This window comes from Rhizobium aethiopicum (genome assembly GCF_900094625.1).
In the GTDB taxonomy this organism is placed as follows: Bacteria; Pseudomonadota; Alphaproteobacteria; order Rhizobiales; family Rhizobiaceae; genus Rhizobium; species Rhizobium aethiopicum.
The window spans coordinates 114796-228155 of sequence record NZ_FMAJ01000006.1 but is presented as its reverse complement, the minus strand read 5'-3'; the positions used below and the strand labels follow the sequence as shown (position 1 = coordinate 228155).

The 113360-nt window shown below is 61.4% G+C and carries 108 protein-coding genes and 1 pseudogene (2 of these 109 only partly in view); 55 read left to right on the top strand and 54 right to left on the bottom strand.

What is annotated here, in order from left to right; genetic code table 11:
- The 9 genes from GA0061105_RS15280 to GA0061105_RS15240 form a co-directional block, all read right to left on the bottom strand.
- Nucleotides 1-4, bottom strand: partial view of an ABC transporter ATP-binding protein gene (locus tag GA0061105_RS15280; RefSeq protein WP_092751220.1) — the 5' portion only. The gene continues 1055 nt to the left of window position 1, outside the view; 4 of the gene's 1059 nt are visible here — the first part of the coding sequence; the start codon lies at nucleotides 2-4; its stop codon lies off the left edge, out of view.
- A 4-nt stretch (nucleotides 5-8) separates the two neighbouring features.
- Nucleotides 9-839: a carbohydrate ABC transporter permease gene (locus GA0061105_RS15275; protein WP_064697322.1), complete on the bottom strand. Its 831-nt coding sequence runs from the start codon at nucleotides 837-839 to the stop codon at nucleotides 9-11.
- Between the two features lie 4 nt (nucleotides 840-843).
- The gene (locus GA0061105_RS15270; RefSeq protein WP_064697323.1) at nucleotides 844-1779 is read right to left on the bottom strand and encodes a carbohydrate ABC transporter permease; all 936 of its coding nucleotides are present in this window, start codon (nucleotides 1777-1779) and stop codon (nucleotides 844-846) included.
- A gap of 249 nt (nucleotides 1780-2028) precedes the next feature.
- Nucleotides 2029-3288 (bottom strand): ABC transporter substrate-binding protein, encoded by a 1260-nt coding sequence (locus tag GA0061105_RS15265; RefSeq protein ID WP_092751218.1) that lies wholly within the window; start codon nucleotides 3286-3288, stop codon nucleotides 2029-2031.
- A 31-nt stretch (nucleotides 3289-3319) separates the two neighbouring features.
- Nucleotides 3320-4489, bottom strand: coding sequence for a PLP-dependent transferase (locus tag GA0061105_RS15260; protein WP_092751216.1), 1170 nt, complete (start codon nucleotides 4487-4489; stop codon nucleotides 3320-3322).
- Complete coding sequence (locus GA0061105_RS15255; RefSeq protein WP_064697326.1) at nucleotides 4486-5208, bottom strand: FadR/GntR family transcriptional regulator; 723 nt, start codon at nucleotides 5206-5208, stop codon at nucleotides 4486-4488. The genes GA0061105_RS15260 and GA0061105_RS15255 overlap by 4 nt, the downstream gene beginning before the upstream one ends.
- 305 nt (nucleotides 5209-5513) lie before the next feature.
- Complete coding sequence (locus GA0061105_RS15250) at nucleotides 5514-7172, bottom strand: ABC transporter permease (protein WP_092751214.1); 1659 nt, start codon at nucleotides 7170-7172, stop codon at nucleotides 5514-5516.
- Nucleotides 7173-7226: 54 nt separating this feature from the next.
- On the bottom strand, nucleotides 7227-8222 hold the full coding sequence (locus GA0061105_RS15245; protein WP_092751446.1) for a Fe(3+) ABC transporter substrate-binding protein: 996 nt from the start codon (nucleotides 8220-8222) through the stop codon (nucleotides 7227-7229).
- Nucleotides 8223-8383: 161 nt separating this feature from the next.
- Nucleotides 8384-9415, bottom strand: a complete 1032-nt coding sequence (locus GA0061105_RS15240; protein WP_092751212.1) for an ABC transporter ATP-binding protein — start codon at nucleotides 9413-9415, stop codon at nucleotides 8384-8386.
- A gap of 357 nt (nucleotides 9416-9772) precedes the next feature.
- On the opposite strand from GA0061105_RS15240, the gene GA0061105_RS15235 reads away from it, so the two are divergent.
- Nucleotides 9773-10348, top strand: a complete 576-nt coding sequence (locus GA0061105_RS15235; RefSeq protein ID WP_092751210.1) for a hypothetical protein — start codon at nucleotides 9773-9775, stop codon at nucleotides 10346-10348.
- Nucleotides 10349-10354: 6 nt separating this feature from the next.
- On the opposite strand, the gene GA0061105_RS15230 is transcribed toward GA0061105_RS15235, so the two are convergent.
- Together GA0061105_RS15230 and GA0061105_RS15225 are read right to left on the bottom strand one after the other, a co-directional pair.
- On the bottom strand, nucleotides 10355-11170 hold the full coding sequence (locus GA0061105_RS15230) for an endonuclease/exonuclease/phosphatase family protein (RefSeq protein WP_092751208.1): 816 nt from the start codon (nucleotides 11168-11170) through the stop codon (nucleotides 10355-10357).
- Between the two features lie 95 nt (nucleotides 11171-11265).
- A complete protein-coding gene (locus tag GA0061105_RS15225) occupies nucleotides 11266-12729 on the bottom strand; it encodes a phospholipase D-like domain-containing protein (protein ID WP_092751206.1) in 1464 nt (487 codons plus the stop codon).
- Between the two features lie 157 nt (nucleotides 12730-12886).
- Between GA0061105_RS15225 and GA0061105_RS15220 the strand changes: the two genes are divergently transcribed.
- The 4 genes from GA0061105_RS15220 to GA0061105_RS15205 all read left to right on the top strand — a co-directional run bounded on the left by GA0061105_RS15220 (nucleotide 12887) and on the right by GA0061105_RS15205 (nucleotide 14451).
- Entirely contained in the window at nucleotides 12887-13528 is a 642-nt protein-coding gene (locus GA0061105_RS15220; RefSeq protein ID WP_092751444.1) for a UdgX family uracil-DNA binding protein, read from the top strand.
- Nucleotides 13529-13670: 142 nt separating this feature from the next.
- The gene (locus GA0061105_RS15215; protein ID WP_064697005.1) at nucleotides 13671-13946 is read left to right on the top strand and encodes a DUF2934 domain-containing protein; all 276 of its coding nucleotides are present in this window, start codon (nucleotides 13671-13673) and stop codon (nucleotides 13944-13946) included.
- A gap of 142 nt (nucleotides 13947-14088) precedes the next feature.
- Complete coding sequence (locus GA0061105_RS15210) at nucleotides 14089-14268, top strand: hypothetical protein (RefSeq protein ID WP_092751204.1); 180 nt, start codon at nucleotides 14089-14091, stop codon at nucleotides 14266-14268.
- A gap of 3 nt (nucleotides 14269-14271) precedes the next feature.
- The gene (locus tag GA0061105_RS15205) at nucleotides 14272-14451 is read left to right on the top strand and encodes a hypothetical protein (protein ID WP_092751202.1); all 180 of its coding nucleotides are present in this window, start codon (nucleotides 14272-14274) and stop codon (nucleotides 14449-14451) included.
- Between the two features lie 109 nt (nucleotides 14452-14560).
- On the opposite strand, the gene GA0061105_RS15200 is transcribed toward GA0061105_RS15205, so the two are convergent.
- On the bottom strand, nucleotides 14561-15031 hold the full coding sequence (locus tag GA0061105_RS15200; protein ID WP_092751200.1) for a chromate resistance protein ChrB domain-containing protein: 471 nt from the start codon (nucleotides 15029-15031) through the stop codon (nucleotides 14561-14563).
- 14 nt (nucleotides 15032-15045) lie between these two features.
- Entirely contained in the window at nucleotides 15046-16005 is a 960-nt protein-coding gene (locus tag GA0061105_RS33905; RefSeq protein WP_092751198.1) for a Fe-Mn family superoxide dismutase, read from the bottom strand.
- A 94-nt stretch (nucleotides 16006-16099) separates the two neighbouring features.
- Here GA0061105_RS33905 and GA0061105_RS15190 point away from each other — a divergent pair, with 94 nt between their 5' ends.
- From GA0061105_RS15190 to GA0061105_RS15145, 10 genes and pseudogenes are all read left to right on the top strand, one after another.
- Entirely contained in the window at nucleotides 16100-17089 is a 990-nt protein-coding gene (locus tag GA0061105_RS15190; protein WP_245304353.1) for a chromate resistance protein ChrB domain-containing protein, read from the top strand.
- Nucleotides 17090-17108: 19 nt separating this feature from the next.
- Nucleotides 17109-18521, top strand: coding sequence for a chromate efflux transporter (gene chrA, locus GA0061105_RS15185; protein ID WP_092751196.1), 1413 nt, complete (start codon nucleotides 17109-17111; stop codon nucleotides 18519-18521).
- Nucleotides 18522-18551: 30 nt separating this feature from the next.
- Nucleotides 18552-19748: an MFS transporter gene (locus GA0061105_RS15180; protein WP_092751194.1), complete on the top strand. Its 1197-nt coding sequence runs from the start codon at nucleotides 18552-18554 to the stop codon at nucleotides 19746-19748.
- Between the two features lie 163 nt (nucleotides 19749-19911).
- A complete protein-coding gene (locus GA0061105_RS15175; protein ID WP_092751440.1) occupies nucleotides 19912-20190 on the top strand; it encodes a metal-sensing transcriptional repressor in 279 nt (92 codons plus the stop codon).
- Between the two features lie 4 nt (nucleotides 20191-20194).
- A complete protein-coding gene (locus GA0061105_RS15170) occupies nucleotides 20195-20632 on the top strand; it encodes a YqaA family protein (RefSeq protein ID WP_092751192.1) in 438 nt (145 codons plus the stop codon).
- Nucleotides 20632-21363, top strand: a complete 732-nt coding sequence (locus tag GA0061105_RS15165; protein WP_092751190.1) for a HoxN/HupN/NixA family nickel/cobalt transporter — start codon at nucleotides 20632-20634, stop codon at nucleotides 21361-21363. The genes GA0061105_RS15170 and GA0061105_RS15165 overlap by 1 nt, the downstream gene beginning before the upstream one ends.
- A gap of 11 nt (nucleotides 21364-21374) precedes the next feature.
- Nucleotides 21375-21923: a hypothetical protein gene (locus tag GA0061105_RS15160; protein WP_092751188.1), complete on the top strand. Its 549-nt coding sequence runs from the start codon at nucleotides 21375-21377 to the stop codon at nucleotides 21921-21923.
- Nucleotides 21924-22307: 384 nt separating this feature from the next.
- Entirely contained in the window at nucleotides 22308-22622 is a 315-nt protein-coding gene (locus tag GA0061105_RS15155; protein WP_092751186.1) for a plasmid stabilization protein, read from the top strand.
- A gap of 48 nt (nucleotides 22623-22670) precedes the next feature.
- Nucleotides 22671-22960: pseudogene (locus GA0061105_RS15150) on the top strand (DUF3175 domain-containing protein).
- Nucleotides 22961-22966: 6 nt separating this feature from the next.
- Nucleotides 22967-23692, top strand: a complete 726-nt coding sequence (locus tag GA0061105_RS15145) for a glutathione S-transferase (RefSeq protein WP_092751185.1) — start codon at nucleotides 22967-22969, stop codon at nucleotides 23690-23692.
- Nucleotides 23693-23704: 12 nt separating this feature from the next.
- On the opposite strand, the gene ligD is transcribed toward GA0061105_RS15145, so the two are convergent.
- The 6 genes from ligD to GA0061105_RS15115 all read right to left on the bottom strand — a co-directional run bounded on the left by ligD (nucleotide 23705) and on the right by GA0061105_RS15115 (nucleotide 30805).
- Complete coding sequence (ligD, locus tag GA0061105_RS15140; protein ID WP_092751183.1) at nucleotides 23705-24583, bottom strand: non-homologous end-joining DNA ligase; 879 nt, start codon at nucleotides 24581-24583, stop codon at nucleotides 23705-23707.
- Nucleotides 24580-25584, bottom strand: coding sequence for a DNA topoisomerase IB (locus GA0061105_RS15135; protein WP_092751181.1), 1005 nt, complete (start codon nucleotides 25582-25584; stop codon nucleotides 24580-24582). The genes ligD and GA0061105_RS15135 overlap by 4 nt, the downstream gene beginning before the upstream one ends.
- A 15-nt stretch (nucleotides 25585-25599) precedes the next feature.
- Nucleotides 25600-27756 (bottom strand): glycogen debranching protein GlgX, encoded by a 2157-nt coding sequence (gene glgX, locus GA0061105_RS15130; RefSeq protein WP_092751179.1) that lies wholly within the window; start codon nucleotides 27754-27756, stop codon nucleotides 25600-25602.
- A gap of 101 nt (nucleotides 27757-27857) precedes the next feature.
- A complete protein-coding gene (locus GA0061105_RS15125; protein ID WP_092751177.1) occupies nucleotides 27858-28652 on the bottom strand; it encodes an SDR family NAD(P)-dependent oxidoreductase in 795 nt (264 codons plus the stop codon).
- A gap of 325 nt (nucleotides 28653-28977) precedes the next feature.
- Complete coding sequence (locus GA0061105_RS15120) at nucleotides 28978-30192, bottom strand: MFS transporter (protein ID WP_092751175.1); 1215 nt, start codon at nucleotides 30190-30192, stop codon at nucleotides 28978-28980.
- Between the two features lie 130 nt (nucleotides 30193-30322).
- Nucleotides 30323-30805 (bottom strand): GNAT family N-acetyltransferase, encoded by a 483-nt coding sequence (locus GA0061105_RS15115; protein ID WP_092751173.1) that lies wholly within the window; start codon nucleotides 30803-30805, stop codon nucleotides 30323-30325.
- 260 nt (nucleotides 30806-31065) lie between these two features.
- Between GA0061105_RS15115 and GA0061105_RS15110 the strand changes: the two genes are divergently transcribed.
- Nucleotides 31066-32004, top strand: coding sequence for a transglutaminase domain-containing protein (locus GA0061105_RS15110; protein ID WP_092751171.1), 939 nt, complete (start codon nucleotides 31066-31068; stop codon nucleotides 32002-32004).
- Nucleotides 32005-32148: 144 nt separating this feature from the next.
- Here GA0061105_RS15110 and pcaF read toward each other — a convergent pair whose 3' ends face one another.
- From pcaF to GA0061105_RS15095, 3 genes are read right to left on the bottom strand one after another with little or no spacing between them, the layout of a single operon-like run.
- Nucleotides 32149-33354 carry a 3-oxoadipyl-CoA thiolase gene (gene pcaF / locus GA0061105_RS15105; protein WP_092751169.1) on the bottom strand — a complete coding sequence of 402 codons (1206 nt, stop codon included), beginning with the start codon at nucleotides 33352-33354 and terminating at the stop codon, nucleotides 32149-32151.
- Between the two features lie 10 nt (nucleotides 33355-33364).
- Nucleotides 33365-34051 carry a 3-oxoacid CoA-transferase subunit B gene (locus GA0061105_RS15100; protein ID WP_092751167.1) on the bottom strand — a complete coding sequence of 229 codons (687 nt, stop codon included), beginning with the start codon at nucleotides 34049-34051 and terminating at the stop codon, nucleotides 33365-33367.
- On the bottom strand, nucleotides 34048-34755 hold the full coding sequence (locus GA0061105_RS15095) for a 3-oxoacid CoA-transferase subunit A (protein WP_092751165.1): 708 nt from the start codon (nucleotides 34753-34755) through the stop codon (nucleotides 34048-34050). Before GA0061105_RS15095 ends, GA0061105_RS15100 begins: the two co-directional genes overlap by 4 nt.
- 125 nt (nucleotides 34756-34880) lie before the next feature.
- Between GA0061105_RS15095 and GA0061105_RS15090 the strand changes: the two genes are divergently transcribed.
- On the top strand, nucleotides 34881-35639 hold the full coding sequence (locus GA0061105_RS15090) for an IclR family transcriptional regulator (RefSeq protein ID WP_092751163.1): 759 nt from the start codon (nucleotides 34881-34883) through the stop codon (nucleotides 35637-35639).
- Nucleotides 35640-35839: 200 nt separating this feature from the next.
- On the opposite strand, the gene GA0061105_RS15085 is transcribed toward GA0061105_RS15090, so the two are convergent.
- Nucleotides 35840-36226, bottom strand: coding sequence for a winged helix-turn-helix transcriptional regulator (locus tag GA0061105_RS15085; RefSeq protein WP_311044052.1), 387 nt, complete (start codon nucleotides 36224-36226; stop codon nucleotides 35840-35842).
- 135 nt (nucleotides 36227-36361) lie between these two features.
- Here GA0061105_RS15085 and GA0061105_RS15080 point away from each other — a divergent pair, with 135 nt between their 5' ends.
- From GA0061105_RS15080 to GA0061105_RS15025, 12 genes are all read left to right on the top strand, one after another.
- Entirely contained in the window at nucleotides 36362-37345 is a 984-nt protein-coding gene (locus tag GA0061105_RS15080; RefSeq protein WP_092751159.1) for an MDR family oxidoreductase, read from the top strand.
- Nucleotides 37346-37493: 148 nt separating this feature from the next.
- The gene (locus tag GA0061105_RS15075) at nucleotides 37494-38324 is read left to right on the top strand and encodes an alpha/beta fold hydrolase (protein ID WP_092751157.1); all 831 of its coding nucleotides are present in this window, start codon (nucleotides 37494-37496) and stop codon (nucleotides 38322-38324) included.
- A gap of 24 nt (nucleotides 38325-38348) precedes the next feature.
- A complete protein-coding gene (locus GA0061105_RS15070) occupies nucleotides 38349-39068 on the top strand; it encodes a hypothetical protein (RefSeq protein WP_092751155.1) in 720 nt (239 codons plus the stop codon).
- A 2-nt stretch (nucleotides 39069-39070) separates the two neighbouring features.
- Nucleotides 39071-39499, top strand: coding sequence for a GlcG/HbpS family heme-binding protein (locus tag GA0061105_RS15065; RefSeq protein ID WP_092751153.1), 429 nt, complete (start codon nucleotides 39071-39073; stop codon nucleotides 39497-39499).
- Nucleotides 39496-40215 carry a hypothetical protein gene (locus tag GA0061105_RS15060; protein ID WP_092751151.1) on the top strand — a complete coding sequence of 240 codons (720 nt, stop codon included), beginning with the start codon at nucleotides 39496-39498 and terminating at the stop codon, nucleotides 40213-40215. Before GA0061105_RS15065 ends, GA0061105_RS15060 begins: the two co-directional genes overlap by 4 nt.
- A 329-nt stretch (nucleotides 40216-40544) precedes the next feature.
- Complete coding sequence (locus tag GA0061105_RS15055; RefSeq protein ID WP_092751149.1) at nucleotides 40545-41468, top strand: ArsR/SmtB family transcription factor; 924 nt, start codon at nucleotides 40545-40547, stop codon at nucleotides 41466-41468.
- Between the two features lie 211 nt (nucleotides 41469-41679).
- Entirely contained in the window at nucleotides 41680-43188 is a 1509-nt protein-coding gene (gene arfA / locus GA0061105_RS15050; RefSeq protein WP_092751147.1) for an arabinosylfuranosidase ArfA, read from the top strand.
- A gap of 285 nt (nucleotides 43189-43473) precedes the next feature.
- On the top strand, nucleotides 43474-45378 hold the full coding sequence (locus tag GA0061105_RS15045; protein ID WP_092751145.1) for an ABC transporter substrate-binding protein: 1905 nt from the start codon (nucleotides 43474-43476) through the stop codon (nucleotides 45376-45378).
- A gap of 115 nt (nucleotides 45379-45493) precedes the next feature.
- The gene (locus GA0061105_RS15040; RefSeq protein WP_064696975.1) at nucleotides 45494-46498 is read left to right on the top strand and encodes an ABC transporter permease; all 1005 of its coding nucleotides are present in this window, start codon (nucleotides 45494-45496) and stop codon (nucleotides 46496-46498) included.
- A 3-nt stretch (nucleotides 46499-46501) separates the two neighbouring features.
- Nucleotides 46502-47359, top strand: a complete 858-nt coding sequence (locus GA0061105_RS15035; protein WP_064696974.1) for an ABC transporter permease — start codon at nucleotides 46502-46504, stop codon at nucleotides 47357-47359.
- A gap of 1 nt (nucleotide 47360) precedes the next feature.
- On the top strand, nucleotides 47361-48350 hold the full coding sequence (locus GA0061105_RS15030) for an ABC transporter ATP-binding protein (protein ID WP_092751143.1): 990 nt from the start codon (nucleotides 47361-47363) through the stop codon (nucleotides 48348-48350).
- Nucleotides 48351-48397: 47 nt separating this feature from the next.
- A complete protein-coding gene (locus GA0061105_RS15025) occupies nucleotides 48398-49156 on the top strand; it encodes an ABC transporter ATP-binding protein (RefSeq protein ID WP_092751438.1) in 759 nt (252 codons plus the stop codon).
- A gap of 107 nt (nucleotides 49157-49263) precedes the next feature.
- Here GA0061105_RS15025 and GA0061105_RS15020 read toward each other — a convergent pair whose 3' ends face one another.
- The 4 genes from GA0061105_RS15020 to GA0061105_RS15005 all read right to left on the bottom strand — a co-directional run bounded on the left by GA0061105_RS15020 (nucleotide 49264) and on the right by GA0061105_RS15005 (nucleotide 52615).
- Nucleotides 49264-49851: a hypothetical protein gene (locus tag GA0061105_RS15020; protein WP_092751141.1), complete on the bottom strand. Its 588-nt coding sequence runs from the start codon at nucleotides 49849-49851 to the stop codon at nucleotides 49264-49266.
- Nucleotides 49817-50404: a hypothetical protein gene (locus GA0061105_RS15015; protein ID WP_092751139.1), complete on the bottom strand. Its 588-nt coding sequence runs from the start codon at nucleotides 50402-50404 to the stop codon at nucleotides 49817-49819. The genes GA0061105_RS15020 and GA0061105_RS15015 overlap by 35 nt, the downstream gene beginning before the upstream one ends.
- 115 nt (nucleotides 50405-50519) lie before the next feature.
- Complete coding sequence (locus GA0061105_RS15010) at nucleotides 50520-51347, bottom strand: HNH endonuclease (protein ID WP_092751137.1); 828 nt, start codon at nucleotides 51345-51347, stop codon at nucleotides 50520-50522.
- The gene (locus GA0061105_RS15005) at nucleotides 51344-52615 is read right to left on the bottom strand and encodes an AAA family ATPase (RefSeq protein WP_208601655.1); all 1272 of its coding nucleotides are present in this window, start codon (nucleotides 52613-52615) and stop codon (nucleotides 51344-51346) included. The genes GA0061105_RS15010 and GA0061105_RS15005 overlap by 4 nt, the downstream gene beginning before the upstream one ends.
- A gap of 544 nt (nucleotides 52616-53159) precedes the next feature.
- Here GA0061105_RS15005 and GA0061105_RS15000 point away from each other — a divergent pair.
- Complete coding sequence (locus GA0061105_RS15000) at nucleotides 53160-56594, top strand: class I SAM-dependent DNA methyltransferase (protein ID WP_092751134.1); 3435 nt, start codon at nucleotides 53160-53162, stop codon at nucleotides 56592-56594.
- Nucleotides 56595-56653: 59 nt separating this feature from the next.
- On the opposite strand, the gene GA0061105_RS14995 is transcribed toward GA0061105_RS15000, so the two are convergent.
- On the bottom strand, nucleotides 56654-57565 hold the full coding sequence (locus tag GA0061105_RS14995) for an HNH endonuclease (protein WP_092751132.1): 912 nt from the start codon (nucleotides 57563-57565) through the stop codon (nucleotides 56654-56656).
- 110 nt (nucleotides 57566-57675) lie between these two features.
- A complete protein-coding gene (locus GA0061105_RS14990; RefSeq protein ID WP_092751130.1) occupies nucleotides 57676-58572 on the bottom strand; it encodes a GGDEF domain-containing protein in 897 nt (298 codons plus the stop codon).
- Between the two features lie 355 nt (nucleotides 58573-58927).
- Between GA0061105_RS14990 and GA0061105_RS14985 the strand changes: the two genes are divergently transcribed.
- Entirely contained in the window at nucleotides 58928-61543 is a 2616-nt protein-coding gene (locus GA0061105_RS14985) for an AMP-binding protein (RefSeq protein ID WP_092751128.1), read from the top strand.
- 131 nt (nucleotides 61544-61674) lie between these two features.
- Here GA0061105_RS14985 and GA0061105_RS14980 read toward each other — a convergent pair whose 3' ends face one another.
- Nucleotides 61675-63792: a carboxy terminal-processing peptidase gene (locus tag GA0061105_RS14980; RefSeq protein WP_092751126.1), complete on the bottom strand. Its 2118-nt coding sequence runs from the start codon at nucleotides 63790-63792 to the stop codon at nucleotides 61675-61677.
- Between the two features lie 235 nt (nucleotides 63793-64027).
- Between GA0061105_RS14980 and GA0061105_RS14975 the strand changes: the two genes are divergently transcribed.
- A complete protein-coding gene (locus tag GA0061105_RS14975; RefSeq protein ID WP_092751436.1) occupies nucleotides 64028-64327 on the top strand; it encodes a hypothetical protein in 300 nt (99 codons plus the stop codon).
- A 60-nt stretch (nucleotides 64328-64387) separates the two neighbouring features.
- On the opposite strand, the gene GA0061105_RS14970 is transcribed toward GA0061105_RS14975, so the two are convergent.
- The 4 genes from GA0061105_RS14970 to GA0061105_RS14955 all read right to left on the bottom strand — a co-directional run bounded on the left by GA0061105_RS14970 (nucleotide 64388) and on the right by GA0061105_RS14955 (nucleotide 68950).
- Nucleotides 64388-65587, bottom strand: a complete 1200-nt coding sequence (locus GA0061105_RS14970; RefSeq protein ID WP_092751123.1) for a mandelate racemase/muconate lactonizing enzyme family protein — start codon at nucleotides 65585-65587, stop codon at nucleotides 64388-64390.
- Nucleotides 65588-65604: 17 nt separating this feature from the next.
- Nucleotides 65605-66966, bottom strand: coding sequence for a mandelate racemase/muconate lactonizing enzyme family protein (locus tag GA0061105_RS14965; protein ID WP_092751121.1), 1362 nt, complete (start codon nucleotides 66964-66966; stop codon nucleotides 65605-65607).
- Between the two features lie 67 nt (nucleotides 66967-67033).
- Nucleotides 67034-68200 carry a mandelate racemase/muconate lactonizing enzyme family protein gene (locus tag GA0061105_RS14960; protein WP_092751119.1) on the bottom strand — a complete coding sequence of 389 codons (1167 nt, stop codon included), beginning with the start codon at nucleotides 68198-68200 and terminating at the stop codon, nucleotides 67034-67036.
- A 39-nt stretch (nucleotides 68201-68239) separates the two neighbouring features.
- Complete coding sequence (locus tag GA0061105_RS14955) at nucleotides 68240-68950, bottom strand: GntR family transcriptional regulator (protein ID WP_064695737.1); 711 nt, start codon at nucleotides 68948-68950, stop codon at nucleotides 68240-68242.
- A 208-nt stretch (nucleotides 68951-69158) separates the two neighbouring features.
- On the opposite strand from GA0061105_RS14955, the gene GA0061105_RS14950 reads away from it, so the two are divergent.
- From GA0061105_RS14950 to GA0061105_RS14925, 6 genes are all read left to right on the top strand, one after another.
- Nucleotides 69159-70637, top strand: coding sequence for an ABC transporter substrate-binding protein (locus GA0061105_RS14950; protein ID WP_064683785.1), 1479 nt, complete (start codon nucleotides 69159-69161; stop codon nucleotides 70635-70637).
- 73 nt (nucleotides 70638-70710) lie between these two features.
- Nucleotides 70711-71670, top strand: a complete 960-nt coding sequence (locus GA0061105_RS14945) for a carbohydrate ABC transporter permease (protein ID WP_092751116.1) — start codon at nucleotides 70711-70713, stop codon at nucleotides 71668-71670.
- Nucleotides 71667-72557, top strand: coding sequence for a carbohydrate ABC transporter permease (locus GA0061105_RS14940; RefSeq protein ID WP_064695548.1), 891 nt, complete (start codon nucleotides 71667-71669; stop codon nucleotides 72555-72557). Before GA0061105_RS14945 ends, GA0061105_RS14940 begins: the two co-directional genes overlap by 4 nt.
- Before the next feature lie 10 nt (nucleotides 72558-72567).
- Nucleotides 72568-73665, top strand: a complete 1098-nt coding sequence (locus GA0061105_RS14935) for an ABC transporter ATP-binding protein (RefSeq protein WP_092751114.1) — start codon at nucleotides 72568-72570, stop codon at nucleotides 73663-73665.
- A gap of 32 nt (nucleotides 73666-73697) precedes the next feature.
- Nucleotides 73698-74858, top strand: coding sequence for a mandelate racemase/muconate lactonizing enzyme family protein (locus GA0061105_RS14930; RefSeq protein ID WP_092751112.1), 1161 nt, complete (start codon nucleotides 73698-73700; stop codon nucleotides 74856-74858).
- 21 nt (nucleotides 74859-74879) lie between these two features.
- Entirely contained in the window at nucleotides 74880-75623 is a 744-nt protein-coding gene (locus GA0061105_RS14925; protein WP_092751110.1) for a ribonuclease activity regulator RraA, read from the top strand.
- Between the two features lie 195 nt (nucleotides 75624-75818).
- On the opposite strand, the gene melA (GA0061105_RS14920) is transcribed toward GA0061105_RS14925, so the two are convergent.
- The 6 genes from melA (GA0061105_RS14920) to melA (GA0061105_RS14895) all read right to left on the bottom strand — a co-directional run bounded on the left by melA (GA0061105_RS14920) (nucleotide 75819) and on the right by melA (GA0061105_RS14895) (nucleotide 84888).
- Nucleotides 75819-77189 carry an alpha-glucosidase/alpha-galactosidase gene (gene melA, locus GA0061105_RS14920; RefSeq protein WP_092751108.1) on the bottom strand — a complete coding sequence of 457 codons (1371 nt, stop codon included), beginning with the start codon at nucleotides 77187-77189 and terminating at the stop codon, nucleotides 75819-75821.
- A 22-nt stretch (nucleotides 77190-77211) separates the two neighbouring features.
- Nucleotides 77212-78879 carry an ABC transporter ATP-binding protein gene (locus tag GA0061105_RS14915; RefSeq protein ID WP_064695738.1) on the bottom strand — a complete coding sequence of 556 codons (1668 nt, stop codon included), beginning with the start codon at nucleotides 78877-78879 and terminating at the stop codon, nucleotides 77212-77214.
- 10 nt (nucleotides 78880-78889) lie between these two features.
- Nucleotides 78890-80026 carry an ABC transporter permease gene (locus GA0061105_RS14910; protein WP_092751106.1) on the bottom strand — a complete coding sequence of 379 codons (1137 nt, stop codon included), beginning with the start codon at nucleotides 80024-80026 and terminating at the stop codon, nucleotides 78890-78892.
- 1 nt (nucleotide 80027) lies between these two features.
- The gene (locus GA0061105_RS14905; RefSeq protein ID WP_064695554.1) at nucleotides 80028-81035 is read right to left on the bottom strand and encodes an ABC transporter permease; all 1008 of its coding nucleotides are present in this window, start codon (nucleotides 81033-81035) and stop codon (nucleotides 80028-80030) included.
- 177 nt (nucleotides 81036-81212) lie between these two features.
- A complete protein-coding gene (locus tag GA0061105_RS14900) occupies nucleotides 81213-83300 on the bottom strand; it encodes an ABC transporter substrate-binding protein (protein WP_092751104.1) in 2088 nt (695 codons plus the stop codon).
- Between the two features lie 121 nt (nucleotides 83301-83421).
- Nucleotides 83422-84888, bottom strand: a complete 1467-nt coding sequence (gene melA / locus GA0061105_RS14895) for an alpha-glucosidase/alpha-galactosidase (protein WP_092751102.1) — start codon at nucleotides 84886-84888, stop codon at nucleotides 83422-83424.
- A 244-nt stretch (nucleotides 84889-85132) separates the two neighbouring features.
- Here melA (GA0061105_RS14895) and GA0061105_RS14890 point away from each other — a divergent pair, with 244 nt between their 5' ends.
- Nucleotides 85133-85975: an AraC family transcriptional regulator gene (locus GA0061105_RS14890; protein WP_092751100.1), complete on the top strand. Its 843-nt coding sequence runs from the start codon at nucleotides 85133-85135 to the stop codon at nucleotides 85973-85975.
- Nucleotides 85976-85988: 13 nt separating this feature from the next.
- Here GA0061105_RS14890 and GA0061105_RS14885 read toward each other — a convergent pair whose 3' ends face one another.
- Complete coding sequence (locus GA0061105_RS14885; protein WP_092751098.1) at nucleotides 85989-87050, bottom strand: class I SAM-dependent methyltransferase; 1062 nt, start codon at nucleotides 87048-87050, stop codon at nucleotides 85989-85991.
- Nucleotides 87051-87251: 201 nt separating this feature from the next.
- Here GA0061105_RS14885 and GA0061105_RS14880 point away from each other — a divergent pair, with 201 nt between their 5' ends.
- From GA0061105_RS14880 to GA0061105_RS14865, 4 genes are all read left to right on the top strand, one after another.
- A complete protein-coding gene (locus tag GA0061105_RS14880; protein ID WP_092751096.1) occupies nucleotides 87252-87587 on the top strand; it encodes a helix-turn-helix domain-containing protein in 336 nt (111 codons plus the stop codon).
- A complete protein-coding gene (locus GA0061105_RS14875) occupies nucleotides 87588-87848 on the top strand; it encodes a hypothetical protein (RefSeq protein ID WP_092751094.1) in 261 nt (86 codons plus the stop codon).
- 9 nt (nucleotides 87849-87857) lie between these two features.
- Nucleotides 87858-88097, top strand: a complete 240-nt coding sequence (locus GA0061105_RS14870; RefSeq protein ID WP_064695561.1) for a hypothetical protein — start codon at nucleotides 87858-87860, stop codon at nucleotides 88095-88097.
- A 269-nt stretch (nucleotides 88098-88366) separates the two neighbouring features.
- On the top strand, nucleotides 88367-90928 hold the full coding sequence (locus GA0061105_RS14865; protein WP_064695562.1) for a GcvT family protein: 2562 nt from the start codon (nucleotides 88367-88369) through the stop codon (nucleotides 90926-90928).
- Nucleotides 90929-90991: 63 nt separating this feature from the next.
- On the opposite strand, the gene GA0061105_RS14860 is transcribed toward GA0061105_RS14865, so the two are convergent.
- Nucleotides 90992-91720 carry a phosphatase PAP2 family protein gene (locus GA0061105_RS14860; RefSeq protein ID WP_092751092.1) on the bottom strand — a complete coding sequence of 243 codons (729 nt, stop codon included), beginning with the start codon at nucleotides 91718-91720 and terminating at the stop codon, nucleotides 90992-90994.
- Nucleotides 91721-91908: 188 nt separating this feature from the next.
- Here GA0061105_RS14860 and GA0061105_RS14855 point away from each other — a divergent pair, with 188 nt between their 5' ends.
- Complete coding sequence (locus GA0061105_RS14855; RefSeq protein WP_092751090.1) at nucleotides 91909-92451, top strand: hypothetical protein; 543 nt, start codon at nucleotides 91909-91911, stop codon at nucleotides 92449-92451.
- 12 nt (nucleotides 92452-92463) lie between these two features.
- Here the strand turns inward: GA0061105_RS14855 and GA0061105_RS14850 are convergent, their stop codons facing one another.
- From GA0061105_RS14850 to GA0061105_RS14830, 5 genes are all read right to left on the bottom strand, one after another.
- Complete coding sequence (locus GA0061105_RS14850) at nucleotides 92464-93957, bottom strand: HAL/PAL/TAL family ammonia-lyase (RefSeq protein WP_092751088.1); 1494 nt, start codon at nucleotides 93955-93957, stop codon at nucleotides 92464-92466.
- The gene (locus GA0061105_RS14845; RefSeq protein WP_092751086.1) at nucleotides 93954-94730 is read right to left on the bottom strand and encodes an ABC transporter ATP-binding protein; all 777 of its coding nucleotides are present in this window, start codon (nucleotides 94728-94730) and stop codon (nucleotides 93954-93956) included. The genes GA0061105_RS14850 and GA0061105_RS14845 overlap by 4 nt, the downstream gene beginning before the upstream one ends.
- A gap of 26 nt (nucleotides 94731-94756) precedes the next feature.
- On the bottom strand, nucleotides 94757-95461 hold the full coding sequence (locus GA0061105_RS14840; RefSeq protein ID WP_092751084.1) for an ABC transporter permease: 705 nt from the start codon (nucleotides 95459-95461) through the stop codon (nucleotides 94757-94759).
- A gap of 10 nt (nucleotides 95462-95471) precedes the next feature.
- Entirely contained in the window at nucleotides 95472-96197 is a 726-nt protein-coding gene (locus GA0061105_RS14835; RefSeq protein WP_092751082.1) for an ABC transporter permease, read from the bottom strand.
- Between the two features lie 104 nt (nucleotides 96198-96301).
- Nucleotides 96302-97144 carry a transporter substrate-binding domain-containing protein gene (locus GA0061105_RS14830; RefSeq protein WP_092751080.1) on the bottom strand — a complete coding sequence of 281 codons (843 nt, stop codon included), beginning with the start codon at nucleotides 97142-97144 and terminating at the stop codon, nucleotides 96302-96304.
- 195 nt (nucleotides 97145-97339) lie between these two features.
- On the opposite strand from GA0061105_RS14830, the gene hutC (GA0061105_RS14825) reads away from it, so the two are divergent.
- Nucleotides 97340-98095, top strand: coding sequence for a histidine utilization transcriptional repressor HutC (gene hutC, locus GA0061105_RS14825; RefSeq protein ID WP_064695570.1), 756 nt, complete (start codon nucleotides 97340-97342; stop codon nucleotides 98093-98095).
- Between the two features lie 26 nt (nucleotides 98096-98121).
- Here the strand turns inward: hutC (GA0061105_RS14825) and hutC (GA0061105_RS14820) are convergent, their stop codons facing one another.
- Nucleotides 98122-98844, bottom strand: a complete 723-nt coding sequence (gene hutC / locus GA0061105_RS14820) for a histidine utilization transcriptional repressor HutC (RefSeq protein WP_064695571.1) — start codon at nucleotides 98842-98844, stop codon at nucleotides 98122-98124.
- Between the two features lie 61 nt (nucleotides 98845-98905).
- The gene (locus tag GA0061105_RS14815; RefSeq protein WP_092751078.1) at nucleotides 98906-100252 is read right to left on the bottom strand and encodes a formimidoylglutamate deiminase; all 1347 of its coding nucleotides are present in this window, start codon (nucleotides 100250-100252) and stop codon (nucleotides 98906-98908) included.
- Between the two features lie 121 nt (nucleotides 100253-100373).
- Here GA0061105_RS14815 and hutI point away from each other — a divergent pair, with 121 nt between their 5' ends.
- The 6 genes from hutI (at nucleotide 100374) to GA0061105_RS14785 (ending at nucleotide 107213) form a co-directional block, all read left to right on the top strand.
- On the top strand, nucleotides 100374-101636 hold the full coding sequence (hutI, locus tag GA0061105_RS14810; RefSeq protein WP_092751434.1) for an imidazolonepropionase: 1263 nt from the start codon (nucleotides 100374-100376) through the stop codon (nucleotides 101634-101636).
- Nucleotides 101633-103168, top strand: coding sequence for a histidine ammonia-lyase (hutH, locus tag GA0061105_RS14805; RefSeq protein ID WP_092751076.1), 1536 nt, complete (start codon nucleotides 101633-101635; stop codon nucleotides 103166-103168). The genes hutI and hutH overlap by 4 nt, the downstream gene beginning before the upstream one ends.
- A gap of 156 nt (nucleotides 103169-103324) precedes the next feature.
- On the top strand, nucleotides 103325-104131 hold the full coding sequence (gene hutG / locus GA0061105_RS14800; RefSeq protein WP_092751074.1) for an N-formylglutamate deformylase: 807 nt from the start codon (nucleotides 103325-103327) through the stop codon (nucleotides 104129-104131).
- Nucleotides 104132-104154: 23 nt separating this feature from the next.
- The gene (hutU, locus tag GA0061105_RS14795) at nucleotides 104155-105828 is read left to right on the top strand and encodes a urocanate hydratase (protein ID WP_092751072.1); all 1674 of its coding nucleotides are present in this window, start codon (nucleotides 104155-104157) and stop codon (nucleotides 105826-105828) included.
- 5 nt (nucleotides 105829-105833) lie between these two features.
- Complete coding sequence (locus GA0061105_RS14790) at nucleotides 105834-106409, top strand: HutD/Ves family protein (RefSeq protein ID WP_092751070.1); 576 nt, start codon at nucleotides 105834-105836, stop codon at nucleotides 106407-106409.
- Nucleotides 106410-106583: 174 nt separating this feature from the next.
- Entirely contained in the window at nucleotides 106584-107213 is a 630-nt protein-coding gene (locus tag GA0061105_RS14785) for a J domain-containing protein (protein ID WP_064695577.1), read from the top strand.
- Nucleotides 107214-107235: 22 nt separating this feature from the next.
- Here the strand turns inward: GA0061105_RS14785 and GA0061105_RS14780 are convergent, their stop codons facing one another.
- A complete protein-coding gene (locus GA0061105_RS14780) occupies nucleotides 107236-107937 on the bottom strand; it encodes a DUF899 family protein (RefSeq protein WP_092751068.1) in 702 nt (233 codons plus the stop codon).
- Nucleotides 107938-108402: 465 nt separating this feature from the next.
- Nucleotides 108403-108585 carry a hypothetical protein gene (locus GA0061105_RS14775; RefSeq protein WP_092751066.1) on the bottom strand — a complete coding sequence of 61 codons (183 nt, stop codon included), beginning with the start codon at nucleotides 108583-108585 and terminating at the stop codon, nucleotides 108403-108405.
- A 70-nt stretch (nucleotides 108586-108655) separates the two neighbouring features.
- On the opposite strand from GA0061105_RS14775, the gene GA0061105_RS14770 reads away from it, so the two are divergent.
- Nucleotides 108656-109297: an alpha/beta hydrolase family protein gene (locus GA0061105_RS14770; protein WP_092751064.1), complete on the top strand. Its 642-nt coding sequence runs from the start codon at nucleotides 108656-108658 to the stop codon at nucleotides 109295-109297.
- 3 nt (nucleotides 109298-109300) lie between these two features.
- Here the strand turns inward: GA0061105_RS14770 and GA0061105_RS14765 are convergent, their stop codons facing one another.
- The 3 genes from GA0061105_RS14765 to pcaQ form a co-directional block, all read right to left on the bottom strand.
- Nucleotides 109301-109996: an RES family NAD+ phosphorylase gene (locus GA0061105_RS14765; RefSeq protein ID WP_092751062.1), complete on the bottom strand. Its 696-nt coding sequence runs from the start codon at nucleotides 109994-109996 to the stop codon at nucleotides 109301-109303.
- Nucleotides 109993-110505: an MbcA/ParS/Xre antitoxin family protein gene (locus GA0061105_RS14760; protein WP_064695583.1), complete on the bottom strand. Its 513-nt coding sequence runs from the start codon at nucleotides 110503-110505 to the stop codon at nucleotides 109993-109995. The genes GA0061105_RS14765 and GA0061105_RS14760 overlap by 4 nt, the downstream gene beginning before the upstream one ends.
- Nucleotides 110506-110577: 72 nt before the next feature.
- Nucleotides 110578-111495, bottom strand: a complete 918-nt coding sequence (gene pcaQ / locus GA0061105_RS14755) for a pca operon transcription factor PcaQ (protein WP_092751432.1) — start codon at nucleotides 111493-111495, stop codon at nucleotides 110578-110580.
- A gap of 305 nt (nucleotides 111496-111800) precedes the next feature.
- Here pcaQ and pcaD point away from each other — a divergent pair, with 305 nt between their 5' ends.
- The 3 genes in view from pcaD to pcaH are tightly spaced (at most 9 nt apart) and all read left to right on the top strand, a layout consistent with a single transcriptional unit that may run on beyond the window.
- Nucleotides 111801-112610 carry a 3-oxoadipate enol-lactonase gene (gene pcaD / locus GA0061105_RS14745; protein ID WP_092751060.1) on the top strand — a complete coding sequence of 270 codons (810 nt, stop codon included), beginning with the start codon at nucleotides 111801-111803 and terminating at the stop codon, nucleotides 112608-112610.
- Nucleotides 112607-113011 (top strand): 4-carboxymuconolactone decarboxylase, encoded by a 405-nt coding sequence (gene pcaC, locus GA0061105_RS14740; RefSeq protein ID WP_064695584.1) that lies wholly within the window; start codon nucleotides 112607-112609, stop codon nucleotides 113009-113011. The genes pcaD and pcaC overlap by 4 nt, the downstream gene beginning before the upstream one ends.
- 9 nt (nucleotides 113012-113020) lie before the next feature.
- Nucleotides 113021-113360 carry the 5' portion of a protocatechuate 3,4-dioxygenase subunit beta gene (gene pcaH / locus GA0061105_RS14735; RefSeq protein WP_064808128.1) on the top strand. Its footprint extends 410 nt past the window's final position, so 340 of the gene's 750 nt are visible here — the first part of the coding sequence; the start codon lies at nucleotides 113021-113023; its stop codon lies beyond the right edge, outside the window.

Below are 113360 nucleotides of genomic sequence, written 5' to 3'. Positions count from 1 at the left end.
CCATTTGTTTAACCCTTGACCGCGCCGGCCGTCAGGCCCTGGACGAGATAACGCTGGATGAGCAGGAAGAAGAGGCCGGCCGGAATGAGCGCCATGACGCCCGCCGCCATCATCTGCCCGAAATCCACCGAGAATTTCGAAACGAAGGTGAGAAGCCCGACCGGGAAAGTCGCCGCGTCATTGCCGTTGATCAGCATCAGCGCGAAGAGCAGTTCGCTCCAGGCGGCCGTGAAGACGAAGCCGAGCGTCGCGGCGATGCCGGGCAGCGTCAGCGGCAGGATGATCTGGCGAAAGGCCGTGAACTGTGTCGCCCCGTCGATCATCGCCGCCTCTTCGAGGTCCTTCGGAATGCCGTCGAAGAAGGACTGCATCAGGAAGGTGGCGAAGGGCACGTTGAAGGCGGTGTAGACGATGACAAGCCCGGTCAGGCTGTTGGTCAGATGCAAAGGCGACAGGATCTTGAAGATCGGCGCAACCAGCATGACGAGCGGGAACATCTGGGTCAGCAGCATCAGCGCGACGATCCAGTATTTCGCGCGGAAATTGAAGCGCGACAGCGCGTAGCCGGAAAGCGAGGCGCAGATCGTCACCGTCACCGCCGTCGAGGCCGAAACGATCAGGCTGTTCTTGAAGAAGGTCGGAAAGGCGCTGTGCTGCAGCACGAAGGCATAATGATCCCAGCTCGTGCGCGACGGCCACATGCGCACGCCCTCGGTATAGAGCAGGTCGTTCGGTGTCACCGAGACCTTGAGCAGCCAGAACAGCGGGAAGAGCGCGAAGGCGATGTAGCAGAGGATCGCCAGGCGGTGCGCGATCGTGGGAAGAAGAGATCGTCTCAACGGCTTAATCCTTGTTCAGCAGCGTCTGCCGCAGCAGGATGATCAGCATCGAATAGGCAAGCAGCAGTGCCAGCAGCACCAGTGCAATCGCCGAGGCGTAACCGAAATCGAGCCGCTTGAACGCCGTCGTGAAGATGTAGCTGGCGACGATCTGCGTGCGGTCGGCGGGCCCGCCATTGGTCATGACGACGATCAGATCGGCGAAATTTGAGATCCACACGGTGCGCAAGAGCACGGTGATGGCGATCGTCGGCGCCAGAAACGGCAGAGTGATCGAGCGGAAACGCTGGAACCAGCCGGCGCCGTCAATCGAGGCGGCCTCGTACAGATCGCGCGGGATTGCCTGCAGGGCGGCAAGCAGCGTGATGGCAAAGAAGGGAATGCCCCACCAGACATTGGCGATAATCGGTCCCCACATGGCGTAGTTGGGATCGGAGAGGATATTGCCCGGCTCATGCATCAGCCCGAGCGCGAAGAGCCAGTGCGGGATCGGCCCGATGACCGGGTTGAACAGCCAGGCCCAGTTGAGGCCGGCGAGGAAGGACGGCACGGCCCAGGGCAGGAAGACCAGCGCCTGCGCGATCGCCCGGCCCGGGAAAGGCTTGTCGAGCAATAGCGCCAGGATCAGCCCGAAGGCGAACTGCAATACGACGGAGGCGCCGGTCCACCAGAGCGTGTTCCTCAGCGCGCCGTAAAAGGCGGCATCGCTTGCAAGTTCGCGGAAATGCTCGAGGCCGATGAAGCCGCCGGAAAACGGATTGAGCAGCTGGATGTCGCGGAAGGCATAGGACAACCCGAGTGTCAGCGGCACCAGCATCACAGCGATGATCAGGATCAGCGACGGAGCGCTGTAAAGATAGGGCTCCGAAGCATCGGCAAGGCGACGCAGCCACGGCCTGCGGTCGCGACGCATGTCGAGCATATCGGCGGAAATGGTCATCAGATTGCGGTTTCCATTTGTCTTACCCGGTTGGGAATGGTCGGTGATGCGGCTAAGTAGGGAGGCCGGAGGCCCCCTCATCCGCCTGCCGGCACCTTCTCCCCACTGGGGAGAAGGGAATGTGCCGCGACGTCTTCGTTCCCTTCTCCCCCGGGGGTCCGAAGGACGGGTCGAGACCAGTGGCTCGACCCAGGCATAGGTGGCCCGTAGGGTTGGATGAGGGGGCTTCAATCTCAAAGCCCTCTATCTTTATTTCTTCGACAGAAACTTCTGCTGCGCCTTGGTCAGATAATCCGCCCACTGATCCGCCAGGTCCTTCGCCGAGATATCGCCGAGCAGGGCCTGCTGCGACGTCTTGATCGCCAGCGAATCCTTGAAGAAGGCGAACTCTTCCAGATAGGTCGGCATCACAGTTGGCACCGTGTTCGGGTCTGCCAGTTCCTCGAACCAGCCCTTGAACTGGTCACCGGCATAGAAGGGATCCTTTTCGGCCGCCGTGTAGGCCGGCAGGGCGCCGATGCGCTTGTTCCACTCGATATTGCCTTCCGGCCCCTCGAGGGTGGCGATCAGCTTCCAGGAAAGATCCTTGTTGGCGCTCGTCGAAAACATCGACCAGCCGCCATAACCTATGGTCGGGAAGGATTTGCCGTCGGGACCCTTCGGCAGCGGCGCTACACCGAAATCCTCCTTCTTCATACGCTCGGCGATGGCGATCAGCGCATCCGGATCCTGGTCGAGGAAGGCGCAGGTGCCGGAATAGAAGCCGGCGACGACTTCGTTGAAGCCCCAGTTGACGCTGTCCTTCGGCGCATAGCCCTTCTTGTAGAGATCGACCATCCACTCGATTCCCTTTGCCCAGCCTTCGCTGTTCATGGTCGAGGTGCCGTCTTCCTTGAAGTACTTGTTGTCGCCAGCCATGGTGGCGGCAAAGATCATCCAGCCGTTGAGGCCGCCGGGTCCGCCGCGCATGCAGTAGCCGTGTTTGCCGGGCAGCTTCGAGACCTTTTCAGAGGCGGCGGTAAACTCCTCCAGCGTCTTCGGCGGTGCGTCGACACCAGCCTCGGCAAGCAGCTTCTTGTTGTAGAACATCGCCCTCAAATAGAAGCCGTATGGCAGCATGTAGGCGGTGTTCTTGACGTCGCGGCCGAGCTCGAGCGCGCGCGGCGTCAGCTCCTTGGTGTGCTCCCATTTTTCGAGATAGGGCTCCAGGCTTTCGAGCATGCCGTTATTGGCATAGAGCGACAGCCAGGTATCGGGCATCTCCATGACATCGGGCACGTCACCGGCCGACACCATGGTCGCGAACTTCTGGAAGGCTTCGTTCCAGGGCAGCGAGATGATGTCGACCTTGGTGCCGGGATTGGCCGCCTCGAACTTGCCGATGATCGATTTCAGCGTTTCGGTGCGCTCCGGGCTGGTGATCACTTCGACTAGCTTCAGCGTCGTATCGGCGAAAGCCGTACCCGCCATCATCGAAGCGAAGAGCGTCGAGATTATTAGTTTTTTCATGCTCAGTTCCCCCTTTTTGGTCTCTCGGGTTTCAGGATTGTGAGGCGGCGAGCGCCCCCTCGATGTCCCTCCACAGCGCCTCTGTTCCTTCGAGGCCGACATGGAGGCGTACGGATCGCGCATTAATTCCGAAGGTTTGCGCGGAATTCGGCTGTGCCTTCTGCTGGAGCACCACCTCGCCCGGTACGATCAGGCTTTCATGTCCACCCCAGCTTACACCCAGTTTGAACAGCTTGAGATGGTCGGCAAAGGCGCGGATATCGACGCCGTCGCGGAAAATGAACGAGAACAGGCCCGAGGTGCCGTTGAGCCCGTCAGGCAGACGATTGGCGAGGCCTGGATGACAGACCGCCTCCACCACCTCGAGCTTCTGCAGGCGCCTGGCGATTTCAAGTGCGGACGCCTCATGCGCTTTCATGCGCAGCGGCAGTGTGCGCAACCCGCGGATCAGCAGCCAGGCGTCGAACGGCGAAAGCTTGCCGCCGAGATAGGGGTAGGCCTCGGCCTTGATGCGCGCGATCATTTCCTTCGGGCCGGCGACGACGCCCGCCACCACATCGCTATGGCCGCCGAGATATTTCGAGGCGGAATGGATGACGAGATCGACGCCAAGCGTCAAAGGCCGCTGGAAGACCGGGCTCGCCCAGCTGTTGTCGATCATCGAGATGACGCCATGGCGCTTGGCGAGGGCTGCGAGCGCGCCGACGTCATGCGCCTCCATCACCCAGCTGGTCGGGCTTTCCAGATAGAGGAGCTTGGCGCCGGGCAGCGCGCTCGCGACCGCCTCCTCGTCGCGGCCGTCGACATAGGTCACCTCGATCTTCATCCGTTTCAGGATGGTGCCGAACAGGCGAAAGGCATCGGGATAGACATGCTTGACGGCGACGATGCGGTCGCCGGGTTCGACGAAGCTCAGCACCGCCGAGGAGATCGCCGCCATGCCGCTTGCAAAACCGAGTGCATCCTCCGCAGCTTCGAGCTTGGCCAGCATTTCCTCGAAAGCGCGCACCGTCGGGTTTAGGCCGCGCGTATAGGTCGGCCGCACCTTCTCGCCGCGATAGACGGTGATCATCTCGTCGTAATCGGAGAAGGTGAACAGCGAGGTCTGGAAGATCGGCGGCACGACGGCGTCGGCGAAGTTGCCTTCGTCGTGAGCGGTGATGAGGGAAGCAAGATCGAACGGATCTGCGCCGTTGCTCATTTGGACATTTCCTTGATGTCTTCCTCGACGATATCGAGAATTTTCAATGTTTCCGCGCGCGCCGCCTCGGCATCCCGCGCAGCGATCGCGTTGAAAAGGGTGCGGTGAAATGGAAAGGATCGGCGGGCGAAGTCCTGCCGATCGAACGGATGCTCCCAGAAGCGCTCGAACGTCTCGCGCATCTGCTCGAGCAGCTGGCGAAACAGCGGATTATGGGTGGCGTCGTAGACGGCGAGATGGAAGGCCAGATCCTCCGGCCCTGATGTGCCCTTCTCCAGGTGCACCCGCTCCATCTCGTCGAGCTTCTCCTCGATGACGACGAGATCCTTCTCGGTTCGCCGTCTGGCCGCCACCATGCCCGCCTCGCATTCGATGCCGCGGCGGACCTCCAGCGTCTGCAGCAGCGCGTCGCGCAGATGCACCGCATCGAAAGACAGCGGCATGTGGATCGTTGCCCTGGAGACCGGCTTCAACAGATAGGTGCCGCTGCCCTTGCGCGTCTCGATGACGCCGAGCGCCTGAAAATGCCTGATCGCTTCGCGAATGGTCGAACGTCCGACGGCAAGCGCCGCCATCAGCTCACGCTCGGCCGGCAGCCGGTCGCCAGCCTGCAATCGCGCCTCCTCGACATAATCCGCCAGCGCATCGGTCACCTGACGTGCGCGGTCCATGACGGGAAGCGGCCGGATCATCGGCCTGTCGCTACGATTTGCCTTCATGGTTCCCCATTTTCTTATCAGGCAGCCAGGCTTTGAAATTGGTCTGACATCTTAGCATTTCGCAAACGGCGTGATACGTCAAGCCGGCGACGTTGATTTCTAGTCCCGCTCCTCCACAATCTCCCTTTGTCTCAATGAAATCCGCGCACTTACTCTGTGAGGATCTTCGCCCCGGGGCGGACTGACCGTAGTTCAGAAATATCGCTTGGCTTACCGTCACTTGGTATCTGCTCGCGACAATAAGCGCCGGAGCAGGGTGCGCGGTTTTCCGACCGAGCCTTGCCTGAAGGCCGTGACCCGGCCTGCTAGCGAATACGTCCGATCCGCGACAGTAGGATGGCCGGGAGAATGCCGATCAGCACGATGGCGAGCGCTGCAATCGAGGCTTCCTCGTAAGTGCCTCTCGCAGCCTCTCCATAAAGATGAGTTGCGAAAGTCTCGACATTGAGTGGGCGCAGGAGGAGCGTCGCCGGCAGCTCCTTAACACAATCGACGAAGACCAGCAGGGCGGCAGCCGAGATTGCCGCCTTCGAGAGCGGCAGATGCACGTATCGCAGGGTGCCTGCGGTGGATTGGCCCAGCGACCGCGAAGCATGATCGAGCGAGAGGGAAATGCGGGAGAGACCGGCTTCTATACCGCCGGCGGAGATCGCCAGAAACCGAACGATGAGCGCATATATGACGGCAGCACCCGATCCCATGAGGAGCAGGCCGGTCGACACACCGAACAGGGAAATAGCGGCGCGATCGATGAGCTGATCGAGCCCGGCAAGCATGATCAGCACGCCGATGGCAACCACGGTCCCGGGAGCGGCATAACCCATTGTGGAACCGCGCAGGAGCCAGGAGGACGGCTGGCCGGGGCGCAGGCGGGTGGCGTAGGCTGCGAGAAGCCCAAGGATGACGGTCGCCATTGTCGCCAGGGTGGCTATAACAAGCGTGTTCACGGCCTCGTCGACAATGCGAGCGGATATGCCGGCGAACCGATAGCGTTTTGCTGCTTCGATCAAAAGATAGAGCGCGGGCGCGGCGAAGCCTAGGATGACCGGCAGAAGACCGCCGAGTAACAGCAGTATGCCTTTTCCCAAGGATACCCGCCGCGGTTGGAAATTCCGCATCCGGCGTACATCGATCGCGTAGCGCTGCTTGCGTCGCGCCCATCGCTCCAGCGCAACGATCGCGACGACGATCAGAAGAAGAGCAAGAGCGATCTGCGACGCGCCCGATAAATCGGAGCGGGTGATCCACGTCGTGTAGATGGAAACGGTGATTGTCCGAAAACCGAGGAATTCGGCGGCGCCGATATCGTTCAACGTTTCCATCAGGGCAAGGCTGATACCCACGGCAACAGCCGGGCGCGCGAGCGGCAGGGCGACCCGCCAGAAGACGGCGCGGCGAGTTGTGCCGAGCGTGCGTGCGGCATCGACGAGATTACCGGATTGGGTAAGGAACATCGCGCGGGTGGGGATGTAGACATAGGGGTAGAGCACGCTTCCGAGAAGCAGGATGCAGCCGGCCATGGAACGGACGTCCGGAAGCCGAAACTGGCGCGGGCTCTCGTAGCCGAGCAGCCAGCGCACGGCATCCTGCACTGGACCGATCGGATGCAGTATATCCAGATAGGCATAGGCGACGATATAAGTCGGAACGGCCAGCGGCAGAAGCAGCATCCATTCCAGCGCATGCCTGCCGGGAAAATCATAAGCCGTCACCAGCCATGCCGTCGTCGTGCCAACCACGGCAGTGATGACGCCGACCCCCGCAAGCAGAATGACGGTGTCGAGAAGTGCCTCCGGAAGGATGGTCGAGAAAAGATGCCCCCAAAGACCCGCCGACCCCTTCGAAGCTTCGAGAATCAATCCCCCGATCGGCAGAATGGCGATAAGGGCGATCATAGCGGCAATTGTCAGCCACACCCTGCCAGGGCGCTTTGCAGAGCGGGCGGGCGCCGGGCTGGGAAACATCACTCGATCCATTCTCGGGAAGGAAGGCGCCTCTCAGCGGCGCCTTCCTTGTCCTTAGTTGTCGAAGCCGACCTTGTCCACGAGTTCACTCGCCTGCTTGCGATGGCTGACGATTTCGGACAAGGGCTTGCTGTCGATCTTTAGTTCGCCGAAGGATGCGATGATCGGATCTGCCGCGACGCCCGCCTTCACGGGATATTCGTAATTGGCCTCGGCATATATCTTCTGCGCTTCGTCGGAGGCGAGATATTCGAGAAGTTTGACGGCTTCAGCCTTGTTCGGTGAATGCTTGGCGATTGCCGCGCCGCTGATGTTCACTTGCGTGCCGCCGTCCTTGAAGGTTGGCAGGATGACCTTGATGGCATCGCCCCATTTGACCTGCTCTTCACCGCCCTTGCCGGATCGCATAAGCCCAACATAATAGGAGTTGGCGATACCGATATCGCAAATACCGCCGAGGATATCCTTAGCCGCATCGCGATCGCCGCCGGCTGCCTTACGGGCGAGGTTGGCCTTGACACCCGTCAGCCATTTCTCGGTCTCTTCCGCGCCATAATGGGCGATGTAGTCAGCAAACAGTGCCGTATTATAGGGGTGTTGGCCAGAGCGTATGCAGATCTTGCCCTTCCATTTGGGATCGGCAAGCTCCTCGTAGTTGAATGTGCTGATGTCGACATCCTTGGCAGCGTAGAGCACGCGGGCGCGCATCGATAGTGCAAACCAGTTGCCCTTGGCATCACGCAGCTGTTCCGGGATAGCCGAGTTCAGAACAGACGATTCGACCGGCTGCGTTACGCCTTTATCGACCAGATCGACAAGATTGCCGGCATCGACTGCCATCAGGATGTCAGCTGGCGAGCTGGCGCCTTCGGAGGCGACACGCTCTGCGAGGCCGTCCTTCAGGAAAATGGTATTGACCTTCGTACCGGTCGATTTGGTGAATGCCTCCAGAAGAGGTGCAATCAGGGCCGGTTCTCTCGTCGTATAAAGATTGATTTCTGCGGCAGCAGCGATGCAAGGCGACGTCAGCGCCGAAGCGGCAAGCAGCATGGATGTGAGGATTGAGCGCGAATTCATTATGTCCCTCCGCGAATGAATGCGCATTGCTTGCAGCAGTTCATGACCCTGCAAGTCAAGTTTACCCCGGAACTTCAAGCGAGATATCACAGAAAGTTGATGAGCGGTCAGCAGAATGCGCTCGCAGTCGGCCGTCAAAAAGCCAGCAGCCGCTCGGGGAGGACTGAGATCTGAATATTCTCGGCGTCGACTGGCAGCCGCTCCAAGGCTCTCGCCTTGAGCGGTTCGTCGACGCCATCAACCTTCAACGTGATCTGCTCGAATTCACCATGCAAAACACGGTTCTCGATACGAGCGGGGATTCCCGAACCGGGTGACAGCGCAATGGCATGCGGCCGGATATAAACGGTCACTGAGCTTGCCGGCGGACGGTCGAGCGTATAGGCGAAGTTGCCGATCGCGGTCTCGATCCATCCGCCCCGGTAAACGCCGGGAACTTTGCTGGACGCGCAAAAAAACTCTGCCGCATAGGCATTCGTCGGACGGTCGTGCAGATCATAGGCTGAGCCGGACTGGACGATTTCACCTGCGCGCATCAGGACCACCTGATCGCCGACGGAAAGTGCTTCCTGGGGATCATGCGTGACGATGATCACGGTCGTGCCAAGTGTCCTCAACAGGTTCAAGGTGTCGCTGCGCACCTTCCCGCGCAGACCCTGATCCAGATTGGAAAAGGGCTCGTCCATCAGGACGATACTCGGCCGGGGCGCCAGGGCGCGGGCTAGCGCGACACGCTGCTGTTCACCGCCGGAGAGCGTGTGCGGATAGCGATGGGTTAGATGCTCGATTCCGACCTTGCTGATCATCTCCTCTGCCCGCGCGGCTGCTTCGCCCTTCGGATGTCGCTTGAGACCGAAGAGGATATTGTCGCGTACAGTCAGATGCGGGAAGAGAGCATAGTCCTGGAAGACAAAGCCGACGCCGCGCGCTTCCGGCTCGACAAAACTGGCGGAACTTGCGACCTCGCGGCCTTCGAGGAAGATGCGGCCAGATTCTGGTATTTCGACACCGGCGATCATGCGCAGGAGCGTAGACTTGCCGCAACCCGAATGGCCGACGAGCGAAACCGCGTCCCCGCGCCGAATATGAAGAGAAAGATCGCGCACGGCTGCAGTGATGCCAAAGCAACGGGTAACGTTTTCCAGTCGTACTGCAATTTCGCTCATTTCAGCTTTCATGCCCGCCGGTGGGGTTCCAGTGCAAGTCCCCGGAACACCCCTAGAACATACCGAGGCAGGTCGGGACAAGCGCAATCTGTCCCGCAACCCGAGGAGAGGTCTGCTGCTCAAAAGCGCGGCACCCCGCCCTGTTCGAGCTCGATTTCGCAATGAGGGCCGCCGCGCGGTTCCACGATTAGCTATGCCGAGAATACAGCGGGGGCCGCCGGCAGCCTTCCGAACGCGGCATCACATAGCTTTCAGGCGTCAGCGCCAATAGACGCTTTTCTGCCACGCAAGCTTCCTTGTGCCTTTGAAAGCCCCGTGAGATGTTCCGGCGCGAGGCACAGCCCCGGAGACAGACGCATGCGCGGCTACCTGAAAAGCAAAGACTTTCACCGGCATATGCGGTCGCTGCTAGCTCCGAAGTTTCGGGAGCTCGGCTGGGAAACGCAAGCGGCCGGAAAGTGCAGCTTTGCCAGGGGCGGAAGGGTTTGTTGGCTGCAGGTCTCGCAATATTCGAACGCCGTCATGGGCGCCAAATTTACGATCAACCTGGCCGAGGGCTCGGGTTCCGCCGGCGACACAAGAATACTTCGCCGCCTGGACGAGGCGGATCGCGAGGTTGGCAAAGCTCTGGAAGAACACATCGTCGCGCGGCTCCCCAGGCCCGATCCTGATCCGGAAATCGAAGTTGTCGGAGACAACGGCGGAACCGTCTTGGTCAAGCTCGGCGATCTCGCGCGTGCAAATACGAGACAATGGGAGGCCCCCGCCGACCTCTGGCTGCCTTATTTCAGCAAGAGCGATCTTGACGATTGGGCTACGTTCCTCTTGCCTCGGCTTGAGCGACTGACTGCGCCTTCCTCACCCGAAATCATCGATCCGCAGCTGTGGGCCGAGCGGTTTCGCCGTCTCGTCGGTTTTTTCCGCTCCAAATGAATGTTGCTAACCGCCCGCCGGCTTCAGGTCGACAAGCGCCTTGATCGGCAAATGATCGGAGGCGATGCGCGCCAGTGGCGTATCATGCGCTTCGACTTCGGTGATGATCCCCTTGCGGTTGGCGATGATGCGGTCGAGCGCGAGCAATGGCAGGCCGGCGGGAAAGCTCGGTACGGCCGGCGGCAGCTCGCCGAAAGCGGATTGGAAGGTGTTGAGCGAGGAGCGGTCGCCGAGCCGCCATTCGTTGAGGTCGCCGAGTAGGATGGTCGGCATTTCGTGCCTGTTCTTGATGAGCTCGACCAATGTGTGGGCCTGCTGGGCTCTGTTGTGGCGCAGCAGGCCGAAATGCGCGGCAATGATGCGCAGCACCCCGCCCTCTTCGAGCTCGATTTCGGCAACGAGGGCGCCGCGCGGCTCCAGCCCGGGCAGCTTGACCTGGTGCACGTCATGCACCAGCCCCTTCTTGAAGAGCACGACATTGCCATGCCAGCCGTGCGCCTTGGCCATGCCGGCAACCGGCACCGGGATCAGCCCCGTCTCCCGCTCCAGCCGGCCAAGATCGAGAATGCCGGTGCGCTCGCCGAAGCGCGTGTCGGCCTCCTGCAACGCGATCACGTCGGCGCCGATTTCATGGATCACCCGGCTGGTGCGCTCCGGATCGAAGCGGCGGTCGGTACCGACGCATTTGTGTACGTTATACGAGGCGATCAACGTACCGCTGCTGCGCGGCCCTGCCTCCATATGCGCCGCGTCGAGCCGCTTTTTCCTGCTTCGGATCGAGGCGAGAATGCTGGCGGGAAGACTGTCTTTCCTGGCGTGCATCGGGCGGCGCACTTGTTCCGTTGATCAAAAAGGCTACTCACTCCGCAGTATAGGCGGGCGCGCGGAACTTGCCATGTCGGAATGCAAAAAATCCGTCAGAGATAGGGCGAACCCAGCCACAGCACCTTCTCGATCAGCCGCACCGGGAAGGGCCGCGCGCGCAAGCCGTCAAGCGTCACCAGTGTTGCCGATTTCAGCGTTTCCTCGATATGCTCGTCGATCTCGGCGGCAAAGCCCTCGTTCAGCACTTCGAGGTCGACCTCGAAATTCAGTCTGAGCGAGCGCGGATCGAGATTGGAGGAGCCGACATAGGCCCACGTGCCGTCGATCGTCAAAAGCTTCGAATGGCTGAAGCTGCCGGTCGAGCGCCAGATACGGCAATAGTTCTTGAGGATCTGATCGAATTGCGCCGTCATCGCCCGGTCGACCAGCATGAGATTGTTGACAGCAGGCACGACGATATCGACTTCGACGCCGCGCCGCGCCGCCGTCACCAGGGCGCTGATCAGTTCGCGGTCCGGCAGGAAGTAGGGAGACATGACGCGGATCGATTGGCGCGCCACGGAAAAGGCGCCCATCAGCATCTTATGGTTGGTTTCGAGGCTGCGATCTGGCCCCGAGGCGACAACACGCATCAGGATCGGATCGCCGGCGTTGCGCTGCGGCGGCTCGATGCGCCATGCCTCGTCTGTCAACAATTCGTCAGTGGTGAACCGCCAGTCTTCGGCAGCAAGATCGAAGAGGTCTGCGACGGCGGGGCCGGTGACGCTGAAATGCGTATCATGGGCAAAGGTCTCGCCCGTTGCCTCCTCGCTAAACCCTGCCCTGATGTTCATCCCGCCAGTCAGCGCAATGCGTCCGTCGACGATCAGGATCTTGCGGTGGGTGCGCAGATTGGCATAAGGCAGCCGCAAGCCCATGATGACATTGCCGTTGAAGACGGCGGTGGTAACGCCGCCCTCCTTGAGGTAGCCGAGAATGCTCGGCACCGAATAGCGCGCGCCGACGGCGTCGATCAGCACCCGGACCGTCACGCCGCGCTTCACCGCCGCAATCAGTGCATCGGCGATGCGAATTCCGATGACGTCGCGGTCGAAAATATAGGTTTCGAGCAGGATGCTGCGCCTCGCCTCGTCGATGGCCGATTTCATCGCGGAATAGGCTTCGTCGCCGGTCTCCAGCATGTCGATCGTATTGCCAGATGTCAGCGGGTTGCGTGTCACGCGGTCGCCAAGCGTCTGCAGCGCCGCAAAGCGGCGGCCGAATTGGCTGATCACGGTCTCGGCGTCGGCGTCGAACCTCTCCAATACGTCGGTTCCGGGCGCAAGCAGCAGGGCGTCGCGGCGGATGCTCAGCGATTTGCGGCGGATGCGGTTGATGCCGGCAATCGCATAAAGCAGCGCGCCGACAACCGGAGAGAGGATGATGACGCCGACCCAGCCGATCGCCGCGCGCACCTCCTCCTTGGTCATGGCGGCATGGATCGCCGCCGCAGCTCCCATGGCGATCGAAACGACAAAGAGGATATGCGGCCAGTAGGTCGACAGGAGATAGAACATCGCTGGCCAATATAGCCGTGAAACGGCCGCGTTCAATTGTGCCGCCCCTCCCCCATGGCGCGAAATTTTCGCGACGGTCGTCTCCCCATCGGCGGTTGGCTTGCGGGAACAATCCCGGTTGAGATCGATTCCTCAACAGGAGATGAGGATGGCCATGATGAACATCGCCGCAACGGTCGGTCCCGCCTTGGCGCTCGAGGTCGCAGATGCGGAAAGCATTGCCGAACTGCGGCATCAGGCCGAAGGCTGCACCCGCTGCGACCTCTATCGCAATGCCACGCAGATCGTCTTCGGCGAAGGGCCCGGCAAGGCCGAGATTGTCCTTGTCGGCGAGCAGCCGGGTGACCGGGAAGATCTGAGCGGCAGGCCCTTTGTCGGCCCCGCCGGCCATCTGCTCGACCTCTGTCTCGAGGAGGCGGGTCTCGACCGTCAACGCTGCTACGTCACCAATGCCGTCAAGCACTTCAAGTTCACGCCGCGCGGCAAACGGCGCCTGCATGCAAAGCCCAACGCCGGCGAGATCCGGCGTTGCGCCTGGTGGCTCGGGGCGGAGCTCAACATCCTGCAGCCGAAACTCGTCGTGGCGCTCGGCGCAAGCGCGCTTTATGCGCTGCTCGGACCGAAGGTGAAATTGACGCCCGAGCGCGGCCATATCCTGCAACCGGCAAACCATTCACCGGTTCTGGTGACCATCCACCCCTCCTATCTCCTGCGGATCCGCGATGAGGCCGAACAGCACCGGCAGCGCCGCGCGTTCGTGTCAGATCTGCACAGGGCGGCGGAATTCCAGCCTTGCTGAGTGCCGATTCTCAACCTTGATATGCTGCAATGCGAAATATTTGCGGTTGCAGCTCGATTTCACTTGAAACCGCGGCCCTCCTCTGGAACCATCCAAGCAGTATCGCGTTCGAACGACGGCATAATGTGACTGGAGATCAGCGATGGCAGAAACTCGGGAAGAGTGGATAAAGAAACGTGCATACGCCCTTTGGGAAGAAGAGGGCTATCCGACAGGGCGAGAATCCATCCATTGGGAACAGGCACGGCACGAGCGCGAAGCGCTCGAAGGCTCTGCTGCCTCTTCCAACGGCAAACAAGCCAAACCCAAGGCCAAGCGCGCCGAAACAACGACCAAGCGCGTCGCAACAGGCGCCAAGACCAACGGCGTCGTCACGCCGGCGCCCAAGCGGACTGCAAGCCGCAAGACGGCGCCCTGATTATTGGAAGACCGATGACATCGATGAAAAGGGCGTCGTAGCGACGCCCTTCGGCCGTTCTTTGTCATAAGATTGAATTAGTTGTGTTTTATGGAAGAACGTAGGCGGGTGGTCCGCACCGCTGGGGGTCAATAGAGGCCGAATGACGCTGCGAGCTTTGATGCTTCTGAAAAAGGCTGAACTTTCGCCCGTAGGCCGGGAACAAGATCATACCGGAACTGTTTATGGCGAACCGAGGGAAGCAGCCATGAACGACCATATCGAAATGCTCTTTGTCACGCCTCTCGCAGTTCGCAGCCGCGCGTCCAGCGTGATCGTGTGAGCCATGGAAATATCGCTCCTGCTCATCGCCGCTCTGCTTTATCTCGGCTTGGCGCTGGGGTTCATCCTTGTCGTCGACAATCTCGTCGGACTGGTCTTCCGCGAGTCCCGCACGCCGCTGCAACTGCCCTCCTTCGACATTGGCCGCGCCTTCCCAGCGTCGCAAAAATTCCACCGAAAATAATGTTTCTCAACCCGGCCCATGGACAGGGCGTGTGGGCGCAACCATATCTCGACCGAACCCTTTCCCTTTTATCGCAAGAGGTCGAGGATAGCTGAGCCCTTGGCCGAGTTCAGGCTGCAGTCGGCTTCATTGCAGGCGGCCAGCTGTGTATCTCGGTTTTGCGCCGCGAAGCCCACGCATAGAGCGCGTCATAAATGACGAAGCCATGCTTCAGCACCTCGTGATCGTCAGGCGTCACGTCCCGAAGCCCCATCGATATTGCCAGCAGCCCTGCCGATTGCGGCGTCAGGTCGTGCCGGTCGGTGTCGGCGCCGCGGACGATGGCAGCGATGGTGACGATTGCCTGATCGCCGTCCAACCCGTGTTTGTCGACGAAGCTATCGAAACTGCAACCCTCGCCTACATGCGTGTATTCGACGCCCGGCACATCGTAAGGCGTGGCTCCAGTCTCCGCTGCCACCTTGAGCACCTGTTCCGGCGGCACGAACAGGAATTCCGGTTCCTTGTCGATGAACCGCGCGATCAGCCAGGGGCAGGCGATACGGTCGATGACCGGACGTTCGCGAGTAACCCATTTCATCACACTTACCTCCTTCAAGGGTTTTCAGCGTTTGTAAACGGGACGGTCGGGCCGCCGATCGCATGCCAGGCGGCAATTCCGCCGGCGAGCGCCCGCGCATCCAGGCCGTGGCGGCGCAGTTCGGCGACGGCATCGCCGCTGACCTGAAAGCCGTAGATGCAATAGACGACGATCGGCTTGTCCTGCGGCAGTTGGTCGGCCCAGCCGGCGATCGTCTCGTAAAGCCTTGCAATCGCGCCCGGCAGCATGTCGCTTCGCTTCGGCAGATCATCGGCGAGGCAGACGTCGAGTACGACGAGATCCTCCTGCCGTTGAAGGCGAACGAGAAGATCCTCCGGCGCGACGTCGTCCCGTCCCTCGGTTTCAACCGCAGGAATGTCGGATAGCCGCTCGGTCAGCCTTCGGAAGCGACCGCCGACCCGCTCCCAATGGATGTTCTTCATGAAGGCATCGACATAGGCGCCTGCCTTGGCGCCGAAATCGATATGATAAGCGTGCTCATACATGTCGAGCGCCAGGATCGGTACGCTGCCGGCAAGACAGTTGGTGTGGTCAGCTCCCCATTGGATCATGAGGCGCTGATGACGCTCAGACCACGCAAGAAGCGTCCAGCCCGAACCGCCTGCCTGCGCTTTGGCGCAAGCGGTGAAGCGGGCGCGCCAATTGGCAACACTGCCAAAGTCGCGTTCCAGCGCTTCGGCGAGATCACCCGCCGCATCCCCCGATCCACCGAGCCCGTCGAAATAGATCTCGTGAAGGATAGCGGAGTTGGCCGCAATCAGCTCCTCCCGCTTCAACCCATTGATGTCGAAGACTGGCGCCGCACTCCAGTCGAGCTCATCGAGCCGGCGCTCGATGGCATTCAGGCGTCGTACCGCGCCGCCGTAGTTGTTCTCGTAGTGGCTGGCCAGCAGCCGCTCGGAGAGCCCGTCGAGACGTGGCGGCTTGAAAGGTAGTGGCATGATCCGGTGCATGACGCGTCCTCGCTCGGGGAAACATGACGCCACAACGCTACGCCCGAACCTCGAATGATACAAGTGTTGCTTTTTAGATTTTCGATGATACGGTATGAACATGATCGACCGCACCTCACCGGCTGAGCAACGCTGGCTGCTTCTGATTCACCAACTGCCGAGCAAGCCAGCCTACTTCCGGGTGAAGATCTGGCGCCGTCTGCAGCGCATAGGGGCGGTCGCCGTCAAAAGCACGGTCTATGCGCTGCCGGCAAATGCCGAGACGCAAGAGGATTTCGAATGGCTTTTGAAGGAGATCGTCGAAGGCGGTGGCGAAGCGATGGTGTGCGAGGCGCGCCTGATCGATGGCCTCTCGGACGCTCAGGCGCGCGCACTATTCGATGCTGCCCGCGACGAGGCCTACGAGGCGATCGCCAACGAGGCAAGGACGCTGTCAGCACGGTTGGAGGCGACTGGAACGACAGAGGAGAAGGCCGAGCTACGCTCTCACCTCGGCCGTCTGCGCAAGCGGCTCGCCGATATCGCGGCGATCGATTTCTTCGGTGCGACCGGCCGGCTCTCGGCGGAAAGCTTGGTCGCAGAACTTGAGAGCGGATTTGCAGAGGACATGGAGATGGTCAACGAGGTTCCGAAAACGACACGGCTGACGGCGGCCGATCTGAAGGGACGCGTATGGATTACTCGCAAGGGTGTGCATGTCGATCGAATTGCCTGCAGCTGGCTGATCCGCCGTTTCATCGACCCGGATGCGGTCATTCGCTTCGTGCAGGGCAAGGGATACATCCCGAATGCCGGCGAGATTCGCTTCGACATGTTCGAGGGCGAGATCACCCATGAAGGTGATCGCTGCAGCTTCGAGGTCCTGCTCGCCAAGGCTGGCATCACGGATCCGGCACTCCAGGCCATCGCAGAGATCATTCATGACATCGATCTGAAGGACGCGAAGTTCGGACGCGAGGAGACGAGCGGCATTGCCAGCCTGATTTCCGGGATCTGCACAGCCCAGCCGCAGGACGAGCAACGGATCGTCCAGGGCGGGCCGGTCTTCGACAACCTCTACCAATATTTCCGCGCAAAGCGTTGATGACGTACGGACACTCACCATGAACAAAATCGATCTCGACTCCACCCCGATCCAGAGCCCCGACGCGCCCTCCCACGGCATTTCCTTCGCCGAAGCGTTGCGCGTGTGGGCACGGGTGGCCGCCCTGAGCTTCGGCGGTCCCGCCGGACAGATTGCGATGATGCATCGCATTATCGTCGAGGAGAAGCGCTGGATCGGCGAGACGCGGTTCCTGCATGCGCTGAACTATTGCACGCTTTTGCCAGGCCCGGAGGCGCAACAGCTTGCGATCTATATCGGCTGGCTGCTGCACAAGACCAAAGGCGGACTGGTGGCGGGGACCTTGTTCGTGCTGCCAGGCGCCGTTGTCATTATGGCGCTGAGCTGGATCTACGCGATTTTGGGCAATGTCGGAGCCGTCCAGGCGCTGTTCTTCGGATTGAAGGCTGCGGTGCTGGCGATCGTGCTCGAGGCCGTCCTGCGTATCGGCAGGCGGGCCCTCAGGAACAATGTGATGATTGGTCTTGCCGTCGCAGCGTTCCTTGCTCTCTTCCTGTTTCACGCCCCCTTCCCGCTCGTCGTCCTGGTTGCCGGCGTCGTGGGCTATGTCGGTGGCCGGGCCGGCTGGGCAGCGTTCCGGGCGGGCAATGGCCACGGCAAGGTCGGAAGCAAACAGGTCGCCGACGCCGATAGTCTTCTCGGCGAAGACGTCCCCGCCCACGCCCGCCCGCCGGCCAGCTGGTCCCTCAAGGTGGCTGCGGTCGGCTTGCTGCTCTGGGGAGGACCGGTTTTCGCCCTGCTGCTTTTACTCGGCCAGGGCAACATCTTCACCGATATCTCGATCTTCTTCTCGAAAATGGCGATGGTCACGTTCGGCGGCGCCTATGCCGTCCTGTCCTACGTCGCCCAACAGGCGGTGGAACAATACCACTGGCTGAAGCCCGGCGAGATGCTCGACGGCCTCGGCATGGCAGAGACGACGCCGGGCCCGCTGATCATGGTGACGCAGTTTGTCGGTTTCATGGGCGCCTATCGCGCCCCGGGCTTCCTCAATCCGTTGCTGGCCGGTACGCTGGGCGGCCTGTTGACCACCTGGGTGACCTTCGTCCCTTGCTTTCTCTGGATTTTCCTGGGCGCGCCGTTCATGGAGACGATGCGCAACAACAAGGCGCTCTCCGCAGCGCTGGCGGCAATTACCGCGGCCGTCGTCGGGGTCATTTTGAACCTTGCGGTGTGGTTCGCGCTGCATGTGCTGTTCGGCGAACTCCAGGAAGCGCGCGGCTTCGGGATGACCGTCGACCTGCCGATGCTGAGTTCCGTCAACCTCCCGTCGCTGATCCTGACCTTGGCGGCCGTCATTGCCGTGTTCCGCTTCAAGGTCGGCATGCTGACGGTGCTCGCCGCCTGCGCTATCCTCGGGCTTCTCTACGGTCTGCTCGTCGGCTGGGTGTAGAGCGCGAACTATAATTGAAGCAGGTAAGGAATGCGCAGCATTCAGCCGATCACATGGCTCTTCGCAGCCCGCTCTTTGCGCGACTTCGGCGACGGGTTCGTCGCCATCCTGTTGCCGGTCTATTTGCTGGCTCTCGGCCTGTCGCCCCTGCAGGTTGGTGTAATCGCCACGGCGTCGCTCTTTGGCTCTGCGCTCCTGACCATCGTCATCGGATTTCTTGGTGCGCGTCATGATCTCCGCCGCTTGCTTCTGGCGGCCGCTGCCCTGATGGTCGCAACCGGTATCGCCGTGCCCATGACCAACGATTATTGGTTGCTGCTGGTGGTCGCGTTTGCCGGCACCATCAATCCTTCGGCCGGCAGCGTGAGCATCTTCGTGCCCCTTGAGCATGCGGTGCTCGCCCGCGAGGCGGCCAGCGCGGATCGGACGAGGATGTTCGCCCGTTACAGCCTCGTCGGGGCGCTCGCAAGCGCCGGCGGCGCGCTCGCCGCGGCGCTGCCCGACGTGATGACTCGGCTGGGGATATCGCAACTGACTTCGATCAAGCTTATGTTCATTGCCTATGCGCTCGTCGGCATTCTCGGTGGCGTTTTTTATGCTCGCATACCGCCTCGCCCGGTGAAACACGACGCCGGCAATCCGGCGTCACTCGGACCTTCACGCGCCATCGTCCTGAAGCTTGCAGCCCTCTTCAGTCTTGATGCTTTCGCGGGAGGTTTCGTGGTGCAGTCCCTGCTCGCCCTGTGGCTGTTCGAACGATTCGATCTTTCGCTCTCCCAGGCCGGACTGTTTTTCTTTTGGACCGGAGTGCTGTCGGCGTTCTCGTTTCCTGTCGCCGCCTGGCTGTCGAAGCGGGTTGGACTGGTCAATACCATGGTGTTCACCCACATTCCGTCCAGCATTGCCCTTGGCCTCGCCGCATTCGCACCCACCTTGCCCCTCACCATCACATTGCTGCTCATTCGAGCGGCGCTTTCGCAGATGGATGTGCCGACCCGCTCTTCCTACGTGATGGCTGTTGTCACCGAGGCGGAGAGGGCCGCGGCCGCAAGCTTCACGTCGGTGCCCCGAAGTTTGGCAGCGGCGGCCAGCCCTGCACTCGCGGGCGCTCTCTTTGCTGCATCCTATCGGGCTTGGCCGCTCCTCATCTGCGCCTCAATGAAAATCACCTATGACCTGCTGCTGTTATGGCAGTTCCGGCACCTCAGACCGCCTGAGGAAGGTTAGCCGTCCGCGCTGCCGCGGCTGAAGCTGGTGGCGGACGTCGAGACTGACGGCCTTCCTTCCGAATGGAGGAGCCGAAAGGCCGCCGTCACTGACTTGTCCCAGAGGTGGTCGTCGGCGTAAAGTCGGGTCGCCTTCCCCTCGGACGGCTCGAGACATGGACACGATGACCGAACCGCAGACCCACGACACGCATCCGGAGATCGTCAAGCGCCTGACGCGGCCCGAGGGCCACCCGAAGAGCGTCATCGCGATGATTAAGAGCGGTAAGCCGTGCCTGGAGATTGCGCAGCAACTGCCTGCTGTCGAGAAGGCAATCGTCAACGCCAAGCGAACACTGATCCAGGACCATCTCGACCATTGCCACGAGGAGACCGTCGGCGCGCTCCCCCGCGACAAGCGGCAGTCGATCGACGGGTTCAAGACGATCACGAAGCATCTCTGACGGAATGCCCGACCTTTTGGCCTATTTGGGATTGTTCGCGACGGCTTTTGGAGCTGCGACGATCCTTCCAATGCAGTCGGAAGCCGTCCTTGTCGGCCTCCTCCTGTCCGAGAAGTTCTCCGCCTTCTGGCTCGTTGCGGTCGCCAGTCTCGGCAACGTTCTGGGGGCGCTGGCGAACTGGCTGCTCGGTCGCGGCATCGAACGCTTCCGGGGGAAACGCTGGTTTCCCGTCGGTCCGGTGGCACTCGACCGGGCGCAGCTATGGTATCGCCGCTTCGGAAAGTGGTCGCTGCTCGGAAGCTGGTTGCCGATCGTCGGCGACCCGATCACTGTTGTGGCAGGTCTCCTGCGCGAGCCGCTGCCGACATTTCTGCTGCTGGTGACCGTCGCCAAGGTCGGACGCTATCTCGCGCTTGCAGCCGCCACCACCGGAATAGCCTGATGTTCCAGCAGATCGTCGACATCCAGCGGGAAATCTATCTGACCTTCGCAGGTCATATAAAGGACTACGCCGCTGGCGGCGGCTGGGCGTCGTTCCTGGCATTCCTGCCGATGGGAATAGTCTTCGGAGCCGTTCATGCCATGACGCCCGGCCACAGCAAGTCGGTGCTCGCCACCTATCTCGCTGGATCGTCGACGAAGGCACATCGGGCACTCCTCGTATCTCTTGCGCTATCCTTCACCCACGTCACGATGGCGGTCGTGATCGCGCTGTTCGCCCTTCCCTTGGTCTCTCATTCCTTCGCCGACGCTGGATCTTCTCCGGCGCTCGAGGTCGTCAGCCGCGGGCTGCTCGGCATCATCGGCGTCTGGATGGTGTGGACCGCCGTCTTTAGGCACGGCCACGCGCATGCTGAGGGCGAAGGCCTGCTGATGGGATTTGCCGCCGGCCTGGTACCGTGCCCGCTCACCCTGTTCGTGATGACGTTCGCGATGATCCACCAGGTCGCCGTCACGGGCCTGCTGTTTGCCGCCACCATGATGATGGGCGTCGCTCTGACCTTGTCCGCGGTCGCTCTTCTCGCCGTGGTCTTCCGCGACCGCATCTCCTATCTGATGAGAAAGCATCCGCGATTGCTGGCCTCCGTCTCGCGGGCGACGGGCGGTCTGGCCGGCTTTGTGCTTGTCGCCATCGCCGGGGTCGAGATAGCGAACTGGGTGGCAGTGCAATGAGGATAAGAGGGATGCAGGGACTTCCTATTTTGCTTGCTTTCGCGGCGATGGCGTTCGTGCCTCTCGGCGGCGCCCTTGCGGACGACGGTCGATCTTCGTTCGACCGCTTCGCCGACCGCTGCCTTGACCGCGGGCCGCAATATGATCGCGCCGTCGCTCTCGCCCGTCGAAACAACTGGCCGGCGCTCGCTGCCGACATGGTACTGAGCATCCTTCCTCTTTCTGAGCCCGTGGCATTCGAGGGCTGGAGCATCGGGGCGGGCAGCGAGGCGCCCTTCGAAGCCCTGGTCGTCGGGAGGGGAATGGTCGGCGAGAAGACAATCGAGAGTTGCACGATGGCGTTCGCCGGGACTGATGCCGCAAGCTTCGAGCGCAGTCTTGTTTCGACAAGGGTGGCAAAGCCATCCGGCGAGCGGAACGGTGGAGGACGTGTCCGCAAGTTCTTCACGATCGAGCGCGATGGGTTCAAGGAGGCGGTGACGCTCGACCTTCCTATCTACCCTAACGGCAGCGACGAGGTGCTCGCGAGCGTCGTCGCAGAGCAGCAGATCGAGAACTGAACTTGTCCGGGCTTCACAGAGCGATCGTGCTTTAAGAACGAGGGGCTGCGTTTCTGGCAGAAAGTGCTGCGGCGCTTGGACTTTCCCCGACCGGCATCCCGCCGCACCCGGGAGAGCCTTTCGGGAGGTCTGGGTGGATAGCTGGGAACAATTCTCGCCGATCGTCGCCAGCACGCTCAAAGGCAGGCCGCGGCTCTTCAAGGAGCTGCTCATCCCGATGTGACGCGACGGCCGCACCGAGGATACCAATCTCCAGCGAGCTGACAAAACCGGCTTTTGTTCCGAAATCCGGGACAATGAGCTTTAGGGAACTTTTGCACTCCGCACCGGTTGAATTTGCTTGCAAACAGCATTTGATCGCTTTGCAAACGACAGGAGGCGAATATGCCGCGAGGAGACAAATCCGACTATACCGACAAGCAGAAACGCAAGGCCGAGCATATCGAGGAAGGTTATGAGGAGCGTGGCGTCTCCGAAAAGGAAGCCGAACGACGTGCCTGGGCGACGGTCAACAAGGAAAGCGGCGGCGGCAACAAATCCGGTTCCGGCCGTGGCAAGAAGGATACACATGAATCCTCCAAAAAAGGCGGCCGGGCCGGCGGCGCTGCATCGGCGGCCCGCTCGAAAGAGGAACGGTCCGCCTCCGCCAAGAAGGCGGCTGCGACACGCAAGCGCAACGAACACCACAGCCACCACTAGCGAACGGATACAACCTTGGCGGCCGTATCCTCCACAAGGATTTCAGCCATGGCCAAATCGAAGAAGAAATGGCCGCAGGACGTCAGCGAGCACAGCAACGCGATGGACCTGAAGGAAGCTGTGTTCAAATCGAACGATCCGAAGAAGATCGCCGGCTCCGTCTAACATTCGGCCGAGGAGAGCCATCGCCGCAAGTCGAGCCCCTTTGAAGCGGCCATGTCGATGCTGACCTTCTACATCAACCGCGCCGCGACCAATTGACGAAAAGACGGCGCAGTACCCTTGAAGAAGCCAAGGACGAGTTGCGAAAAGACTTCTTTCGGAAACCGAAGGATTGAGCGAAAATGGCATATGAGCTTTATTATTGGGACGGCATCCAGGGCCGCGGCGAATTCGTCCGGCTTGCACTGGAAGAGGCCGGCGCCGAGTATGTCGATATTGTCCGTGAGCCCGGTCGCGGCACCGGTGCCATGTTCGACATTATCGGAAGCGAACACGAACCGCACATCCCCTTTGCCCCACCCTTCCTCAAGGACGGGGAGGTCATCATCCCGCATGTCGCCAATATCCTGCTTTATCTCGGACCGAAGCTCGGCCTGGCGCCGGGGGACGAAAGCCTTCGCTATGTCGCCAACGGCCTGCAGCTCACCGTCACCGATTTCGTCGCCGAAGTGCACGACACGCACCACCCGATCGACTTGTCGCGATACTACGAGGAGCAGAAGCAGGAGGCGAAAGCCCGATCGGCCGCCTTCATCCGGGAACGCATTCCGAAATACCTTGGCTATTTCGAACGAGTCCTGCGGCAAAATCCGAAAGGTACCGACCATGTCGTCGGCGGGACGCTGACCTATGTCGATCTTTCGCTCTTCCAGGTCATCGAAGGCCTGACCTATGCCTTTCCGAAAGCCATGGCGAAGCGCAAGGCCGATTACCCACTCCTTCTCGCCCTGCACGATACGGTGGCGAAGCGGCCGAACATCGCCCGCTATCTCGCCTCTCCTCGCCGCTTGGCCTTCAACGAGGATGGGATCTTCAGGCATTATCCCGAACTCGACGGAACGGAATGAACAAAGGGCGGGTCATTCCAACGGCACGGCCGCATCGAAGAAACCGCCCCAAGGATTGCTCGGCCGGGTCTGAAGCCGTTGGGGCACGTTGGCGAGGGTCAAGGCAGCCGGACCGCTGAGCCCGTTCAGCTCAGGCCAGTCAAGCGGCATCGAAACCGGCGCACCCGGTCGGGCCCGCGTCGAATAGGGGGCAACCGCCGTGCTGCCGCGGCCGTTGCGAAGATAATCGATATAGATATGTCCAGCGCGCTTTGCCTTCGCCGCAGTTGCCAGATATTTCTCCGGCGTATCGGCCGACATCTGTTCGGCAAGCGAATGGGCGAAAGCCTTCACCTCTGCCCAGCCGGCCCTCGGCGCAAGCGGCGCCACCACATGCAGGCCTTTGCCACCGGAGGTCTTGACGAAGGCGGCAAACCCGCGGCCTTCCAGCCGCGCCTTCACTTCAAGCGCTGCTGAAATCACCGCGCTCCAGGCGACGTCCTCACCAGGATCGAGGTCCATGGTGATCATGTCGGGTCTTTCCCAATGATCCGTCGTCGTACCCCAGGGGTGGATTTCGAGCACGGCCGATTGCACCAGCGCCACAAGCCCGTCGAAATCGGAGATGCGCAGCAGCTTTTCGCTCTCCGCATCCTGCGGATCGGAAATCTCGTCGATATGGGCGTTCATGCCTTTCCAGGCATGTTTCTGGAAGAATCTCTGGTGGCCCTTTATCCCGTCCGGCAGCCGCAGGAGCGCCAGCGGCCGGTTGACAACATACGGCGCCATGAAGCTCCAGACGGCAGCGTAATAATCCGCCAGAATCTGCTTGGTCACGCCCTCGTCCGGCCAGTAAAGCCGATCGGGATGGGTCAGGGATACGTCTGTTGCCGGCGGCTTTGCGGGGCTCATTCCTCGGTCTCGCGTGTGAGGAAATCAAGTAGCCTGTTTTCATCGGCTCGCAAGCCCCGCAGTGGTTCGTTGCCCTCGACTAAAGGATGATCGTTGCCAGCGAGCGCGATGATCGCCGGATGAATATAGCTCGAGCGTGAAATCGCCGGCGTATTGTGAAGAGCTTCGGCCGCAGCCTCCGACATTTCCTTCACTGTCGGCCGGCCGCCGCCAACGATCCTTTCGCGGGCCACACCGAAGGCCGCCAGCGATCCGGCCCAGGTTCGGAACGTCTTGGCGGAAATCGGAATGCCCGATACCTCGGCGAGATAGGCGTTCAGCCGACCGGAATCGACCGGTTTCAGCGCTCCGCTTTCATCCTTCCAGACAAAGAGCTGCCGGCCGGGCAGGTCGGAAATCTCTTCCAGGATTTTCTGCAGCCGGGGATGCTTGAGGCTGCGCTGGACGCGCTTGCCGCCCTTGGCGCGGAACTTGAGCTCGATCCTCCCGTCGACGATCTTCAGGTGCCGCTTCAAGAGCGTCGTCGCGCCATAGGTGCCGTTCTCCCTGACATAGGCCTGGTTGCCGACCCGCAGATGCGCCTCGTCGAGCAGCGTCGTCAAGGCCGCCAGCACGCCGTGGACATCCTCGGCGCCGGTGTCGAGATGGCGCAGGACGGTGCGGCGGATCTTCGGCAGGGCCCGACCGAATTCGATGAGCTGGTAAAACTTTCCCGCACTACGGAAGGATTGCCAATCCTTGTGATAGCGGTATTGCTTGCGTCCGCGTGCATCGACGCCGGTCGCCTGCAGATGGCCGTTCTCGTAAAGGCAGATCCAGACGTTCTCGTAGGCCGGCGGCAGGCCCAGCGCGCCGATGCGCGCCCGCTGCAACTCATCGCAAAGCGTCGTGCCATCCGGCATCACATAGCTGAAGCCCTTGCCTTTCCGGCGCCTGCGGATGCCCGGTTCGGTATCGCTGACATAGATCAGACCAAGTTCGGTGATGGTTTCGGCATTCATGCTGTTGACGACCTGCTATTTGCGAAGGCGGCCGAACTGAAACCACCGGCGGCGCTGGGCCTTGGTCGCTCCTTCCGGGGGTTGGGTCTGGCCTGTCGGCGCAAAGACGGCCAGGCTCTGGGTAAAGACCATGACGGGATTGTCCTGATCGTGCACCTCGAACGCGCCGGTCTCCGCCCCGGTGTCGAGAACCCGTGACCACTGCGTCAGTCCGTTCACCTCTGGCAGATAAACTTCGCAATCACCGCCGGCGTTGAAGACGAGAAAGAGGTCATCCATCTTCTCGGTATCAAGCGCGTGCGCGCTCTTCGAGAAATAGACGCCCAGCACCTGCAATCCGTCATCGTTCCAGGCCCCGTCGTCCATGAAATTACCGTCCGGCTTGTACCAGGCGATCTCGATGCGCCCGTCCTCGCTGGTCTCACCGGTCAGGAACCGCTCCTGACGCAGGACCGGATGGGCCTTGCGGAAAGCGACGGCCTGCCGGCAGAAATCGAGAAAGGGATCGTCGAGCCCGTCCCAAGACGTCCAGCCGATCTCGTTGTCCTGGCAATAGGCGTTATTGTTGCCGCCCTGGCTGTTGCCGAGCTCGTCTCCGGCAAGGATCATCGGCACGCCCTGGGACAGCATCAGCGTCGCCATCATGTTGCGCCGCCGGCGTGCACGCGCCGCATTGATGTCGGCATTATCGGTCGCGCCCTCGGCGCCCATATTGTCGGAATGATTGTCCGAATGGCCGTCCCGGTTATCCTCGCCGTTCGCCTCGTTGTGCTTGCCGTCGAAGGAGACCGTATCCATCAGCGTGAAACCGTCATGGGCCGACAGAAGATTGATCGAGGAGGTCGCTCCGCGATCGGAATGATTGAATTGCAAAGCCGAGCCGGTTATGCGCGCCGCCAGCTCCGAGACCATGCCGCCGTCGCCCTTCCAAAAACGCCGAACGTCGTCCCGGAACTTGTCGTTCCATTCGCGGAAGGGGTGCGGGAAGCCGCCGACCTGATAGCCGCCATCGCCAATATCCCACGGTTCGGCGATCAACTTGACGCCGGCCAGGATCGGATCCTGACGGATGGCGCCGAAGAACAGGCCCTGACGGTCAAACTCCATATCCTGCCGGCCCAGCGTGCTGGCGAGATCGAAGCGGAAGCCGTCGATGTGCATGACACCGACCCAATAGCGCAGGCTGTCGAGCACCATGCGCATCACCAGCGGATTGGCGACGTTCAGCGTGTTGCCGGTGCCTGTCGTATCGAAGGTGTGGCGGGGATCGTCGGGGGAGAGGACATAATAGCTCGCATTGTCGAGCCCGCGGAAAGACAGCGTCGGCCCTTTTTCGCTGCCTTCGGCCGTATGGTTGTAGACCACGTCCATGATCACTTCGATGCCGGCGGCGTGGAACCGCTTCACCATGGTCTTGATCTCTGTGATCTTGTCACTCGAGAGGTAGCGCGCCTGCGGCGCGAAGAAGCCGAGCGTCTGATAGCCCCAATAATTCCTCAGCTTCTTTTCGAGGAGATAGCGGTCGTCGAGGAAATACTGGATCGGCAGCAGTTCGATCGCCGAGACGCCGAGCTTGACGAGATGATCGATGATCGGATCGCTGCACATGCCGAGAAAAGTGCCGCGCAGCCGGTCGGGCACTTTCGGATGGGTCATCGTCAGGCCACGGACATGTGCCTCGTAGATGATCGTATCGGGCCATGGCCGGCGGATCGCCTCTTCACCCGCCCAGTCGAAATCCGGATCCTGCACGACCCCCTTGACCATGAACGGCGCGCTGTCACGGTCATCGAAGGAAAGATCGTCTTCGCCGATGCGATAACCGAACAGCGCATCGTGCCACCGCAATTCGCCCGTCACCTGTTTGGCATAGGGGTCGAGCAGAAGCTTGTTGGAATTGAACCGGTGGCCGGCGCCGGGATCGTAGGGACCATGGGCGCGATAGCCGTATACGGTGCCGGGTCCTATACCGGCAATATAACCCGACCAGATGTCGCCCTCGCGTTTGGGCAGGGGCAGTCGGGCGATCTCGTCCTTTCCGTCGGGTGAAAACAGGCAGAGCTCTATCTGTTCCGCATGCGCCGAAAAGACGGCGAAATGGGTACCGGAACCCGTATACTCCGCCCCCAGCTCCGGCTTGAGGAAGTCGAGTTCCGAAAAAGAAAAGCTCATGGCGCCCCACTTGATGAAAAGACCAAGCGGGAAACGTGAAGGTGGTTCGAAAGTTCCCTCATCCAGGCGAAGGGGACGCTGTCGCCTGGCGGCGCAAGCGTTTATGGCATCAGCTGGCCGCCATTGACCTCGATGATCTGGCCGGTGATATAGCCCGAGAGCGTTGGAGAGGCGAGAAAGAGATAGGTGCCGACGCAATCCTCTGATGTGCCGACGAAGCCCATCGGGATCGACCTGCGCTGCAGCTCCATCTGCTCGCCGTCGGTATAGCGCTCATGGAAGGGCGTGGCGATGACGCCCGGCGCAACCGCGTTGACGCGGATCCTGTCGGCGACGAATTCCTTTGCATGGCCGCGGGTGATCGTCGAGACAAAGCCCTTGGACGCGGCGTAAAGGATGGCGCCGTTGCCGCCGCCGTTGCGGGCCGCGATCGAGGTGGTGTTGATGATGAAGCCACCCTGCTTCTTCAGCCAGGGATGGGCCGCACGCGTCGCCGCCAGTACCGAGCGGGCATTGAGGTCCATGACCGCAGCATAATGGGCGTCGGTATATTCCGAAGTCGGCTTTCGCCCCAGCATGCCGCCGGCATTGTTGATGAGGCCATCGAGATGGCCGAAGGTCTTCGCCGTCTCCTCGACGACACGCTCGGTCTCCCCTTCCCTCGACACATCGCCCTGGATCAGATGCACAGTGCCGCCGGCAGCCCGGATTTCCTCTGCGAGCTTCTCGGCCGGCTCACGGCTGGCATTGTAATGCACCCCGACCTTGGAGCCCTGGGCGGCAAAGGCGCGGGCGAGCGCGGCGCCGATGCCGGTCGAGGCACCGGTGATCAGCACGGCCTTGCCGGAGAGATCCGGCAGTTTGATGGATGCGAGCAATTGAGCAAGTTCTGTCATGGCTAAGACAGCCTCCGAAACCAAGGACATAGGTGATGAAACAGACGGGGAAAGTCTATCAGCCGAAATCGGCGAAGCGCAATGCACGAAAGCGGGAGATTTGCGTCGTGGGGTAATGCCGCGGCTGACCTGGTGGGACCCACCCCATACCCCTACCACAAGGGGAGGGGCTTGAGCGACGCATCCCTGTGTTCAACTTCACCGTTTCATCTGCAGAAAGGTTGCTGCTTGGCTCTATACAGTCCGCCCAGGTTAGTCCCTCCCCTTGTGGGGAGCGGTTTTTCTTGAGGCTGGTGCAGTAGACTTCCCCGACTGGACAACCTCGTCACGAGGATACGCCCAAGACCGCCTCCTGCTCCCGGCGACCGAGAGGCGGGAAAGCGAGCGCGATCGCCGCCGCCCCGAGACCGACCATGGCGGAGCCTATGAACAGCCAGGTATAATTGGCGAAACTGTCGAAGATCCAGCCGCCGATCAGGGGGCCGAAGGCCATGCCGAGGCTGGAGAGCATTGTCGCGGCCCCCAAGACGGTACCGATGATGCGCTGGCCGAAATATTCCCGCGCCAGCACCGCATAGAGCGGCATCACGCCGCCATAGGCGCTGCCGAAGACAATGGCGAGCGCATAGAACTCGGCAAGGTCGCTGACCAAGAGATAGGTCGCGAGTGCGCCCGCCTGCACCAGAAGGCCGGCGACCAATACCGGCTTCACCCCCATCCTGTCGGCGAGGCTGCCATAGAGCAGCCGGCCGCCGAGGCCCGCCAGCCCCTCGACGCTGTAGATGCTGACGGCCGCCATCGGTGCCACGCCGCAGATCGTCGCATAGTTCACCATATGGAAAATCGGACCGGAATGGGCCGCGCAGCAGGCAAAGAAGGTCAGGCCGAGCACGATGAATTGCGGCGACTGGAAGACTTTCGACAGCTGCGGGCGGACGCCTTCCGCGGCAAACTCGGTGCCGGCGTCGACGCTCTCGGCAGGCGGACGCCGGACCAGGAGCGCGGCCGGCACCAGCAGTACCCAGGTGGCGATGCCGATGATCAGCATGGCGGGGCGCCATTCATAGGCCGAGATCAGCCAGCGCGCGAAAGGCGAGATGGTCATCGGCGCAACACCCATGCCGGCCGAAACGAGCGAGACGGCGAGACCGCGGTTCACGTCGAACCAGGCAGTGGTCGCCGCGATCATCGGCGCGAAGAAGGCGCTGGCGGCCAGGCCGACGAGGATGCCGTAGGTCAGCTGGAATTCAATGAGTGTTGCGGCGCGGCTGGCGAGCACGAGCGCCAGGCCGAGCAGCACGGAGCCGACCAGCACGACGAGGCGCGGCCCGAAACGGTCGCTTGCCGCACCCCAGAGGAAACCGCCAAGACCCATGACGATGAAATTCAGCGTCATGGCGCTGGCGATCCCGACATGAGACCAGCCGGTGGCGGTGGCGATCGGCTCCTGGAAAATCGCCAGCGAGAACATCGCACCGATAGCAACGCACGACATCAAGGCGCCGACGGCGACGATGACCCAACGATAGGAAACACTCATGGCTTCGTACCTCCATGCCGACAGAGTGATCGCGACGCCTGCGGCTCCGCCGCCGCATTAGGGCTTCGCGTCCTAAAGACGTTCGAGCCGCCGCGATTTCGACAGCGCCCTCACATCTTTTTGCTGTCGTTTAGAGAGTGCGGAACATCACCAAGGCGTCGACATAGCCCTCAGTCGGATGAAGGAAGACGCCGGGCAGCCGGCCGACGATGTCGAAGCCGAGGGATTGCCACAGCTCAACGGCGCGGCGATTGCTGCTGACGACGAAGTTGAACTGCATGGCGCGAAAGCCCCGCAGGCGGGCATGCGCGAGCGAATGCTCATGCATCCGACGGGCAACGCCGCGGCCCGCCTCGGCGGGATCGGTCATGTAGCCGCAATTGCAGACATGCCGCCCGCCGCCGGCCTGATTGGCCTTGATGTAATAGGTGCCGAGGATGACGCCATCCTCTTCGGCGACGAAGGTCTCGCGGTCCGCTCCCATCCAGTAGGCGAGCGCATCGGCTTCGGAAAGATCGCGATCGAGCGCGTAGGTTTCGCCGGCGCGGATCGTCGGGCCGATGATCCGCCAGATCGCGCTTCTGTCGTCCTCGTTTGCGGGTCGGATCAGCATGCCGGGTTTTTATCGAAGGAGATCGCGGCACGCAACGTTCCGCGCGCGCTCAGATCGCGGCCATTTATAAAGTGCGGGTTACGATGCACCCTGCCGGCAGCGCGGGTCTGCACAAGCTCAGTGCCATTGTACCGGCAATGCGGCCTGAGATGGAGAGCGGAGGGCGAATACGGCGCAAATGTCAGCAACCAGGATCAAGCACCCCTTCAGACGCCATGGCACAACAGGCGCACTGGCAGTCCACCCGCAGGAGGTTTATCATGAACGCCAAGACCCTTTCCGCCCTTTGCGCAGGCAATGACGGCGCGCAGCGTTGCAAGTATGAACATTATACAAGGCATTCTGCCTTCAGCGCGCCCGGCCGCCATTCCGCGCTCCTCGACATACTGCCGTCCGATCCGGCCGGCGTTGCCCGCACGGCGCAGGCTTTGCTTATCTACGAGCACGCCGCAGAACGATTCTATGGTTACAAGGTTCCCGAAGCGCGCCGCGGCGAAAGCCACGTCCGGCCGATGGAGAAGATGCTTGATGCGTTGCTGGTGCTCGACGACCGCCCGCTCTCCGTCGCCCGGCCGCCAGAGAAGCGTCTGGTCGGAATCTGCCGCCATTACATGTTGCTGTCCGTCGCAATCCTTCGGCAGCACGGAATTCCGGCCCGTGGCCGCGGAGGTTTCGCCACCTACTTCAATCCGGGCAAGTTCGAGGATCATTGGGTATGTGAGTACTGGAAAGCGGCTGATGGGCGCTGGGCCCTGCTGGACAGCCAGCTCGACGAGGTTTTCATCCGCAATCTCGGAATTGGTTTTGACATCCATGACGTTCCGCGCACCCAATTCCTGACCGCTTCCGAGGCCTGGCGCAGATGCCGCAGCGGAGAGCTCGATCCAAATCTGTTCGGCATCGAGTTTGAGCAGCTTCGTGGTCTGTGGTTCATCGCCGGTAACCTGATCCGAGATCTCGCCACCCTCAACGGTCGCGAAGTCCTGCCTTGGGACGTTTGGGGAGCACAACCCGCGTTAAATGCGAGACTTTCGCATTCCGAACTGGATTTCTTTGACGAGATCGCTTTGATTACGGCCGATCCAGATGCGGATTTCGATGCGTTGAGCCGGCGTTTTTCCGAGGATCCTAAACTACGGCTCCCGCAAATGGTCTTCAACTCATTGCGACAGCGTCAGGAAAGCGTGTTCGAGGACTGAAGCGCTACAAGGTGTCTACACTTTCAGACCGAAAGGACCTGCTTTCCCACTGCCCATGACCCATCGGCGCGCAACCGGAATCCATCTCCAATGATCGGATTTCGCGTATGCGGCGCCTCTCGATATCAGGCGTCCGTTTTGCACTCAAACCCTCTCGAGCGCGATCGCAATCCCCTGCCCGACGCCGATGCACATGGTCGACAGCGAATAGCGTCCACCGGTTTCGGCAAGCTCCAGCGCCGCCGTGCCGGTGATCCGGGCACCCGACATACCCAAGGGATGGCCGAGCGCGATCGCGCCGCCATTGCGGTTCACGCGGGCGTCGTCATCGGCAATGCCGAGTTCGCGCAGCACCGCCAGTCCCTGGCTGGCAAAGGCCTCGTTGAGTTCGATCACGTCGAACTGTTCCTGTGTCATGCCGAGCCGCGCCATCAGCTTGCGCGAGGCCGGGATCGGACCCACGCCCATCACCCTTGGTGGTACGGCGGCGGCCGCACCGCCGAGGATGCGGGCGATCGGCCTCAGGCCGTATTTTCGCGCCGCCGCCTCGGAAGCGACGATCAGCGCCGCCGCCCCGTCATTGACGCCCGAGGCATTGCCCGCCGTCACCGTGCCGCCCTCCTTTTTGAAGGGTGTGCCAAGTTTCGCCAGAGCCTCGATCGTGGTCGCGCGCGGATGCTCGTCCTTGTCGACGACGAGGGGGGCGCCCTTGCGCTGCGGAATGGTGACCGGAGCAATCTCCTTCGCGAGCCGTCCGCTCGCCTGCGCGGCCGCCGCCTTCGCCTGGCTGCGCACAGCAAAGTCATCCTGATCGGCGCGGCTGACATGATAGTCCGCGGCGACGTTCTCGCCGGTCTCCGGCATGGAATCAACGCCATATTGCTTCTTCATCAGCGGGTTGACGAAACGCCAGCCGATCGTCGTGTCGTGGATTTCGGCCGCCCGTGAAAACGCCGTTTCGGCCTTCGGCATGACGAAGGGCGCTCGCGACATGCTCTCGACACCGCCCGCGATCATCAGCTCGGCCTCACCGGCGCGGATCGCCCGCGCCGCCGTCATCACCGCATCCATGCCGGAGCCGCAGAGCCGGTTTATCGTCGTGCCCGGGACAGCGATTGGCAAGCCGGCGAGCAGCGCCGACATGCGTGCGACATTGCGATTGTCCTCGCCCGCCTGGTTGGCGCAGCCGAAGATCACGTCGTCGACCGCTTCCCAATCGACGCCGCCATTGCGCGCGATCAGCGCCTTCAGCGGGATGGCGCCGAGATCGTCGGCGCGAACCTGAGAGAGCGCGCCGGCGAAGCGGCCGATCGGCGTCCTGATATAGTCGCAGATGAAGGCTTCGGTCATGGCTTTCCCTTTAGAGTTTCGGGACGACGAGATCGGCCACCGGCCCATCGACGTTCAGTCGCGCCCCGGTCATCGCCTGCAATTCCGCCAGCGACAGGGCGGCAAGCTTCTCGCGCAGGACGAAGCGTCCCTCGAAGATGTCGACCACGGCGTGGCTGGTATAGACCCGGGTGATGCAGGCGACGCCGGTCAGCGGGAAGCTGCATCTCTCCACCAGCTTCGGCTCGCCTGTCTTCGTGACATGCTCGGTGATGACGCAGACCTGCTTGGCGCCGTGCACCAGGTCCATGGCGCCGCCGACGGCCGGCACGCCCTTGCTGCCGACCCGCCAGTTGGCGAGATCGCCATTCTCCGCGACCTGATAGGCGCCGAGGATGGCGACGTCGAGGTGTCCGCCGCGCACCATCGCGAAGCTGTCGGCATGGTGGAAGAAGGCCGCCCCCGGCTTCAGCGTCACCGCCTTCTTGCCGGCATTGATCAGATCCCAGTCCTCGTCGCCTTCCGCTGGCGGCTCGCCGAAATTGAGGATGCCGTTTTCCGTATGGAAGATCGCCTGGCGGCCGGGCGGCTGGTAGCGGGCGACCATTTCGGGAAAGCCGATGCCGAGATTGACATAGGCGCCGTCGGCAATGTCCTGGGCGGCGCGCCAGGCGATCTGCGCATTGGAAAGTTTGATGTCGTCCCTGAAATCGATCATACGTAGGCCACTCCGGCTCGGATGAGCTCTTCTTCCTGCTGCGGATCGGGGACGGCGACGAGACGGTCGACGAAGATGCCGGGCGTCACCACATGCTCGGGATCGATGCCGCCGGCCGGCACGATCGAGGAGACCTGGACGATCGTCTTGGCGGCCGCCATGCACATCAGCGGATTAAAATTGCGGCCGGCCTTGTTGTAGGTGAGGTTGCCGTGGCTGTCACCGACCGCTGCCTTGACGATGGCGAAGTCGGCCTTCAGCCAGCGCTCCTGCACATAATGGCGGCCGTCGAATTCGGCGATGACCTTGCCCTCGGCGAGTTCGGTGCCGTAGCCGGTCGGCGTGTAGAAGGCCGGAATGCCGGCGCCGCCGGCGCGGATGCGTTCGGCGAGCGTGCCCTGCGGCACCAGCTCGAGTTCGATCTCGCCGGCCAGGTATTTGTCGGTGAAGGCGCGCGGATCGGAGGAGCGCGGGAAGGAGCAGATCATTTTCCGGACCAGGCCGGCATCAATCATTGCGGCGATGCCGATGCGGCCGTTGCCGGCATTGTTGTTGATGACAGTCAAGTTTTTCGGGCCCTTGTCGATCAACGCATGGATCAACTCGATCGGCGCGCCGGAGCCGCCGAAACCACCGATCATGACGGTGGCGCCATCGCCGATCTCGGAGACGGCCTCGGCCGTGCTCGCGACTGTTTTGTCCATGGGGATCTCCTCAGCTTCAGCGTCAGAAATAAAACGCGGCTGGCGCCGGGGCAAGATGATTTGTGCGTTATTTGACATTTGTTCGTATACCGCACAAAATGGCGCAGGATTGGAGAACCGAACCCATGCGTGAAACCGATTTCGTCAGCGGCTTTGCCCGCGGCCTGAAAGTGATCGAAACCTTCGGCGAAACGCGGCAGCGGCTGTCGATTGCCGAGGCTTCGAAGCTGACCGGGCTCGACCGAGCCACCGTGCGCCGCTCGCTGCTGACGCTCGCCGAGCTCGGTTATGCCGATTACGACGGCAAGTTCTTCACGCTGACGCCGAAGATCCTGCGGCTCGGCCATGCCTATCTCCAGGCCACACCGCTGCCGGCGCTGTTGCAGCCGCATCTCGATCATCTCTCGGAACAGGCCGGCCAGAGCGCCTCGGCCTCGGTGCTCGACGGCACCGAGATCGTCTATATCGCCCGCGCCGCGCAGCGCCGGGTCATGTCGATCAATCTCACTCCCGGCAGCCGCCTGCCCGCCTATTGCGCTTCGATGGGCCGGGTGCTGCTGGCGGCGCTTTCCGAGACCGAGGCGCGCACCATCCTCGCCAGGAGCGAGCTGAAGCAGAACACACCCAATACCAAAACCGATCCGGACGAACTGATCGAAGAATTCCGCCGGGTGCGCGCCGAGGGCTACGCGATCATCGATCAGGAGCTGGAGATCGGCCTCTGCTCGATCGCCGTGCCTGTTGAAAACGACCGCGGCGAAACGGTCGCGGCGATCAATATCGGCGCGCCGGCCGCCCTCGTGCCGGCGGCCGAGATGAAGGAGCGTTATCTGCCGCTGCTGAAGGAAACGCAGGCGGCCCTACGGCCGCTTCTGCGCCGCTGACGGCAAGCAGTCGCCGCAAAATTGCGCAGCGGTTTTGCCTTGGAATGCGTGCAGAAGGTCGGCCTCTGTTCGGTCGACCGATGAGAGCTGCGTGAGACTCGGTCCCACCACTTCATTCGGTGGAGGTCCTCGATCAGTCTTCCGTCTGAGTGGCTTGAGGCTCCTATATCGAAATCCCAAAAGCCGGGAGCCTTTCCGGGTCAGCTTGCTGCCGAGGCGGTCGCCGCCTCCAACTCTTCTGCCGGGCAATAGGGTTCAAGTTCGGGGAGCCTCTGCTGATTGTCTCGGAATGCGTTTCCCCAGTCGCGCAGACTCGCCAGAATTGGTGCGACCGATCTTGCCAGCTCGGTCGCCTCGTACTCCACACGCGGCGGAACCTCCGCAAAGACGCGGCGTGTCACCAATCCGTCGGCTTCGAGCTCACGCAGTTGCAGCGTCAACACCCGATGCGTGGCGTCCGGTATCAGGCGGCACAGCTCCATGAACCGCTTCTTGCCCATGAGCAAGTTGACGAGGATTGTGGGCTTCCAAAGTCCGCCGATCACCGACATCGTCAATTCAGCAGCACAGCCGCTCTTGGGCTCCAAACGCTTCGGTCTCATCTCAGCTGCCTCTCAGCGCCTTACTTACATCCATGATAGTATAGGCTGTAATTGTGCATTCTTTCAACGACTTCCAGATCGGCTTAAATGGCACCGTGTCCACGAGCGAGGAAGCGCGGAGTGTCTTTTCAAGCAATTGTCGCAAGGCAGAGCGGTGATATCATGACTGCCACCGTAGAGACGGTTTCGGATGAATTCCTGACCGAGGACGAGGTCTCGGTCGCTGTCGAGTGGTCGACGGTGAACTACAAGGACGCCATTGCGCTGGCCGGCCATGATATCATCAAAACCTTTCCGCTCATAACCGGTATCGACTTCGCCGGAACGGTCGTGACTTCTCTGGATCCGCGCTATTCACCCGGCGACAAGGTCGTCGCGACCGGGTGGGGCCTCGGCCAGACGCATCACGGCGGGTTCTCCCAGAGGGCACGAGTTCCCGGCGACTGGCTCGTGAAGTTGCCGCAATCGATTTCGACGCGCGATGCGATGGCGATCGGGACCGCCGGGTTCACCGCGATACTAAGCGTGCTTGCGCTTGAGCATGGCGGCATCTCGCCTGCGCGGGGCGATATTTTGGTTACCGGCGCCTCCGGTGGCGTAGGTTCGATTGCCATCGCGCTCCTTTCGAAGCTCGGCTACCGCGTGGTCGCCTCTACCGGCAAGCCGAGCGAGGCGCCTTACCTGAAGGGACTCGGAGCAACTTCATTGATCGACAGGTCGACACTCTCCGCCGGGGAACCCCCGATTGCAACGGAGCGCTGGGCCGGGGCGATCGATGCAGTGGGTGGGCGCTCGCTGGCAAACATCCTGGCACAGACAGCCTATGCGGGCGTTGTCACGACCTGTGGTTTTGTCGGCGGCAGGGATCTTCCGGCGAGCGTGCTTCCCTTCATTCTTCGTGGGGTAACGCTGGCAGGCATCGATTCCGTATACGCCCCTCGAGCCGTTCGCGAGCGGGCGTGGCAGCGCCTTGCCACCGATCTCGACCTCGGGAAGCTTGCCTCGACCGTGTCCGAGATTGGCCTCGCCGATGTGCCCGAGGTGGTAAGCCAAATGCTGGCAGGCCATGTCCGCGGGCGAACCCTGGTCGATGTCAGCCGATAGCCGACCGAGCTAAGGGGCCGGCACCATTCCTCCGAGACGACATTTCATGGGCCGCCATGCAGGAGCCTCGCCCTGCCATGGCGCAGAGCCCATCCCGGCGGGGGCTATCGCCGCCCGCTACCAATCCTCCACGCTGAAAGGAAGTGAAATGGCTGTTTCCCTGGAAACTGCACCAACGGAATATCTCGAAACAGGCGGAATTCGCTTCGCCTATCGCCGTCTCGGCCCGGATACCGGAACGCCGCTCATTTTGCTGCAACACTTTACGGGGACGATTGATTCCTGGGACCCGGCAGTCGTCAACGGGTTGGCGACCGACCGGAACATTATCGTGTTCGACAACGCCGGTGTTGGCGCTTCCTCCGGCACTGTCCCGGACAATGTCGGGCAGCAGGCGGCCGATGCCGAGACCTTCATAAGAGCTCTGGGCTTCGACGAGGTCGATCTTCTGGGCTTCTCGCTCGGCGGATTTCTCGCCCAGATCATGGCGTCGCGCGCCACGTTAAAGGTGCGCAAGATGATCGTCGCGGGAAGCGCGCCCAGAGGCGGCGAAGAGCATCTTCTGCAGGTCGTCGAGGGCGCTTTCGCCAAGAACGCACGAGATGTCCGGCTACCGCTGTTTTTCACGCCGTCGAAGAAAAGCCAGCTCGCAGGTGAGGCGTTCGTCAACCGAGCGCTGGCCAGAACGCAGGACCGCGATCCCGACAGCGGCGAAGCCATAAGCGAGCCGCAGGCGAGATCGATCATTGCATGGTGTGCTGAACAGGATCCCGATCACGGGTTGCTGAAGGCGATCAAACAGCCGACGCTTATCGTCCATGGCAGCGATGACACGATGTTTCCATCCGTCAATGCCTACGAGATGTTCAAGGCGATGAGCGACGCCACCCTGATCATCTACCCGGATTCCGGGCACGGCGCCCTCTTCCAATATGCGCAAACCTTCGTCGCGCATGTGAAGACCTTCCTCGACACGTGACAATCGAATTGAAAGGAAACCATAATGAATGCTCTCGCAAAGAAGATCATCGACGCTCATGGCGGTCTCGAGACCTGGAAGACGTTTTCCACCCTACGCGCTCACCTGAGCCAAGGCGGTGCTCTCTGGGGACTGAAGGGTCACGGCGACAAGCTCGACGAGACCAATGTCACCGTCGGCCTTGGTGAGGAATGGGCCTCCCATGCGCCGTTCGGACCGGAGGGCAAAAGCAGCCGCTTCGAACCGGGTCGCGTTACACTCAAGGATTCGTCCGGCAAGGTTCTGGAGGATCTTTCCGATCCGCGCAGCTCCTTCGCAGGTCATAAGCTGGAGACCCCGTGGTCGGAACCGCAGCTCGCATATTTCGCAGGCATTGCGATGTGGACCTATTTCAACATCCCCTTCCTGCTCGCCGAACCCGGCGTCGCCAGCGAAGAGGCTGGCGACTGGCAAGAGAAAGGCGAGACATGGCATCGGCTGAAGGTGACGTTTCCGCACGCGGTCGCCACTCATAGCGCGGTCCAAACGCTCTATGTAGACGAGGCAGGTCTTCTGAAGCGGCACGACTACGACGTCGAAATCGCGGGCGACACGCCGGGAGCGCATTACATCGGTGGCTACGTCGAGGTGCAGGGCATCAGGTTGCCCACCGAACGCCGTATCTATCCACGCCAGCCGGATGGCAGCAGCCTTGCCGAACCCCTGGTCGTCTCCATCGACATCTCCGACATTGAGCTCCGTTAGACATGACGCTTCTTGAACTAAGCGCCGCGCGACACATGATCGCCGCCGCTGAAACTTGCGCCAGGGAAATTGGCGTCAAGGCGACCATTGCCGTCCTCGACCATGGCGGCAATCTCATCGCCGCCGCGCGGATGGATGATGCATGGCCAGGAGGCTTCGACCTCGCAGTTGGAAAAGCGCAAACAGCGCGCGCCTTCCAGGCGCCGTCAGCAACCTTCGTCCCGATGATCCAGCCTGGAGAGCCTCTCTTCGCCGTGAACAATGTGGCCGGCGGCAAATACGTCATTCTCGGCGGCGGGCTTCCGGTGCGATCGGGAGAGAGCATCATCAGGGCTGTCGGCATTAGCGGTGGCCGCATCGAACAGGATGTAGCGATCGCAGAAGCCGCCGTGGCAGCATTCAAGGACAGAACAGACAGGAAGATATCATGACCAATCTCGTCGATCTTGCCATCCGGGCGCACGGCGGCTTCGACCGTTTCAACGCCTTTTCATCGCTGACGGCGAAGCTGCATCAGGGGGGCATTCTCTGGGGCCTAAAAGGCAAGCCCACGGTCCTGGAAGATTGTCATGTTCGCGTGGACCTCAGGGACGAACGCGTTTCGCATTGGCCCTTTGCCCCGACCATGAACCACTCCGTGTTCACACCGAGCCGTGTGGCGATAGAGACTCCTGACGGGGCCGTCGTGGAAGAACTCGTCGATCCACGGAGTTCCTTCGAAGGTTATGAAATGGAAACCCACTGGAGCAATCCACAAGTGGCATACTTTGCCGGTTACACAATGTGGACCTATCTGACCTCACCCTTCATCCTGAAGCGGCCGGGTGTCGTCTCTGATGAGGTCGAGCCCTGGCAGGAAAACGGAGAGACCTGGCGCCGTCTGCACGTCTGCTTCCCGGACGATATCGCCACCCATAGCAGGGAACAGACGTTCTACTTCAATCCCCAGGGGCTTTTGGTCCGGCATGACTATGAAGTGGACATCCAAGGTCGCAATGCCGCTGCACGCTATCTCGCCGATTACGTCGAGATCGACGGAATTTCTCTCCCATCAAGGATGCGCATCTTCCCGCGCGGCTCGAACAATACACCTCTGGCAGCGCCGCTGATCGTATCGGTCGACCTTTCCGACTTCCGCTTCGAATGAAGCGCTTCTCTGCCGCAACCTAGCCGAGGCATCGGTGCGATCATCTCAGGGACGCACCAGCATCTTCTACAAGGACCGGGTCCGTCGGGTGGCCCGCCGATCACCTTCGCACATCGCAATACGGCACCTGCGATCAAGGAGCCGGTATTGCGCAACCTCGCCGATGCGCTTCCCGCCCGCCGCGACGGGGCGCGATGAGTTCGACATTCCACATCGGCAGCCGATGCCAGACCTGCTTGCCGATCGCAAAATCGTTCAAACCGTTCCCTCCCACTTGCCGTATCATAATTTCCGATATACATCATTCCATCGGAAACCATGGGGAACTGATGGAACGCTCGTTTTTGACGATCGCCGCCGGCGAGAATGGGGAGGCGATACGGGCGCTTTCGGCGCCGGCGCGGATCGAGATTTTGAAGCTGCTCTGCGCCAAGGGGCCGCTTAATATCAACGACATCGCCCAGGCGCTTTCCCTTCCGCAATCGACGGTCGCCACCGGTATTCAGATCCTGGAAGATGCCGGCCTGGTGGATTCGCGGCTGGCCAAGGCGCGCAAGGGGAACCAGAAGATCTGCTCGGCGGTCTATAGCGAGATCCTGATCAGCTTCGAGGAAAGTGCGGCGCAGCGGGCGAACAATATCATCGAGGTGGAGATGCCGGTCGGGCTCTATACGAGCTGCGACGTGCATGCGCCCTGTGGGCTCTGCTCGAGCGAGAGCGTCATCGGCCCGCTCGATGTGCCCGACTATTTCCTCGATCCGCAGCGCATGCAGGCCGGGCTCGTCTGGTTCGGCAGAGGTTATGTCGAGTATAAATTTCCTAACAATGCCAAGGTGTTGAACAAGGACATCCGCGCCATCGAATTTTCGCTGGAGCTGTCGTCGGAGGTGCCCGGCACCAATCCGGACTGGCCATCCGACATCACGCTCTGGGTCAACGGCATGGCGATCGGCACCTGGACGTCGCCCGGCGATTACGGCGACAAGCGCGGCGCCTTCACGCCGGCCTGGTGGAAGCTCGAGGGTTCGCAATATGGGATGATGAAGACCTGGCGGATCTCGACGCGCGGCACCTTTATCGACGGCGTGGCGGCCTCGAATGTGACGCTCAGCGATCTGGCGCTTGGCCAGCATTCGTCGATCCGGCTGCGCGTCGGCATCGCCGAAAATGCCGGCCATACCGGCGGCGTCAATATTTTCGGCCGCGGCTTCGGAAATCACGGCCGCGACATCGTCATGCGGCTGCATGTGTGAATTTATAGTATCGGATATCCTGATTTGAAAATCGTATTTATTTCCAGTTTGAGAAGCCGCTAAACTTAGTTAAATGACTGTATTTCAACGGTCTTCTTGCGGATCCGCATAAGTATGATTAAATCTGCCTTTCGGTTGACATCACGACATTCCTGATATCAAGTTAAGGGCACGAAAACAAAAATCCTGATACATAAACGGGGAGGATCCGTTGAAGACGAATGTCGTTGCCCACCGCGATTTTCGCATCGCGACCATTGACGCCAGGCTCTACAGCTCGTTTCTCGAGCATCTCGGCAGAGCGATCTACGGCGGCATCTACGAGCCCGGACATCCGACCGCGGATGAAGACGGCTTCCGCCGCGACGTGCTCGATCTGGTGCGTGAGCTCGACACGCCCTACTGCCGTTATCCCGGCGGCAATTTCGTCTCGGCCTATAATTGGGAAGACGGCGTCGGCCCGCGCTCCGAGCGGCCGGTGCGCCTCGATCTTGCCTGGCGCACCCGCGAGGCCAACCAGGTCGGCGTCAACGAATTCGTCGACTGGTGCAAGAAGGCCAATACCAAGCCGATGCTTGCCGTCAATCTCGGCTCCCGCGGCCTCGATGCCGCCCGCAATTTCCTCGAATATTGCAATCATCCCGGCGGCACCTACTGGTCGGATCTGCGCCGCAAACACGGCTGGTCCAATCCGCATGACGTCAAACTCTGGTGCCTCGGCAACGAGATGGACGGCCCGTGGCAGGTCGGTCACAAATCGGCCTATGAATATGGCCGGCTGGCGGATGAGACGGCGAAAGCCATGCGCGGCTTCGACAAGTCGCTCGAACTCGTCGTCTGCGGCTCCTCCAATTCCGACATGAAGACCTATCCCGATTGGGAAGCCCAGGTGCTCGAGCAGTGCTATGACAGCGCCGATTACATCTCGCTGCATATGTATTTCGCCAACCGCGAGAAGAACACGCTGAACTACCTCGCCCGGGCGACCAAGCTCGACCGCTACATCACCACGATCGGCGGGGTGATCGATTACATCAAGGCGAAAAAGCGCTCGAAGAAGACGATCGGCATTTCCTTCGACGAGTGGAACGTCTGGTATCATTCCAACCAGCAGGACAAAGAGATCCTGGCGCGCGACGAATGGCCGGATGCGCCGCATCTGCTCGAGGACGTCTATAATTTCGAGGACGTGCTGCAGGTCGGCGGCATTCTCAACACCTTCATCCGCCGCTCCGACCGCGTGCGCATCGCCTGCATCGCCCAGCTCGTCAACGTCATCGCCCCTATCATGACCGAGGATGGCGGTGCGGCCTGGCGCCAGACGATCTATTATCCCTTCTACTACGCCTCGCGATATGGCCGTGGCACGGCGCTGCAGCTTGTTGTCGACGGCCCGAGCTATGACAGCGACGAGGAGAACGAGGTTCCCTATCTCGACGTCTCGGCGGTGCATTCCGAAGACGGCCGGTCGCTGACCTTCTTTGCCGTCAACCGCCATCCGGAAACGGCGCTCGATCTTGACGTGCGGCTGGAAGGTTTCGGCGGCGCCCGCCTGATCGAGCAGGTGGAGATGACCCATGGCGATCTCGAAGCCGTCAACACCGCGCGGCGGCCGGAGACGGTCGCTCCGGTGCAGGTCGAGAGCGCAAGGATCGAGGACGGACGGGTGCGGGCGGCGCTGAAGCCGCTCTCCTACAACGTCATCCGGCTGTCGGTGTGACAGCCGCTGCCGGGTTAAGCCCCGCGAGAACAGTATGATTTCAGGCTAAACGGCCTAAATCTGAATCCTGTTCTCAATTGAAAGTTAGAGCATGATGTCGTCCGAAAACCGCTAACACTTTTCGGCATCATGCTCTGAGAAATCGGCTCCCTGCGAGGAGGCAGGCAGCCGGAGGATGGTTCGCCGAAGCGCAAGGCTCAGAAGCCCGCTTCGCGAACCGACAACCGCGACATGCCCATGCGTGCCTCAGCGGCCGCCGCATTGTCGCTTACAAGGGAGGAGTTCATGCAAAAGTGGAAGAGGTTTGCATTCGGCTTCGTGCTGGCCACGATCGGCCTGACCGCGGTGGCCGGAGCCCAAGACTACACCTCCTTGCCGCGCAAGGAGACGCTCATCGTCGAAAATCCGGAAGGGACGATCAAGAATCCCGGCTGGTTCAACATCTGGGTCAATGGCGGCGGCGGGGTTTCCACCGGCCTGCAGCAGCTGACGATGGATACGCTCTGGTATATCGACCCTGAACAGGGGCTTGGCGGCGCGGCCTGGGACAATTCGCTCGCCGCCGACAAGCCGCAATATAATGCCGACTTCACCGAAATGACCGTGAAACTGCGCAAGGGGCTCTACTGGAGCGACGGCGTCGAATTCACCGCCGATGACGTCGTCTATACCGTCAAGACGCAGATGGACCACCCCGGTATGGTCTGGAGCGCGGCCTTCTCGGTGCAGGTGGCAAGTGTCGAGGCGACCGATCCGCAGACTGTCGTCTTCAAGCTGAAGAAGCCGAATTCGCGCTTCCATGCGATCTTCACCGTGCGCTGGAACGGCGCCTGGATCATGCCGAAGCACGTCTTCGAGAAGGTCGAAGATCCGCTTCGCTACGATTTCGCCAATCCCGTTTCGCTCGGCGCCTACAAGCTGAAGGCCTACGACCCGCAGGGCAAATGGTATACCTGGGAGAAGCGCGACGACTGGCAGCGCACCTCGCTTGCCCGCTTCGGCGAGCCGGCCCCGAAATATGTGACCTATACCGATCCCGGCCCGCCGGATAAACGCACGATCGCCCAGCTCGAGCACAATCTCGATATCATTCACGACAATACCCCGGAGGGCATGTTCACCCTCAAGGAGAAGTCGAAGACCATCGAGACCTGGTTCCCGGGATTCCCCTTCGCCCATCCGGATCCGACCCTGCCGGCCGTCATCTTCAACACCCAGGAAGCGCCCTTCGACAATGCCGATGTGCGCTGGGCGCTGGCGCTCCTGATCGACATCAAGGCCGTCGACATGGCGAGCTATCGCGGGGCGGCGACGCTTTCCGCACTCGGCGTGCCGCCGACGGCGGCGACGATGAAAGACTATCAGGCGCCGATGCAGGACTGGCTGAAGAATTTCGAGATCGATACCGGCAAGAGCAAGATCAAGCCCTATGACCCGACAATCGGGCAGCAGATCGCCGATATCTTGCGCAAGCAGCCGAAGTTCAAGGACCAGATCCCGACCGATCCGGAAGCGATCAGCGGTGCCTTCGGCTATGGCTGGTGGAAACCGGATCCGAAAGCGGCCGGCGAACTGCTGGAGAAGGCCGGCTTCAAGAAGTCCGGCGGCAAATGGCTGACCCCGGATGGCCAGCCCTTCAAGATCCGGATGACTGTCGAAGGCGACACACGCTCGGTCTTCACCCGCGCCGGCACGCTGATTGCGCAGCAATGGGCGGCCTTCGGCATCGACGCCAAAGCCGTGCCGGCCGCGAAGCTTTGGCAGACGGCGCTGCAGCCCGGCGATTTCCAGGTGGCGATCGCCTGGAGCGTCGAAACCTGGGGCGGCGATCCCGACCTTTCCTTCTTCCTCGACAGCTGGCACTCGCAGTTCGTCGCCAAGGAGGGCGAGGTTCAGCCGCCGCGCAACTGGCAGCGCTGGTCCAATCCGGAGCTCGACAAGATCATCGAGAGCATCCGCGGCATCAGCGCCGACGATCCGAAGGGCATGGAGCTCGGCAAGGATTATCTGAAGCTGGTCGCCCGCGAAATGCCGACGATCCCGCTGATGTCCTATAACGTCTTCACCTCGATGGATACGACCTATTGGACCGGCTATCCGACGATCAAGGACCCCTATACCGATCCGGTGCCGAACTGGGCGAACTCCAGGCTGATGATGGTCAAGCTGAAGCCCGCCCAAACGCAATAACCCTCCCAACGCCGGCGCGTAGCCATCGCGCCGGCCCCCTCATCGACGGGCATGAGCCCAGCTGCCATGCTCGTCGATCCTTTCAAGAAGGGAAGCAGAGAGGAACCACTGCCTTATGACGTCCTATCTGATCTTTGTGCTGAAGCGGTTTGGTCAGTTCCTGCTCGTCGTCTTTCTCGGCGTGACGATCACCTTCTTCGTCACCCACCTGACCCCGATCGACCCGGTCGAAGAAAGCATAGGCGCCATCACCCAGATGGGTCAGTCCGACCCGAATGCGATCGAGCTGATGCGCCAGTCGCTGCGCGAGCTTTACGGAATGCAGGGCTCGATCTGGCAGCAATATCTGAACTTCTGGCTGCGGCTGGCGACCGGCGATCTCGGCCCCTCGCTCTCGGCTTTTCCGACCCCCGTCTCCACCATCATCCTGCGCTCGCTGCCCTGGACCATCGGGCTGATGACGGTCGCCACCCTGATCACCTTCGTGCTCGGCAATGCGATCGGCGCGCTCGCCGGCTATTACCGCAAGAACATGGTGCTGAAGGCCGTCAGCCTGGTCTTCATCGCGCTGCTGCCCATTCCCTATTATATCCTCGCCTTCGTGCTGCTCATCGTCTTCGGCTTCATCTGGCCGGTGCTGCCGATCAATGGCGGCTATGAGATGAACGCCAATCTGGACCTCTCCTTTGCTCTGGTCCTCGATATCCTCAAACACTCCATCCTGCCTGCCCTGTCGCTGATCCTGGTCGGCGCCGGCAGCTGGCTGATCGGCATGCGGGCGCTGGTTTCCAACATCATCACCGACGATTATGTCGTCTTTGCCGAGCTCGGCGGCGTGCCGAAGGGAAAGATCCTGCGCTCCTACATCGCCCGCAACGCCATGGTGCCGCAATTCACCGGGCTTGCCATGTCGCTCGGCGCGATCTTCAACGGCACCGTCATCACCGAAATCGTCTTCGGTTATCCGGGCATCGGCAATCTGCTGATCGAAGCGGTGCATGCCGGCGACTACAGCCTGGTGCTCGGCCTCAGCGCGCTGTCGATCGTCGGCGTCGCCGCCGCCGTCTTCATCATCGACGTGCTGAGCCCGCTGATCGATCCGCGCATCAAGGTGGAATAGGCCATGTTTACCATCATCCGCGATCTCGCCCGCCAGAACATGGAATTCCTCTGCGGCCTGCTGCTCTTTGCCGTCATCGTCGGCTTCGTCATCCTGTCGTATTTCTCGCCCTATGGCGCGAGCGACATCTACCTCCTGCCGCCCGACATGCCGCCGGACGGCGAATATTGGCTGGGCACCACCTCACGGGGCCAGGACGTTTTCTGGCAGCTGACGACGGCGCTGCGCAACACGCTGTTCTTCGGCATCGGCGTCGCGCTTCTCTCGCGCATCATCTCGCTGGTGGTCGGGCTGGTCGCCGGTTATGCCGGCGGCGCGGTCGACCGGGTGCTGATGGCGATCAACGACAGCGTCATGGTGATCCCGCAATTTCCGCTGCTGATCCTTTTCTACTTCGTGCTGAAGGACAACATGACCTGGGTGGCGCTGATCGTCATCATGGCCTCGCTCGGCTGGTCCTATGATGCGCGGTTGATCCGCTCGGTGGCGCTCGGCCTGAAGAGCCGGCCCTTTACCACCCAGAGCGTCTATTCCGGCATGACGATGCGCAAGATCCTGGTCGAGGAGCACCTGCCCTATGTGCTGCCGATCGTCTTTGCCACGACGATGAACAACATGATCTGGTCGATCGGCATGGAGATCACGCTTTCGGTGCTCGGCTTCACCGACATCGAAACGCCGACCATGGGCATGATGATCTACTGGGCCAATGCGCATTCGGCGCTGATCTCAGGCATCTGGTGGTGGGTGGCCGCCCCCGTTGCCGTCATCGTCATTCTCTTCCTGGCGCTCTTCCTGCTCTCCATGTCGATGAACGAATACAATGATCCGCGCAGCCGGCTGAACCGGATGGGAAGTTAGCATGGAGAATCTGGTCGAAATCGACAACCTGAAAGCCTATTACCGCGCCTTCCTCTATGGCGTCGATCGCGAGGTGCGCGCCGTCGACGATATCAGCCTGACGATCCGCCGCGGCGAGGTCTATGGCGTCGCCGGCGAATCGAGCAGCGGCAAGACGACGCTGATCAAGACCATTGCCGGCGCTATCCGACCGCCGCTCCGGGTCGTTTCCGGCAGCGTCAAATTCCATTTCGGCGGCGGCACGCAGGATCTCTATGCGATGACGCCGGAGGAGCGCGTGGCGCTGCGCTGGAAGCATCTCTCCTACATCATGCAGGGCTCGATGAATGTGCTCAATCCGGTGCGCCGGATCCGCCATTCCTTCACCGATTTCGCCTTCCGCCACATGAAGGTGAGCAAATCAATCTTCTTCGAGAAGGTGGCGAACCATCTGGAGCGGCTGAAGCTCGATCCGCAGCTGCTCGACGCCTATCCGCACGAACTCTCCGGCGGCATGCGCCAGCGCATGACTATTGCGCTCGCCACCATCCTGACGCCTGAATTCATCATCGCCGACGAGCCGACGACGGCGCTCGACGTCATCGTGCAGCGCGACGTGCTGTCGATGATCCGCGATATCCAGCGCGAGATGGGCTCGTCCTTCCTGTTCGTCACCCACGACATGGGCGTGCATGCGACCGTCTCCGACCGCATCGGCATCGTCTATGCCGGCCGGCTGGTCGAGGAAGCGCCGACCGCCAAGCTCTTCAGCCTGCCGCTCCACCCCTATACCCAGCACCTTGTCGGCAGCCTGCCGAAGATCGGCGACCCCACCACCCGGCCCTCGCTGGAGGGGCGGCCGCCGAACCTTGCCATGCCGCCGGAGGGCTGCCGCTTTCACCCGCGCTGCCCGAAGCGCATGGAGATCTGCTCACAGAAGGTTCCGCCCATGGTCACGGTCGCGCCGGAGCGGCGGGTGGCGTGTTTTGCGGTTACGGGGGATCAGGTTTGACTCTGCTTAGCCTCTCGCATGTGACGAAAATCTACCGCCAGGGCGGCATGCTCGGCCGCCGGCTGATCACCGCCGTCAACGATGTCAGCTTCGAAATCGGCGACGAGCCGGAGATCCTCTCGATTGTCGGCGAATCCGGCTCGGGCAAATCGACGGTGGCGGCGATGATCCTCGGCCAGGCCGAACCGACCGAAGGCGAGCTGCAATTTGCCGGCAAGACCGTCGCCATCCACAACAGGGCCGAACGCACGGCCTTCATGAAGGAGGTGCAGCCGGTGCTGCAGAACCCCTTCGAAGCCTTCAACCCGCTGAAGCGGGTGGACCGCTACCTCTTCGAGACCGCCCGCAACTTCTCCGCCTCCGGCAACCGGCCGGACCGGCGGGAGGTGGAGAAGATGGCCGATACCGCCCTCCACCATGTCGGCCTGACGCTGGAAGAGGTGAAGGGCCGCTTTCCCCACGAACTCTCCGGCGGCCAGCTGCAGCGCGTCGCCATCGCCCGCGCGCTGATCCCTGAGCCGCGCCTGCTGGTGGCCGACGAACCGGTTTCCATGGTCGACGCCTCGCTGCGCATGGCGATCGTCAACCTCTTCGGCAGGCTGAAAGCCGAGCTGGGGCTTTCGATCATCTACATCACGCATGATCTGGCGACCGCCTATTACGTCAGCGACAACATCATCATCATGCGCAAGGGTGAAATCGTCGAGCGCGGGCGGGCGCGGACGGTGTTGGATGATCCGCAGCATGAATATTCGCGGGCGCTGAAGGATGCGGTGCTGGCGGCGGAGTTTGGTGAGGTGGGGTGAGCGGTGTGGAAGGGCAGCGAGTGCGGGTGTCTATCACGCAGCGCGATTTCCTTGCTATGGACGAGGGGAAGCTCTTCATTCGCACGAGCCAGCTTGTGCTTGGATTACTACAACGTCATCTGAAATCGGCCGATTTCCCGCATCTTCGAGATGATTTCAGACGCCGCCTTTTGCGCTTCGCGCCTAGTCAATCCGGATTTACGCAATCGTCTCGAAACAATCTTCAGATAGAGCTTTTCCCAATGGGAGCGGAAACCAGTGTCGGGGATCTCGACTATCACCTTTGGCACCGCAAAATCATCCACTAGTCTGTCGCCGGGTTTTCCGGGTTGAAGATAGACCGCGCCAGCAGTCAGAATCTGATCGACCAAAGCTCCCTGCTTTGAAATGTCGAACTCAATGATTGCAACACGCTCGGTCGGTCTCAGAAAACGAATGAGCAGGGCGATGTGCTCCGATCTGCTCTCCAGTTGGGCCCACTGGATAGTTACGTCGCCCGCGACGAATTTTTGATGCACGCGAACAAGCTCAACGAGGTCGGGACGCTCTGTTGTATCCAAGATAAGCAGTGGGATCAGCTTGCCATTGACGATGCCCGGCGTGGCGATAACAGGATCTGAAACGACCTTTACGATTTTACCCTGATCAGAGGTTCTGACGTCAATCTTCGTGTATTTGCGGCGAGCTAACCTCATCTCGGTACTCCTGCATCAGATTGGCCTTAATGATCGTTTTCGCTTCATGAGTATCGGTGATTTCCAGATCGTAGCCGTCGATCACCCTTCCCAAAAGAAGGTCCTCCGGGGCCAGGAAATGCAACCATCCCGAGACGATTTCATGAGCCGGCACTTTCGCCGGAAGCGACAGTACGTCGACCTGTCCTCTCACAAAACCTCCTGCTCCGTCCCGAGTAGCTGGAAGCTTCAGCGTCATGAGAACGCGCTCCGATGTGAGATAGCGAATGACCAACTCGGCATCAGCGACCGCGTTGTTGCTGTCGCTTGGATTTCGCACCTGCACGAGTAGGCTGAACGCTCGTCCCGATTCATCTGTTTTATGGAAGCCATGGCTCAGGTAGCACGTGAGAGCCGGGCGCTTTCGAGCGTCTTGTCTGAGAGCGAGGTTTCTATTTTGCCATGCGATATAGGCGTTGACTAGGCCAAGCGACAGGCTTGCGATGCTTATGAATAGGCTAAGAACTGCAATGGCTTTGGTGAAATCTAGAGTCCCGATAAAAAATCCAGTCATTTAATAATCTTAGGCGCTCCTCGTCGCAGACGGACATCGTGAAATAATATCGTTCAGTCGCACTTCAACCTAACTTTGTACTATCTGATAAGGCGTTACTAACGGCGGACCGCGATCACAATGGGCCATCTAGCCAACTGAGCATCGCCTGAAAGTCCGTTTGGATTGCCTGCGCCAAAGCAGCCTCCCAGTCGTTTAGCGGCCTGCCCTCATGAGCAACATCGACCTTCCTTTGAAGCGTCTGTTGTTTGACTGCCAAGGACTTGCCGGCCAACCCCAACTTCAACGACGCGAGAAATCCATGCGCTCGCCTCTGATAACGACCGGCAAGGCCAAGCCTCCTAAAATGCCGGTGTGCGATTGCCCTTTCGCCAGGTGGCAGAAGCCCGTGGTCATTTATCTTGTAGCTCACGAAAGCCTTCTGCGCGGGGTATGCAATGGTCGCTTCTAGAATGGAGGCATCAATCGACGGCTCGAAGGCGGGATTGAGAAAAATCCTGTCGCCATTGGCATCTTTATAGGCGTTGAGTTTTTTCCGGTTGCACGGGGTGCAGATCGGGATGAGATTGGGTCCATGAAGCGAGAATTCCGGGAAAGGCGCTTTCGGCAGGAAATGATCGAGGTCTGGATTTTGATCTAGACTGCAATAAGGACAGAGGTCTGCATTGGCTGGCGGTAGACTGTCCACCATAGCGGCCAACCTCCGCTTTATCTGCGCGGTTCGACCCTCATACCCATCAATTAGCGACGAGCGTTGTGCCTTGGTCGCCGCCATGGCTTGAAGGACATGTACATTTGGCAGTGCGCCGTTATACAGTTGAGTTGCGGCCGTGACGCGACCTACTAAAGGCTGCATAAGTAGCGCGCGAGCGGCCGTCGATTCATTGACTAGTGTTGTAAAGCTGGGGACAACCGCCTGATCATAAGGGCCTTGTCGTCTCATCGAATGCCTTCCGGCTGACCAAATTCTTCTTCAAGCGCATACAAATATGCGCTGGCAGGAACGCCGAGCGGGTAGTCGAACAAGGCTTCGACCGCCTCGGCGCTTCCCCGTACTTCGAAAAGTTGCCTAAGAACGTCGGTGAAGTCGCGTTCAGGGTCAGCTAAGCCAAGGACTCTCCGCGTCAGTTCTCCCAAATCTTCACCAAAAGATTCGATTTCGAGAGGCCTGATTTTTGGCCGATCACTGCCGTCTCGCGTAAAGTGGCGTACGAAGCGGCCGGGAACCTGCTGCAGAAGGATAGGCGAGTGGCTCGCGACGACAGCGTAAGAGTCAAATTCCGCGAGTGCTTCGTTCAACGCAGCGATAAAAGAACTGAGGAGGCCTGGATGAAGGTTGGTTTCCGGCTCATCAATCAGCAAAAGTGAGCCTTCCTCGATGAATCCGACGATATTGCTAAAGATAGCGACCACAAGGCGCTGCCCCGCACTCAACCCAGCGATAGCCGAAGCTCTCTCTTCATCCTCTTCGGATGTGAGCGCAGTGGCAATCGAAGAGTTCAAGAAAGTCGATAGAATGCTTCGCAGAATATCCATGCGGTCGCCCTGGACGACGGGCTCCAAGGCTTCATTCAGCATCTGACTGACCTCGTTGGTCGTGATCACACCACTATTGTCCCGAAGACCGCAGTATTTGTAAGAACCGCGTGAGCGGTATGCGACACCGTCGATACGTGGCGCCTTCTCGCCGGCCGGCCGCGGCAGAGGGAATTCGTCGAATACATTGTAGGAAATCGCGATCAATCGGCTGATCTCGACGTCAGGAGAGATGTGGGCTTCTGGCAATCGCTCCAACGTCGTGCGATTGAAGACCTGTGGAGGCATCAGTCCTGCAGCCAGAGTGGCGAGGGCCGTCGTCTTGCCAGTCCCGTTTCTCCCGATGAGAAGAATCGTACGGTTGGGCAGTTGGTTATGGTGGCTGAAATCGAGGTCCATTGAATGCGGCCCTGAAGCCCCTTGCAGTATCATTTCGAACGCAAACTTCGGTGGAGCTACTTCCTCGAAATGGGAGCCGATATAGTATCCCCCGCGTTTCAGCGCGTGGCGGGACGACGCCTCGCGCATGAAGCATTTTTCCCACAAAGCTTCATTTTTGATCCGCTCGCGTCTCACCGGTCTCGCCACCAAGTCGGACATGAGACTGAGATACTGCCTGCGGATCTTTGCTTTCAGACCGCGTATTCTTCGGTAGTAGGCGATGGACTCGCCCATTGATGCGCTTCGAGGCGGGAGGGTTGTGAGCAAGGTGGGAAACTCGGAAACGCGGAACCCCTTATCGTCGGACGCAATCCTCATAGGCCCGAGATCCAACTCCTCCTCTTGTGTCAAATGCAACGTCGCGACAAATCGGCATTTCCATCCGAAATCGTCCCAATTGTCCTGATAAAGACTTACGTATGGATACTTGAGCTCATCGAGTTGCGGCACCGTGCGTCGTCTGTGGTAGATCAAAATCTGCATATCAACTACACATTGGAAGAACTAATATCGACAGTTGTGACGTCACTTTTGCCGGCCGTCTAGTCTATTAGGTAAGAATCGGCGGTTGGACGTGACCGGTGGCCTTGCCCCAAAATTATTCATTTGGAGGAATGCCGGCCTAGCCCCAATCAAAGGCGATACTGGCCATTGTTAACTAAATCCGCTCGAGAGTGTCTGCACGGATCGCAGGAATAACACGCTGCGGATGCAAATCCTCCCACCGCTCGCGTTCATTAAGTAATAATTTACGCGTTTTCCACACTATTATTTTTTGATGGAAACACAAAAGAACAAATCTATAGGTATTTTCGAGTTCATCCAGCGCTGGTCTGACCGAGAGGGTGGGCAGGAACGTGCAAATTATTCTCTTTTTCTGACCGAGCTTTGTGATGTCCTTGGGGTAGCTCATCCCGACCCTGCCGGCGCCTCACATGAAATGAATGATTATGTCTTCGAGCGACGCGTCGAGCGACGCATGGCAGACGACAAATCGGCAGTCGGACGTATCGACCTTTACAAGCGCGGGCATTTCATCCTGGAGGCGAAACAAAGCCGTCAGCGTTCGGGGTTCGAGCCAAAAGGCAGCTCTCAGGGAGATTTGTTCAGTCCCAATGCTGGACGCACTCACGCAGGAGAATTAAACGTCATTGATCATTTAATGATTCAAGCTCGTCGGCAGGCAGAACGCTACGCTGCAGCCTTGCCAGCGGATCATCCCTATCCGCCATTTCTAATCGTATGCGACGTCGGTCGGTCGCTCGAACTCTACGCAGATTTCTCAGGCAATGGGCGGCACTATGCCCAGTTTCCCGATGCCAACACCTTTCGAATTCAACTTGCTGATCTTAAAGATCCACAAACGCGAGACCTTCTTCGCGCAGTCTGGGAAGACCCTTTTTCTCTCGACCCGGCGCAGCAAACCGCAAAAGTTACGCGGGAAATCGCTGGGCGCCTCGCTACGATTTCAAGAGCGCTGGAAACGCGAGGTTGCGAACCGCGGAGCGTCGCGATTTTCCTCATGCGCTGCCTGTTTACGATGTTCGTTGAAGACGTCGGGCTGCTTCGGAAGAAAGGGTTCACCGAGCTCCTTGACCGGTGTCTCGATGATCCTAGACGTTTCACTTTTGAGATCAATGACCTTTGGAAACACATGGACCAGGGCGGCTACTCCCCTGGCATTGGTGAACGGCTGCTGCGTTTCAATGGCAAGCTTTTCAAGAACGCTGCAGCTCTACCTTTAACGGTCAATGAAATTCAGCTGCTTCGTGATGCCTCTGACGCCGATTGGTGCGATCTTGAGCCAGCAATCTTCGGAGCGTTGTTCGAGCAGGCGCTTGAAGCTGGCGAACGCAAGCGGCTTGGCGCGCATTACACGCCGCGGGCGTACGTGGAACGTGTAGTCAATGCGACAATTATTGAGCCCCTGACACAGGACTGGGTTGAATATCAATCAGCTGCTGAGCGTGCGCTGAGATCCGGTATGAGAGTCGCCGCCATCCGCGAAATTGAGGATTTTCTCAAACATCTTTCGTCCGTGCGCGTCTTGGATCCCGCCTGCGGCACAGGCAACTTTCTTTACGTCGCGTTGCGACGGATGAAGCAACTCGAGGGCGAGGTTCTAAAGCAACTTCACGACATCGGCGGCGACGAAGCAGTCGCCAATGCGGAAAAATTTTCTGTCAAGCCGGAACAATTTTTTGGAATGGAGTTAAACGGACGCGCAGTAGAAATCGCCGAACTGGTTTTATGGATTGGCTACATTCAGTGGCACCTGAGGACACGGACAACGGTACCGCCGGAGCCCGTCATTGGCAGCGCCGATCATGTGCAGGAAAAAGATGCGCTTATTACTTGGGCGGATTATCCATATTGGCATTTAAAGCGAGATAGGCTGGGTCGCCCGGAATCTGACCAACAAAGCCATGAGGTCTACGCGTTTCCGAATGTCTCCCGACCCGATTGGCCCGTTGCGGACTTCATCGTGGGGAATCCGCCGTTCATCGGTGGCAAGGACATTCGTGGCCGTCTTCCTGGAGGGTACGCTGAAGCCCTATGGAAGGCCAATCCTCATATCAACCCTTCGGCAGACTTCGTTATGTATTGGTGGGATCGCGCCGCCGAGCTGCTGACTCAGAAAGGGACGCGGCTTCGACGCTTCGGTTTCGTGACTACCAACTCAATCACCCAGGTATTTCAGCGCCGCGTGATCGAGCAGCATTTGTCCGCGACCTCGCCGGTTTCAATATTATTGGCGATCCCAGACCATCCCTGGACAAAGGCGACGAAAGATGCAGCCGCTGTACGGATTGCCATCACCGTTGCCGCAGCGGGCGAACATAAAGGAATCTTACGACAGGTCGTAAGCGAGGATGAACTTGACAGCGATGAGCCGAGAATCGTTTTCGCCGAGCGACAAGGAACTATAAACGCGGATCTCACCATTGGTGCCAAGCTCGATAGAGTCACAGGGCTGATGGCAAACGAAGCCATCTGTTATCGGGGAGTCCAGCTTATGGGAGCCGGCTTCATCGTTACCCGAAGCAAGGCCGTTGAGCTTGGGCTCGGCCACCGACACGGACTCGGACGTTACATCAGGGAATACAGAAACGGCCGAGATCTAAATGCGCACTCTCGGGATGTAATGGTGATCGACTTATTCGGCCTCGATGCAGCTTTCGTGCGACAGGCTTATCCAGAAGTCTACGAACATTTACTCGAAACCGTAAAGTCAGAGCGCGAGAAGAATAACCGAACGTCTTACCGTGAAAAATGGTGGCAGTTCGGAGAACCAAGGCGAGAGATGCGACCGGCACTGGAAAGCGTCAATAGATATATTGCTACGGTTGAGACCTCGAAGCATCGCATATTTCAGTTTCTTGATGCTACGGTAATCCCAGACAACAAGTTAATTACTGTTGCGACGGACGATGCCTTTTGGCTCGGAGTGATGTCATCGAAAGTGCATGTAGTCTGGGCGACGGCCGCTGGAGGGTGGCTGGGCGTCGGAAATGATTCTGTCTATGTGAAATCACGCTGTTTCGATCCGTTCCCATTCCCCGATGCGACAATGACTCTTCGATCGAAAATCGCCGCATTGGCAGAAGAACTCGACGCCATGCGCAAATTGGCGCTAACAGAAAATTCCGATCTGACACTCACCGGGCTCTACAATATGCTGGACGTAGCACGAGCGGGTAGCTCTCTTTCCTCCAAAGAACGAGAGCTCCAGAAGCGAGGTCGTGTCCTCATTCTCAAAGATTTGCATGAGCAGATCGACCAAGCGGTGATGCAGGCCTACGGATGGGAGATGACACTAACTGAGGATGAAATACTCGAGCGGGTTGTTGAGCTGAACCTGCAACGGGCATCAGAGGAACGACGAGGCCTTATCCGCTGGCTACGTCCGGACTATCAAATTGAAAAGATAGGCCCCCTGGCTCATCGCGTCGATCGCGTCCAATCACTTGCGACATCACGGCCATCCAAGCCAAAGCCGCGCTTTTCGGAAGAGAGGAAGATACAGGCAGCTCAAGTCCTCGCTTTACTTAATCGGAATCAGTCACCACTCACAGCTATCGAGATAGCCGCGGAGTTTAGGGAGTCCAGCCAAGTCAGCCTGCAAATTCAAGACGTTCTGATGTCGCTCAACCGGCTCGGAGATGTTGAAACCTTTGATAACGGTCGAAGCTATATCCGCGCAACTGGCTGAATCGCCTGCTCCAGGCTATGACAGAAGAATGCCGCTAAACCCGCTTCTGATCTTTTTTGTTATTGCTTGAAGCAATTCTGGCGATGCCACCTGAGAAAATGAGGATGGGGCCGCTCGAACAGTCGTGAAGGCACGCTAGCCGTTCCAGATTTGTTGATCAGTCCTCGGATGCTTTCCGGATCGTTGGCTTGCCGCGAGATCAGAATATCCAGATTATCCGAGAGGCTGATCAATCCGCGGTCGAACATCCAGTGTGCGGTGCCAGACAGAGCAATGCCGTTGCTGAGGATATCGGGTCCGTTTGCCTCCACGGGGCGAATATGCGCAGCATCGACTTCAGCACGTCCACCGCCGTTTATGAGCTTCAAGCCAGTGATTGCGCACCGTTTATCATAGGCCTGCAGAACGAGCCGGCGAAACAGCCGATTGCGAACGATCCGCGACGAGAGTTGCGCAACCCGGTCGCGCTCTTGCTCAAAGAGGAACGGCGCCTGAGCTCCCTCTTCAAATCCGTCGGCATGAAGCGGTACGGCCGGCTCACCCAGCCGAGGCAGTTCAGGCTCATGTTCGTCCAGGCCAATCGACAGGATGCGATTGAAGTCCGCCGTGGATATTTGGCGCACCGCGGCCTGTGCTCTGCCGGAGATCCGCCCCTCCTCGTTCAGCACGCTTCGCTCAATGACACCGTCCGGCCCACTGAACGGAACAGTATTGATGAAATCGAGGTAGCTGCCTGGCTCGATGAGTGCCAGATGCATGCCGGACACCTTCGGATCCGGGATGACCTGGGCCACTTTTGCGACGGCAAAATAGCCGCGGGTCGCAGCCACCTTGCGCGGCTCGTAATAAATTATCCAATCTCCGAGGCAGGCTTGCACGCGACCGAGATATTGGCGCGGGAACTGATATTGTTCTGCCGGGCTGTCGTCGTAGATCGAATCTGAGCGGTGAATGAAAACCCCGAATCCCATGTCAGATGCGTAGCATGACCAGGGCGATTCAGATACGGCGCTTGCATCCTGCTTCAAAGAGAATTGAGCACGCGTACGGCGTAGTTCTGAAATCAGCAGCATCACCCATTCTACGCGGCGCGCACCCTATCCCGACCACTCATCTTGGCGTCATAAAGCGCCTGATCCGCCCGCCGGTAAAGCTCCGACGCGCTGTCCGTCGGCACACAGGCGGCGATGCCGGCGGAGCAGGTGTAGCTGAAGTCGGGCGAGTCCGGCAGCGGCCGGGAGAAGCGGATCACCGTCAGCATGCGCTCGACCATGGCAAGCGCGTCTTCCGGGCCGGTGGCCGGCATGACGAGCAGGAATTCTTCGCCGCCGACCCGGCCGAAACAATCGTTGCGGCGGACATTCTGGTGGATGCGGTGGGCGAAATCGCGCAGCACGAGATCGCCGGCGTGGTGGCCGAGCCGGTCGTTGATGCGTTTGAAATTGTCGATGTCGAAGACGGCGAGGCAGCCGCTGCTGCCATGCCGGGCTGAAGCCAGCATGTCTTCGACGCGGGCCATGACGAAGCGGCGGTTGGCGACGCCGGTGAGCTCGTCGGTGTAGGAGGCCTTGATCGCCTGGTCGCGATCCTGCCGGACGGTGCGGCCATGGACCTTGAGACGGGTGATGTCGCTAGCGATGCAGAGCATCCAGCCGTTACTCTGCACCGCCTCGGTCATCCACAGCCAGCGGCCGTCGGAAAGATCGGTCTCGAAGGCGCGATAGCCGATCTTGCCGCGGCGCGACTGGGTGGAGCGCAGCCATTCCTCGAAATTATCCGTGCGGATGACGGTGCCGCGGCCAAGATGGAAATTGCGCCGCATCAGATCCGGCCAGAGCGGCGTTTCCTCCGGCTCGATGAAATAGGCCGAGCGGAAGGCGCTGTTGGCATAGCGCAGCCGGTCATCGCCATCATAGACCGCCATCAGCGTTTCAGTCTGTGCGGAAAGATGGAGAAGCTGTTCGATTGTCTCGTCCATACAGCACCCTGTCTGGTTGCCCCGGCAAGAGATGGCGCAGAAATCCTATGAGAAAAGAGCCGTTCGGCAAGCAAAGGCACTTGGGGTGATTACGGAAGCGTCAACACGCGCCTTTCCCGCTGGTGATCGGACATCGGCTGTCGCGGGATCGGGCGCAAGCCATCCGATGCTGCAAGGCTGATGTCGCCGCTGCGGTGAAACGGTCGCCACCGCAATCGGCAAGGGCCCGCCGCGGCGCATGCGAGGGAATCGCACGGTTGGCCCGGGCGCGGTAATGCACCCGCAAATTAGTTGACTGCGATAGTCAAGGATTATACGCGCTTCGGCCAGTTTTCTGCCAATCCGAAGCGTCAGCATGATCCCCGCCACCAACCTGTTTTCCGAAATCGCTCGCGCCGACGATCGCCCTGCCCTTGTCTTCCCAGACGGACGGACGCTCTCCTATGCCGATCTCAACGCCCGGACGCTGCGCTTTGCCGAGCGGCTGGGGGGCGGGCAAAAGCGGCTCGTGGCGATTTCGGCCGAGATCTCGGAACATGCGATCGTCGCCTATCTCGGCGCCTTGCGCGCCGGCCATGCGGTGGCGATGCTGCCGCCCTGCGATGACAGGCTGTGGCGAGAGTTTCTGGCGGCCTTTGAGCCGGACTTCACCTACCGCCCGGCCGATGGCCGCTGGCGGCTCGTCTGGGAAAGCCGGCCCGGGCAAAGTGCTGCGCCGCTGCATCCGGATCTCGCTCTGCTGCTGATGACCTCAGGCAGCTCGGGCCCGGCGAAGGCCGTTCGCCTCTCGCATGCCAATCTTGACGCCAATGCGCGCTCGATCGCTTCCTATCTCGAGCTCACCGCTGCCGATAGAACCGCGCTCGTCCTGCCGCTTCACTATTCCTACGGCCTCTCCGTTCTCCATTCGCATCTGGTTGCCGGCGGCAGCATCTTCATGCCGGGCGTCTCCGTGGTCAGCGAGGATTTTGCAAGACTGCTCGACGAAAGCGGCTGCACCAATCTTTCGGGCGTGCCCTATTCCTATGAGCTGATGGAAAAGACCGGTTTCCGGACGAAGACGCTGAAGACGCTGCGCTTCATGACGGTGGCAGGCGGCCGGCTGGCGCCGGAACTGATCCGCCTCTACCGCGACCATATGCGCGCCAGCGGCGGCCGCTTCTTCGTCATGTACGGCCAGACCGAGGCCGCCGCCCGCATCGCTTTCGTGCCGCCGGAGAGCCTAGCGGATGATGAAGAGCGGATCGGCATCGCCATTCCCGGCGGCAGCCTCAGCCTCGTTGGGGATGACGGACGTCCGCTCGACCGAGCCGGTGTTGCCGGAGAGCTCGTCTATGCCGGCCCGAACGTGATGATGGGCTACGGCGCGGCCCGCGCCGATCTTCAGCGGGGGGCCGAGGTCGCGGCATTGATGACCGGCGACATCGCCATGCGCGACGAGCACGGTTTCTATCGGATCGTCGGCCGCAAGAGCCGTTTCGCCAAGGTCGCGGGGCTGAGGATCGGCTTCGACATCATGGAGCAGGTTCTGGCCGAGGCGGGAATCGCAGCGGCCGTGGTCGGCGACGATCACGCTCTGCAGGCCTTTGTGAGCGATGCTGATAAGGCCGACCGGGCGCTTGAGGTGCTGGTCGAGGCGAGCCATCTTCCGGCGAACCTTGTTAGCGTCAGGGTGCGAAGCGAGCTTCCGAGGCTTGCCTCCGGCAAGATCGACTATGCGGCCCTTAGCGAGGAGATGCTGGCGGCGCGCGAGACGAGCCGTGCGGCGGTGCTCAGCGTGCTCGATGCCTATGCGGGGGTGTTCTACCCCCATACCGTCAGCCGCAACGACAGCTTCGTCTCGCTCGGCGGCGATTCGCTGCGCTTCCTGCAATTGACGATGGCGCTCGACCGGCTCGGCATCGAGCTGCCGGAAGGCTGGGAGCAGCGGCGGATCGCCGAGCTCGATATCGGCCCGCGGCTCACCGCGTCAGGCCGGAGCGCAGAGTTGCGGGCGCTGCCGACCGATCTGGTTCTGAGGGCCATCGCCATTCTGCTCGTCGTCATCCATCACCAGATGCTCTGGCCCATTCCCGGCGGCTCCGGCGTGATGCTGCTTCTCGTCGGCTTCAGCCTGGCGCGCTTCCAATCCGGCCATTTCCTCGCCGGCGATTTCCGCCATGCGCTGCGGCCGGCGATCAACGTGCTCATCCCCTATTTTCTGATCGTCGCCGCCTATGGGCTCGCCTGGCGCACCATTCCCTGGGCCTCGATCACACTCACCGGCAATTTCGGCTATGCCGAGCCGGAGCGTCACGAGATGCTTCCCTATCTCTACTGGTTCATCGAAGCCTATGCGCAGACGCTTCTCGTCTTCTCGCTCATCTTCGCCGTGCCTGATGTGCGCAGGCTGGCGCGGGCGCGACCCTTCGCCTTCTCGCTGGCGCTGCTGGCGCTGGCGGTCACCGCGCGGTTTTCCCTGCCGCTCGTCTTCGACATCGGCAATCGGCAGATTTTCACCCTCTACTGGGGCCTCCACCTCGGCCTGTTCGGCTGGTGCGCGGGCCTTGCCGGCAAGCCGCCGCAGCGGATCGTCCTGACGGTCATTGCCGCCGCCGTGCTCGGTTACCTCGCCTTCTGGGAAACGCTCTGGATTGGCACGACGGTCAAATATCTGACGATCTTCGCCGCACTGATGGCGCTTCTCTACCTGCCGCGCATTCCCCTGCCCGTGCGGCTGGGGCGCCTGGTGACGCTGATCGCCGTTTCCGCCTTTCCGATCTACCTGCTGCACCGCTTCGTGCCGGAATTGCTGATGCCCGAGGCAGCAGCCGTGCTGCCGGCTCCCCTCTTCCATCTGCTGGCGATATCGGGCGGCCTGGCGGTCGGCATCATCGCCAACAGAATCGCGGCCGAGCTTCGCAACCTGCTTGGCGCGCTGGCTCCGGCCCGCGGCACGGCCGGGCGCGCCATTGCGGCGGAGACCGCCTGAGCCGTTTCCGGTGCGTCTTGGGCCGGACTGCTGCCGCCGGGCGAATGAGCGAATTCCGGTCGAGCCGCACCTCATTAGCGCGGCCTTCGGAAATTTGCAGTTATGAACCGGTGTGGATCTCCGGTCAGACGCTATTTCTGCTCCGTTTTTTCCGGCTGCTTCGTGGCTGCCTCAACGGCGCCGCCCTGCAATTCCGCCTCGTCGGCAACGATGGCGGCGGCCTCGTCGAGCAGCACGTCCTTGGCCTTCTTGCGGGCATTTTCCATGGCGATGTCGGCGCTGAGGCTGCGCTCGTCGGCCTGCAGGCCATCGTCTCCGGCAAGATCGTCGCCATCGCCGGCTTCGGCGCGAGCCTTGAACCGGGCCTCGCGCGCCGCCGCTTCCTTGCGGCGTTCGGCTTCGTTCAGCGAAACGAGGCCTTTCTCACGCTGCGCCTTCAGATCGGCAATGTCCTGCACCAGGCGCTGGAAGTCCTGATCGCTCTTGGCCCGCGCATCGTGGCGGCTCTGCAAGGTCGGCAGCAAAGCCGCGATATCGCCTTCGGGCTTATATCTCGCCGGCTTGATCTCCGCCCATGGCAGGGCATTGTCAAAACTGGTCTCGCCGAAAAGCTTGGGGTCGGTCAGCCCCGGCAGGCTGATATCGGGGGTGACGCCGCGCAGCTGCGTCGTGCCGCCATTGATCCGGAAGAACTGGGCGATCGTCACCTTCAGCTCGCCGAATTCGGGTTTGCTGTTGTGGACCATCCGGTCGAGATCGACGACCGTCTGCACCGTGCCCTTGCCGAAACTGGGTTCGCCGATCACCACGCCGCGGCCGTAATCCTGGATCGCCGCGGCAAAGATTTCCGAAGCCGAGGCCGAGCCGCGATTGATCAGAACGCCCATCGGGCCTGTCCAGACAGGTTTTGCGAGGTCGGCGCTTCTGACGTCGATCTTTCCGTTGCTGGCGCGCTGCTGAACGACCGGGCCCTTGCCGATGAACAGGCCGGTCAAATCGATCGCCTCATCAAGCGAGCCGCCGCCATTGTTGCGCAGATCGATGAGAACGCCGTCGACCTTTTCCTCGCTCAGTTCAGCGAGAAGCTTGGCGACGTCGCGGCTGGCGCTCTTGTAATCCTTGTCGCCCTTGTTCTTGGCGTCGAAATCCTCGTAGAAGACCGGCAGGGTGATGATGCCGATCTTGCGGGTGGTCTCGCCCGCCTTCACCGACAGCACGGTCTTCCTCGCCGCCTGCTTGTCCAGGCTGATCTTGTCGCGCACTAGGCTGACGACACGATGCACGCCATCGGCGCCGGCATCGGCCGGCAGAATGTCGAGCCGAACGATGGAGCCTTTCTTGCCGCGGATCATCTGCACGACTTCATCGAGGCGCGTGCCCACCACTTCCTTCATCGGCCCGTCCTTGCCCTGGCCGACGCCGGTGATGCGGTCGCCGACGGCGAGCTTGCCGGAGAGCTGCGCCGGCCCGCCGGGCACGAGCTCGCGGATCGTCGTGTAATCGTCGCGCTCCTGCAGCACCGCGCCGATGCCGAACAGCGAAAGCTTCATCGAGACATTGAAATCGGCAGAAGCCGCCGCGCCAAAATAATCCGTATGCGGATCGATCGCGTTCGAATAGGCATCCATGAAGGATTGGAAAACGTCGTCGCTCTTGAACTTGTAAGCGCGCTCCAGCGTGTTTTCATAGCGTTTGTCGAGCGTCTCGCGGATGGCCGCGTCATCCTTGCCGCCGAGCTTCAGCCGCAGCCAGTCGTTCTTGACGCGCTTGCGCCAGAGATCGTTGCTCTCGGTTTCCGATTGCGGCCAGGGCGCCTTGTCGCGCAGCACCGCATAATCTTCCTTGCCGCTGAAATCGAAACCCCGCTTGAGCAGGCTGCGCGCATAGGTCATGCGATCGACGACGCGCTGCTGATAGGCGTTGAAAATCGTAAACGGGATCTTCAAATCCTGCCGCTCGATGGCGTCATCGATGTCGCTGCGGTCGGCCATGAACTTGTCGATGTCGGCCTGCAGGAAGAGCATGCGGTCGGGATCGAGCGACTTGATGAACCCATCCATCACCCTCGCCGACAAAGCATCGTCGAGCGGAACCGGCTTGTAGCTGTAGCGCGAGAGAAACTGTGCGCTCAACTCGGCGGCCTGCGCCTGCCGCGTCAAGGGCTTCAAAACCGGCGGCGCTGCGACCTCGGCATAGGCGGACTGTGCAATTGCAAGAAATGCACCGAGGAAAAAGTAGGCTATGCGCATCGAGCGTGGATCCAATTCTTTAGGCCGAAGTGTCGTCAGAGTGATTTAAGTGAGGCAATTGTGGTTTTTTGGCAACCAGGCGGCAAATGGCATGGCCGGCAAAGCCGGGGAAAACCGACCCGGCAGTGATTTCGAGGCTTCCGGCACGGCCCGCACCGGTGGGGCTGCAAAGTTTGAGTTGACCGTTTTCGACGACGAAGCGACAGTTGATACAGAGCAAGGCAGGAGGAACACGATGGACGAGCAAGACCGCTGGCGCCAGATGGCAAGCGCACCGAGAGACGGCAGCCGGATCCTGGTGACGATCCGCGCCTCCGAACAGGGGCCGGCGGAAGTCGACCTCGCCTACTGGTCGCATGGCGATCAGTTCGGCGGCGAAGGCTGGCGCGCCTCGGATTCCTCGCCCGGGCACATCATCGAATATGCCGAGCCCGAATTGAAGTGCTGGATGCCGATGCCCTCGGCCAACCGCACCTCGATGCCCTCGCCCTGGGAAGGCGAGGACGACGAGCAGCTCGACGGGTCGGGGATTTGAAGACTGGCGCCAGCCCTGTTTCCTGGCGCCGGCAAGAGAGGCACGGCAGGTGGAGGAGGTTCAGTCGAAAAAGCCCGCATCCTCTTCCCTGAGATATTTCCTCGCCGCTTCAGCGTCGATGTCGAGGCCCAGCCCAGGCGCTTCCAGTAGGTCCACCATGCTGTCCTTCACAATCTCAGGCGGCAAGCCGATTACCAGATCCTCCCACCAAGGGTCCGAAGCGGTCGGATATTCGAAGGCGATGTAATTTGCCGGCAGCGTGGCGCAGACATTGATCAACGCGCCGAGGCCCAGCAGGCCATTAGCGGTGCCGTGCGGTGCCATCAGGATCGAGTGCATGTAGGCGTGCTCGGCGACCCATTTGAGCTCGGCGATGCCGCCGATATCGGCTGGATCGGGCCCGATGACGCGGACCGCCTGCGTCTCGATCAACTCTTTGAAATTGTGCCGGAGGTAGATCTGCTCACCGGTGTGGATCGGTGTCGAAGTGGAGGTTGTCAGTTCCCGATAGGCCTGCGGGTTGACCCACGGCACGTAGTCGCCGGTCAGCATGTCCTCTAGCCACATCAAATTGTACTTCTCGACGGCGCGAGCGAACTTGATCGCATCCGGCAGCATCCAGCCCGGGCCGCAGTCGAGCGCCAGGCCGACCTTGTCACCCAGCACTTCCTTCATCGCGATCACGCAGTCGAGCATGTGATTGAAACCGCGCTCGCTGATCACGCCCTGGTCCATGGCACCGTGATAGCCGGCCTTCGTCTGCGTCACGCCGTAATGGAAGCCCTCGATGGTGTCCTTCATGTTGGAGTGGAACGAAATTCCTTGCTTGATCATGAAGAAGTTCTGCGGCTGCTCCATCATCCATTTGACGTCAGCGGCGTAATCTTCCGGCCGGTCGCCGGTGCGAATCTGGCGGACCGAGCCGTTGTAGACGCGCACCTTGTCGCGCACCTTGCCGCCGAGCAGTTTATAGGCCGGCACGCCCGCGGCCTTGCCGGCAATATCCCACAGCGCATGCTCGATCGCGCTCACCGCCGCGCCGTAGGGCTTGAAAGAGCCGCGCTGGCGGATCTTCAGCATCACTCTCTCGACATCGGTCGGGTCCTCGCCCACCAGCGCCTCGCGGAAATGCAGCACCCAGGGCTTGAGATAGGCCTTGGTGAATTCAACTTCACCCAAGCCATAGAGGCCCTCGTCCGTGACGATGCGGACGATCGGGTGTTTGCCGATAACGGCACAGCGCAGGTCGGTGATCTTCATCTTCGGCTCTTTTCGCCTCAGCTCCAGGTGCGGTCCCAGGAATATTCATCGTCCCAGTGATCCGTAGGCTGCCAGATGCCGGCGGCGCCCGGCTGCAGATGCTCTGAGATCACCTCGTCGACAACATCGTCAATCCCCAGGCCCGGCTTGTCCGGAACAGTGATGAAGCCGTCCTTCACCAGCGGCTTCGGAAGGCCGGTGACAATATCGTCCCACCAGTCGACATCGGCGGAGTGGTATTCGAGCGCCATGAAGTTTTCGGTCGCGGTCGCAACATGTGCGGCGGCCATTGCGGCGATCGGACTTTCTGCCATGTGGATGGCCATGGCGACACCTCGGTCCTGCGCCATATCGCCGATCTTCTTGGTCTCGAGGATGCCCCCACTGGAGAGCAGGTCAGGGTGGATAACGGAGACGCCGCCGCTCTTGAGCAGCGGCTCGAAGCCCTCCTTGAGGTATATGTCCTCGCCGGTGCAGATCGGCACCGTGGTGGCGTCCTGGAGCTGTCGGTATTGCTCGGTATACTGCCAGGGGATCACATCCTCGAGCCAGGCCGGCACATATTTCTCGATTCGCCTGGCAAGGCGGATGCCATTCTGCATCGAGATATGGCCGATATGATCGATCGCCAGCGGCACATCCATGCCGATGACCTCACGGACTTCGGCGATATACTGCTCAAGCAGGTCGAGGCCCTTGTCCGAAAAGTGCAGGCCGGTAAACGGGTGCTGGACGTTGTGCAGATCGTAAGCAGCGTTGCGGGTCCGTCGCTCCTCTACGGTCTTCAGCGGCCCCCGAACGGGACTGTTTCGGTACCCTTCCAGTGAACCGGCAGGAAAGACGACCGCGCCGGGGACATCAGCGATCTGCATCAGACCCAGATCCATCTTGAGGAAGGTGAAGCCGAGCTCCATGCGCTGCTTGAGGCGCCTGCCGGTTGCGGTGCCGCTTGCCACAGCGGCGTCGGTATCGCAATAGACGCGCACTTTCTCCCGAAAGCGGCCGCCAAGCATCTGATAGATGGGGACGCCATATGCTTTTCCGGCAAGATCCCACAAGGCGATTTCAACCGCCGATACGCCGCCACCCTGCCGGCCGTGGCCACCGAACTGCTTGATCCGGCGAAACAGGCGGTCGATGTCGCAAGGATTTTCGCCAAGCAACCGGCTTTTCAGCATCAGCGCGTAGGTGGCGCTGGCACCGTCGCGCACCTCGCCCAGCCCGACAATGCCCTGGTTCGTGTAAATCTTGAGCAGCACGGAGGCAAACGGCGCTCCGGTAATTTCGGCTACCCGCATATCGGTGATGCGAAGGTCTGACGGCCTGGAATGCGTGTTCACCCGATTGAGCGCCTCGTCGGCTGAATATGCCTCTGGCATGACTTTTCCTCGTTCTGGTGGGGAGCCCATCGCCGCGTAAGCTGGGGCGGTCCGAGAGCGGTGTTGGCTAGTCGAGTTCTATCTCATGGTTTTGAAGGTATTCGCGGCTCATCTCAACGCCGAGACCAGGCTTGGGCGTAAGCGTGAGGTTGCCGTTGGAAACATCGAGTGGTGTGTCGATCAGGTGATCGTATTTGCCGAGGTTCCACTCCGACGTTTCGAGCTTGTAGAAATTCGGAACGGTCATCATCACCTGCGCTCCGGCAACTACGTTGATCGGCCCTGCGGCGTCATGCGGCGAGACCGGGATGTAGTAGGCTTCACACAGGGCAGAAATCTTCTTGAGTTCGGTAATGCCGCCAGTCCAGGTGACATCAGGCATGATGTAGTCGGCGAGCCGGTTTTCGAGCACCGGCACGAAATCCCATTTCGTGTGGCCGCGCTCGCCCCACGAGATAGGGGCGCTGACCTTCTCGCGGACTTGTCTGAGAGCGTTGAGGCTCTCCGGTGGGCAGGGCTCCTCGAACCAGTCGATCTGGCCAGCTTCCTCGAGGCTTCGACAAAGGCGAATGGCGGTCGGAACGTCGAAGCGGCCATGCGCATCGATGAGGATATCGACATCAGAGCCCGCCGTTTCGCGGATCAGGGCCGTGAGTTCGGCGGCTTCGCGTTCGTCCTTGCGGGTCATGCTGCCATCGAGGTAGCCGTCCCGCTGTTCGCGAGGCTGTCCATCGGCAGTGCTGCCCTGGTAGCGGAAAGGATCGAACTTGAGCGCCGTGTGGCCGGACTCGACGATGTCTCGAATTTCCCTGACCACCGCCTCCTTGCTGGTAAACTTGGCCTGGTTGGGGTGGGTGTAGAGCGCGATTTCATCGCGCACCGGTCCGCCCAACAACTCGTAAATCGGCTTACCGAGGACTTTGCCCCTGATGTCCCAGAGGGCTATGTCGATGGCGCTGACGCATTCGACTGCGGCGCCGCGACTGCCCATGTAGGTGAAGCTGCGGAATATCTTGTGCCAAAGATACTCGATGCGCGCCGGATCCTCGCCCATCAAAGCGGCGCCGATCTGCCGCAGGATCGTGCAGAGGGCGCGATTGGCGAGCCTTGTCGTGGTGGTGATCTCTCCCCAGCCGCTCAGCCCCTCGTCGGTCGTCACTTCGACGAACAGAAACTCTCCCCAATAAGAGGCATCCGATCTGATGAGCCACGGCCGAACGCTGGTGATTTTCATCTCAACTGCCTTTACCTGAAATGTTCCGGGTAACGATATTCATCCTGCGCGAGCGGCGTTACGCGCACGCATGTGTTCGAGGATGTGCCGCCCTGAGCCTTCGACATGGCGTGCAATAAGTTCGGCTGCCTCGTTCGCCCTTCCGGCTTTGACATGCGCGATAAGCTCGCGATGCTCGCTCAGGATCGCTGCACGCCGGGCAAGCGTAAAATCGAAGCGGCGGCTCACGGCTCGAAGCACTTCGCGATGCTTCCACCAAAGCTCGGCGGCATGGCGGTTGTAGTGTTTCCGGTACATGACGGTATGAAAGGCGGTGTCGAGTTCGCTGTGCCTTACCGTGTCGGTGAAGTTGTTCTCTTCGATGAGGCTTTGGATGCGTTCGAGTTCAGCAATGTCTTCCACCGTGGCCATATTCACGAACCAGCGCGTCAGTGACGGCTCGATCAAAACGCCGATCTCGTAAATATCCCGAACAAAGTCCTGATCGATGGGCCGGACGCGCGCTCCGCGGTTGGGAACGAAGGTGACAAAGCCCTCCCCGCGCAACAGTTGCAAAGCCTCTCGCACGGGGTTGGTCGAGGTGCCATGGCGCCGGGCGAGATCGGTGATGACCAGCCGCTCGTTGGCCGCGAGCCGCCCTTCGATGATGTCGTCTCTGATCAGTTGGTAAACAGACGCGCCCTCGCTCGAGGCGCCGGTGGCGTCGATCCCCTCGGGTGGCTGTGCCTTAAATTCGTTTGTTTCGGCCAAGACTGCCCCCGATCCATACACATATTTCTTGGATATCACGCCAAATCTTCCAAAACAATGTACGATTTATCCAGTTGACAGACAATCTTTGACATGAAAACGTATGATTAGGTCGAAGGGATACATTAGGTGGGAGAATCCCACGGCCTGGGAGCAAGACCGTGCGCCTCGATGCAGAGCGGCTTGGGAGAAACCTGGGAGAATACCTATGACGAGTCTTTCGCTCGGCGGTGTCGTGGTACGCGGCACTGTATCCACTGCTTTGATGGTATCGTTGATGTCCGTGTCGGCGCTCGGTGCGCCGGTCGACTTGAGCCAGTGGTCACCGCAATATGTGCGTTCCATCGCCGGCACGCAGGAGTTCGACACGGCGGCCGATTGCGGCAAGGTCACCCCCCTCGACTATAAGGGGCGGTTGACCTTCTGGTATCAGGGCGTGTTCGAGGGCGACCCCGACCTCCTGCGCCAGTATTACAAGGACTTCTTCGAGACCTTCCGCAAAACCTATCCGAACATCCAGCTTGAGGAACAAGCCCTCACCTATAACGACCTGCTGGACAAGTTCCGGACCGCACTTTTAGGCAATGCAGCGCCCATGGCGGTCCGACTGCAAATCCTCGGCGGCACCGAGTTCGCCGCAAAGGGCTATCTCGAGCCGCTCAAACCCGAAGATGTAGGCTATTCGGCCGAGGATTTCTGGCCGGGCGCCATGAAGGCTGTGACGTGGGAGGGGGAGACCTACGGCATTCCAACCAACAACGAGACGATGGCATTCATCTGGAACGCCGACATCTTCAAGCGTGCAGGTCTCGATCCCGACAAGGCTCCGGCAACCTGGGACGACGTCGTCAAGTATTCCAAGCAGATCCACGACAAGCTCGGTATTGCCGGTTACGGCCTCGTGGCTCGCAAGAACGCCGGCAATACGCCGTACCGCTTCATGCCGCAGCTGTGGGCCTATGGCGGCGGCGTCTTCGACGAAGCGACCGCCGACCCGACCTATAAGGAGGTCCAGCTCAATAGCCCGCAGAGCAAGGCGGCATTGCAAGCCTCCTACGATATGTATGTTCGCGACAAGTCGGTTCCGGTTTCGGCGCTCACCAACCAGCAGGCCGACAACCAGCCCCTCTTCCTCGCTGGCCAGCTCGGCATGATGATCTCGCACCCGTCCGACTACAACGTCATGCTCGACCTGCAGAAGAAGACGACGGGCAGCGACAAGGAAAAAGCGCAGACTGTCATCGACAACATGCGCTACGGCCTCATTCCGACTGGCCCCGATGGAAAGCGTGCCGTCGTGTTTGGCGGCTCCAACATCCACATCCTGAAGCCCGAATATGTCGAGGGCGGCAAGGTAGACGAGCCGGCTGCAAAGGCTATCATCTGCATGTGGACGAGCCCCGAATGGTCGCTGAAGATGGCCTACGCCGGCTCGAACCCGGGAAATCTTAACGGCTTCAAGACCAAATGGATGAAAGAACGTCTGGACAGTATCAAGTTCCTCGATGTCACGACGTCGATGCTGCCCTACGGCATCCCGTTCCCGGCGCTGCCACAGTCCCCCGAGATCATGAACATCATCGTCCCTGATATGCTGCAGAATGCCCTGACCGGAGCCATGACCGTTGACCAGGCAGCGGACGATGCGGCCAAGAAGGTCAAAGACCTGATGGACGGCGGACTCTAGTCCAAGCCTGACGATCTGACCGGCTGCACCTCGATTGCAGCCGGTTTGTTCCGAAGAATAAGGGCACCGCACAGTGACGATCTTGACTGGCAAGGCCGAGGCTCGGCGAAGACTGCGACCCGATCGGTCCGGCGCGCTGCGAAAGGTTTGGGAGCATCGCGCTGACTACGCGTACGTGCTGCCTGCGCTCGCCGTGATGCTCATCGTCATTGCCTACCCGATCTATTACACGATCGAGCTGTCGTTCTTTAATACACCGCCCGCCTTGCAGCTCCGGGACAAGATCTTCGTCGGTTTCGACAACTACATCGCAATCCTCACAAGTCCGGTGTTCTGGACGGTCACCTCGAACACTCTCATCTGGACACTGGCATCCACATTGATCGCATTTGTCCTGGGATTTGCCTGCGCCCTGGCGCTGCATCGTGAATTTGTCGGCCGTGGCATACTGCGCGCCGTCCTGATCATTCCCTGGGTCATCAGCGCGGTCGCCGCGTCCTATATCTGGAAGTGGATCTACCATTCGGACTTTGGAATAATCGGCGCGGTGCTGGTCGGCCTCGGATGGGCCGAACGGCCGCCGAATTTCATCGACAGCGTCGGCACAGTGCTGCCCTCCCTGATCGTCGTCAATATCTGGCGCGAGTTTCCGTTCGCCATGATCATGATGATGGCTGGGCTGCAGACGGTTCCCGACCAGTTGCTGCGCGCCGCAAAGGTCGACGGAGCCAATGCATGGCAGCGGTTCTGGCACGTCACCTTCCCGCACCTGAGAAACGTCTCGACGGTGACGATCCTTCTGCTGGCAGTGGCCAACTTCAATTCTTTCATCATCCCCTGGATCATGACCGGCGGCGGACCGTCGAACGCATCGCATATCTGGATCACCCACATTTATGAACTCGCCTTCGGCCGCCAGCGCTGGGGGGTGGCATCGGCCTATTCGGTGCTGCTGTTCCTGATCCTGATGGCGCTCGGCTACTTCTACGTCCGTGCGCTGACCGGCAACGAGCAGAAGGATGGGAGCAAATGAGCGCAATTGCCGAGACTACTCATCGGCGCCTGACCCATCGCCGTATCCGCATCGATGGGTGGCGGTGGGGCGGACGTATATTCCTGGTGTTCATGCTGCTTTACACCGCATTGCCGATGATCTGGATGCTGAGCACCTCGATCAAGTCCGGCTTCGCGGCGATGCAATTTCCGCCGCAATGGTGGCCGGATCAACCCACCCTCGCCAGCTATCAGAAGCTTCTCGACCCGCAAAACAGCGTCGGCCAGGACTTCTTGCGCTTCTTCTGGAACAGCCTTTTCGTGTCCACCGCCACGACCATCCTTTCAGTGATCGTGGCGGTTCCTGCGGCCTATGCGTTTTCGCGCTTCACCTTCCCTGGCAGGAACTTTCTGTTCTTCGCCGTCTTGCTTCGCAACATGTTCCCGGCAGTGATCTTTCTCGTGCCGCTCTTCATCCTGATGCGCGCGATCGGGCTCGTGAACACGCACGGATCGCTTGTCCTCACCTACCTCACATTCGGTCTGCCGCTGGCAATCTGGCTCCTCAAGGGATTCTACGACAACATCCCGGTGCAGCTCGAGCAGGCGGCGCGCATCGACGGGGCGACGCGGTTCCAGGCCTTTGTGCGGATCGTGATGCCGCTCTCGGCGCCAGGAATCATCGCCACGGCAATCTATTCCTTCATCGGCGCGTGGAACGAGTACATCTACGCCTACACCTTCCTCTCGAAGAACGAGCAGCTGACTCTGCCGGTCGGCATCCAGCGCTTCTTCTCGGAAAACACGACGGACTTTCCGGGTCTGATGGCGGCAAGCTTCATGATGAGCGTGCCCGTCGTCGTCCTGTTCCTCGTCCTACAACGATACTTCGTACGCGCCCTCACCGAAGGCGCAGTCAAGCATTAGGGAGTTGCCGGTGGCCCACGTGGTCCTCAAAGATCTGGTCAAGACCTATGGCGCCTTCAAAGCTGTCAACGATGTTTCGCTGACGGTCAATGACGGCGAATTCGTTGCGCTCGTCGGCCCTTCAGGCTGCGGCAAGACAACCACGCTCAATCTTGTAGCGGGGCTTATTCCTATTACTTCTGGCGACATCGTCATCGGCGACCGGGTGGTCAATGACCTCGATCCCAAGGACCGAGACATCGCAATGGTGTTCCAGAACTACGCACTCTATCCGCAGAAATCTGTCTACAAAAATCTGGCGTTTCCGCTGCAGATGCGCAAATTGCCACGGGACGAGATCGACAGGAAGGTCAGGGAAGCGGCGCGCGTGCTCGACATGACGCAGCTCCTCGAGCGCAAGCCGCGCGAACTTTCGGGCGGGCAACAGCAGCGGGTGGCACTCGGCCGTGCGCTCGTTCGCGATCCGGCGGTATTCCTGATGGATGAACCGCTGTCCAACCTCGACGCGAAACTGCGCGTGCAGATGCGGTCAGAGATCAAACGTTTCCACCAGGATCTCAATGCGACAATCATCTATGTGACGCACGATCAGCTCGAAGCGGTAACCATGGCCGACAGGATGGCGGTGATGAACGGTGGTTACCTGCAGCAATACGATACTCCGGCGCAGGTCTTTGCCCATCCGGTGAACATGTTCGTGGCCAGCTTCGTCGGCAGCCCGGCGATGAGCCTCATCCCACTGGAGGCATCAACGGCAGGCGGCGACAATGTGTTGATCAGCGCGGAGGGCTGGCGCCTCGAACTTTCGCCTAAAAACGCCCAGAAAGTTGCAAGGTCATCCACCAAGAAAATCGTGCTCGGCGCACGTCACTCGACGATCAAGCTGCACAAGAGTGCGATGCCGGGAAGCATCCCTGCCAAGGCCTACACGGTGGAGCCGACCGGGGACGTCACCTTCGTACAGGCTTTCCTGTCCGGCGCCCTCGTCAATGTCAGCGTGCCGCCGACCATTGCCGTCGCGCCAGACGAACAGATTTGGCTCGAGTTCGATCAGGAGCGGATGCATCTGTTCGACGGCGAAACAGAAATGGCGCTGAAGGCCAACTGAGACCAAGCGGATGCGTGCAAAACGAGGCGTGGATGACGAAGCTTAAAATCACGGCGATCAAGCCCTATCCTGTATGGGTCGGAACGCGCAACCAGATGCTGGTCAAGGTCGAGACCGACCAGGGCATCTTCGGCTGGGGCGAGAGCGGCTTGAGCGGTCGCGAGAAGGCCGTGGCCGGGGCGATCAAGCATTATCGCGAATTTCTGATTGGCCGCGACGCGATGCAGATTGGCCGGATCTGGCAGGAAATTTATCGCAGCCAATACTTCGAAGGCGGGCGCGTTCTGCAGGCGGCGATTTCGGCTATCGACATTGCCCTTCACGACATCAAGGGCAAGGCGCTGGAGGTGCCGGCCTATGAACTGCTGGGCGGCAAGCAGCGCGACCGCGTTCCTACCTTCGCCTCGACCGGCGACGAGGCCGAGGGCGAGGTTGCCATCGAGCGCGCCCACGAACTACGCGCACAAGGGTGGCAGGCGATCCGCTTCTTCCCCATCGGGCAAAACAGCAAGAACATCTTTGAGCCGCGGGAGTCGATCGGCGCTACCGCAACGATGCTGAACAAGGCGCGCGAGGCAATGGGCGACGACGTCGTCCTCGGCATCGATTATCATCATCGGCTGTCGGTGGCAGAGGCGGCGAGTTTCTGTAACAAGCTCGGCCGTGGCGTGCTTGATTTCCTCGAGGAGCCGATACGAGACGAGACACCCGAGGCCTACGAATCCCTGCGCACCATGACCGACATCCCGTTCGCGATCGGCGAGGAATTTGCCAGCAAGTGGCAATTCCTGCCCTACATCGAGCGTGGCATCCATCAGTTCAACCGGCTCGATGTTTGCAATGTGGGCGGGCTCACCGAAGCGATGAAGGTCGCTGGCTGGAGTGAGGCGCACTATGTGGATCTGATGCCGCACAATCCCCTCGGGCCAGTCTGCACGGCCGCGACCATTCATCTCGCCGCCGCGGTAGCGAATTTCGCCTGGCTCGAGACCAGAGCGCCCGAGGCAAAGCTGGGCTTCGACAATTCCGACTTCTTCCCCGTGCAACCACGGCTCGACGGCCCGGACTATCCGGTCAGTGATCTGCCGGGCCTCGGCGTCGAGGTCAACGAAGAGGCGATTAAGGCAGAGAGCTTTCGTTTCTGGGAAGCGCCTCACCTGAAGCGCCGCGACGGTTCTGTCACAAACTGGTAGTTTCATCCACCGGAGCCTAAGATGACGCATACGCCCGATATCACGCGACCGCCCAGAGACATGATCGACGCGCTGAAGGAGATCGGCGCCGCGACCATTGCCGGCACGCTCGGCCACATGGGCTTCCGCAATCCGCATTTGGTCGGTCCCGTGCCGCAGACCCGCGGGAAGTCTATCGTTGGACCGGCGCTGACGCTTCAATTCTTGCCGCAGCGGCCGGACCTCTTCACCGAGGGAGAATATGCAGACCCGGAGACGCAGTTGCACCGCCATGTGCTTTATCACGTGCAGGAGGGCGATGTGGTCGTAGTCGACGCGCGCGGTGACATGAGCTCGGGCGTCTTTGGCGATATGATGTCGACCTATTTCAAGGGCAGAGGCGGCGCTGGCATCGTCATCGATGGCTGCATGCGCGATCGGCCTAATGTCGAAAAGCTCGATCTCGCCCTCTGGCTGCGCGGCTGGACACCCAACTACCATGTCCAGACCAGCATCTATCCGAACGCCGTCAACGTTCCGATTGCCTGCGGCGGTGTCACGGTCATCCCCGGCGACATCATCGTCGCCGACGATGATGGGGTGGTGGTTCTTCCAGTCGCAATGGCCCCGAGGGTCATCGAAGAATCGCAAAAGCATCACGATTGGGAGGAGTTTTCGCGGGCGAAGCTTATGGAGGGCGGGTCGCTGCAGCGCTACTACCCGCTGCATGACGATGCCCGCGGAGAGTATGAAGAGTGGCGCAAGATCAACCGCTTGAGAACTTAGCCAATCGATTATCCCAGGGCGGACGGGCGAACTTTCTGGTGTGTCGCCAGCGTCTAGACCAAAGGCACGGCATCGCATTTCGATATGCCAGACGGGATACAGCCGAGGTTGGCCCAATATCACCTTCTCAATCGCAAAAGCCCCGCGGTTGTTGCCACCGCGGGGCTTCTTTGACGCCTCACCCGGGAGAGGGGGTCAGGCGGCCTGGACTTTACGGTTCGTGCGGGCCCATTCCGGCAGCCAGTCGCCATGGGCGGCGAGCAGGTCGTCGACCAGCGACCAGATCTGGTCGAGGTCGAGTTCGGCCGCCGTATGCGGGTCCATCATCGCGGCGTGGTAGATGTGCTCGCGATTTTCCGTCATCAGCGCCTGCACCGTCAGTTCCTGGACGTTGATATTGGTGCGCATCAGCGCGGTCAGCTGCGGCGGCAGCTCGCCGATGAAGGTCGGCTGGATGCCGGAGGCGTCGACCAGGCAGGGCACTTCGGCGGCGCAATTCTCCGGCAGCGAGGTGATGCAGCCATTGTTGCGGACATTGCCGTAGATCACCGAGGGTTCGCCGGTCCAGACCGAATTGATGATCGAAGAGGCATATTCCTTCGACGGCTGAACCTCGATCTTGTCGGCCGAGCGGTAGGCCTCGGCCTGGCCCTTCCAGCGCTCGATCTGCTCGATGCAGCGCTTCGGATATTCATCGAGCGGGATGCCGAATTTCTCGATCAGGTCGTCGCGGCCCTCCTTGATGAAATAGGGCGTGTATTCGGCGAAATGCTCGGAGCTTTCAGTGACGAAATAACCGAGCCTGGTCAGCATCTCGTAGCGCACCTTGTTCGGGCAGCGCGGGTTCCAGCCGGGCTTCGGCGCCCTGCCCTCGCGATAGGCGCGCAAGAGATCGGGATAGAGGTTGCGGTAGGAGCCGTCGGCCTGGCGATGCTCGAACTTGAGATAGAAGGCCATGTGGTTGATGCCGGCGGCGCGATAGCGGATTTCCTCGTAGGGAATGTCGAGGTCGTGCGCCAGTTCCATCGCCGTGCCCTGCACCGAATGGCAGAGGCCGACCTGGCGGATGGTCGGATATTTCGCCGATATCGCCCAGGTGTTGATCGCCATCGGGTTGACATATTGCAGCATGATCGCCTCGGGGCAGACGGCGAGCATGTCCTCACAAACCTTCCAGAGATGCGGCACGGTGCGAAGCCCGCGCATGATGCCGCCGACGCCGAGGGTATCGGCAATCGTCTGGCGCAGACCGTATTTCTTCGGCACCTCGAAATCGGTGACGGTGCAGGGCTCGTAGCCGCCGATCTGGAAGGCGACGACGACGAAATCGGCGCCGGATAGCGCCTTGCGCTGGTCGGAATAGGTCTCGGCTTTCGCCGTCACACCGAGCGTTGAGATCAGCTTGTTGACGACGATGGCGCTTTCCTCAAGCCGCTGCGGATTGAGATCCATCAGCGCGATCGTCGCGCCCGACAGCGCCGGGCGCTGAAGCACGTCGCCGATGATGTTCTTCATGAAGACGGTGGAGCCAGCTCCGATGAAGGTGATTTTGGGATTTCCTGCCATTATAGCCTCCGGCATTCGATAATCATGCTACCTCGAAAGCGGCCTTGACGAGCCGTTCGGTGTAGGCGGTCTTGGGATTGGTGAGAACTTCGTTGACGGGGCCCTCTTCCATGATCTTGCCATGCTGCATGACGATGACGCGATGGCAGAGCGCCCGCACGACCTTGAGGTCGTGGGAGATGAAGAGGTAACTCAGGCCCCGCTCGTCCTGCAGCTTGCGCAAGAGTTCGATGATCTGCGCCTGGACGGACAGGTCGAGTGCGGATGTCGGCTCGTCGAGCAGGATGAATTCCGGCTCCAGCGCAATGGCGCGGGCAATGGCGATGCGCTGGCGCTGGCCGCCGGAAAATTCATGCGGGAAACGCGACAGGATGTTGCCGGGCATGCCGGCTGATATCAGCGCCTCGCGCACCCGGTCCTGCCGCTCGGCCCTCGTGGCGCCGAGCCGGTTGACGACGAGCCCTTCCTCGATGATCTGGCCGATCGTCATGCGCGGGTTGAGCGATGAGAACGGATCCTGGAATACCACCTGCATGCGGGCCCTGAGCGGTCGCATCTCGGCCCGGGAAAGCCCGTGGATCGGCTGGCGGTCGAAATGGATCTCGCCGGCCTGCGGCGTGTTCAGCCGCAGGATCGCCTGGCCGAAGGTGGTCTTGCCGGAGCCGGACTCGCCGACGAGGCCGAGGGTTTCGTGACGGCGCAGCGTCAGGCTGAGACTGTCGACGGCGACAAGCTCGCGCATCTCCGGTTTGAGGAAGGTGCCGTGGCGCAGCATGAAGCCGACCCGCACGCCCTTGGCGTCGAGGATGACGTCAGAGCCCTCGGGCAGCGGGTTGGCTTGCCCGCGCGGCTCGGAGGCGAGCAGATGCCGGGTGTAGGGGTGCTGCGGATCGGCAAACAGCGCCTCGGTGATGTTGTGCTCGCGCACCTCGCCATGCTGCATCACATAGACGTAGTCGGAGAACTGCCGCACCACCGTCAGATCGTGGGTGATGAGGATGACAGCCATCCCCAGCTCTTTCTGCAGGTTGCGGATGAGGTTGAGGATCTGGGCCTGCACGGTGACATCGAGCGCCGTCGTCGGCTCGTCGGCGATCAGCACGTCGGGATCGTTGGCGAGCGCCATGGCGATCATCACGCGCTGGCGCTGGCCGCCGGAAAGCTGATGCGGATATTGCCGGAGCCTGGCAGCCGGATCTGGGATCTGCACATGTTCGAGCAACTCGAGCGCCCGCTTTTCCGCATCCCGCTTGCTGATCCGGCGGTGGACGCGGATCGCCTCGACGATCTGGCTGCCGATCGTGTAGATCGGGTTCAGCGAGCTCATTGGCTCCTGGAAGATCATCGATATGCGGTCGCCGCGCAGCTTGCGGCGGGCCCGCTCGGAGAATTTCAGGATATTGCTGCCGTCATAGGAGACGGTCGATTTTTCCGAAACGACGGCGCGCTTCGACAGGAGGCCCATCACCGTGCGCGCCGTCACCGATTTGCCCGAGCCGGATTCGCCGACGATGGCGATCGTCTCGCCGCGATAAAGCTGGAAGGAGACGTCCTTGACGGCTTCGATCATGCCGTCCTCGACCTTGAAATTCACCGCCACGTTGCGGGCGTCGATGATCGGGGTATCCGAGCGGCCGTCATGGTCGTGACGGACGGGCGGGGCGAAGGAATTGACCAATGCAAGAGCCATATCGATCACCTCAATAAGGATCGACCGCGTCGCGCAGTCCGTCGCCGAGCGCATTGAAGGCGAAGACGGTGACAAGCACGAAGCCGACGGGGGAGAGAATCCAGGGATAGGAGCCGATAACCGAATAGGTCGCCGTGTCCTGCAGCATCAGGCCCCAGGAGATCAGCGGCGGCTTGACGGCAAAGCCGAGGAAACCGAGGAAGGATTCCAAGAGCACGACGCTCGGTATGTGCAGCGTCACCGCGACGATGACGTGGCTCATCACGTTCGGCAGGATATGCTGGATGATGATGCGCCGGTCAGTGGCGCCGACGGCCATCGCCGCCCGGACATAATCGATGCGCGCAAGTGCCAGGGTCTTGCCGCGCACCTCGCGCGACATCTGCGCCCAGCCGAGCGCCGACATCACGACGATGACGAAGGCGAGGAAGACATTGGTCGGCGCCGTCACCGGGATCAGCGAGGTCAATGCCAGATAGAGCGGCAGCTGCGGGAAGGCGAGCACCAGCTCGACGAAACGCTGCAGCCAGATATCGAAGGTGCCGCCGAAATAGCCGGACACCATGCCGACCGTGGTGCCGATGATCGTGACGATGAAGACCACGGTCAGTGCGATCATCAGCGAAATGCGCGAGCCGATGATGGCGCGCGACAGCACGTCGCGGCCGAACTTGTCGGTGCCGAGGAAGTGCACCGGCTGGCCATCGGTCGAGCCGAAGAAGTGGCGGTTCGCCGGGATCAGGCCGAACAGCTTGTACTCCGCGCCCTTGACGAAGAAGCCGAGCAGCCGCGGATTGTCGTAGTCGACGCCAACGATCGGCTGGAAAGTGACGGGATCGAGCTCCTCGGAATCCGACAGCGCATAGACGCGCGGCTGGAAGACGAAGTTGCCGTCCCTGTCGTGGAAGCTCATCACCTGTGGCGGCGCGAAGCCGACATCGGTCGCCTTCGGGTCCATCGGCGCGAAGAAATCGGCAAAGACCGCCATCAGAAGCAGGAGCCCGACAAGCACCAGCCCAGCCATGCCGGTCCAGGAGCGCCGCAGCCGGCGCCAGACAAGGGCCAGATAACTCTCGCTGCCGTGCGCAGGCTTCCTGATCGCGGGTTCGGTGGTCGGCGGCGTGTCGGACGAGTCGAAAGCAAGCATCTCAGGCTCCTCCGTATTGGCGCACGCGCGGGTCGAGCAGAGCGAGCAGCATGTCGGCGATAATATTGCCGACGATCAGCGTCGCCGACAGCACCATCATGAAGGTCGCTGTGACATAGACGTCGCCGATTGCCATCGAGCCGACGATCGCCGGGCCGACGGTCGGCAGCGCGAAGATGATCGCGGTTTCGATCTCGCCGGTCAGCATGTAGGGCAGCACGACACCCTGATACATCACGAGTGGGTGCAGCGCGTTCGGCACCGCATGGCGCATCACCACCGCGCCGCCGGAAAGCCCCTTGGCCTTGGCCGTCTCGACATATTGCGCATTCAGCGTGTCGAGCAGATTGCCGCGCATGACGCGCATATTGTAGGCGAGCCCGCCGAAGGTGGCGATCGCCACGACCGGCCAGACATGGCTGACGAGATCGACGAATTTCGCCCATGACCACGGCGCTCCGCCGTATTGCGGCGAGAAGAAGCTGCCGATCTCCGTCACGTTGAACTGGAAAACCAGGAGATAGACGATGATCAGCGCCATCAGGAAGCGCGGCACCGTCATGCCGAGGAAGGATATGCCCGAGAGCAGGCTGTCGATCCAGCTATATTGCCGCGTCGCCGCCCAGATGCCGAAGCCGATGCCGAGCACCGAGGCGAAGATGTGGCAGACGAGCGCCAGGAGCAAGGTGCGCGGCAGGCGTTCGCCGACGACGTCGGCCACCGGCTTGTTGTAGAACATGCTGTAGCCGAAATCGCCGCGGGTGATGATGCCACCGATCCAATTGACATATTGGACGACCATCGGCTTGTCGAGGCCGTGTTCGACCCGATATGCCTGCGCCTGCGCCTCGGCCTGGGCGTAGGATGCGCCGCCCTGGTTGATCAGCTGGGATCTTATATAATCGGCATAGTCGCCGGGCGGAGCCTGGATGATCGCGAAAGTCACCACGCTCAGGATCAAGAGAACGGGGATCGCGGAGGCTATGCGCACGAGCAGGAATCGCAACATCGGACGGTTCGCTTCGCTTTGCCGCCAGTCGCTCCTGTCGGCGCGGCCGGCTCGTTGGTCATATCAGGCCGCGCGCGGCACGCGCGGCCCGGAACTCACTTCAGCTGGGAGGAAACCCTTCCCGCGCGTCGCATCCGATGCGACGCGCTTCAGCTCTTCGTGTCCAGGCGACAGATCTCAGTTGATTGGACCCTTGTCGCCGGGCTTGCCGGGCAGCTGCTCGGGGAACAGCTCATATTTGCCCTGCTTGTCGGTAGCCACCCACAGGCGCTCGCGGATCACCGAGTCTTCAGCCCAGTTGAACATCATGATCGGCGTTCCCTGCGGCACGTTCGAGAAGCGCTTGTTGACGATCAGGGCGCCGGGATATTCGGTCAGGCCGACCGTGTTGACGTGCTCCGTCGAGATCTTCTGATACTGCTTCATCAGATCGACCCGCTCGTCATTGTCCTGGCTCGTCCTGAACTTGTTGACGACGTCGACAAGCTCCTTTTCGAACGGCATCAGGTCGAGCTGGTCGTCCTTGCCGGCGCGATGGTGCCAGCTGGTGCGCGGACCGACAGGGGCGAGCTGCTCGGTATTCTGCACCACCGACGACAGCTCCGTCGTGTTGCGCTGGATCAGCCAGTCGAAGCGGCCGGCATAATGCGCGTCGTCACGCTTGGCGCCGTCGAGGGCATTGATGACGATCTTCAGGCCGAGCTTCTCCATCTGGCCGACGACGCCTTCGGCAAGGCTCTTGTCGGTCGTGTACTGATTGTTGATCAGCATGACGATTTCGACATCCTTGCCGCCCGCCGTGCCGGCCGGGAAGTTCACGATGCCGTTGCCATCGCTATCCTTGAGGCCGGCCTTGGCGAGTTCGGCCTTGGCGCCTTCGAGATCGAAAGGATAATAGACGGTGGAGTTGCGGTCGTAGAAGCTGGTGCCGGAGGAAAGTCCGCCCGGATAGATCGCCGTGAACGGCCCCTTGACCAGCGAGTCACCGATCGCCTTTCGATCCAGCGCCATGCTGACGGCCTTTCGGAAGTCCTCGTTGCGGTTGAGCTCGCGGATTGCCTGGCCGCGCTCGTCCGGGTTGCCCCAGCCATTGGCGGAGAAGTTCATGCGCAGGTTATAACCGATCAGGCGTGGACCAAAAGCAAGCCGGGCGGGCGCGGTCTTTTCCGCGGCGCGCTTCAGCGATGCCACGAAGTTTTCCGGTTGCTCGAGGTTGGAGAAATCGGCGGACCCGGCCACTGCCTGCACGTCACGGTCGGCCCAGGTCGAAAGCTTGTAGTGCAGCTCGTTGAGATAAGGCAGCTGATTGCCCTTTTCATCGACCTTCCAGTAATAGGGATTGCGCCGCAGGACGATGATATCGTCGGGGCGATATTCCACCGGCACCCAGGCGCCCATCACAGGCATGTTCATGAACTCCGGCGGGAAAGCGTTCTTGAACTGGTCGTAAGTGTTCTTCGAATATTTGGGATGCTGGGGTTTCAGGATATGCGACGGACCCGGGCAGAAGTTCGGGTAGGACATCGTGTAGAGATATTGCTTCGGGAAGGCCTCCTTGAAGGTCCATTCGACCGTGTAGTCGTCGATCTTCTTCAGCGTCGTGCCGACGCCGAAGGCTTCCGGCGAGGCGCCGCCGCCGAGGGGCGAGACGTTCGGGTCGATGACCTCGTCCTCCCAATAGAACATGATGTCGTCGGCGTTGAACGGCGCGCCGTCCGACCACTTGGCGCCTTCGACCAAATGCATGGTCAGCTTATGGCCGTCTTCCGACCAGTCCCAGCTCTTGGCAAGGTTCGGCAGCGGCTCAGTATCCTTGGCTTCCACCTGGAAGAGCGGTGCGGTGCGTGTCAGGCATTCGGAAAGGCCGATATCGATGCCGCCCCAGCCCTGCGTCTGGCCGGCGCCGTAGTTCCAGCCTTCCGGCCGGCCGCCGATGACATGGCGCATCGTATCGCCGTAAACGCCGGTTCCGTCGGGCATATTGCCGGTCTTGAAGACCAGCGGCTCCTTCGGCAGCCGGTCTTTGACCGCCGGCAGCTTGCCGCTGGAGACGAAATTTTTGGTGATCCAGTCGGGCTCGTGATATTCGGGCAGCGCCTTGAACTCCAGGATGGAGTCGCGCGCGACATAGTTGATCTTCCCTTCGGCCGGGAATTCCGGCGGCACCGGCGGAACGGTCGCCTCGGAGGCATAGGCATTCAGCGCCATAACGGAGACGCCGAGCGCCAGTCCGGCGAGAATGCTTGTCTTGCGGAAATTCATCATCGTTTCTCCCTCTGTTTCGGAGCGCGGTTCACGCCGCTCCATTCCTCGCACGATGTGAAAGCGGGCTGGATGTCATGGATTTCCCTCCCGGAGACCCATGACGACCCGTCCTTCACGACATTCACACGGCCTGTTTCAGCCCTGCCTTTTCGGCGCGCAGTTCCTCGATCGAGCGGACGTTGCGGCGCGCAGCGCCAGCCCAGTCGCGGGTCTGCACCTTCGATTTCGACAGCCGCTCCTTGGCGGCCGGCACGGCATCGGCATATTGCGGCAGCCAGCGCGCCTGGGCAACGACCATCTCGTCGACCATCTGCCAGACCTCCTCCGGCGTCGAGACGGCGCCAACGAGCGGATCGTGCAGCACGGCAAGCTTCAAGAGCTCGATATCGCCCGACACGGCCGCGTGCACCGACATGCGCTGAACGTTGATCGAGGCGATGCAGGTGGCAGCGCAGGCTTCCGGCAGGGTGACACCGGAGACCATGTTGATGCCGAAGCGATCGACGAAGCCGGGCGATTCGATGATCGCATCGGCCGGCAGGTTGGTGATGACGCCATTGTTCTTGACGTTGAAATGGCCGCGATAGACACGGTTCGTCTCCAGCCCCTCAAGGATGTGGCTCGCATGTTCGTTCGAACGCTTGGCGGGATCGATCGGCTTCGATGCGGATTCCAGAAATTGCGGAAATTCTGTCTCGAACCAGTTGCGCGTTTCCGTCGAGTGACGGAGGTAGCCGCCGGTCTCGCCGTGGATCCAGTCGGACATGTCGATCCAGCGGGTGATTTCCTCCGGCCGCTTGCGGTACCAGGGCAGGTATTCCGACAGGTGGCCGTTGCTTTCGGTGGAATAGACGCCGAAACGCTTCAGCACATCGATGCGCAGCTTCTCCTGCTGCGAATAGACCGGATGCGCCTCGAAGGCGGCGACCAGTTCATCCTTGCCGATCTTGCGGCCATTGAGGCGCAGGTCGATGAACCAGGTCTGATGGTTGATGCCGGAGCAGATGTAATCCAGCTCGCGCACCGACTTGGCACCGAGCACCTCGGCGATCTGTTCGGCGCCATGCTGGACGCCGTGGCACAGGCCGACGGTGTCGACTTTGCCGTATTCGATCGCCGCCCAGGTGTTCATCGCCATCGGATTGGCATAATTCAGGAATTTGGCACCCGGTTCGGCGACCTCTCTTATATCCTTGCAGAAGTCGAGAATGACGGGGATGTTGCGCTGGCCATAGAGAATGCCGCCGGCGCAGATCGTGTCACCGACACACTGGTCGATGCCGTATTTCAGCGGGATCCTGATATCGTCGGCATAGGCTTCGAGCCCGCCGACCCTGACGCAGCTGATGATATAACGTGCACCTTCCAGCGCCTTGCGCCGGTCCGTTGTCGCCGTCACCCTGGTCGGCAGCTTGTTTGCCTCGACGACTCGGTCAAGGATCGCCTTGATCATCTCGAGATTATGTTCGCTGATATCCGTCAGCGCGAATTCGATGTCGCGAAACTCCGGAACGCACAATATGTCGGTGAACAGCTTCTTGGTGAAACCGACGCTGCCCGCACCGATGATAGCGATTTTGAAACTCATGATCTTCACCTCGACCCAATCGAATGCTAGAGAAAAGATTGAAATGGAGGATCAGGCCGCATGCCGGCGCATGTGGTTGGAAAAGCCGTAAAACTGCCTGTTTTCCTCCCGGCCGCTCTCTCGGCCGTGGTCCCTTCTTGCTTGTCGAGCGGGATTATGCCCGAAATCGGCAGGCCGAACAGAGAAGGATTATGCTTTCAGGGGTAATTTTGTGCTGCAGGATTTGATTGCTAATGGACAGTCGATGAGGACGGTTTCGCTGCCCCGCGGCCGCCAGCGATTGCATGCCATGCCGACCAGTGCCGGCTATGAAGTGCGCGAGAATGAGACCTATGACTGGGATGGCCGCAGGCGCGGCCAAACGCCTTTCACCGTACTGCAGCACACGATCAGCGGCAGCGGCCGGCTGCGCTACCAGAACCGCAACTATCGCCTGCAGGGCGGCGACACACTGCTGGTGCTCGTCCCGCATAACCACCGCTATTGGCTGGAGAAGGGCGAGCGCTGGGAATATTTCTGGATCTCGATGAACGGCGAGGAGACGCTGCGCATTCACCAGCTGGTGCTTTCGACCGCCGGACCGGTGCTGAAGCTGCAGCCCGCGACGGTCGATCATCTGGCCGATTGCAGCCTGCGACTCGTAAAGGGCGCGACCTCGCCGGGGGCGGCCTCGGCGATCGCCTATGAAGCGGCGATGGCGCTCTATGACGACGTCTTCGCCTCCCCGGCCTTTGCCGCCGAGCTCAGTTTGATGCAGCCGGTAATCGACCATATCAATGCCAATCTCGACAAGCCGCTGCCGGTCAGCGAGCTTGCCGGCATTGTCGGCCTCAGCCGCGCGCATTTCTCGCGCAGCTTCGCCGAGAGCGAGGGCATGCCGCCGGCCGAATTCGTGCTGCAGCAGCGGCTGCAGCGCGCCGTCAAGCTTCTGACCAAGGCAGACTTCCTGCCGGTCAAGGAAGTCGCCATCATGTGCGGCTTCGAGGATGCCAATTATTTCTCGAAGGTCTTCCGCCGCGTTTACGGCACCAATCCCACCGAATTCCGCACGACCGGCATGTATGCCAGCATCGGTAAGCCGAGATAGCCGCTTTGTTCTGTCAGGCCCGAACCTCGAAGACCATGTTGAACGGCGTTTCCGTCGCCCGACGGAAATGGGTGAATCCGGCGTCGAGCGCGACCTTGCGCAGCTTCATTTCTCCCGCCTGGGCGCCGAGCCCGAGCCCCACCTCCTGGGAGAGTGACGCCGGCGTGCAGATCATCGTTGAGGCGCCGTAATAGACGCGGCCGACAGGATTGAGGTTGTCCTTCAGATGGTCATGGGCAAAGGGCTCGACGATCAGCCAGGTGCCGTTCGGGGCAAGCGTCTCCTTGACGTGACGCCCGGCGCCGACCGGATCACCCATATCGTGAAGGCAGTCGAACATGGCGACCATATCGTAACCGTGCCCCGGAAATTCGGCCGCCTTGCCCTGTTCGAACGTCACGCGATCGGCCACTCCGGCCTCTTTGGCGGCGGCCCTTGCCCTTTCGATCGATGGGCCGTGATAGTCGAAGCCGGTAAAATGCGAGGCGGGGTAGGCCTGCGCCATCAGAATGGTCGAGGCGCCGTGACCGCAGCCGACATCCGCGACGCTGGCGCCGGCCTTCAGCTTCTCCTCCATCTCGGCAAGTGCGGGAATCCATTCGTTGACGAGATGGCTGTTGTAGCCCGGCCGGAAGAACCGCTCGGTTCCCCGGAACAGGCAGGTGCTGTGTTCATGCCAGCCGAGACCCTTGCCGGTGCGGAAGGCTTCGGCGACCTTTGCTTCGTCCATCCACATGGATTGGACGACCTCGAAGGCGCCTACGAAAAAGGCGGGGCTGTTTTCCTCGGCGAAGACCATCGCCTGTTCCGGCGTCAGGCTGAAACGATCGGTTTTTTCGTCGTAAGTGACATAATCGGCGGCGGCCTGGGCGCTCAGCCATTCCCTGAGGTAGCGCTCCTTCACCCCCGTTTTCGCGGCAAGCTGCTCGACGCTCAAGGGCGTCCCGTCGGCCATCGCCTTGAACAGCCCCACCTGGTCGCCGAGCACGACCAAGGCGCCCGACATGGCGGCGCCGACGTCGCCAACGAGACGACCGACAAGGGCATCGAGTTTCTGCATATCTGGCTCGCGCATCGTTTCCTCCCGGGCGAGATAAGGGAGCCCTAAATTAGGCTTTGAAGATACTCAGTCAATCAACCCTCGCCCTCACCCAATCAGGTAGGTCGTCAAAGGTCAGGCAAACCAGCGGCCGCCCGGCGTTCAGCATCACATGCTTGCTTTCGCGGCCTGCGGGCACATCTTCATTGCTGACCCAGGGCAAGGATCGGAGTCTCAATGCAAGACGGTTCACCGTGTCTATCTCCCGCTCAGTGCCGCGCCGCGCGGGCACTCATCGCGTGGTCCGAGGAGGAGCTGTCTTCCGCCTCGCAAGTGGCCAAGGCGACGATTGCCGCTTTCGAGGCCGGAAAACTTCTTCCCAACGAGCAAACTCTCCAGGAAATGAAGCGCAGCCTGGAAAATGGAGGCGTGTTTTTCATCGCGGAAAATGGCGGCGGCGCCGGCGTTCGCTTGGCAAGATCGACATCGGCTACTATAGACACTGACGAGACCGAGACGGTCCAATATGAAGAATATCTGAAAAATGACGCCCCTCCCGGCGCTGGCGGATGAATGGCAAAGAAGCAGACGTTTGAACACTCCGAACTGGCGGGGGAATTCACCGATGACGGCGTGACGGTACTCGTCGACATCTTTCGGACCTCCGGCAGCAATGAAGACTGGACGATGGAAGTCGTCACCCAATCGGAGGATCTGATCCGTTGGGACGAACCCTTTGCGACCGACCGGGAGGCCTTCGACGAATTCCTGGCGGTCGTGGCGCGGGACGGCATCCGGTCCTTCCTCGACGATGAAGAACCCTCCACGCATTGAGGAGTAGGTGTGAAAAGCATCAATGATCTCGTCGCCTCGGCGAAAACCGTCTGCGAGCGATACCGGGCCGGGCGGATGGAGCGCGAGACCGTGCGGGAATGGGTCCTCCGGCTGGGCGCTTATCCCTCGCCGTATGGCGACCGCGTGCGCGAAGCGGCCGAATGGTTCCGACTGCACAATCGCGAACCTGTTTCCGAAGATATCGTGCTGGGGGACATCGACCGGCTCGAGGCGATTTCAGCGCCTTGATCGGGGCGTGCGAGCTCTGTCTGGAATAACTTCGTCCTCGATCCGGACTGACGCAATTACGCCGTTACTCGACGGCGTAGGACCAATGACGATTATGAGCCTTATGCATAATGGCTTATCCAGCTTCGAGAGGGAGAGCTCTGGGAACTATGCAGCTTCGGCAAGTGTGACACGCTCACGAGGCTGACATGGCTCCTGTATCTCACGCGCAGCGCAAGCCAAACGCGGCTAGGTAATTTTAATTCGTGCGGAAGCAGAAGGAACAGCACGTGGCAGCATTTCCGGAAAAGGCAAAGGTCGTCATCATCGGGCTCGGCGGCATCGTCGGCGCCTCCATCGCGCATCATCTCGTCGAGCGCGGATGGGACGATATCGTCGGCATCGACAAGTCGGGCATACCGACCGACATCGGTTCGACAGCCCATGCCTCGGACTTCTGTTACACCACCAGCCACGACTATTTGTCGGTTTGGACCACGCAATATTCGATCGATTTCTACGAAAAGATGGGCCACTACGCCCGCATCGGCGGCCTCGAAGTGGCGCGCACCGGCGACCATGCCTGGATGGAGGAAATCAAGCGCAAGCTTTCCTCGGCCCGCGCTTTCGGTACACGCGCCCATTATGTCAGCCCCTCCGAGATCAAGGAGAAGTTCCCGCTGATCGAGGAAGATCAGGTGATGGGCGGCCTTTACGATCCGGATGCCGGCCTCGTCATTCCGCGCTCGCAGACCGTTGCCGGCAAGCTGGTCGATGCCGCCGAAAAGGCTGGTAAGCTGCAGGTATTTGGCAATACGCCGGCTAAGTCGCTGATCGTCGAAGGCGGCCGCATCAAGGGCGTCGTCACCCATCGCGGCACCATCATGGCCGACCACGTCATCGTCTGTGCCGGTCTCTGGGGCCGCCTGATCGCGGAAATGGTCGGCGAAGACCTGCCGGTCATGCCGGTCGACCACCCGCTCACCTTTTTCGGTCCCTATAACGAGTTCGAAGGCACAGGCAAGGAAATCGGCTTCCCGCTGCTGCGCGACCAGGGCAACTCCGCCTATATGCGCGATACCGGCGATCCGGCGACGACCGAGGGCGGCCAGATCGAGTGGGGTTATTACGAAGCCACCAATCCGCGCATGTGCCATCCGCGCGATCTTCTCGAAAAACACGAAGCGCGCCTTTCGCCCTCGCAACGTGACCTCGAGATGGAACAGATCATCGAACCTCTCGAACGCGCCATGGAACTGACGCCGATCCTCGGCGAACTCGGCTATAACGAGGGTCACTCCTTCAACGGCCTGCTGCAGGTTTCCGCCGGCGGCGGCGCATCCTGCGGCGAGAGCCAGAAGGTGCGCGGTCTCTGGTATTGCGTTGCCATCTGGGTGAAGGACGGCCCGGGTTATGGCAAGCTGATCGCCGACTGGATGACCGATGGCCGGACTGAAATCGATCACAACAGCATCGATTATGCCCGCTTCTATCCGCATCAGTTGACGGAAGAGTTCATCGAAGGCCGCTGCTTCGAAGCAGCCCAGAAGATCTATTTCCCGGCCGTTCACACCCGCGAACCCTATCTGTCCGGCCGCAACGCCAAGCGCTCGCCCTTCTACGAGCGCGAAAAGGAGCTTGGCGGCTATTTCATGGAGCTTGGCGGCTGGGAGCGTGCGCATGGCTACGCCGCCAACGAGCACCTTCTGGAGAAATATGCCGACCGCGTCCCGGTTCGCGAGAACGAATGGGACAGCCGCCATTTCTGGCGCGTGTCGAATGCCGAGCATCTGGCGATGAGCGAGGATTGCGGCATCGTCAATCTCAGCCACTTCCACATGGTCGATATCGAGGGGCCTGATCATGTCGAGCTGATGGAATGGCTGTGCGCCGCCAAGGTCGGCGGCGATGCCAACATCGGCAAGGGTGTTTACACCCACTTCCTCGACGACGAAGGCATGGTTCGCGCCGACTTCACCGTCTTCCGCATGGCCGACCGCTGCCGGCTCGTCAACGGAGCCGATGCCGGCCCGCGCGACCTGCACTATATGAAGCGCGTCGCCGAAGATCGCGGCCTTGACGTGACCGTCACCGACGTCTCGGAAAAATTCGTGACGATCGGCATCTGGGGTCCGAACGCGCGCGAGACGCTGAAGAAGGTCGTAGCCGATCCGGCCGGGCTCGATCAGGAAAACTTCGCCTTTGCGGCGATCAAGCCGATCGAAATCGCCGGCAAGCCCGTCACCGCCTTCCGCATCTCCTATGTCGGCGAGCAGGGCTGGGAACTGCACATGAAGTACGAAGACGGCCTTGCCGTCTGGGATGCGCTGCGTTCGACCGGTGTGATGGCTTTCGGTGTCGAAACCTATGCAAATTCGCGCCGGATGGAAAAGAGCCTGCGCCTGCAGAACGCCGACCTCTTGACCCAGTACAACCTGATCGAAGCCGATCTCGCCCGTCCGAAGGTCAAGGAAGCCGATTTCCGCGGCAAGGCAAAACATCTGGAATACAAGGCGCGTGAGCACCAGCCGGCCATGCTCTGCACGCTGGTGATGACCGAGAATACCGACAAGTCGGGCGTCAAGCGTTATCCCCTCGGCAACCTGCCGGTTGTCGATCCCGCCACCGGAGAGGTTCTGGTCGATGAACTCGGCCGCCGGTCCTACACGACCTCGATCGCCTACGGCCCGACGGTCGGCAAGAACATTGCGTTGGCCTATTTGCCCTGGTCGCATTGCCAGGTCGGCCGCAAACTGAATATCGAGTACTTTGCCGAGAGCTACCCGGTGGAGGTTGTCGGCGTCGGCTACAAGCCGATCTATGACCCCGAAAATCTGAAGCCGCGCACCTAAGCGCTCACGCACTCGAGCACTTGTGGCGCCGCGAGCACGTGGCGCCACAAGGACGTTGAAGCCTTATCTGCCGTCATCATTTTCGGCTTCGTCGGGCGCGCGGCTTGGAACGAAACGTTTCGAGATCAGCCAGCAACCGAGCGCCCACAGCGCGCCGGCGCACCATCCGGCGAAAACATCCGTCGGATAATGAACGCCCAGATAGATCCGGCTGAGACCGATAATCACGGCAAGGAAGACGCCGGCGCCCATGACGAAGATCCGCGTCGAGCGATAGCGCTGTGTGCGCGCCACGAGCGCGCCGAGCGTCAGGTAGGTCACCGCCGAGACCATGGCGTGCCCCGAGGGAAAACTGAGATCGCTGACCTCGATGAGATGCGGCACGATATCGGGACGCGGCCGCGCAATGAGGATCTTCAGGAGCGTGCTCGCCAGCCAGCCTGATAGCACCGAGGAAAAAACGAAGATCGCGATCGGCCAGCGCCGGTCGAGCAAGAGATAGACGGTGATGAGAACCGTCAGCAGCGCCAGTACGGTAATGCCCCCGAGGCTGGTGATGTCGTCGAACGCATGGGTCAGCCAAGCGGGGCCGATCGGCACGGCAAGATCACCCTGCCGTCTGAGCCCCAGCAGGATCGCCTCGTCGAAACGAAAGGTTTCGCCCTCGATGACCTCGCTCGTCAGCCGCTGCAGCACGAACAGCCCGCCGGCGACCGCTGCCAGCATGATCAGCGTCAGTGGCTCATAGGCGTTTAGCCTCGCCAGGAAACCGCGTCGTTGAACCTCCGTCATGCCTGCCGTCGAACTCCCTTGATGACATCTCCACCCCGCCAGATCGGCAAGGCAAGCCGTAATTTCAAGGCCTTGCAGCATTCGAGAGTTGTTGGCGGACTGATCGCCGCCCGATTTCAACAGGCCGGTAGCAAAAGCTCAACCTTCTTTTGCTATCGCTGACCCCAATTGCCCTGGAGATTTCGGCGATGAAAATAGTAACCGCGATGGTTCTGATGGCAGCCGCCCTGCAGCCGGTCTCCGCCTTCGGCGAGACCGAATGGATGGGCGGCGCGAGACAATGGGCGGTCGGATATGCAAGCGAGAGCCCTCCCTATTGCCGGCTGCTGTGGGACAGCGAAATCGGCAAGACCATGGAATTCCGCCAGAGCACCACCGAGACTTTCTGGCTGGTGGCGAAGAAGACGTGGGATATTCCGGCCGACACCAAGACCGAGCTGACGCTGACCGATCGCACACAGACGAAAGTGGTTGCCGCGCAGTTCTTCGACAGGAACACGCTTCGCCTCTGGCCTCCGGGCAGCAAGGGAAGCGCCGGGCTGAAGAAGATCATCAAGAATTCCTTCTCCGGAACCCCTGACGTGCAACTGACCTTTGCCGGCGACGAAGGCGACTGGACGCTGCCGCTCTCGCGGGTGGACCAGCTCTATCCGACCTATGATCAATGCCTCAAACGTCTTGAAGCCGGCGGAAAACCCAAGCTGGATTCCGAGACCAGCAAGCCTTTCTGACCGTTTGCCCGTTCAGCCTACCGGCGGCGGCGCAGTCTCGCGGATCAGGCTTCGCACGGCTTCGATATCGCCATTGAGCGGCCGCTGATCGCCATAGTGGGAGACCTGCGCCCGCACGGCCTTGTAGACAAGGTCGGTGCCTGGCGCCCGCGGCGCCGTCTCAGCCAGGAAATCATGCGCCTGGGCCGCAGCCATCAGCTCGATCGCGAGGATATATTCGGCATTGTCGATGACGGCGAGCAGTTTGCCGGCGGCAGCTGAGGGATGGGCGAGAAAATCCTCCTGCAGCCCCGAGGTCAGGCCGCCGTCCATCGCCGCAGGCGCGGCAAGGCGGCGGTTCTCGTTGCTCAGCGCTGCTGCGGTATATTGCGCGATCATGAAGCCGGAATGGCTGCCGGCATCGCTTGCGAGAAAGGGCGGCAGACCGCTCACCAGCGGATTGACCAGCCGGTCCATGCGCCTTTCGCTGATCGCGCCGATCTGCGCCAATGCAATGGCAAGACCATCGGCCGCCTGCCCCAGCGCCGGGGCGACCGCATGCGCCTCGGAGGAGACGACGGGTTCTTCCGGAGTGCCTGAGACGGCCGGATTGTCGGTCACCGAGGCCAGTTCCTGATCGGCGATACGGGCGGAATTGTCGAAGACGTCGCGGGCCCCGCCATGGGCATGCGGCACCGACCGCAGGCTCAGCGCATCCTGGGTGCGCCGGCCAAAGGCGGCGGCGACAAGCCCGCTACCCTGCAGCCGAGCGCGCAGCGCAGCGCCCACCTTTTCGATGCCGGCAGACGGCCGAAGCGCCAGCACCGCCTCGTCGAAGGCGGCGATCTGGCAGCCAGCCGCTTCCAGCGTCAGCGCCGCAATGGCATCGGCCCAGTCGAGCAGCCGCTCGGAGCGGGAAAGGGCGACAGCCATCAGGCCGGTGGCGCAGGCCGTGCCGTTGACAAGGCTCAAGCCCTCCTTGGCGCCAAGCACCAGCGGAGCAAGGCCGATCGCCGCAAGCGCCTCGCGGCCGTCCATGCGGCGGCCGGCGAGCGTGGCGCTGCCTTCGCCGATCAGCACGAGCGCCGTATGGGCATTGTGGGTGAGATAACCAGCCGAACCTTTCGACGGCACGTCGGGAACGCAGTCATGCGCCAGCAGGGCTGTGAGATGCTGGACGATCTCGCGCCGCACGCCGGAATGGCCATGGGCGAAATTGGCGATCTGAGCAGCGATGATGGCCCGCACCGCGCGGGCATCAAGTAACGGCCCGACGCCGCAGGCATGGCTGAGCACGATGCTGCGGGACAACAGGCTCTGCGAGGTCCGATCGACCACGGTATCGGCGAGCGCCCCGACGCCGGTGTTGATGCCATAGGCGCGCACGCCGGTCTCGACAATGCGGGCGACGATGCGGCTTGCCTGCTCGACCCGGCTCCAGGCGGCAGGCGAAAGCGCAAGCGCCTCCCCTGCCCCGACGCGCTCGACATCGCGCCAGGTCAGCACCTTATCGATGATGACGGTCATTGACCTGTCCCGAAATGGCCGATGAACTGACGGAAGGCGGGTGTGGCGCCGCCGGCAAACATCTCATCCGGCTTGCCGCTGCTTTCGATCAGGCCCTCGCGCATGAAGACGACGCGATTCGAGACGTTGCGGGCAAAGCTCATCTCGTGGGTAACGACGAGCATGGTCATGCCTTCCTCGGCAAGCGCGCGCATGACGCGCAGCACCTCGCCGACCAGTTCCGGATCGAGCGCCGATGTCGGCTCGTCGAACAGCATGACCTTCGGCTTCATCGCCAAGGCGCGCGCGATCGCGGCGCGCTGCTGCTGGCCGCCGGAGAGATGGGCGGGATAGGCGTGGCGCTTGTCGGCGATGCCGACCTTTTCGAGCAGCGCCTCGGCCTCGGCGATACAGTCGGCGCGCGGCCGCTTCAGCACATGGATCGGGCCCTCGATGACGTTCTGCAGGATCGTCATGTGGGACCAGAGATTGAAGGACTGGAACACCATGCCGAGTTCGGAGCGGATATGGTCCACCTGCTTCTGGCTCGCCGGCTTGCTGCGCCCATTCTTGTGCACCATCTCAATATGCTCGCCGTCGACCCAGATCTCGCCGTCGCTCGCGGTTTCGAGCATGTTGATGCAGCGCAGGAACGTCGATTTGCCGGAGCCGGAGGCGCCGAGCAGCGAGATCACATCGCCGTCCTCGGCATCGAGGGAAATGCCGCGCAAGACCTCGTGCGTGCCGAAGCTCTTGCGGATATTGCGGACCGAAAGTCGGGTAACGCCTGGCATGGTTGCTCCAATCAGTTCAAAACTGCCTATGCTTTCAACGGCTGCGGGGCCGCGCGGCGGTGTCGGGACAGCGAATATTCGAGCAGGGCCATGCCCTGCAGGACGATGAAGTTCAGCACGAGATAGATGATCGCCGCGCAGAGGAAGACTTCCATCGTGCGGTAGGTCTGCGAGATCAGTCGCTGGGCGACACCGGTGACTTCCCAGACGGTGACGAGGCTTGCGAGCGCCGTGGACTTCATCATCAGCACGATCTCGGTGGAATAGGCTGGCAGCGCGTGGCGGAAGGCGATCGGCGCCAGGATGCGGCGCACCAGCAGGAAGCCTGACATGCCGATCGAGCGCGCCGCCTCGATCTCCTTCGGCGACACCGCGCGGATACCGCCGCGAAAAATTTCCGCCGTGTAGCCGGCGGTGCAAAGCGCCAGCGACAGCACGGCGCAGACCATCGGCTCGCGCAGGAACGGCCAGAGGAAGGAATAGCGGATGACGCCGAACTGGCCGAGGCCATAGAAGACCAGGAACATCTGGATCAGGAGCGGCGAGCCGCGGAACACGAAGATATAGCCCTTGGCGAAGCCCGAAAGCACCGGGTTGCCGCTGACCCGCATCCAGACGATGACGAGGGCCAGCAGACCGCCGAAGAAGATCGACAGCGAAAACAGGACCAGCGTCGTCGGCACGGCCTTGAGCAAAGTGACCATGGTCGAGGCGAGAAAGGTGAAATCCATCGTCGCCTCCTTACGCCTGGCCCATGGCCGATGCCGGCATGCTGCGGTTGGCGCGGCGTTCCGCACCGTTGAAGACGCGGTCCGAAAGGCTGGTCAGGATCAGGTAGAGGCAGCCGCCGGCGATGAAGAACAGGAAATATTGCCGGGTCGAACCCGCCGCCACCTGGCTGGTGCGCATCAGTTCGGCAAGGCCGGTGACCGAGACCAGCGCCGAGTCCTTGAGGCTGAGCTGCCAGACATTGCCGAGGCCGGGAATGGCGAAGCGAAGCACCTGCGGCATGATGATGCGGCGAAAGCGCATGGCGCGATGCATGCCGATCGCCGAGGCTGCCTCAAGCTCGCCCTTGGAGATGGCGAGGAAGGCGCCGCGAAACACTTCCGCCTGATAGGAGCCGGAGATGATGCCGACGGCAAGCGCGCCGGCGGCAAAAGAGGGAAGGCCGAGGAACCCATCGTAGCCCATCGCCTTGCCGATCGACGTGACGGCCGAGGAGCCGCCGAAATAGATGAGATAGATGATGAGCAGTTCCGGCACGCCGCGAAATACGGTCGTATAGACATTGCCGAGCGTAACGAGGAAAGGATTGCCGGATAGTTTTGCTGCCGCGACGATCGCGCCGAGCACCGCGCCGATTGCCATCGCCGTCGCCGTGACGGCGAGCGTCATCAAGGCGGCGAGAATAAGCAGCGCGCCCCATCCCGTCGAGCCGAAGCCGAGCAGTTCCAAGCTTGCCATGTCGTCCGTTCCCCGTCCGTGGCAGTATCTAATGGATTGAGAATAACACGCGGTCCCCGGCGATAAAGCCGGAGACCGGTGCCGGCGGCCAAATGGCCGGAAGCTTATTGCTGCGGGCTGACGTCCATCTTGAACCATTTCATCGAAAGGGTTTTGACGGTGCCGTCGGCAAGCGTCGACTTGATCGCCTCGTTGAACTTGTCGCGCAGGTCGGTATCGGCCTTGCGGATGCCGAGACCTTCGCCCTCGCCCCATATCGAGCCGGCGATCTCAGGGCCGGTGAAGGCGAGCGCGCCATTGGCGGCCTGGAAGGCGTTGGCGAAATAGACGGCATCGTCGAATCCGAGGTCGATGCGGCCGTTCTGCAGGTCGAGGTCGCGATCGGCGCCGGTCTTGTATTCACGGATCTCGGCGATGTCGCCGAAATTGTCGTAGACGAACTTGGCGTAAACGGTCGCCGCCTGAATGCCGATCGTCTTGCCCTTGAACGACTCCTTCAGCGCCTCGATCTCCTTCACGCCGGTCTGGCCGGGCGTCATCTTGATCGTGGCGCCGGTGCCGGCGGCATTGGCGAGCGGGCTGTCCTTGGCCGTGGCGAAGGCGGCGGGCGTCGCGGCATAGGGAACGGTGAAGTCGATCACCTGCCTGCGCTCTTCGGTAATCGACAGCGCATCCATGATGACGTCGAACTTGCCGGCGTTGAGCGCCGGAATCATGCCGTCCCAGTCGGAAGCGACGAGCGTGCATTCGATCTTGGCGCGCTCGCAGAGCACCTTGGCAAGCTCCGGCTCGAAGCCGCCGAGCGTGCCGTCGGCATTGGTGAGGTTCCACGGCGCATAGGCGCCCTCAAGCGTGATGGTCGCCTTCGTCCAGTCCTTGGAAAAGGCGGGGGCTGCGAAAGCGGAAAGAGCGGCGACGCCGCAAAAAAGAATTGCGCTGAATTTCATCGAATGAATTCTCCTCTGGAGTTGAAAACAGACCTTGCGGCACCAGGCCGATCTCCGCCGGCTTGCCCGTTCCATCCTATTTTTCATCGAGGACTGATCGGGAGGTTGTATATGGTACCATATGAGATAATTTGTGATATGCAAGAGGAAAGTCGATTTATGTGGCGAATTGCATCCGTGCAAAAGGAATAGGCAATGAAGCGGTCCGGCGAGATGAAGCGCGAGCTGGCGGGTAATGACAGCACGCCGCTCTATGCAGGCGTCAAGCAGGTGATCCTCGACCGCATCCACAGCGGCGAATGGCCGCCGAAATATCGCGTGCCGTCGGAAAACGAGCTGGTCGTCGAACTCGGCGTCAGCAAGATGACCGCCAATCGGGCACTGCGCGAACTCGCCAACGAGGGCGAACTCGTGCGCATCCAGGGCGTCGGCTCATTCGTCGCCGAACGCAAGGGTTATTCGGCGCTGTTCGAGGTGCGCAACATCGCCGAGGAAATCGCCGAACGCGGCCATGTGCACGAGGCTTCCGTCGTCATCCTCGCCCAGGAAACCGCCTCTCCAGAGATTGCCGACGCATTGGAGCTTGCAATCGGCGCGGCGGTCTTTCATTCGCTGATCGTACACAGCGAAAACGGCGTTCCCGTGCAGATCGAGGACCGTTTCGTCCACCCGGAGGCCGCCCCCGACTATCTCAAGCAGGACTTCACGACGCTCACGCCGAACGCCTACCTGACGGCCGCGGCCCCGCTCAGCGGCTCCGAACACGTTGTCGAGGCGGCGATGCCGCAGGCATGGGAATGCAAGCTGCTCACCATCCTCAAGACCGAGCCGTGCCTGACGATCCGCCGGCGCACATGGTCGGCAAAGCAGGTCGTCTCGACCGCCCGCCTCGTCTATCCGGGCTATCGCTACCGGCTGGAAGCACGCAGCGGCAAGATGTTCGAAGAGTAAAACAGCTCATATCTTGTATATGGAACCTATTGTGACGCCGGCGTGAAACGCGCCACCAACGCGTGGCGATCGCCGGGATAGGTGAAGCGCACATGGGTCACTGGCCCAGCGCCGCTCCAGGTGCGGCGTTCGACGACCAGGCAGGCGGTGTTGCGTGCGATGTCGAGCGCCGCAGCCACCTCGGCACTGGCGGAGACCGCATGGATCCGGTGTTCGGCCGTGCTCCACGGCACTTGGTTGAGCAGCCACGGCCCTGGTGCCACGGTCAGAAAATCGGCATCAGCAGCTTCCGGCACGGTTTCAAGGCTGATCAGCCGCTCCTCCAGGCAGAAGGGCCGAATACCCGCATTGTGGACGCAGACGACCTCGACGACCGAAGACGCCACAGGCAGTTCCAGTCGGGTTCTGTCTTCCGCCTTCGCCTTGCGGCTCGTTTTTTTGGAAACGGAATAGGAATAAGGCAGGCTCAGCGACTGCACCTCGGCTTTGATGTCGTGGATTTCGAGCACGGCCGAATGCGCCTGCGGCTGGGTGACGAAGCTGCCGGATTTCTTGCGGCGTTCGATGAGCCCGGCCTTGGCGAGCTGGGTCAGCACCTTGTTCACCGTCATGCGCGAGCAGTCATACTGCGTGGCGAGATCGACCTCGAAGGGAATGCGGTGCCCCGGCGGCCATTCGCCCGAGACGATACGGCCCTCGATCTCACCCAGGATGCGCTGGTGCAAGGTCAGATCCCTGCTTTGGTTCATCGCCACGTTCCGATTGGTCTCCCCGCTCTAGTTCGAATAGCTTGACAGGAAAAGCGCTTTTTCAGGCTGCCAGCAACTCCCTCATCGCGGCAAGGAAACGTCGGTCAATAGCATCGCGCCCGACATGGCGACCGCCAGCCACCTGCTTGCGGCCGCGCGCCCAGACGCAATCGACGGAGATGCCGCCGGCAAACAGCCAGTGATCGAGGATCTGGTCGCCGGAGAGATAGGGAACGGCTGAAATATCGAGCGAAACGAGATCGGCGTGATGGCCCTCGCGGAGACCGGCCGGCGCTTTCAGCGCGGCGCCGCCGCCGGCAAGAGCGTTCATGAACAGCGAAAGCGCCGTCGAACCGCCGGGGGCTGCGACGACATTGCGGGCGCGAAGCGCCAGGCGCTGCGAATATTCGAGCTGGCGCAGTTCCTCTGGTACGGAGATCAGCACGTTTGAATCCGAACCGATGCCGTAACGCCCGCCCTCTTGAAGGAAAAGCGGCGCGGCGAAGGCGCCGTCACCGAGATTGGCTTCGGTAATTGGGCAAAGGCCGGCAATCGCGCCGCTTTTCGCCATCCGCCGCGTCTCGTCCTCGGTCATATGAGTTGCATGGATCAGGCACCAGCGTTCGCCAACCTCCGCATGATCGAGCAGCCATTCCACCGGCCGGGCGCCCGACCAGGCGATGCAGTCCTCGACCTCCTTCACCTGCTCGGCGACATGGATATGGATCGGGCCGTCGCCCGCCATCGCTACGAGCTTCGTCAATTCTTCGGGTGTTGCGGCACGCAGGCTGTGCGGCGCAAGCCCGAGCTCGGCGCCGTCGAGCCGGCCGGTCAGCGCCCGGCACCCCTCCATCAGTGTTTCGAAGCTTTCCAGCGAATTGATGAAGCGCCGCTGGCCGTCGATCGGCGCTGCACCGCCGAAGCCGGAATGGGCATAAAAGACCGGCAGCAGGGTCAGGCCGATGCCGGTCTCCACGCTTGCCGCGCCGATGCGCTCGGCAAGCTCGGCGATATTGGCATAAGCGCCGCCATCCCGGTCATGGTGGAGATAGTGGAATTCGCCGACGCGGGAAAAACCTGCCTCCAGCATCTCGGCATAAAGCTTGGCGGCGACAGCCTCGACATGGTCGGGCGTCATCGCCAGAGCGAACTTGTACATGACCGTGCGCCAGCTCCAGAAGCTGTCATTGGCAGGCCCACGCACTTCGGCAAGACCGGCCATCGCCCGCTGGAAGGCATGGCTGTGCAGGTTGCCCATCGCGGGGACGATCAGGGCATGGCGCTCATCGCCGGGCGCGGCGGCAACGTCGCCTTCGAACCGGGCGATGCGGCCGGCCTCGAGCGTCATTCGCACGTTCTTCCGCCAGCCTTGCGGCGTCAGCGCCGTCTCTGCGTGAAGTATGGTCATGGCCTTCTTCTCCTCCTGCCGCGCCGCCGATCTTTCTTTTCCAGAAAAGCGCGCAAAATTTCTCTTGTCACCTGTTGATTATGTATATACATGTTTCGGCATAAGGAAAGGCGCAAAGGTGATGACCGGGAACATTTTCTCAGAGGAAGCCTCATCCGCCGACATCCGGCCGGTGTTGTGGCGCAACGCGCGACTGGCGACGCTGGCGCCTGGGAAAGCGGGGCTCGGCATCGTCGAAAAAGGCGCCGTGCTGACTGAAAATGGCCGCATCGCCTATGCCGGCGCCGAAAGCGAATTACCGGCCGCCGCTATCGAGCAATCCGAGATCGTCGACCTCGAGGGCCGCTGGGTCACCCCCGGTCTCGTCGACTGCCACACCCACATCGTTCACGGCGGCAATCGCGCCCGCGAATTCGAGATGCGCCTTGCCGGCGCGACCTATGAAGAGATCGCGCGGGCCGGCGGCGGCATTGTCTCCTCGGTCAAGGCGACCAATGCACTGTCGGTCGAAGAACTCGTCGCCGAAGCGCTGCCGCGGCTCGATACGCTGCTTGGCGAAGGCGTCACCACAGTCGAAATCAAATCCGGCTATGGGCTCAGCCGGATCGGCGAAGTGAAGATGCTGCAGAGCGCCCGCCTGCTCGGCCATGTCAGGCCGGTGCGCGTCGCCACCAGCTATCTCGGCGCGCATGCGACACCGGCGGAATACAAGGGCCGCAACGGCGACTATCTCGACGAAGTCGTCCTGCCCGGCCTTGATGACGTGTACAATCTCGGGCTGGCGGACGCGGTCGACGGCTTCTGCGAGGGGATCGCCTTTTCCACGACCGAAATCGCCCGCGTCTTTGACAAGGCGAGGGCGCTCGGCCTGCCGATCAAGCTGCATGCCGAGCAACTCTCCAATCTCGGCGGCGCCAAGCTCGCCGCATCCTACGGCGCGCTTTCCGCCGATCATCTCGAATATCTCGACGAAGATGGCGTCGCCGCGATGGCTGCAGCCGGCACTGTCGCCGTGCTCTTGCCCGGCGCCTTTTACGCCATCCACGAGAAGCAGAAGCCGCCGGTCGATGCGCTGCGCCAGGCGGGCGTGCCGATCGCGATCGCCACCGACTGCAATCCCGGCACCTCGCCGCTGACCTCGATGCTGCTGACCATGAACATGTCGGCGACGCTGTTCGGCCTCACCGTCGACGAATGCATCGCCGGCGCCACGCGCGAAGGCGCCCGCGCGCTCGGCCTCATCGCCGAGACCGGAACGATCGAGCCCGGCAAATCGGCCGATCTCGCCGTCTGGAATGTCGAAAGTCTCGCCGAGCTCGTCTACCGCATCGGCTTCAATCCGCTTCATGAACGTGTCTTCAAGGGCGAAAGGAACGGCCGATGACCATCACCCTCCACCCGGGCTCCGTCTCGCTCCAGGATCTCGAGACGATTTATTGGACAGGCGAGGCGGCAAGGCTCGATCCCGCTTTCGATGCCGGCATAAACAAGGCTGCCGCCCGCATCGCCGAAATCGCCGCCGGCAATGCGCCTGTTTACGGCATCAATACCGGCTTCGGCAAACTCGCCTCGATCAAGATCGACAGCGCCGATGTCGCCACCCTGCAGCGCAATCTTATCCTCTCGCACTGCTGCGGCGTCGGCGCTCCGCTGCCGGACAATATCGTCCGGCTGATGATGGCGCTGAAGCTCGTCTCGCTCGGGCGCGGCGCCTCCGGCGTGCGGCTGGAGCTGGTGCGGCTGATCGAAGGCATGCTTGATAAGGGCGTCATCCCGCTGATCCCGGAAAAGGGCTCGGTCGGCGCCTCCGGCGATCTCGCGCCGCTCGCCCATTTGGCGGCGGTGATGATGGGCGAGGCCGAAGCCTTCTTCGAGGGCGAACGTCTTTTCGGCGCCGAAGCTCTGGAAAGAGCCGGCCTGAAACCGGTCGTGCTCGCCGCCAAGGAGGGCCTGGCCCTGATCAACGGTACACAGACCTCGACGGCCTTGGCGCTCGCCGGCCTCTTCCGCGCCCACCGCGCCGCCCAGGCCGCCCTCATCACCGGCGCCATGTCGACCGATGCCGCCATGGGCTCCTCGGCGCCCTTCCACCCGGACATTCACACATTGCGCGGCCACAAGGGCCAGATCGACACGGCAGCCGCCCTTCGCGCCCTGCTCGAAAGATCGGTCATCCGCCAGAGCCATATCGAGGGCGACGAGCGGGTGCAGGACCCCTATTGCATTCGCTGCCAGCCGCAGGTTGACGGCGCCTGCCTCGATCTGTTGCGCTCGGTCGCCCGCACACTGGAGATTGAAGCCAATGCGGTCACCGACAATCCGCTGGTGCTCTCCGACAACTCCGTCGTCTCAGGCGGCAATTTCCACGCCGAACCGGTCGCCTTCGCCGCCGACCAGATCGCGCTCGCCATCTGCGAAATCGGCGCGATCTCGCAGCGCCGCATCGCGCTGCTGGTCGATCCCACCCTCTCCTACGGCCTGCCGGCCTTTCTCGCCAAAAAGCCGGGCCTGAATTCCGGTCTGATGATCGCCGAGGTCACTTCGGCGGCGCTGATGTCGGAAAACAAGCAGATGTCGCACCCGGCCTCGGTCGATTCGACGCCGACCTCGGCCAACCAGGAAGACCATGTCTCTATGGCCTGCCACGGCGCCCGCCGCCTCCTGCAGATGACCGAAAACCTGTTCGGCATCATCGGCATCGAAGCGCTGACCGCCGCCCAGGGCGTCGAGCTACGCGCGCCGTTGGCGACAAGCCCGGAGCTTCGCAAGGCGATCGCCGCGATCCGCGCCAAGGTGCCGAGCCTCGACGTCGATCGTTACATGGCAAACGACCTCGCCGCCGCCACCGAACTGGTGGCGACGGGGGCGCTGAATGCCTCGGTTTCGAGTGGCGTTCTGCCGGTTTTGGAGGGCTGAGATGATAGTGAACGAAAAAAACCCCTCCCCAACCCCTCCCCACAAGGGGGAGGGGCTTAATCTGCGGCCCTCGCAGCGGTCGTTCTTGAACACGGAGCGTAAGGCTGGCCTTAGCCCCTCCCCCTTGTGGGGAGGGGTTGGGGAGGGGTTATTGCCATGAGCACCCCCGTCTTCGAAACCCGCCAGGGCACCTCGCCCATCATCCTCGGCTTCCCCCACACCGGCACCGAGGTGCCGCCTGACATCGCCGAACGCCTCAACGACAATGGCAGAATTCTCGCCGATACCGACTGGCACATCCACCATCTTTATGACGGTCTGCTCGATGACGTCACCACGGTCCGTGCCACCTTCCATCGGTACGTGATCGACGCCAACCGCGATCCCCAAGGCGTCAGCCTTTACCCCGGCCAGAACACCACCGGTCTTGTCCCTGAAACGGATTTCGACGGCAGGGCGATCTGGAACGACGGGCAGGCCCCTGACGAGGCAGATATCGCTGCACGGCTGCGGGATTTTCATGAGCCCTATCATGCGGCTATTGCCGCCGAGATCGAGCGTGTGCGAGCACTCCACGGCGTCGCCATCCTCTATGATTGCCACTCCATCCGATCCCATATCCCCTTCCTGTTCGAAGGCAAGCTGCCGGATTTCAACATCGGCACCGACATGGGCAGGACCTGCGACAGCGCCATCGAGCAGGCGGTGCTGACGGTGGTCGAAGCGGCCGAAGGTTATGACAGCGTGCTCAACGGCCGCTTCAAGGGCGGCTGGACGACCCGCCATTACGGCCGGCCCGAGACCGGCGTGCACGCCATCCAGATGGAGCTCGCGCAATCCACGCATCTCCAGACAGAGAGGCCGCCCTTTGCCTATGACAGCGCCAAGGCGGACCGGCTTCGCGTCCATCTCAAAAACATTCTGGTGCGCCTTGAACAGATCGCACCTGGCCTCAAACGATAACGATCAGTCGACAGGGAACCGTCATGACCAATCCACGCCATAACATCCGCGAAATCCGCGCTCCCCGCGGCAGCGATCTCAATGCCAAGAGCTGGATGACCGAAGCGCCGTTGCGCATGCTGATGAACAATCTCGATCCCGACGTCGCCGAAAATCCGAATGAGCTCGTCGTCTATGGCGGCATCGGCCGAGCCGCCCGCACCTGGGAGGATTTCGACCGAATCGTCGCGACGCTGAAGACGTTGACGGAAGAGGAAACGCTGCTGGTGCAGTCCGGAAAGCCGGTCGGTGTCTTCCGCACCCATAAGGATGCGCCGCGGGTGCTGATCGCCAATTCCAACCTGGTGCCGCACTGGGCGACCTGGGACCATTTCAACGAGCTGGATAAGAAGGGCCTTGCCATGTACGGCCAGATGACTGCCGGCTCGTGGATCTATATCGGCACGCAGGGCATCGTCCAGGGCACCTACGAGACCTTCGTCGAGGCCGGCCGCCAGCATTACGGCGGCAATCTCAAGGGCAAATGGATCCTTACCGGAGGCCTCGGCGGCATGGGCGGCGCCCAGCCGCTCGCCGCCGTCATGGCTGGCGCCTGCTGCCTCGCCGTCGAGTGCAATCCCGATTCGATCGATTTCCGCCTGCGTACCCGCTATCTCGACGCCAGGGCCGAAACGCTCGACGAAGCGCTTGAAATGATCGACCGCTGGACCCAGGCGGGCGAGGCCAAATCCGTCGGCCTACTCGGCAATGCCGCCGAAATCCTGCCGGAAATGGTTCGCCGCGGCATCCGCCCCGATATCGTCACCGACCAGACCTCGGCGCACGACCCGATCAACGGCTACCTGCCGAAGGGCTGGACGATGGCCGAGTGGAAGGCAAAGCGCGAGAGCGATCCGAAGGCGGTGGAAAAGGCCGCGCGCGCCTCGATGCGCGAACATGTCGAAGCGATGATCGCCTTCTGGAATGCCGGCATCCCGACGCTCGACTACGGCAACAATATCCGCCAGGTCGCCAAGGAAGAAGGCCTCGAAAACGCCTTCGCCTTCCCGGGCTTCGTGCCTGCCTATATAAGACCGCTGTTCTGCCGCGGCATCGGCCCCTTCCGCTGGGCCGCCTTGTCCGGCGATCCGGAGGATATCTACAAGACAGACGCCAAGGTGCGGGAGCTGACCCCCGGCAATACCCACCTGCACAACTGGCTCGACATGGCCAGGGAGCGCATCGCCTTCCAGGGTTTGCCGGCACGCATCTGCTGGGTCGGCCTCGGCGATCGTCACCGCCTGGCTCTGGCCTTCAATGAAATGGTCCGGAATGGTGAGCTTTCCGCGCCGATCGTCATTGGCCGCGACCACCTCGATTCCGGCTCCGTGGCCTCGCCGAACCGCGAAACCGAAGCGATGAAGGACGGCTCCGACGCCGTCTCCGACTGGCCGCTGCTGAACGCCCTGCTCAACACCGCCTCGGGGGCCACCTGGGTGTCGCTGCATCACGGCGGAGGCGTCGGCATGGGCTTCTCCCAGCATTCCGGCGTGGTCATCTGCGCGGATGGCACCGATGATGCGGCCAAGCGTCTCGAGCGCGTGCTCTGGAACGATCCAGCGACCGGCGTCATGCGCCACGCCGACGCCGGCTACGACATCGCCATCGACTGCGCCCGGGACAAGGGCCTGCGCCTGCCCGGCATTCTCGGGAACTGAGCCTCGTGAGGATCCTGCGCGCCGGCGATTACAAGCGCATGCCGTGGAAGAACGGCGGCGGCGAAACGGTGGAAATCGCCGTTTCGCCAGAAGATGCCGCTCTTGCCGGCTTCGACTGGCGCGTCAGCATGGCGACTGTCGCAACCGACGGGCCGTTTTCGATCTTCCCCGGCATCGACCGGACGCTGGCGCTCCTCGACGGCAACGGCATGGCGCTCGACATCGAGGGCCGCGCGCCGGTGCTGCTGACGACGGCAAGCGATCCCCTCGCCTTCCCGGCGGATATCCCGGTCACCGCCACGCTCCGGGACGGCGCGATCACCGATCTCAACGTCATGACGCGCCGCGACGGTCTCGCCCACACGCTGATCCGCCTCGACATCGATGGCGGCGAGTCCGTGCCGCTGACCTCGTCGACATGCCTGCTGCTTTGCCACCGCGGCGCGCTGTCGTTCCGGCACGGCGGCGAAAGCGGCGCGCTCTCGGCCGGCGATACCTTGCTGATGACGGATGCGGCTGGAACCGCACTGGATTTCAATGGCAAGGCCAGATGTTATCTCGTCTCGATCACCACACCCTGATCTTCGCGTAAGCGATTGAAAGAATTTCACAATCTAAAAAATTCTTCAGCTTTCGCAGCGGCAATTGCGATTTCAGGCCATGGACGTCATTCCTGCTTTTGGTCTAAACTTCGCCTTGCTGATGCAGAAGAAGACCTAGACTGTCCGGACGTGCCGGGTAGCAATGGAGCAGGCGTGACGGATCCCTACGATATTCTCGGTGTTGAACGCGATGCGGACGAGGCAAAGTTGAAGGCCGCCTATCGGCGCCTGGCCAAGGTTGCCCACCCGGATTCGGGCGGCGATTCGCAAACCTTCGACAATCTTCAGAAAGCCTATGCGCTGCTTCTCGACCCGGTCCGCCGCAAGGTTTACGACGATACCGGCTATGATGTCGAATTCGCCGATGCCGCCGAGTTGCAGGCGCTTGTGATCATCGAGAAACTGGTCACCGACGCGGTGCTCGACGAGCGCGCGCCCGGAAGTTTCGATCCGGTCGCCGTCATGCAGGACAGCCTCTCGGAGGAACTGCGCAAGGCGCGGTTCAGCAAGAGCGAACTTGAGCGCCACGCGTCGCGCGTCGGTCTGCATCTGGAGCGGCTCGAAAAACAGTCCGGCCGCGATGTCCTCGCCCACATGTTCCGCGCCCGCATCGAGGCGATCGCCAAGGCGGTCGCCGAAACCGAGGCGAAGATCAAAGCGACCGAACGCGCCGCCGACATGCTGAGCGGCTACGTCTACGACATCGATCCATCGCTGCTGCCGGAGGCCTCGGTCAGTAACCTCGAATGGATCGAGACCTCCAGAAACCGCTCCACCGGCTGACGCGACGCGGCCGATTTCATTCCTAATAGGACAGCTTCGGATACCAATCCGGCGCCCGACCTTCGGGTGTGCAATCGAGCACGGTCCACAGCGGCATCAGATCGGGCGCACCGCGCGGATCCTCGCCGGGATCGGCCGTCACTTCCCCCATCTCCCCGCTCCAGAAATGGCGGATGGTGCCGTCGCGCCGCGTGAAGACGTTGAAAGCCGCGTCATCGCCGCCACCCCGGCCGATGGCGTGGTAGTCGCGGCTGTAATCGCCTGACGGATCGGAATAGAGCGGCAGATAGCGCCAGCCACGCTCCTTCTTGAAGGCGAGCAGCCTGCCGATCGGCGAAAGCGCAACGACGGCAAGGGCGACGCGCTGCTGCATATCAGGCACCTCGCCGTCCCAGGCCGACAGCAGCGAGGTGCACATCGGGCACGGGCGCTCGCGCTCCGGGCCGAACATATAGCTGTAAACGACCAGCGTTTCCTTGTCGGCGAAGAGCTCAGAGAGGGAGATCGGCCCGTCTGCGCCTTCGAAGCGATAATCCTTTTTCACCTCGCCGCCCGGCGGCAGCGCCCGGCGCTGCCTCGCGACGCGCTCGATATGCCGGCGCAATTCGATCTCTTCGGCCAGCAGCGCGTCGCGGGCGATGCGGTATTCCTCGCTCTCATTCGGAAAACGAACGCCATTCTTGGCCGCGAGTACGGCGGCGGGTACCAGCTGACTGTTATCCATGACAATCCTCCTGTCGTTGCCTGATGTGCCGACCACAGGTGAATTGGAGCACATCGTTAGAATGACGATCGGCGGAAGCGGAAATCGACAGGGCAACGAAAAATTTCCCACTTCGGAATCCCGAAATTCCCCCGCTTCGGGATTCCGAAATTCGGGCCGGTTTGCACCGTGTCGCCGCGGAGAAATAGTGAAGGATTCAATGCCGCAACTTATTTCGGGATTCCGAGGTGCTATATAGATCTTGGTGGGTACTCACGCTCGCACACCAAAACTGCTCGGCCGCACTGATGCCTGAAAAGCAAAAAGGGCGCTCGACCCTTGCGGGGAGCGCCCTTATCCTGTCGGACAGCGAACGGCTCGACGACGTCGATACCGGGCGCATCCATTTTTCAGGCAGGGCCGCTATATGGATGCTTGCATTCGCCGTTTCAAGGGGTTTTTTGCATCATCTTTAGCGAGCGGCCGCTAAAGGGCGGCGCCGGTCACGGGATTGACCACCGGCCGCTCGCTTTTGTCGCCCTCCCCAGCCGGTTGCACGGTCGGAGGCGCCATCGATTCGGCGTCGGCGGGTTCCGACTTGCCGGGAACGGCATTGACGCCCTTGGGACGGCGCTGCTCGGGCTTTACGTTTTCATCATTCGTCGACATTGTCTGTCTCCTTTCCAGGGAAGAAGTCCGGGCTGCCGACATGGTTCCGGCGGCGGATGGAGGATTGTAGATGCTCGAGAGATTTATGCTGCAGGGACCGCAGGATGCGCGCTTCACGATCCTGCTGGCGCATGGCGCCGGCGCGCCGATGGATTCGGCATCGATGACATCAGCGGCCGAGGCGCTTGCTGGCGCCGGCTTCCGCGTCATCAGGTTCGAATTTGCCTATATGGCCGCCCGCCGCACAGAGGAAGGCCGCAAGCCGCCGCCGCGCGCCGAAACACTCAATCCCGAATATGAGGCAGCCATCGCCGCGCTTGAGGTTTCCGGCCCGCTGATCATCGGCGGCAAGTCAATGGGCGGACGGGTGGCGAGCATGGTGGCCGACCGTCTCTATGACAGGGGAAAGATCGCCGGCCTGCTCTGCCTCGGCTATCCCTTCCATCCGCCCGGCCAGCCAGACAAGCTGCGCACCGGCCATCTCGCGGGGCTCAGGACGCCGACACTGATCTGCCAGGGTACACGCGACGAGTTCGGCACGCGCGATGAAGTGCCGGGCTACGATCTCTCCGACAGCATCGAGATCCTCTGGCTCGAGGACGGCGATCACGACCTCAAGCCACGCAAGAAAATTTCCGGATTCTCCGCTGCCGATCACCTTGCCACAATGGCAGAGACGGCAAAGGCATGGGCCGAGCGCCTGCCGGTTTAACGTCTACCTCGTGGTAGTCGGTCGCCGCCGGGCTGCAAGCTTCCTGACATCGATGCGCCGGTCGGCGGCGAAAACGGTGATTTCGAAATGATCGGCCTGCACGACGTCGCGGATATTCCTCGGCCGGTGCGCCGCAACGTTCACCCCGCCCCTCAGCCGGACACTGTCATAGAGGATGCCGGCACCGCCGCTCGAGCGCACCTGTTCGCCGAGCACCTGCGATGCCGCATAGCTCGTGCCGTCATAGATATCGGGCCGTAGCGCCTGTTCGCCGCGAATGTCGAGATAGTCGCCCATCAGGGTGGACGCATAGCTTCGATAGGTGCGCGCCATGGTCGCCACCCCGCGCGCAACAGCCTCGCGCCGGAGATGGTGACCGACCTCGGCGGCGGCCGTCTTGAGCTTGTCGGCGGCATACCAGGCGCCGAGATCCGGGCCGTTGAAGCGCATGCCGTCGGGTGCGACATGCAGGAATGCCGCCATCACGATACTGGCATTCGGACTGCCATAGACCCACTCATTTTCGGGAAGCCGCCGGATGCGGTCGGCGACGAGCCGGTCATTGGTCCAGCCGACCAATTCCATCACGGCTTCAAGATCGGCCGCCCTCGCCACCTTATCGAACAGGCCGATCGGGGGAAATTGCGACGGGATCAGCCGGTAGGACGGATGCGGCGCTTCGGCAAAACGCTCGCTCACCGGAAGACGATGTCCGTGTCTTCGTAAGGCGTGAAGGCCTCGTCGAGCCGGTTTGGCGGCATGTAGAGCCCGCCGCGCGCACCGTCGAGGAACCGCCGCACGGTCATTAATCCGTCCTGCGTTCCGCCTGTGACGATATCGAGCGGCGGGTGGCCGCCGAAAACCGGCGCCTGGTGCGGCGTGCGCAGCCAGGCGACGCCGGAGTGTTCGTCGGCAAACAGCACGCCGAGCGCCTGATGGATGCCGAGCACGGCGGAGATTCGGGTCAGCGTATCGACATCGAGAGTGAAAGCTCCGTGCTCTCGCGCCTGCTTGGCCCAGCTGTGATAGGTCGAGCGGGAGGGATAGCCGAGCACGAGCAGACGCTGCTCTTCGCTCAAGCCCCAGAGATCGGCGATCGCCAGAAAGGTTCGCAATGCCGGCGGGCTCAGCCGCCTTCGATTGGCCGGTGAAAACCGCTCCGTGTCCAGCCGCTCCGGCTCTTGCTCCCTACGTCTTGCCTGCTGCATAAGGAATCTCCTGTCCTGAACTAGATTTAGTCCAAATCTAGGCATCCGGCAAGTGAATTGGAAGAGGCGACGTCAGGAAAGCTGCGCAGCCGCTTCCCGGATCGTCTGCATCAAGATCGATTGCGGTGCCGACGGCACGGCATCGGCGCGCATCGTCAGCCCGACCGGCCCCTTGGTTTCGCCGGTATCCACCGGCAGCAGCACCAGCCGTCCATCGGCGACATCGCCTGACACCACCCCGTTGGAAATGATCCAGATCGCATCACTTGCCCTGAGGAAGGCGCGACCGAAGGAATCCGACACCGTCTCGATCTGGTTCGGCAGGCTGGAGACGCCATTGGCGATCAGGAAATTTTCGACGACCGGCCGGATGATCGAGCCGCGTGTCGGCATCAGCACCGTATAGTCGGCGAAACCTGCAAACAGCGACTGCCGGCCGTTCAGCAGTGGGTGGCCGGGGCGCACGGCAAACACCACCTGTTCGGAATAAAGATGCTCGAAGGAAAAACCCGCCATCTTTTCGGCGCCGGCGAGGCGCCCGACGACCAGGTCGAGGTCGCCGACGCGAAGCTCTTCCAGCAGCACGGCGTTCTCGCCGGTGACGATCTTCACCCGGCTCCAGGTTTTCTCCTTGAGGAAGAGCTCCATCGCCCGCGGCATGATGCGCGATGACACCGTCGGCAGGGCGCCGATGCGGATCGGCGGCGCGTCGGCGAACTGCTCCTGCGAGACGGAATCGAGACCCTGGCGCAACGCCGTCAGCGCCGCGCCGGCGTGCCGCAGGAAAACCTCGCCATACCGGGTGATCTTAATGCCGCGGCCGTCGCGCTCGAAGACGTCGACGCCGAGCACCTGTTCCAGTTCACGGATCGTCTTCGTCACCGCCGGCTGGCTGACATGCAGCAGTTCCGCCGCCTTCATGACGCTTTTTTGTCGCGCCACCTCGACAAAGGTTTGCAGATGGCGAAACTTGACGCGGCTGTCGATCATCGCTTCCATAACTCTCTGGTTATTGAAATGCCTTAAAATATCATTTTACTTAACCGGATCAACCATTCAGTTTTGCGAGTGGAACGCTACGTGAGCCAGCCCCTCATCCGGCTGCCGCCACCTTCTCCCCGCTCGCGGGGAGAAGGGACATGCCGCACCGACTTTCTCCCTCTCAACGTTGCGTTGGGCACGTCCCCTCGCCCCGTTTACCGGGAGAGGGTTAGGGTGAGGGGCAGTCATTGGCGCGAATCGGGCAGCTGGGACTCACGACCGACCATGGCGACCCAAAGAGCGAGGAGAGCGACGTGCAATTCGCCCGCATAAACGACGCGACGATCCATTATCAGCTCATCGGCGCGCCCCCCGACCGGCCGGTGATAGTCTTCATCAATTCGCTCGGGACGGATTTCCGCATCTGGCGCGATGTCGTGGTGCGGCTTGCCGGCGATTATGCCGTCGTGCTTTACGATAAACGCGGCCACGGCCTTTCCGACGTCGGCCAGCTGCCCTCGTCGATCGAGGACCATGCGACCGATCTCGCCGGCCTGCTCGATCTGCTGTCGGTTAAGAACGCCGTCATCTGCGGTCTCTCGGTCGGCGGCCTCATCGCCCAGTCGCTGACGCAGCGACGGCCGGACCTCGTCGGCGCTCTCATTCTTTGCGACACCGCCCATAAGATCGGCACGGCTGAGAGCTGGAACGCCCGCATCGCCGCCGTCGAAGACAAGGGCATCGGCAGCATCGTCGACGCCGTGATGGAACGCTGGTTCACGCCGGCCTTCCGCCGGCCCGAGAACACCGCCTATTCCGGCTATTGCAACATGCTGACACGCCAGCCCGTCGAGGGTTATGTCGCCGCCTGCGAAGCGATCCGCGACGCAGATCTCACCGAAGCGGCCAAGTCGATCGCCGTGCCCGCAATCTGCATCGTCGGCGACCAGGACGGCTCGACGCCGCCCGATCTGGTGCTTTCCGCGGCGCGGCTGATCCCGGGCGCCCGTTACGAGGTCATCCGCGATTGCGCCCATATTCCCTGCGTCGAGCAGCCGGAGGCGCTGACGGCGATTCTGCGCGCCTTCCTCACATCGATTTCGCCTGGAGAAAGCAGCCCATGAACGAGACCGCCTCCCCCTCCGAACGCTACCGACAAGGCATGGCGACCCGCCGCGCCGTGCTCGGCGACGCCCATGTCGACCGCGCCGCTGCCGCCGAGACTGGCTTCGACCGCCCGTTCCAGGAGTTGATCACCGAGGCCGCCTGGGGGCATGTCTGGTCGCGTCCGGCGCTGACCAAGCGCGAGCGTTCGATCGTCACCATCGCCCTGCTCGCAGCACTCGGTCAGGATGAGGAGGTCGCCATGCATGTGCGCGCCACTGCCAATACCGGTGCGAGCCGCGAGGATATCTGCGAGGCGCTGTTACATGTGGCGATCTATGCCGGCGTTCCCGCCGCCAATCACGCCATCAAGATTGCCAAGCAGGCCTTTGCAGAGATGGACGCCGAAAAGGCGGCCTGAGGGGGAGACATGTCCGAACGCGCAAACAGCAAGCCGGAGACCGGCGCCTTCTTCGCCCGCGACCGCGCCTGGCACGCGCCGGCGCTGACCCCCGGCTACAAAACCTCGGTGCTGCGCGCGCCGCAGCGCGCGCTGCTGTCGCTCGACGGCACGATCTCCGAAACGACCGGCCCGGTCTTCGGCCATTCGATCATCGGCGAACTCGACAACGACCTGATCCTGAATTATGCGCGGCCCGGCGAAAGCGCCATCGGCGAGCGTATCATCGTCCACGGCCGTGTGCTCGACGAGCGCGCCAAGCCGGTGGCCGGCGCGCTGGTCGAATTCTGGCAGGCCAATGCCGGCGGCC

Bases quoted from the DNA above. Each gene is read 5' to 3' on its own strand.
- GA0061105_RS14905 (WP_064695554.1), bottom strand. From the start codon at position 81,035: ATGTTGCGATTCCTGCTCGTGCGCATAGCCTCCGCGATCCCCGTTCTC.
- GA0061105_RS15010 (WP_092751137.1), bottom strand. From the start codon at position 51,347: ATGAGACGACAAGGCCCTTATGATCAGGCGGTTGTCCCCAGCTTTACA.
- GA0061105_RS15115 (WP_092751173.1), bottom strand. From the start codon at position 30,805: ATGCTGATCCGACCCGCAAACGAGGACGACAGAAGCGCGATCTGGCGG.
- GA0061105_RS15220 (WP_092751444.1), top strand. From the start codon at position 12,887: ATGAACATCGCCGCAACGGTCGGTCCCGCCTTGGCGCTCGAGGTCGCA.
- GA0061105_RS15135 (WP_092751181.1), bottom strand. From the start codon at position 25,584: ATGAATGCCGAAACCATCACCGAACTTGGTCTGATCTATGTCAGCGAT.
- GA0061105_RS15230 (WP_092751208.1), bottom strand. From the start codon at position 11,170: ATGCACGCCAGGAAAGACAGTCTTCCCGCCAGCATTCTCGCCTCGATC.
- GA0061105_RS14950 (WP_064683785.1), top strand. From the start codon at position 69,159: ATGACGAGTCTTTCGCTCGGCGGTGTCGTGGTACGCGGCACTGTATCC.
- hutG (WP_092751074.1), top strand. From the start codon at position 103,325: ATGAGCACCCCCGTCTTCGAAACCCGCCAGGGCACCTCGCCCATCATC.
- GA0061105_RS14850 (WP_092751088.1), bottom strand. From the start codon at position 93,957: ATGACCGTCATCATCGATAAGGTGCTGACCTGGCGCGATGTCGAGCGC.
- GA0061105_RS15075 (WP_092751157.1), top strand. From the start codon at position 37,494: ATGGCTGTTTCCCTGGAAACTGCACCAACGGAATATCTCGAAACAGGC.
- GA0061105_RS14885 (WP_092751098.1), bottom strand. From the start codon at position 87,050: ATGCGCGAGCCAGATATGCAGAAACTCGATGCCCTTGTCGGTCGTCTC.
- GA0061105_RS15170 (WP_092751192.1), top strand. From the start codon at position 20,195: ATGCCCGACCTTTTGGCCTATTTGGGATTGTTCGCGACGGCTTTTGGA.
- ligD (WP_092751183.1), bottom strand. From the start codon at position 24,583: ATGAGCCCCGCAAAGCCGCCGGCAACAGACGTATCCCTGACCCATCCC.
- GA0061105_RS15090 (WP_092751163.1), top strand. From the start codon at position 34,881: ATGCGTGAAACCGATTTCGTCAGCGGCTTTGCCCGCGGCCTGAAAGTG.
- GA0061105_RS15000 (WP_092751134.1), top strand. From the start codon at position 53,160: ATGGAAACACAAAAGAACAAATCTATAGGTATTTTCGAGTTCATCCAG.
- GA0061105_RS14815 (WP_092751078.1), bottom strand. From the start codon at position 100,252: ATGACCATACTTCACGCAGAGACGGCGCTGACGCCGCAAGGCTGGCGG.
- GA0061105_RS15035 (WP_064696974.1), top strand. From the start codon at position 46,502: ATGTTTACCATCATCCGCGATCTCGCCCGCCAGAACATGGAATTCCTC.
- GA0061105_RS14915 (WP_064695738.1), bottom strand. From the start codon at position 78,879: ATGGCTCTTGCATTGGTCAATTCCTTCGCCCCGCCCGTCCGTCACGAC.
- GA0061105_RS15120 (WP_092751175.1), bottom strand. From the start codon at position 30,192: ATGAGTGTTTCCTATCGTTGGGTCATCGTCGCCGTCGGCGCCTTGATG.
- pcaF (WP_092751169.1), bottom strand. From the start codon at position 33,354: ATGACCGAAGCCTTCATCTGCGACTATATCAGGACGCCGATCGGCCGC.
- GA0061105_RS15245 (WP_092751446.1), bottom strand. From the start codon at position 8,222: ATGCTGCTTGCCGCTTCGGCGCTGACGTCGCCTTGCATCGCTGCTGCC.
- GA0061105_RS14900 (WP_092751104.1), bottom strand. From the start codon at position 83,300: ATGATGAATTTCCGCAAGACAAGCATTCTCGCCGGACTGGCGCTCGGC.
- GA0061105_RS15040 (WP_064696975.1), top strand. From the start codon at position 45,494: ATGACGTCCTATCTGATCTTTGTGCTGAAGCGGTTTGGTCAGTTCCTG.
- GA0061105_RS14760 (WP_064695583.1), bottom strand. From the start codon at position 110,505: ATGCAGCAGGCAAGACGTAGGGAGCAAGAGCCGGAGCGGCTGGACACG.
- GA0061105_RS15240 (WP_092751212.1), bottom strand. From the start codon at position 9,415: ATGAGCGAAATTGCAGTACGACTGGAAAACGTTACCCGTTGCTTTGGC.
- GA0061105_RS14980 (WP_092751126.1), bottom strand. From the start codon at position 63,792: ATGCGCATAGCCTACTTTTTCCTCGGTGCATTTCTTGCAATTGCACAG.
- GA0061105_RS15215 (WP_064697005.1), top strand. From the start codon at position 13,671: ATGGCAGAAACTCGGGAAGAGTGGATAAAGAAACGTGCATACGCCCTT.
- glgX (WP_092751179.1), bottom strand. From the start codon at position 27,756: ATGAGCTTTTCTTTTTCGGAACTCGACTTCCTCAAGCCGGAGCTGGGG.
- chrA (WP_092751196.1), top strand. From the start codon at position 17,109: ATGAACAAAATCGATCTCGACTCCACCCCGATCCAGAGCCCCGACGCG.
- GA0061105_RS14775 (WP_092751066.1), bottom strand. From the start codon at position 108,585: ATGTCGACGAATGATGAAAACGTAAAGCCCGAGCAGCGCCGTCCCAAG.
- GA0061105_RS14930 (WP_092751112.1), top strand. From the start codon at position 73,698: ATGACGAAGCTTAAAATCACGGCGATCAAGCCCTATCCTGTATGGGTC.
- GA0061105_RS15060 (WP_092751151.1), top strand. From the start codon at position 39,496: ATGACCAATCTCGTCGATCTTGCCATCCGGGCGCACGGCGGCTTCGAC.
- GA0061105_RS15005 (WP_208601655.1), bottom strand. From the start codon at position 52,615: ATGGGCGAGTCCATCGCCTACTACCGAAGAATACGCGGTCTGAAAGCA.
- GA0061105_RS15175 (WP_092751440.1), top strand. From the start codon at position 19,912: ATGACCGAACCGCAGACCCACGACACGCATCCGGAGATCGTCAAGCGC.
- GA0061105_RS14975 (WP_092751436.1), top strand. From the start codon at position 64,028: ATGGACGAGCAAGACCGCTGGCGCCAGATGGCAAGCGCACCGAGAGAC.
- GA0061105_RS15200 (WP_092751200.1), bottom strand. From the start codon at position 15,031: ATGAAATGGGTTACTCGCGAACGTCCGGTCATCGACCGTATCGCCTGC.
- GA0061105_RS15045 (WP_092751145.1), top strand. From the start codon at position 43,474: ATGCAAAAGTGGAAGAGGTTTGCATTCGGCTTCGTGCTGGCCACGATC.
- GA0061105_RS15025 (WP_092751438.1), top strand. From the start codon at position 48,398: ATGCTCGGCCGCCGGCTGATCACCGCCGTCAACGATGTCAGCTTCGAA.
- GA0061105_RS14985 (WP_092751128.1), top strand. From the start codon at position 58,928: ATGATCCCCGCCACCAACCTGTTTTCCGAAATCGCTCGCGCCGACGAT.
- GA0061105_RS15110 (WP_092751171.1), top strand. From the start codon at position 31,066: ATGAACGCCAAGACCCTTTCCGCCCTTTGCGCAGGCAATGACGGCGCG.
- GA0061105_RS15235 (WP_092751210.1), top strand. From the start codon at position 9,773: ATGCGCGGCTACCTGAAAAGCAAAGACTTTCACCGGCATATGCGGTCG.
- GA0061105_RS15225 (WP_092751206.1), bottom strand. From the start codon at position 12,729: ATGTTCTATCTCCTGTCGACCTACTGGCCGCATATCCTCTTTGTCGTT.
- pcaQ (WP_092751432.1), bottom strand. From the start codon at position 111,495: ATGATCGACAGCCGCGTCAAGTTTCGCCATCTGCAAACCTTTGTCGAG.
- GA0061105_RS15015 (WP_092751139.1), bottom strand. From the start codon at position 50,404: ATGACTGGATTTTTTATCGGGACTCTAGATTTCACCAAAGCCATTGCA.
- GA0061105_RS14965 (WP_092751121.1), bottom strand. From the start codon at position 66,966: ATGCCAGAGGCATATTCAGCCGACGAGGCGCTCAATCGGGTGAACACG.
- hutH (WP_092751076.1), top strand. From the start codon at position 101,633: ATGACCATCACCCTCCACCCGGGCTCCGTCTCGCTCCAGGATCTCGAG.
- GA0061105_RS14880 (WP_092751096.1), top strand. From the start codon at position 87,252: ATGCAAGACGGTTCACCGTGTCTATCTCCCGCTCAGTGCCGCGCCGCG.
- GA0061105_RS15030 (WP_092751143.1), top strand. From the start codon at position 47,361: ATGGAGAATCTGGTCGAAATCGACAACCTGAAAGCCTATTACCGCGCC.
- GA0061105_RS15065 (WP_092751153.1), top strand. From the start codon at position 39,071: ATGACGCTTCTTGAACTAAGCGCCGCGCGACACATGATCGCCGCCGCT.
- GA0061105_RS15125 (WP_092751177.1), bottom strand. From the start codon at position 28,652: ATGACAGAACTTGCTCAATTGCTCGCATCCATCAAACTGCCGGATCTC.
- GA0061105_RS14840 (WP_092751084.1), bottom strand. From the start codon at position 95,461: ATGGATTTCACCTTTCTCGCCTCGACCATGGTCACTTTGCTCAAGGCC.
- GA0061105_RS15255 (WP_064697326.1), bottom strand. From the start codon at position 5,208: ATGAAGGCAAATCGTAGCGACAGGCCGATGATCCGGCCGCTTCCCGTC.
- GA0061105_RS15205 (WP_092751202.1), top strand. From the start codon at position 14,272: ATGGAAATATCGCTCCTGCTCATCGCCGCTCTGCTTTATCTCGGCTTG.
- GA0061105_RS33905 (WP_092751198.1), bottom strand. From the start codon at position 16,005: ATGCACCGGATCATGCCACTACCTTTCAAGCCGCCACGTCTCGACGGG.
- GA0061105_RS15165 (WP_092751190.1), top strand. From the start codon at position 20,632: ATGTTCCAGCAGATCGTCGACATCCAGCGGGAAATCTATCTGACCTTC.
- GA0061105_RS14855 (WP_092751090.1), top strand. From the start codon at position 91,909: ATGAAAATAGTAACCGCGATGGTTCTGATGGCAGCCGCCCTGCAGCCG.
- GA0061105_RS15095 (WP_092751165.1), bottom strand. From the start codon at position 34,755: ATGGACAAAACAGTCGCGAGCACGGCCGAGGCCGTCTCCGAGATCGGC.
- GA0061105_RS14940 (WP_064695548.1), top strand. From the start codon at position 71,667: ATGAGCGCAATTGCCGAGACTACTCATCGGCGCCTGACCCATCGCCGT.
- GA0061105_RS15100 (WP_092751167.1), bottom strand. From the start codon at position 34,051: ATGATCGATTTCAGGGACGACATCAAACTTTCCAATGCGCAGATCGCC.
- GA0061105_RS14875 (WP_092751094.1), top strand. From the start codon at position 87,588: ATGGCAAAGAAGCAGACGTTTGAACACTCCGAACTGGCGGGGGAATTC.
- GA0061105_RS15250 (WP_092751214.1), bottom strand. From the start codon at position 7,172: ATGTTTCCCAGCCCGGCGCCCGCCCGCTCTGCAAAGCGCCCTGGCAGG.
- GA0061105_RS15190 (WP_245304353.1), top strand. From the start codon at position 16,100: ATGAACATGATCGACCGCACCTCACCGGCTGAGCAACGCTGGCTGCTT.
- GA0061105_RS14910 (WP_092751106.1), bottom strand. From the start codon at position 80,026: ATGCTTGCTTTCGACTCGTCCGACACGCCGCCGACCACCGAACCCGCG.
- GA0061105_RS15020 (WP_092751141.1), bottom strand. From the start codon at position 49,851: ATGAGGTTAGCTCGCCGCAAATACACGAAGATTGACGTCAGAACCTCT.
- GA0061105_RS14890 (WP_092751100.1), top strand. From the start codon at position 85,133: ATGAGGACGGTTTCGCTGCCCCGCGGCCGCCAGCGATTGCATGCCATG.
- GA0061105_RS14830 (WP_092751080.1), bottom strand. From the start codon at position 97,144: ATGAAATTCAGCGCAATTCTTTTTTGCGGCGTCGCCGCTCTTTCCGCT.
- GA0061105_RS14860 (WP_092751092.1), bottom strand. From the start codon at position 91,720: ATGACGGAGGTTCAACGACGCGGTTTCCTGGCGAGGCTAAACGCCTAT.
- GA0061105_RS15270 (WP_064697323.1), bottom strand. From the start codon at position 1,779: ATGACCATTTCCGCCGATATGCTCGACATGCGTCGCGACCGCAGGCCG.
- GA0061105_RS15155 (WP_092751186.1), top strand. From the start codon at position 22,308: ATGCCGCGAGGAGACAAATCCGACTATACCGACAAGCAGAAACGCAAG.
- GA0061105_RS15265 (WP_092751218.1), bottom strand. From the start codon at position 3,288: ATGAAAAAACTAATAATCTCGACGCTCTTCGCTTCGATGATGGCGGGT.
- GA0061105_RS14960 (WP_092751119.1), bottom strand. From the start codon at position 68,200: ATGAAAATCACCAGCGTTCGGCCGTGGCTCATCAGATCGGATGCCTCT.
- hutC (WP_064695571.1), bottom strand. From the start codon at position 98,844: ATGAACCAAAGCAGGGATCTGACCTTGCACCAGCGCATCCTGGGTGAG.
- hutI (WP_092751434.1), top strand. From the start codon at position 100,374: ATGACCGGGAACATTTTCTCAGAGGAAGCCTCATCCGCCGACATCCGG.
- hutC (WP_064695570.1), top strand. From the start codon at position 97,340: ATGAAGCGGTCCGGCGAGATGAAGCGCGAGCTGGCGGGTAATGACAGC.
- GA0061105_RS14970 (WP_092751123.1), bottom strand. From the start codon at position 65,587: ATGAAGATCACCGACCTGCGCTGTGCCGTTATCGGCAAACACCCGATC.
- GA0061105_RS15055 (WP_092751149.1), top strand. From the start codon at position 40,545: ATGGAACGCTCGTTTTTGACGATCGCCGCCGGCGAGAATGGGGAGGCG.
- GA0061105_RS15210 (WP_092751204.1), top strand. From the start codon at position 14,089: ATGACGCTGCGAGCTTTGATGCTTCTGAAAAAGGCTGAACTTTCGCCC.
- GA0061105_RS14835 (WP_092751082.1), bottom strand. From the start codon at position 96,197: ATGGCAAGCTTGGAACTGCTCGGCTTCGGCTCGACGGGATGGGGCGCG.
- GA0061105_RS14780 (WP_092751068.1), bottom strand. From the start codon at position 107,937: ATGGATAACAGTCAGCTGGTACCCGCCGCCGTACTCGCGGCCAAGAAT.
- GA0061105_RS15070 (WP_092751155.1), top strand. From the start codon at position 38,349: ATGAATGCTCTCGCAAAGAAGATCATCGACGCTCATGGCGGTCTCGAG.
- GA0061105_RS14995 (WP_092751132.1), bottom strand. From the start codon at position 57,565: ATGGGATTCGGGGTTTTCATTCACCGCTCAGATTCGATCTACGACGAC.
- GA0061105_RS15260 (WP_092751216.1), bottom strand. From the start codon at position 4,489: ATGAGCAACGGCGCAGATCCGTTCGATCTTGCTTCCCTCATCACCGCT.
- GA0061105_RS15180 (WP_092751194.1), top strand. From the start codon at position 18,552: ATGCGCAGCATTCAGCCGATCACATGGCTCTTCGCAGCCCGCTCTTTG.
- melA (WP_092751102.1), bottom strand. From the start codon at position 84,888: ATGAGTTTCAAAATCGCTATCATCGGTGCGGGCAGCGTCGGTTTCACC.
- GA0061105_RS15160 (WP_092751188.1), top strand. From the start codon at position 21,375: ATGCAGGGACTTCCTATTTTGCTTGCTTTCGCGGCGATGGCGTTCGTG.
- GA0061105_RS14990 (WP_092751130.1), bottom strand. From the start codon at position 58,572: ATGGACGAGACAATCGAACAGCTTCTCCATCTTTCCGCACAGACTGAA.
- GA0061105_RS14770 (WP_092751064.1), top strand. From the start codon at position 108,656: ATGCTCGAGAGATTTATGCTGCAGGGACCGCAGGATGCGCGCTTCACG.
- GA0061105_RS15145 (WP_092751185.1), top strand. From the start codon at position 22,967: ATGGCATATGAGCTTTATTATTGGGACGGCATCCAGGGCCGCGGCGAA.
- hutU (WP_092751072.1), top strand. From the start codon at position 104,155: ATGACCAATCCACGCCATAACATCCGCGAAATCCGCGCTCCCCGCGGC.
- GA0061105_RS14925 (WP_092751110.1), top strand. From the start codon at position 74,880: ATGACGCATACGCCCGATATCACGCGACCGCCCAGAGACATGATCGAC.
- pcaC (WP_064695584.1), top strand. From the start codon at position 112,607: ATGAACGAGACCGCCTCCCCCTCCGAACGCTACCGACAAGGCATGGCG.
- GA0061105_RS14845 (WP_092751086.1), bottom strand. From the start codon at position 94,730: ATGCCAGGCGTTACCCGACTTTCGGTCCGCAATATCCGCAAGAGCTTC.
- melA (WP_092751108.1), bottom strand. From the start codon at position 77,189: ATGGCAGGAAATCCCAAAATCACCTTCATCGGAGCTGGCTCCACCGTC.